We start from the raw sequence: 115,343 nt of genomic DNA, 5'->3' as shown, positions 1-115,343 counted from the left end.
GACTCATCGTCAAATAATCCAATCCGACATTGTTCAAGAAACCAAGACGTTCCTCAATTTCTCGCAAAATCATATGGGCAATCTTTCTTTCTTTTTCCGTCAGCTCTAGACCCTCAAAGAAATCTAAAGCTTCTACGATAGAAAAGTTAGTTACATTCCCGATATGATTATTGTTGATAAGCACCGATAAGCTTTCTAGTTTCAAACGGTTCCCTTTACAAGTAGGACATGGTTGCTGAGCCATATACTTTTCCATCTGTTCTCGGATGTAGTCGGAACTCGTCTCCTTATAGCGTCTTTCCACATTGGGGATAACTCCCTCAAAGAGGATATAGCTTTCTCGCACTTGACCAAAGTCATTTTCATATCGGAAGTATATTTCTTCCTTCCCACTACCATAAAGCACCTTATCTAAAAGATTCTTGGGGATATCTTTTACCGGTACTTCCATGTCAATGCCGTAGTGATTGCACACCGCTTGCAGCATTTGTGGATAATATTGTGAACTTGTCGGCTCCCAAGGCGCAAGTGCATGTTCTTTGAGGCTGAGGTTCTTATTTGGCAGCACCAAATCAATATCCACTTCCAGCTGTGTGCCTAAACCATCACATTTTTGGCATGCTCCATAAGGGCTGTTAAAGGAGAACATTCTTGGTTCTAATTCACCAATGGAGAATCCACATTGTGGACAAGCATGATGCTCACTGAAAAGCAGTTCCTCTTCCCCAATTACATCCACAATCACTTTTCCTTCCCCAAGCCTGATAGCCGATTCCAATGAATCTGACAGACGGGTTTCCACGCCTTCTTTTACGACAATACGGTCTATTACTACTTCAATAGAATGCTTCTTGTTTTTTTCTAACTCAATATCATCGGATATTTCCATCATTTCACCGTTCACACGTACCCGGACATATCCTTGTTTCTTAATGTCCTCAAGTGTTTTCACATGCGTCCCTTTACGGCCTTGGATGACAGGAGCAAGAATTTGAAGTTTTGTCCGTTCCGGATATTCCATAATCCTATCTACCATTTGCTCTATTGTTTGCGAAGATATCTCGATACCGTGTTTTGGACATGTGGGCCTACCTACCCTTGCAAAAAGAAGACGAAGATAATCATAGATTTCCGTTACCGTTCCCACGGTTGAACGAGGGTTACGACTTGTCGTCTTCTGGTCGATGGAGATGGCAGGGGATAGCCCTTCAATGGCATCCACATCCGGTTTGTCCATCTGACCAAGGAATTGTCGCGCATAGGCAGAAAGGGACTCTACATAACGGCGTTGTCCTTCTGCATAGATGGTGTCAAAGGCTAGAGAGGATTTCCCCGATCCTGAAAGCCCCGTCAACACCACTAATTTATCGCGGGGAATCGTTACATCAATGTTTTTTAGGTTATGGGCTCTGGCCCCTTTTACTACTATTTTATCCATTGCCATCCTTATGTCATCCTTCCGCTTTGAGCTCTAAGATGAGGTCACGAAGCTCGGCTGCACGTTCGAAATCGAGCGCTTTTGCCGCATCTTTCATTTCCTGCTCCATGCTTTCTATGAGCTTTTCTCTTTCTTTCTTGTTCTTTGGTCTGAGTGTTGGTACTGCTCCTTCGTAATTGCCATCTTCCTCGGCTACGAATGTGGCACGGATAAGTTCCGGCACCTTTTTCTTGATGGTTGTCGGCGTAATTCCATGCTCTAGATTATAAGCCTCCTGGATTTCCCGGCGACGCTTTGTTTCATTTATTGCAATATCCATGGATTTTGTTATTTTATCTGCATACATGATGACTTTACCGTTCGAGTTACGGGCTGCACGTCCAATCGTCTGAATCAAGGAGCGTTCAGAACGAAGGAAACCTTCTTTATCTGCATCAAGAATGGTGACAAGTGAAACTTCTGGGATGTCTAGACCTTCCCTCAATAGGTTAATTCCAACTAAGACATCATGCTTACCCATTCTCAGTTCTCTAATAATTTCAATCCGTTCAAGGGTCTTGATTTCAGAATGCAGGTACGCAACTTTAATGCCGAGCTCCTTCAGGTACGCGGTAAGATCCTCAGACATTTTTTTGGTCAGGGTAGTGACAAGGACTCTTTCATCCTTTTCCACTCGTTGATGGATCTCGCCGATCAGGTCATCAATCTGACCTTTTATCGGACGAACTTCAATGATGGGATCAAGCAGTCCGGTTGGTCGGATGATCTGTTCCACCATTTTCGGTGTATGCTCCAGCTCGTATGGTCCTGGTGTTGCAGAAACATAGACAAGTTGAGCGGTTTTCTTTTCAAATTCCTCAAACCTCAAAGGTCGGTTATCCTTGGCAGACGGCAGGCGAAACCCATGGTCTACCAGGACTTGCTTTCTTGCCTGGTCCCCATTGAACATCCCTCTGATTTGAGGAAGCGTAACGTGGGATTCGTCAATTACCAGCAGAAAATCTTCCGGGAAGAAATCCATCAGAGTGTATGGTGTCGAGCCAGCCGGACGCAGGGTCAAGTGACGGGAATAGTTCTCGATTCCAGAACAAAAACCCATCTCCGCCATCATTTCCAGGTCATATCGGGTCCGCTGTTCCAGTCGTTGAGCTTCTAGCAGTTTACCTGCCTCGCGAAGCTCTTCTAGTCGCTCTTCTAATTCTGCCTGAATATTGACGATGGCCTTTTTCATCTTCTCTTCTCGGGTTACGAAGTGGGAAGCCGGGAAAATGGAAACATGGTTACGATCTCCAAGAATTTCCCCTGTTAGTGCATCCACTTCTCTTATCCGATCTATTTCGTCGCCGAAAAATTCCACCCGAATGCAGTGTTCGTCGCGAGATGCCGGGAAAATCTCCACCACATCACCGCGAACCCGGAATGTCCCGCGCTTGAAGTCAATATCATTCCTGCTGTACTGGATGTCTACTAAGTCGCGCAGTAACACATTTCGTTCTTTTTCCATACCAGTTCTTAAGCTTACAACAAGGTCACGGTATTCCTCCGGTGACCCCAAGCCATAGATACAAGACACACTGGCGATGATGATAACGTCGTTCCGCTCAAAAAGGGATGCCGTTGCTGAGTGGCGGAGCTTATCGATTTCATCATTGATGCTTGCGTCTTTTTCTATGAATGTGTCAGTGGAAGGTACATACGCTTCTGGTTGATAGTAATCATAATAACTAACAAAATACTCGACTGCGTTGTTAGGGAAAAATTCCTTGAACTCACTATATAATTGCCCTGCCAACGTTTTGTTGTGGGCGATAATTAACGTCGGTTTGTTTACTGCCTGTATCACATTAGAAACAGTAAATGTCTTACCTGTACCTGTTGCGCCAAGAAGTGTCTGATGCTTTTTTCCGTTTTTGATGCCTTCTACAATCTCCGTGATCGCGGTTGGCTGATCTCCATCTGGCTTATATCCAGAAACTAACTCAAACTGTTCCATCCACAAAAAGCCTCCATTTCCGTTCATCTAACTTCTACCAACATTCTATCACAACATTGGCCTAAAACAACAAAAATACGAACTGATATTCGTGTTTTTTATAAAAAATATCTTTTTTCTCTATACCCGTCTATGTTGCGTTTAAAGAGTGTTTTCTATATTCTTATCATTATCATGTATTGGGAATCAGAAACTAGTTTTGGAGAGATTTATGATGAAAAAGTTTTTTGTCAGTACTCGCAGTAGAAAAATGTTTTGCATAGCTTTGATGATTATATTAATGACGGGCTGTGCGTCCCACGATATTCCTGAAGAAACGCTAGATTTACCTTATATAGATGAACGTGCATTGGAAAGTCCCGAGGAAGAACTAACCTACAGTGAAGTGAATGGAGCATATGTCCATGATTTCATCAAAGCTAATAAAGACAAGTCCGTTAGGTGGACTGCCACGGTGACGCGTGTAGAAAATAATTCTACCTATGAGTTGCAGGAACCGCTACTCCCGGCCATTCTAGTTACTTTTGCAGATGATTTGAATCCTCCACCGAAAGTCGGGGACGTACTTACTTTTGAAGGAGTTCTTACAGGCTACGGGGAGACCTTTGGTAAAGACCCGCTTTGGGTAGTGAGACCTGCACTACTCGAGTCGACGACCGCTGAAGAACAAGAAGCATTGACAGCCTATCAACAAGCAGCCCAACAAGCAAAAGAGGGAGCAGACCTTCCGTAATCCGGAAAAGCCACTCCCTCTTTTTCTATTTGAATTTCCCTACCATTTTCCTCGCATACAAAAATCCAATCACTAAAGAAAGGACGTCCACTACAATAACAAACCACTCGTTCCCGTGTCCTTTAAAAATAGAAACTAAAATAAGTGCTACCGCCAAACCTGTACCCACATACAGATTATAGGTCACCCTTGTAAAAAAGACCACGAGCAGCGCAGGAATAATCAATGCTAAAACCAGCTTTACCAACAATCTGAAAACCTCTTTTCTATCTCATCCGAAAATCTTCTAATGTTAGTATAGCAGTTTTACTGCTTCTATATAAGAAAAATCAATCTACTGGTATCACCTGAATATCGTCACCAAAGACCCTATGAATCACTGTTTTTCCATTTTCCTCTTTAAAAATTATAGAATAACCTTTTAATGATTCACCATCGTATTGAACCATAACTTGCAGTCTCATCTTTCCACTTCGTACACCTTCTATATCCAAGAAATCCATTGGGGATTCAAAAACATAGCCTTCCTCAACTGGAAAGTCGTAGCGATTTAATGTAAAGACGGGACCACTGTCCATCGACTGTTCAACCTCTACATAATTGGTACCAAGTATGTTACGGACCTCCTGCTTGCTCATTCCTGTAGATATATTACTCAAAACAAATTCCGCAGAGATGGTCTCGTTGTCCGTTGTTGTTTGCATTACCCCATAAAGTGTACCGGAAACAATGAACAAGAGTAGCACACTCAACACAATCCTTGGATGTCCCCACCAGCGTTTTCTCTTTTTCGCTCCCTTAATTCTCTCCAACACTCGTTCCCGGTCTACACTAGTAAATAAAGAATTTGGCGAAATGAAATGGTCCATTTCCTGTTTAAAGTGATCGCTTTCTAGTCGAGAGTACTTGCTCATGTTTATCGCCTCCTTCCATTATGTATACTCTCACCTTATCTCTTCCACGTTTGAGCCTCGTCTTCACAGTATTCTTGTTTACTTCCAAAAGCTCTGAAATTTCTTCCACTGAAAAGTCTCGATAATAGTGTAAAATAAGAACCTCCCTATATTTCAGTGGCAAACTCATTACCACAGCAGCAAGCTCTTGCCTTTCCTCCGATATCAAAACCTTCTCATCCGTCAGTTCACCGCCTGCCAGAAACGGCTGGACCAACTCCTTGACCTTATGCTTGAAACTTCTCAAATAATCCTTGGAGATATTAATGGCGATCCTATAGATCCACGTTTTCAACTCGCTATCCCCTCGGAAAAGATGTAAATTCTTATAAACTTTCACAAACACTTCCTGTGACAAGTCGTCAACCACGGCATAATTTCGCACATATGTGTAGATTAAACGCTTAATCTCTTCACCATAGTGATCCATAGCCCACACAACCATTTCTTCCCGTTTTTCCTCCGACAACTCATTCTCCCTAGCCAATCCGCCCCCTCCTTCTTGTTTTTTTCTGTTTGACGTTTAATAAGAATAATAGGTTTCATTTTTCATGGAAAATTTCAAAAGAAAAACCACCAATCTCTGGTGGCTTCCTTTACAATATTTATTCCACTTCCACAGCTATCTCTGTCACACTTCTCAATTTCTTTTGTTTATTTGCCAACTGAATTTTATTTACAAATGTCAGGAGGGACTGCCTGTCGCTATCATTTTCAATAATAAATTCTACCAAATATGTGTACCTTCTCTTTTTTACATTTGCCTGAACCCCAAGGATATTGGCTTTAAATTCAAGTAATTGATCGGCAACCATAAATGTTAATCCTAATAGAACATTACTGTCTTCAGGAATCTGCACCCTGCTGATAAAGCGCAATTTCTCCATATTTAGCTCTTCCATGTACACTTTCGTACTGCCCGTCGTCACTTCACGCCCGTTCACTTGTAAAATGGTCATCCCACCGACTACAAAATGTCTAGTTCTATAAAGCCCTAGCCACATTAACTTATTCTTTTCATCACCCACAAATCTGCCCCCTAATCCCGTGCTTTCTCGTTATTATATCGTCGTGGGAACAAAGTTTTTTTAGGGTTTCTTCTAATTTGTGTTCATTAATTTAACCAGCCAAGTGATGAAGACAGTCATAACCCAAAAACTTACTCGAAATGGTCTTTATGCAGCTAATGAAGACACTCTCAACCAAAAAACTACCGTCGGATTGTCTTCAACATAATTATGAAGACATTTTCAACTACAAAACTCCCCCGAAAGTGTCTTCATCCAACAAAAAAGCCCAAAACACCCTGCTTGAAAGGGTATTCTGAGCTTCATATGAATTAAAACTTAATCCTCATCTGCCATAATATCAATCAGGCCGACTTTTGGATTCTTATCTTGGAACCATCGTAATGAAAAGTCGTTATCAAACAAGGCAACATACTGATCGTTGCGGTCTTTTACCAAAATATTACGGGAATCAAACAACGAAGTATCGACGTCTTGGCTTTCCAACCAACGCGGAATTTTTGAGCCAATCATATTGTAGACGACTTCGACGTTGTACTCGCCTTTCATCCGGTACTCGAATACATCCAATTGAAGCTGACCAACCGCTCCAAGGATGTAAGCTTCTGTGCCGTATTGACGGAACAACTGGATAGCACCTTCCTGCACAAGCTGGGTGATACCTTTTCCGAATTGCTTCCCTTTCATGACGTTTTTCGCTTCTACTTTTACGAAAAGCTCAGGCGCAAACGTCGGGATCTCATCGAACTCGACTTTTTGATTGCCACCGCTGAACAGAGAATCTCCAATCTGATACACACCCGGATCATAGATACCAATAATATCACCAGGATATGCGTGATCTACTGTCTCACGGTCAGACGCCAAGAATTGTTGGGACTGAGTCAATTTAATCGATTTACCTGTTCTGCTAACCTGTACCGTCATTCCACGCTCAAATACACCGGAACAAATGCGCAAGAATGCCAAACGGTCACGGTGAGCTGGATTCATGTTCGCCTGGATTTTGAAAATGAAGCCAGAGAAATCAGTTGATTTTGGCTCTACCTTCCCCTCTTCCGTCTGACGAGGCTGCGGCTCACTCGCAAGATCCAAGAACGTACGGAAAAACATTTCCACACCAAAGTTAGAGATGGCACTTCCGAAGAATACAGGAGTCTGCAATCCATTTTTTACTTTATTGATGTCGAAGTCGTTTCCAGCCTCTTCTAACAGTTCAAAGTCTTCTTTTGCTTGGATAAAAGTCGGGTGAGTAGAAATCTCCTCCACAGCATCCAATTCCTTGAACGGAATACGATCCTCTTCATCTTTACCTTGATAACGAATGAACACTTCGTTGTAACGGTCGTAAACACCCAAGAAGCGTTTCCCCATTCCAACAGGCCAGTTCATCGCATAAGACTCGATACCAAGTACTTCTTCAATCTCTTCTAACAGCGCAAGCGGCTCTTTTCCTTCACGGTCCAACTTATTGATGAACGTGAAGATCGGGATACCGCGCATACGACAAACCTTGAAAAGCTTGATAGTTTGCGGCTCTACCCCTTTCGTGCAGTCAATGATCATCACGGCGCTGTCCACGGCCGTCAACGTACGATACGTATCTTCACTGAAGTCTTCGTGTCCCGGTGTATCAAGAATGTTAATATGCTTATCCATATACTCAAAACTCATAACACTCGATGTTACCGAGATTCCACGTTTCTTCTCTATTTCCATCCAGTCAGAAGTTGCAAATTTTCCAGACTTCTTCCCTTTTACCGTACCTGCTGAACGAATAACGTTACCGAATAGAAGAAGTTTCTCCGTCAAGGTCGTTTTCCCGGCATCCGGGTGGGATATAATCGCAAAGGTTCTGCGGCGGTCTATCTCTTTATTTAAAAGTTCATTTTTCACAGTTTCCGTACCTACCTCTCAAAAATTACACAATAGTGCTATTATAACAGAAATCAGCTTGAGAAAAATATAGCAATCCAACGAAAACCTATTTCCAATATTCCTATTCTCGGTTATACTCTTTGTAAATATATGTTAGGAGTGATCATTTTGGCAAAAAGTAAAGCAAAAAAGCTGCGTGACAAACAAGTCCGCGAAGGCAAGCGCAATCCCGAAAACGGCCGAGGCACCTATGCACTCGCAAACCTCACAACCAAAACAACCAAGACGAAAAAGGAAAAACTGAATCAGCTATACAAAAAAGAACGACAATCTCGCAATGGTGGTGACCAGGAGAATGTCGTTCTTTATTTTTGTAATCCATTAGCGCCGCTGTTGATTTCCGCGCCAGGCTTCGCTTTCCGCGGGGCGTGTGCTTGAGCCGCCTCGCTGCGCTGTGGGGTCTCAAGCTACCGCTACCTCCCGCCGGAGTCTTAGCCTTTCGCTCCAATCAACAGCTTTAGAATCTATCCATCTCTTTATTTTTATATAAAATAAACAGAAAGGGAATTGAGTAGAGAATTAATGCAAATTCCAGTTGATTGCAGTGGAAGGCGCGCAGACGCCCGCGGGAGGAAGGGACAGGGGAGACCCCGCAACGAAGTGAGGAGGCTCCCGGACCGCCCGCAGGCAAGCGAAGCGCCTGGAACGGAAATCAACCGTTGAGCCAATTCCCTTAATTCCTCTGCTGAAACGCCACCACCGCATCAAACTCCTGTTCATACAAACGGCTCAAGCGGATGAACAACGGTGTCAGCTCTTTATACACTTCCACATCCGCTTGATCCGGAACATACCCATTCGTCGTCCCCACCATCTCATTCATCACATCAAACGAGTCTATTTCACCAAGCGCATACAAGCCAAGAACTGCAGCACCGAGGCAGGAACTTTCCACACTTTCAGGGATACTTACTTCCTGATTAAAAATGTTAGAAAGCATCTGGCACCAAACATCTGAGCGGGCAAAACCGCCTGTTGCATGGATTTTTTCCGGAATGCCGATAATCTCCTCCAATGCTAACAACACCGTATATAGGTTAAGGTTGATTCCTTCTAATACCGCTCGCATCATATGCTCTCTTTTATGATGGATACCAAGGCCATAGAAGGATCCACGTGCATTGCCGTTCCACAATGGTGCACGTTCACCTGTCAGATAGGGATGGAAAAGGACACCTTCTGCACCAGGTTTCACTTGAGCAATCTTTGCTGTCATCACATCATATGGGTCAACTCCGATTGCTTTTGCTTCTTCTACTTCCGCTTGGCAAAACTCATCACGCAACCAACGCATAATCATTCCGCCATTGTTGACCGGGCCGCCAATGACCCAATGATTTTCGGTCAGCGCATAGCAAAATGTTCTGCCCTTTGGATCGATTACCGGCTTGTCCGCAACGGTACGGATGGCCCCGCTTGTTCCGATGGTCAAAGCGACCACGCCTGGCTGTACAGCGTTTACCCCCAGGTTGGAAAGCACGCCGTCATTTGCACCAATTACAAATTTGACACTAGCAGGAAGTCCCAATTCCACCGACCACTCTGGTTGCAATCCTGTGATGATTTCCGTTGTCGGTACAAGGCGGGACAGCTTGCCAGGTGTCACACCTGCAACCCCAAGTGCACCCTCGTCCCAATCCAATTTTTCCAAATTCAACAAACCTGTTGCCGAAGCAATGGAGTGGTCCACAACGTACTCACCAAACAACTTATGAAAGACATACTCTTTTATAGAGATGAATTTAGCTGCTTTTTCAAAAATTTCATGGTGTTCGTTTCGCAACCAAACAAGCTTTGCCAAAGGAGACATCGGATGAATCGGTGTTCCTGTTCTCAGATAAACTTCGTGACCGTCCCATTCATTCTTAATTTTCTTTGCCCACTTCTCACTTCGCTGGTCGGCCCATGTGATGCTTTTCGTCAATGGAAACCCTGATTCATCCACAGCAATCAGACTGTGCATCGCCGCACTGAAGCTAACATGGGAAAGGTCTCTGGTATCGATGCCACTTTTAATGATAGTTTCCTTGATGGAAACCGCCACCGCTTCAAGTATTTCGTCGGGATCCTGTTCAGCCGCTCCCATTTCTGGCGTATACAAAGGGTATTCGACGGCATGTTGGCTTTCTACTTTTCCGTCCTTCGTAAAAAGCACTGCCTTTGTGCTTGTTGTTCCTATATCAACGCCTAGCATGTATGTTGTCATGGTGATGTCCTCCTTGATTCAAAATCACAACGGGCCAAGGAAATAGCTCCTTGACCCCCTTTAGATTATCCTAAGACAATGTTTAACACCGCTGTTGATTTCCGCAAATGGCTTCGCTTTCCTAGGGGCGCTGCTGGAGCCTCCTCGGCTAACGCCTGCGGGGTATCCACCTAGCGCTAACTCCCTCAGGAGTCTTCGCCTTTTGCTCCAATCAACAGCTATATGACCCTCTGAATAGCCTTAGCAAATAATCCTATCCTATAAATATACCAAGAATTACCGCTACTGCAAAACCTACAAGACCGATGATGGTTTCCATGACCGTCCAAGATTTTAACGTATCTTTTACATCAAGACCGAAGTATCTGTTCACCAACCAGAATCCGGAGTCATTTACGTGAGATAGAACCGTTGCACCGGAAGCAATCGAGATAACGATTAGACCAAGTACAGGTCCTTCAAGACCCATGATACCGATTAGTGGAGTGATTAGTCCTGCTGCTGTAACCATTGATACGGTTGCCGAACCTTGTGCCACGCGGACTGCTGCAGCAATCAAGAACGCTAGAACGATTGGAGGCAATGCAGAACCTGCCATCATTTCACCAAGAACATCGCCAACACCAGAGTCGATTAGTACTTGCTTGAACACCCCACCGGCACCCGTTACAAGGATGATGATACCTGCTGGCTCAAGCGCTTTAGTCGCAATATCTTGTACATTTTGTTTTGTATAACCGCGCTTCGTTCCAAGGAAGTAGAACGTTAATAATGTTGCTATCGTTAATGCTACGAACGGGTGACCGACGAATGTCGTGATCTCTCGAACAATATGACCTTTTTCAAAAATAACCGTTGAAAACGTATTCACTAAAATCAACACTAAAGGTACTAAAATGATAGAAGCAATCAGTCCGAAGCCTGGAAGATCCTTTTCATATACCTTATCTTCATCGAGTTCCATGTATTTTGGTACAACCACGTGAATTTTTTTGCCAATATATTTACCGAAAACCGGACCAGCTAGAATCATAGCCGGGATACCAGCGATAACACCAAACAGGATTACCCATCCAAGGTCTGCGCCGATTAAATCAGCTACTGCAATAGGTCCCGGTGTTGGAGGGATAAAGCTGTGCGTTACAGCAAGTCCTGCCAGTAATGGAATACCGTAATGTAAAAGCGACTTTCCTGTTTTTTTCGCCAAGCCATACACGATTGGCACTAAAATGATGAAACCAACATCAAAGAATACGGGAATTGCTACTAAGAAACCTGTAATACCTAACGCCCACTGGGACTTTTCTTCACCGAATTTCTTCATTAAAGTTTGAGCAAGTCTTTCTGCTCCACCTGATACTTCTAGCATTTTACCGAACATCGCACCAAGTCCGACTACGACTGCAACGAAGCCGAGGGTGCCTCCCATTCCGTTTTGGACGGATGCGATGACTTCATTTAGCGGCATGCCTGCTGCGATACCTACTAGTAAACTGACTAGCAGCAGGGCTACGAATGCGTGTAGTTTGGTGCGGATGACTAGGAATAGTAGGACGAATATTGCTGCTGCTGCGATTAGGATTAGCATGGATCCTGACATGATTTGTTCCTCCTTTTTTTCTTATAAAATGGAATGTTTTCGTGTTGTTTTTACTTATTATTTATACCTGAGCAAGCATTCTTGAAAGTTCGTGCCAAAATGAGGCGAGTTGATGCCAAAACACATCGAGTTCGTGCCAAAACACTCCGAGTTCGTGCCAACATCATTTTTCGGCTACCATCATGCCTTGCCCATGTAACAAAAATGCCTTATTTTAGTTCTTCTCGACTGCATGTCCGCCGAATTCGTTACGGAGTGCTGCGACTACTTTCCCTGAGAAGGTGTCTGGTTCAAGGGAACGGTATCTCATCATTAGAGACAAGGCGATGACTGGCGCTGCGGCTTGTAGGTCAAGGGCTGTCTCTACTGTCCATTTACCCTCACCGGAAGAGTGCATAACGCCTTTGATACCTTCTAACCTCGCGTCTTTGCTGAATGCATTTTCTGTAAGTTCCATCAGCCAAGAGCGAACGACGGATCCGTTGTTCCAGACTCTCGCAACCTTTTCATAGTCAAAGTCAAAATCACTTTTTTCCAGGATATCGAATCCTTCAGCAATCGCTTGCATCATGCCGTATTCCACCCCATTGTGGACCATTTTCAAGAAATGACCGCTACCGGATTTTCCTGCATATAAGTAGCCGTTCTCTACACATATATCTTGGAAAAGCGGTTCAACGTGCTTAAACGCTTCTTCGTTTCCACCAACCATCGTGCAAGCCCCGTTGCGAGCTCCTTCCATTCCACCGCTTGTTCCGACATCCAAGTAGTGGACACCTTTTGCAGCAAGCTCTTCCGCACGCTTTAACGTATCTTTGTAGTTAGAGTTTCCGCCATCAATGATGATGTCTCCTTCTGTTACAAAACTACTAATCTCTGAAAGCACATTTTCAGTGATCTCACCAGCCGGCACCATCATCCATACCACTTTTGGTGAATCCAGTTTGCCTAGCGCTTCCTCAATGGAGTAAGCTCCGATTGCACCTGCCTGTTCACTTTTGACAACGTTCTCATTATCAACATCAAAAGCTACTACTTCATGCTTGTTATCTATTAAATTCAACGTTAAGTTGTACCCCATCTTGCCTAAACCAATCATTGCCAGTTTCATATAAAAAGAAACTCCCTTCTCATGCACAAGTGTGTATGGAAAAATATTTTTTATCTTGTTATCATTATGAAAAAAAATTCCTCAAAATGCAAGCGTTATCAAAAAATAGTTTCTTTTTTTTTGAAACCTCTTTATGATAGATAATAGATTACTATTTCTGGAGGGTCGCACCATGAACACGCAGGAAACGCAATACTGCATGATGCGCATACGTTCCCACTATCCACAGTTCAAGGGGAAGGAGCAAGTCATCGCGGACTATATCCTAAATAATCCACAGAAAATTGTCCACAGCACCATCAATCAGGTTGCCGATGATCTAGGTGTAGCGGACTCCACCGTATTCCGGTTTTGCCAACGAATCGGCTTTAAAGGTTACCAGGCGATGAAAATTGCACTCGCAACGGAAATTGTGGAGCCCATTCAAGATATTCATGAAAATATCATGGAACACGACAGTGAAAAAACGATTGCGGAAAAAGTATTCCGATCGAATATAAAAACACTTGAAGATACATTGAAGATCCTTGATGAACAAGCATTTCACGAGGTGATTAGTGCTATTTTAGAGGCTCGCAAAGTGGAATTTTTCGGAAGTGGAGGATCTAACGTCATTGCAATGGACGCTTACCATAAACTTATCCGTACAGGTGTTTCAGTGAACGTTCAGTCTGACACTCACATGCAGCTTATGTCAGCAAGCCAATTGACGGACGAAGACGTCGCCATCATCATTTCACATACGGGAGCATCGAAGGACATGATGCACATTCTTGAAGTGGTAAAAGCAAATGAGGTGAAGACAATCGGTATCACGAATTTTGCCAAGTCTCCTCTAAGTCAAGGTGTGGACATGGCACTCTATACAATGTCAGAGGAAACGGACTATCGCTCAGAGGCATTGGCCTCACGCATCGCCCAACTTGCTATGATTGATGCCATTTATGTGAATGTGCTGATGGCGAAGAAGGATGAGGGGAAAGAGGCACTGCAGAAGGTTCGTGCAGCAATATCCGTGAAGCGGGTATAAATAAAGCTGGCTAGAAGTCGGGAAAAACGACAAACTAGCCAGCTTTTTTTTATTTCATCGGTTATTCGGGCCATGAAGACAGTTTCACTGCTTATTTCGAGGCATAATTGTCTTTATACTCTTTATGAAGACAATCTCATACCTTTTTAAGACTCATAATTGTCTTCATTCCTACACCACCACAAAATAATAAATCACCATCGCACACAGTCCAACAGGTACCCCATGCCGTGCCCACTCTTTACTTGTAATACCAAGCTTTCCTGCCGCTATGATATTCGGAATGTTACCAGGCACCAACATTCCCCCACTGATCATAAGCCCAAGCAAAATCACCCGGATGACTGACGGGTCCAGTTCGGCACTGATTTCTGCAGCAGCCAGTGTCGCGTTATCCAAAATGGCGGAGGACATATTGAACCAGTACAAAACGGTAGGATCCATGCCTAAAAAGTAGGCGGAGACAAACGGTTCAAATCCTGCACCAAGAAAAGTCAGTCCCATCACAAAAAAGTAAATTTTCAAGCCTCGAATAAAAATTTCCTCATAGCTTTCCTTGTCCTTCACACTCCGCACCAATTCATTAGAACCAGGTGCTTTCACCATAAAGGCAGCAAGCAAACCGAATAACAACAAAGCGAATAGGACATCCTTGCCAATCAGCCTTAACAGGTAAAAAAATTCCCCATTCAGCTTGCTGATTGTCACGATGGATAACGGCTCTCCAATTGGCGTCAAGGCTGCACCTAAACCTATAGAAAAACAAGCAAGGACGGTAAGCCTTATCTGCTCTCTCTTTTCAAGATCGAGCCCAACCACAATAAATACTAATAGGAGCGCTGCAATAATTGCGGTAATGACACTTGAGATTAACCCAAGAAATACAACAAGCAGAAAAATAAATAACTTAAATGGGACTATATTTTTCAAAAAGTAAAGAATTCTGCTAAACGGCCTTTGCAACCATCTGAAGATCAGACCTGCCATTAAGACGGCAAGTGAAATTAAGATGGGATCGGTTGCTGCGATGAAGAAAAGCTGTTCATTGTAAACTCCACTTACCATACTGGCGAGTATCCCCATGCTTAGCAGGAAAACTTCCATATTTTCTTCTATTTTCTTGACAAGTAAAGGTCCCAATAAGACGACCAGAAAAATCGAAATCAATCCGAAATCCATTTTTCACACTCCCGTTGTCTCCAGAAATTCTTTAGATAACGGTTCATGTATATGCAATTATTGGACAAACATGCCTGTGTAAAAAAAGAAGAGACAGGAACCAACAAAGCTCCTGTCTCTTTACTATCATTAGATGTAATTTTTCATTATTAATCAGAACGATTATTCCTAAAACTGAGTCTATTAAATCGCTCATAAATAGCCCAATTTCTTGAGGTCCCTGTACACAATCCAAGAATACATTTTTCTTCCCTTACTGTTTAAATGATTGGAATCGATAAAATACTCCTTGTTGTTCGCGAATCTTTGATCACTCATATAATTCAAAAATGGGACATCTAATTCAAGGGGCTCTAAGTACTGGAAGACCAATCTATTCATGACTTCCTCAGTTAAAAATTCTTGATAAGACTGATGAACTGGCTCCATAGTTAATACTACTTGGTAACCTTTCTCTTTACAATAATCCACAATCTCTTTTAGTTGCTTCACATTTTGTTTGATGTTATTGTTTTCAACTGCTTCTTTGTACTGATCTTCTACATCCTCATACTTTCTTTCCGAATAGTTCTTACCGTTATTTGCCCAAGGCTGATGAGCATCCCATCTAAATTCTTTCAATCTCCCAGAAAGCGCAGAATGAAAACTCGCACTATTTGCACCTGGTAAGTACAAATAACTGTAATAATCAATTACATTAAACGGTTCAATATCTTTACGATCCAAAATTTTATAATAATTTCCTACGTTCTTGGTCTCAGAATTTGCGAATGTAATTTGAGAAATGGAAACAATTACTACGCCACCAGGTTTAAGATACTTGCCATATTCTTTTAACAATTTAAAATCGTATTCAATCGTCTGAGCAGGAAGTGCTAAGTCCAGATGGGACAAACCAGTAGGCTTAAAATAATAACCGTACATGGAATGAGACGCACCAAGGTTGATGATATCAACTGGATAAGGATCTTTCTTAAAGTCCAGTATTGCATGGCTAATGTTGTAATCATAAGAATCCTTTACGAATTTATTTACTGGCATAAACAGCAATATAACCACTGTCATAATTATTGTTAACTTAATGAGTAAACGTCCCATAATACTTAGCAAATCCTTTCAAAGCATTGTTTCTTTTCATTAAAACCTGCCATAAATAAACCCTTCACCCGAAGCTCCGAATATAAGGACTGATAGAATGATAAAAATATAAAATGCATATCTAACAAATGTCGGGCGCTGTGATAGCATTTTCCAAGTTGAAACATTTTTTCTTTCAATATACTGAAATAGTTGAAAAATAATAAAGAAAAATACAAAAATCACCAAATCTAGCAGCTTAAATAGTTCAAACGCTTGAACAAGTCCCAATGGATTCCAGGAGCTAATGGATAAGAAAAGTTTTGCATGTTCAAAAGCTTGTGTGACGGAATCTGATCGATAAAAAACTCTAGAAAAGCAAACTAATAGGAAGGTTATGGCGATTTTCACCCATTTATGGAACACTGCATTTCTATCCAAGTGAGTAAAGGAAGCCACTTTTTCACGATAATGTTTTGTATAATCTCCAAACACTCGATAAAACCCATGAATTAAACCCCATATAACAAAAGTCCAAGCGGCTCCGTGCCAAATTCCGCTTACTAAAAAAGTAATCACAATTGCTGCATAAATGTCACTTCTTTTCTTTTTCCCCTTACATAAAGGGAAAAAGATATAGTCCCTTAGCCATGTAGAGAAGGTTATATGCCATCTATTCCAAAAATCCGATATCGAAACAGCAAAGTGCGGTTGCTTAAAGTTTTCTGTCAACTTTATCCCTAGCATTCTAGCACAACCGATGGCAATGTCACTCAGCGCTGAAAAATCCGCGAACAATTGTATCGAGAATAGAATAGTAGCTAGTACAATTTGTGAACCAGTCGGATTTGGATTATCGAAAACGCTAGATACAATGGGAGCTAGTCGATCTGCGATTAATGTCTTTTTAAAAAACCCCCATGCAATTCGCTTCATCCCATAGCTTAAATTGTCATAATTTAAACGTTGTTCCGCTTTTAATTGTGGAAGCAATTTCTTGGCACGTTCAATCGGCCCAGCAACCAACTGTGGGAAAAAAGCAAAGAATATGGAAAAATAGCCGTAATGTCTTTCCGCTTTTTGTTTTCCATGGTAGATATCCACAAGGTAACCTACTGCCTGTAGAGAATAAAAAGAAATTGCTAATGGCAGTACAATTTCTTGATAAGGAATGGAATAATTTAAATGAAAGTAACTTGCAACCGCTCGAAGCGATTCATTTACAAAATTAACATATTTAAACCAACCGAGAAAAAACAATAGCACGGAAATTCCAACGAGCATGACCTTTTTCTTCTGTCTTTTTGTCTCCTGTTTTTCTATAAAAATTCCAGAAAAATAGGTAGCAACTGTGCTTGCAAGAAGTAACGGTATAAATTGGATACTTAAGATTGCGTAAAAAACGTAACTTGCAACTAATAAGAGGATCCATCTGAAACGATGTGGGATTAAATAATAAGTAAAAACGATTATTGCAAAAAATAGGAGAAACTCAATTGATATAAAACCCATCCAACCACCTGTCAAAAAATAAACTTAAGATGTTTCAATAACTTATCCATGTTTAGGTAACTCGGAATAGAGGATCTTTCCATACTGATTACGTGGGATCTCCTCAATCCTGATAATCTTCATGCCCTTTAAGTTTAATTTTTCCTTAATAATTTTTTTAATGGGAACACCATCATCTTTTAAAGTGTAAATATACATTTGGTCATCCGTCCCAGCGCTGATACAATCATGACCATGCTCAGATAAAAACCCTTCCACCTCATCAAGACTGATACGGTTCCCATAGAGCTTAATCATCCTTTTGATTCGGCCACTTATATAAAAATACCCATCCTGATCAAAGTAAGCCACATCACCTGTACGCAAAATACCGTTATTCTCATCTTCTTTAGAAAGATCGAATACCGACTCCGCATATCCTAAAGAAACATTTGGTCCTTTGTATATCAATTCGCCCTTCACGTTAGGCTCAGTAATTTTGTTCCCTTTGTCGTCTTGCAGAATCAGCTCTCCACCTGGAATGGCTATGCCAATGCTTCCGACTTTTTCAAGATTTTTTTCCCATGGTAAATAGGCCATGCGCGCCGTTGCTTCCGTTTGACCATACATGGAAAAGAATTGGATCCCTTTTTGATTGCATACGTCAGCAAATTTTGCCGATAGAGTGGAGCTTAATTTCCCACCTGCTTGAGTCAGTTTTTTTAAACTCGGAAGATCAAAATTTTCAAACTTCAGCCTATCAAGCATCTCATATACGAAAGGAACTCCTCCAAAAGTTGTTATTTCTTGCTGTCTACATAAGTCCCAAAACTCTTTTTTCATAATAGATGCATCCGTTACAACGATCGTCGACCCGCATATGAAATGACTATTGATGATAGAGAGTCCATAGGAGTAATTCATCGGAAGTGTTGTGATAGGTTTATCTTCTGCATGGATGTCAAGGTACTTTGCTATTGATTCAGCATTTTTAAAAATATTTTCATAACTTAAACGAACAAATTTGGGGCTTCCAGTACTTCCAGAGGTTGTTAAAAGGAGCGCAAGACTTTCATGAAGATTATGTTGGAAAGATGATGGACATTTAAACAATGTGTAATCTCCATATACAAATGTACTTTCCATTTCATTTTCATTTAATAGGTCTTGATTTTCGCTACTCGCCCAAATGTATGCAGGCTTATAAAGGTTAATCAATCGGCGCAACTGGTCCATATGGATGGAAGCGTCCAAAAGTACAGGTACCACACCACCTCTAATAAAGCCTACATAGCCAAATAAAGATTCTTTATTATTGGAACATAAGCAAAAAACGAGCGTTCTTTCCCCTACTTCACCGCAGATAGCATCAGCAATATCTAACATTTCAGAGTATGAATATGTTCGTTCAGCATATACAGCGGTGAGGTTCCCAAACTCCTCTATTTGTTGGAACCTATTCATTAATGAAGTCCACTCCCAAGCGTTTCAAAAGCTCCATTCCTGATAGGTAAGAGTTGAACTCTGTAATCCATTCTGAATCAATGGAAACATCAAACACATCCTCCATCTCAGAAATGAGTGCCATATGTCCAATGGAATCCCATTCTCTTGTTGATCCAAGTGTTAAATCTTCATTTACATCATTTTCCTCTAAGTCCAGCGCATCGATAAAAGCATTTCTATATTTCTCTATATTTCTCATTCATTTACACCCTTTCAATAAATCAAACCTGTGTGAAAATCTTGGTTACTCAAATCTGACATTATTGAGACACTAGAAATTCTCACACTCATTGATAATAATAATCAATTGCATATAAAATTCTAGCATATCGCTTTTTAAAAGGTCAACAACTCTTTTGATGGTATTTCCCCCCACTAAGTCGGGTATTCTTTGTTTAATATAAATAAAATTAGAGAAACGAATAATCCGTTTCTCTAATGTGTGTTCATATAATATTAATTGCTTTTGCCTTCCGGAAAATTTACCAGGCCTATTCCAAAATTGTGACTATATACTACTCCTTACACCGCTTCCGTCTGCTTCCATTTCTTGCCGACTTGAACGAACAGCAGCCCTAATTCATGGTGATCACCTTCATATAAAGCAGTTTGGGCAAAACGCGTTTCACCGTTTGCATCCACGACTTGCAGTTTGCAAAAAGCCCTGTTTTGCTGAAGTGCTTCATAGAAGTTTGAGACCGTATTTACCGGTATATTGTTCACTTTTGTAATTATTTCTCCAATTTGAAGGTTCATTTTTTCAGCAGGACTATCCGGTATCACCCCAAGGATGACAAGTCCTTTGTCACGTTGTACAAAAATCGGTTGGTGCTTTTCGTCCTCTGTTTTTGCCCTGTAATTCAGCCATTCTCTGCCTACTACAGCAAAGACTGCTGCCAGGATGGAGGCATTTTCCCACCATAGGCTGCCCACTCCAGTCAACATCACCACTACGGCCAGCAGAACCAATTGCCTGCCAACCATTGGTATAGCATCAAGCGGTAAGCTTGCTTTTAATCGTTGATAATAACCCATGCTGAATGGAACAAGCCACAAGGAAAGCGTGTGTTCTCCCATTTCTAGGACAGGCCACCACTCAAAGCTTGTTTCAATCCCTCCAGAACCAACAGGCACAAACAAGAATAACGGAAGAATCCATACTCTCTGGACAACATGGGTGCCCACCGGCAACCCACGCTTACTTTTTTGAAGCTGAGGTGAGGTTTGTACATGTGCCTGCTTCCAGACGAACAACCCTTCAGCAATCATGAGAATCCCCATCAGAATGGCAAGTGTCGGTAAATGTGTTGCTTCTACAGATTCGAACAAGCGCTGAAAAATGGTGACACCGGTCTCCATTTTCGGGAGAAGTACCACTGCCAAAATAGTAAAGCCGAATATGTAAGCAGTTGAAAGCCATCTTGGCTTAATGAAAAGAGTAAAAATGATGCTAAAGATACTTAGAAGTACAAGCGTTCCAAAAGGAATGATAACACCCAAACCTATTGTAAGTACAGATAAAGCAAGTCCCACTAAAAGACTCTTGGCAGCCTTTTGAAACTCCGTCAGGCCGTATTCCACTCGTATATGAAAGTCATGCCGCTCCCTTTTTACGCGAAAATATCCCAATATAACTGCAACAGCTAAGGTCACATAAAGGACAGGGTGGATGAAGAGGCGTCCCACTCCTATCAGCAATTCCCAAAACCAAGTTTCCATCACCCGTTCACCGCCTAAACATACAAACTTTTCTTTTATTTTACCACAAAAAAGTCAGCTCCCACCATAGGGGAAGCTGACTGTGTTCATTTATTTGAATAATGTTTTGACTGCTTCTTTCAGCTGTACGTCATTCTCTTTCGCGCGTACCGCTTCAAGAAGTTGTGCTTGCAGCTGTTCTGCTGTTTGGCTGTCAACCTTTCCTGATGTGGTTAAGTCATTTTCAGCTTGGAAGGTTTTCACAGCATCTTCCGTTTCCTTGCTAAAGTAACCATCTTCACGTCCCGGATCAAAGCCAAGTCCTTTGAGCATCACTTGAACATTCTTTACTTTTTCACTATTTGTATCAAGTGCCAGTTCTTCATTTTCTTCCATGCTAATTGGATTGGCGTAGAAGTAGTCAGGCTGTTTGACAGGCACTGTCGGCTCAACGCCATCATTGTGTATCCAGTTTCCGTCAGGCGTCAACCACTTATAAAGCGTCAGCTTGAGGTTACTGCCATCGCCAAGTTCTAAAGCTTGCTGAACAGTTCCCTTACCGAATGAAGCATCTCCAACTACTTCATAATTACCTGCTTCTTTTAATGCTCCTGCAAGAATTTCTGATGCAGATGCACTTCCTTTATCAATTAAAGTCACGATTTCATAAGGCTTTTTATCTGTTAAGGAAGAGAAGAAACGTTGCTTTTCTCCATTACGCTGTTCAATTTGTACATATGGTTTTTCTTTCGTTACAAGTTCTGCTGCAATAATCTGTACTTGATCTAAAAGACCACCAGGATTACCGCGTACATCGACTACCAAGCCCTCTATGTTTTGCTCCTCAAGTGCTGCTAATTGATCTTGAAAATCTTTCCCTGTATCTTTGGAGAAGGAAGTAATCTGGATGTATCCAACTTTTTTCCCATCTTGTTCGATTGTTTCCGAATAGACCGTTTCAATCGGAATCGTATCACGTGTTACTTCTACATTGAACGGTTCTTGCACTCCAGGACGTTGGATTTCTAGTGTCACAATCGTCCCTTTTTTACCGCGGATTTTAAGTACTGCTTCATATAAATCCAAGCCTTCTATGTCTTGGTCATCTACTTTGAGGATTTGGTCATTCGGCTGCAATCCTGCCTTTTCAGCCGGTGAACCACGGAATGGAGACACGATAGTCACCTTCCCGTTTTGCATGCCTACTTCTGCTCCAATTCCTTCAAAAGAAGATTCAAGCGACTGTGTAAATTGCTCTGCCGTATCTTTATCCATATACACCGAGTATGGATCCTCCAGTGTATCGACCATTCCTTGGATGGCACCTTCTATCAGTTTATCAGCATCTGTTTCCTCCACATACCGTGAAGAAATAATTTCGTATGCCTGTTGAATCTTTTCCATCTGTACCGCCGTCTTTTTCGCCGATTCCTGTGGTGCAGCTTCTTCTGTGTTATCAGTAAGAGGATTCTGCACGGAAGGTACCGCCGCAGCTGGTCCATGCCCGAACCATTGTAAACCTGCATACATACCTGCCGCTCCAACTAGAACTGATACAACCATTAATACTGTAACAATTTTGCGATTCATGAAAGCTCCTCCTCATCCTATACCCCGTACCGTACGATAGATATGACGCAATTGTACCATAGCCGGCGTTGGTTGAAAATTATTAAAACTTATGTAAGTGACTACGGAATGTGGGACTGTTGTTTTTTTGAAGCCTGTCCCACTCATCAATTCTTATGTTCCTGAAGCAAAAGGCATCACACAGAAAGTGTAATGCCTTTTATAGTGTAAGTATATGTTGTTGCAAGACATATTATGTGTTAAAACGCGGAGCGAATTTGCGAATTATAGCACCCTGTATAGCCGTTTATCCATTCAAGCGTAGAAATAATTAACCGGACGATTTATAAAAAATACGGGCGAAAATAAAAATAAAAATAATAAGGCGATTCTCGTTTTTATGTCTAAATTCTCCATCAACTCTCTGTACATCAGTTCATCGTACAAAAAAACACAACCTCGCCGCCATGAATAAACAGCGAGATTGTGTTGGTTAAATATTAAAAGTTAATATAAGTCGCTGGGTTTACAGCATTGGATTTGGAACCATTCCAAGATCCTTTGTGCAATTCAAAGTGCAAGTGAGGACCAGTTGAGAATCCAGTGTTCCCCATGTTACCAATGAATTGACCTTTTGATACGGATTGTCCTGCACTTACTCCCAAGCTTTCTAAGTGAGCATATACAGTTGTCCAAGTTTGGCCATCAATGTAGTGTGTGATGAAAACTACATTACCGTAAGAGCTGGAGTAGTAAGCTTGGAATACAGTACCGCTTCCTGCTGCTACTACAGGTACATTTCCGCTTCTTCCGTTTTTACCAACATCGATTCCGTAATGCTGGGAGCCCCAACGCGTACCGAATCCAGAAGTTACACTACCAGTTGTCGGTCTTGTCCAAGATCCGGATGAAACTGGAGGTGGTGGTGAAGAAACATGTTCAGGCTTTGGTTCAGGTTTCCCTGCCGCTTGGGCTGCAGCAACTGCTGCTTCATGTTCTTTCCTGCGTTGCTCTTCTAAACGTTTTCTTTCCGCTTCTTGCTTTGCACGTTCCTCTGCCTCACGTTTAGCACGCTCTTGTGCTGCTTTAATTTCAGCACGGATTGCTTTTTCTTGTGAAGCTAGAACCTCAGCTTCGTTTTCGAGTTCATGGATTTCATGCATTGTTTCTTGTTCTTTTTTCTTTAACTCAGCAAGTAGCTTGTCTTTTTCAGCAATTTGGCCCTTTAATTCTACTTCCATTTTTTCTAGATCCACTAATTGCTGCTCTAATGAAGCTAGCTTTTCACGCATTTCCAGTTCCTTTGCTTCCAGGTCTTCCATATCCTTTTGATGAGCTTGTAGAATATCACGATCGGCTTGAACAATTGTTGCTACCGCACCAACGCGGTCAAGAAAATCTCCAAAGCTTTGTGCACCTAATAATACATCTAAGTAGTTCACGGCTCCTCCACCTTGCTGGAAGGAACGAGCGCGATCTTCTAGAAGCTCATTTCTTTTGGCAATACGTTCTTTTAATACTTCAATTTCTTCTTTAAGTTTTTCAATCTCTTTACGAGTAGTGTCTATTTCTTCTTTCTTCACACTGATTTTATTTTTTGTTTCGGCTACTGCTTTATCGAGGCGTTCGACTTCTGCTTTAATTTCTGCCTGCTCAGCCTGAAGCTGATTCACTTCATTTTGTTTTTCAGTTCTTGTAGATTCATTTGATGATTGTTGATCTTTTACATCATTCAGTCTTTGTTGCATCTCATTAGCAAATGCTTTTTCAGATAGACCTGAACCGAAGAATCCGGAAAAGCCAATGACTGCAGCAATAGCGATTGTACCAATCTTTCTTCTCATCCCTTACTTCCCCCTAAACTCTTATGTATCCTGACAGGAACAAATTGGATGCTCCCATCAGGTTTTCTGTATTTTTCAAGCGGGTATTACAACTATAGTAATCTCTTAAACTCGTAGGAATTTTCGAACGGACATCATGCTTCCCCACATACCGATAAATGCTCCAATAGCTACTAAGATTCCAATAACTTGGAATGCAAATGGGTAAAACGGAAGCAGTTGAATAAATGTACCTTGAATTCTTGGTTGAACAAGATCTATTAAATAATAGTAGGATGTCAGGATAATTCCAATCGGTACGATGGACCCGAGGATTCCCAACCACAATCCTTCTAAGAAAAATGGCCAGCGGATAAAACCGTTTGTTGCTCCAACCAATTTCATGATCTCAATTTCTTTTCTTCTGGCAAAAATAGTGATTTTAATTGTGTTGGATATTAGGAACATTGCTGTAAATACTAGTCCAAGGATTAGAGCAAGTCCCACGTTTCTCGCAATCTCAAACACTTTGAATAATCTTTCCACCGTTTCTGCACCATAAATTACTTTATGTGTAAATTGCATTTCGTCAATTTTCTTGGCTGCTGAAATGGTTTCTTGTGGTGTTGCTGTCTTGATGATGAATACATCATATAGTGGATTATTTTGTTCGAACAGCTCAAAAGCTCCGCCGTCCTCCCCAAAACTATCTACCAAACCTTTCAATTCTTCCTCTTTAGATGAAAAGTCGACTGTTTCCACTTCCGGTAAGTTCTGTATCTGTTGTCTCAGAATTTCCTGATCTTCTTTGGTGGCTGTTAGGTCGATATGAACTCTGATTTCTACATCACTTTCAATCTCCGATGCTACATTGTTCAAGTTCATCATTAATACCAAGAATACTCCAACCAAAAGGAGGGTAACTGTTACGGCACTGACAGATGCAAACGTCATCCAGCCGTTACGAGCTAAGCTTTTTAAGCTTTCCTTGAAGTGCCGCAGTAGAGTTCTAGGCTTCATAACCGTAGTCCCCCTCTGCTTGGTCACGCACTATCTTTCCATTTTCAATTGCAATAACACGTTTCTTGATGGTGTTTACAATTTCTCTGTTATGCGTCGCCATTACTATCGTCGTGCCTTTTTCGTTGATTTCTTCAAAGATGTTCATGATTTCCCATGAGGTATCAGGATCTAAGTTACCTGTCGGCTCATCCGCGATCATTACTTTTGGGTTATTAACTATCGAGCGAGCAATGGAAATACGTTGCTGCTCCCCACCTGAAAGTTCGTTTGGAAGATGACGTGCTTTGTGTTTTAGCTTAACAAGATCAAGCACTTCCATGACACGTTTTTTTATATTTTTAGGGCTTTCTTCAATAACTTCTAGGGCAAATGCTACGTTTTCGTAGACTGTTAACTGAGGTAAAAGTTTGAAATCTTGAAATACCACCCCGATATTTCTTCGGAGAATAGGAACTTTTTTTTCCTTCAGCTTAGAAAGGTTAACTCCATCTATGACAATACTTCCACTTGTAGGCTTTTCCTCCCTGTACATCATTTTGATGAACGTGGATTTACCAGCACCACTAGGTCCTACTACATAGACAAATTCACCTGCTTTTATTTTTATATTAATACCATCCACAGCTTGTACGCCGTTTGGATATTTTTTAAAGACGTCTTGCATTTCAATCATTTAATCACCTATTGGGTCAAAGATTTGAATCACATTGCATTTCCCTACCTGGAAAACTAGTAGAGAAATATTTCTTTAAGCAATTGCGGAACAGTCGATAATCCTACTATACAAAATTACAATATGTATATTTATCTAAAATTTCCGCATAAATTCACTTTATTATTATAACATCTATTTCGACAAAATAAGAGTTTTTATTATTACAGTTTCTTTTCAAATCAAAGTCACCCTTGGTAACAGAGGGATAAATTTCCTAAACGTAGAAAAATGTCGAACGGTATTTGTCGTTTTTTATGGAGAAAAAGAAAAAAAAAACACCTTCGGGGGTCAGACCCCCGAAGGTGTTTTTGAAGTTTTATAGAATACTATAAAGTTAATCTTATTTCTGTAGTTACTGAATGGTTAGGACGTTTGTTGCTAGGATTGCTCTGTCGAGGTTGCCTTTTTTGGCGTAGACTGCGATGCGGTAGTTGCCTGCATCTAGTTGTGTGCCGTCAACTAGGGTGCCATCCCAGTCATGGTAGTTGTAGCCTTTGCCAAGATCAGCTTCGTATAGTGCATCTCCTACGTAAGACCCTAATCCACCAGTAGATGTAGCAGTGTACACCCATACTTGCAATTCTTCCGCTCCACCTGGAAGGTAAGAGTAGAATTCAAAATTGTTATCACCCATTGGTGTGAAACCAAAGTGAGTGACACGAGGATAATCTGGCTCTCCTACAAATAGAATAGTAGGAACTTGAATTGTGTTGCCGCCTTCTGAGATAAGGAGGTGTCCTTCATAGTAACCAGGCTCAAGTTTGGAAGCATCCACTTGGACATTTACGTTTACCTTTTGTTTCTTACCAGCTTTTACTTTTGTGTTTTTGCTAGTTTTTGCTTTAACGTATTTGCCTACTTCATTTTTAAAAGTGAATTCTACACTGTAGTTTTTATCTTCATTAGACAAGTTCTGAATTTCGAACTTTTGACTTTCTGTTTGCTTGCCTTTCTTCTTATCGAAAACTCCGAAAGAATAACTTCCAGGGTTCACCAACGTTTCAGCTTGAAGCGCATCTACTACGCGAATGCTTCCCGCACCTTGAGAGTTGTGTGCATACTCTTCATCAGTTGCAGGATCAATCAATTTTTCTGCCGTGTTCATTAGTGCAGATTTTACTTCATACACGCCCCACTCAGGGTTCGCTTGCAGGATTACCGCTGCAGCACCAGCTACGTGAGGAGATGCCATACTTGTACCTTGCTTAGCTCCGTAACCGTGCGGTGCATCAGGATTGAAAGTAGGTACTGTACTTACAATATTTACACCAGGTGCAGATACGTCAGGCTTGATCATCCAAGTGTCCACAACCGGCCCGCGAGATGAGAATCCTGCCATTGTTTCCCCTACTCTTTCAGCAAAGGCAATGTTAAAACTTACTGTTACATCAGCAGCTTTTGCTTTTAATGCTTCACCATCAGCCTTATTCAGCATGATAGTAGGTACAGCCATTCCAGGGATTAAAGGCATAACCCATTCCACATTATTATAAAGAACGGCTCCAACAGCTCCTGCTTTCTTAGCTTCCGTCGCTTTATCAACAAATGCGATACCAGCTCCGCGACTAATTAGAGCAACTTTCCCTGTTAAATCTTTTCCTGCAAAATCTGCAGGTGCCCCAAATCCTACCTCCACTAAGTCAAGAGCTTGACCATTTAATCCAAGTAGTTCTTCCTCAGATGGAAAACCTTGTACTGCAGAGGAAGCATAAGATACACCGTCAGAAGATGTAGTAACTGCTGTATACACGTTGTAAGGTAGCTGAGTAGCACCTACAGAAATTGCTTCACGGGAAGTTCCCGGAGAACCTACCGTCCAGTTGTTTGGACCAGCGTTACCGTTCGATGTTACTGCTACAACTCCTTCAGCCATTGCTTGATCTAGCGCAATGGAAGTTGCCCAGTCTGGCGCATTTAAAGAATTCCCCAAGGAAAGGTTCATCACATCTGCTCCATCAAGAACAGCACGTTCGATCGCTGCCACTACATTTTCTGTAGATCCGCTTCCACCAGGTCCAAGTACACGGTATGCAAGTAATGTAGCGTCAGGTGCCACACCTTTGATTTGTCCATTTGCCGCAACTGTACCAGCAACGTGGGTACCATGAGTTGTTTGTGCTCCGCGAGGGTCACCTTTTGGTGTTTCTTGTGGGTCTGCATCGTTATCTACAAAGTCCCAACCAAGATACTCATTAAAGTTAGGTGCTAAATCTGGATGAGTGTAATCGACTCCCGTATCAATGACTGCAACTTTTACACCTTCACCTGTGAATCCAAGGTCCCATGCTTCGTTTGAACCGATGAATGGTGCAGAATCAACCATTGCCGGGCTGAATTCTTCTTCCGTCACAACCTCAGTTGTTGTATACTCTACATTCGGATAAACTGCTTTAACACCCGGAGTCGCTAGTAGACTAGGAATCTCGTTTGCAGGAACCTCAAGCGAGAAACCAGAGAATACATAATCATACTCACGTTCCACTTTACTTTTAGAAGTGCGGTCTGCTACTTCTTTTTTCACTTTATCACGAGCACTTTTCAGATTCTGTTTAGACTGTTTTTTCCCATTGTGCTTAGCTTCGACAATTGACTCTTCTTGTAATTCGACAATAACCTTAACTGCTTTGGAGGATGATAAATCAAAATCTCCTTGTAATGTTGCTAACTCAAGGTTTTCTTTTCCTGTGTTAGCAGAAACACCGTTTGTGGCAAAAGTACTGAAAACCAGTACCAAAACCAACAAAGGCATAAATGCTGCAATAAACTTCTGCTTCAAATCATCCCACTCCCCTATGATGTATATATTCCTAGTGTAAAATTTCTAGACAAATACTTAAGTACCAATTACTTACGATTGTCCAAAATCTTTACAAACCAAATTATATTTTCAAGAGTCTAAATTTTCAATATACTTTAGTGTATTAAACGAACAATTCCGACAATTCAGTTATAAAGAACTCATAAACTTCCACAAATACCCAACAAAAATACTCTAATAAGACTATTTTTTCAAGAAAATATGTAGGTAAAAAGTACATAAAAAAAACCCTCCCAAAAACAGGAGAGTTCGGTTCATTCTTATTTGTGCTGTGCCAACCATTCAGCTAAAACAGCCGCATCTTCTTCTGGTACAAGTCCTGCAGGCATGTTTCCTTGACCGTTATTAATGATGCTTTCAATTTCTTCTTGACTGTACTTACTTCCTACTTTTTGAAGGTTAGGACCACTTGCGCCCTCCATGTTTTTGCCATGACAGCCAATACAACTTTGGAACAGTTGTTGTGCTTCTTCATTTTCCACCATGGTGAACTCGCCACCGCCTGAAGTTTCCTGTTCCTCTTCGCCACCGCCACAAGCCGCAAGCGTTAAGAGAGAAGCTCCAAGAACAAATGCCATAAAATACTTTTTCATAGGTAGGTCCCCCAATTTTGAGATGTAATAATTACCAAGATTGCTTTTATTATATCCTATTTACTCTCTTTTAAAACCCTCACCCAACACTTCAGAAGCGTTGGTTACGACCACAAATGCAGAAGGATCAATGGTTCGTACCACTTGTTTCAATTTTGTGAATTCTGTCTGGTCCACCACACACATTAAGACAGGCAACTCCGCTTCCGTGTATCCCCCATATGCAGCGAGCTTTGTAACCCCACGGTCTATTTTTGTAAGAATGGCACCCTTCACTTCCTCTTCCTTCTTAGTGATGATGATGGCCATCTTGGAATACCCTAAGCCCACTTGAACGAAGTCGATCGTTTTGGATGTCACAAAAAGACCAATAAGAGCATACATCCCAAGCTCCAAATCGAACACGATCCCTGCAGAAATAACAATAAGGCCGTCAATCATTGCGACACAAGCACCAAGCGTCAGCCCTGTATATTTATGGATAATCTGTGCGGCAAGGTCTGTTCCACCGGTGGAAGCACGACCACGGAAAACCAGCCCAAGCCCAAGTCCGACACCTATACCTCCAAACAATGATCCAAGCAACGGATCCTCTGTAGCCGGCGTAATATTACTTGTCCAAAGAACGATCAATGGAAGTGTAATCGTTCCCACTAATGTTTTAAGACCAAATTGTTTTCCAAGAAGAATCACCCCTGCTAAAAAGAGCGGGATGTTAAAGCATAGCTGCACAATTCCTGGTTCCCAGTCGAGGAGCGATTTCAATATGGTACTGATTCCACTTACTCCGCCGGAAGCAACCTGATTCGGCAGTAAGAACATGTTGAACGCCAGCGCCACAATCGCAGACCCCAAGACTACATATGTATATTCTTTTACCCGCTGATATACGGGATTCACTTGATACCCATTTCTATTTTTACGACTCAACGTTAAGACCCCCAAATCTTTCTAAAATACACACAACGAGCAAGAGTATAGCACGCGATTATAAGGGTGTAAATGGCATTGGTATAACGTGGTAAAGCGTTAATGGACATGCATTTCCAACATGCATACATTTCCTTTAGATTAACCTTAAGTTTTCCCACTATACTTTCCTTACTATTTTTAGAGCACACAAAAACACCCCCAGCAAACAAAGGCCAGAGGTGTTACCATAATTTTTTAAAGTTTTGATCTCAAATATGCATCAATAAACGGATCTAAATCTCCGTCCATAACCGCTTGTGTATTGCCGACCTCCGTGTTTGTTCGGTGGTCTTTTACCATGGAGTATGGATGGAACACATAGGAACGAATCTGGGAACCCCAGCCGATATCCTTTTGCTCGCCGCGGATTTCATCCAGTTCCGCCTGCTGCTCATCCAACTTCTTCTGATAAAGCTTAGCTTGCAACATTTTCATCGCACGCTCACGGTTTTTAATCTGTGAACGCTCTGTTTGACACGTTACAACCACATTGGTTGGGATATGTGTAATACGAACCGCAGAATCGGTTGTATTGATATGCTGTCCACCCGCTCCACTTGCACGGTACGTATCAATTTTCAAGTCTTCCGTACGGATATCAATCTCAATGTTATCGTCAAACTCCGGCATAACTTCACAAGAAACAAAGCTTGTGTGACGGCGGCCAGAAGAATCGAATGGAGAGATACGTACAAGACGATGTACCCCTTTTTCCGCTTTCAAGTATCCATACGCATTGTGACCTTTAATAAGTAGTGTTACACTCTTTATTCCCGCTTCGTCTCCTGGCAGGTAATCAAGCGTCTCCACCTTAAAGCCTTTACGCTCCGCCCAACGAGTGTACATACGTAAGAGCAGGGAACCCCAGTCTTGTGACTCGGTACCGCCAGCACCTGGATGAAGTTCAAGGATGGCATTGTTCTTATCATGCTCACCGCTTAATAATAATTGAAGTTCAAACTTGTTGAAATCTTCGGCCACTGCTTTCACTTCACTGCCTAGCTCGGCTTGCAGCTCCGCATCCGGCTCCTCTTTCACCAATTCATAAGTCAGTTGCAGATTTTCATAGTTCTCACTCAACTCATGAAATTGCCCGACAGGTTCTTTCAATGCATTTGCTTCGTTGATGACCACCTGCGCCGTGCTCTGGTTGTTCCAGAACTCCGGATTGGACATCTCATTATCAAGTTCCGCAATACGACGTTCTTTGGCCTCTAAGTCAAAGAGACCCCCTAAACTCGACTAATCGCTTAGCCATTTTTTCTAACTCTTGACGAATCTCTACTAATTCCATTTATTTCACCTCATAAAATTTTCACTTACACGGATTTTAACCCTTATTAAACGAACAGGGCAACTAATAGTCTATATTATCCTATTTCGTTCAAATAAAAAAGTACCTGAGCTATTGTGTTCAACAGATGAAACGATGAAAGCTGGCTAAAGCATATATTTCCTTTACAAAAATAGCTTTTTCAAAAGTTAATCCGAAACACGACCGCTAGACCCATTGGGAAACCTCATTTTCTATTTTCGGTTATTCAAACGTTGGTTTAAAAAGTATTATTTTAGAGTAGTAAAAACACTAAAAAATCTCCAAATAACAACCTATCCTACAATAGCAATTTCAAAAGTTAATTCCGAATAGAACAGCTGGACCCATTGGAACTCCTGCATTTCCATTTTCACTTATTCAAACGTTGGTTTAAAATTAGCTATTCCACAAAAAATCCAAGTGCTCTTTAACATGGAAAAAGTGAGGCCAAATAAGCCCCACTCTTCCCAAAACTGCCATTAGTTTCCGCAGCAGTTTTTATATTTCTTTCCGCTTCCGCAGATGCAAGCATCGTTACGGCCAACGTCCATCACTTTTTTCACTGGTTTTTTCTTTGGAGGCTCTCCGCCGCCCTCTTTTGGAACAACCGCTTGGCCTTTTGCCACTTCTTCACGTTGCAGGTTGTTACGGATTTGCGCCTTCATGACATACTTGGCTACATCTTCTTCGATGGAAGCAATCATGTTTTCAAACATGGCAAATCCTTCGAACTGATACTCACGAAGCGGATCAATTTGTCCGTATGCACGTAGGTGAATACCTTGACGCAGCTGATCCATTGCATCAATGTGATCCATCCACTTGCTGTCCACCGCACGAAGAACGATAACTTTCTCGAACTCACGCATTTGTTCCGCAGTAAGCTCCTGCTCTTTTTCATCATAGCGAGCTTTCACTTTCTCGATGATTAGCTCAGACATTTCTTCCGGCTCTTTACCACGAAGATCGTTTAACGTAACTGCACCTTCCTCTAAAAGGTTTGCATCTACATAGTCAACGATTCCTTGCAGGTTCCAATCCTCTGGAACTTCTTCTTTTGGCGTATAAAGACCTACTTGACGCTCAATTGCAGAAACAAGCATTCTTTCGACGACTTCTCGTAAGTTCTCAGAATCCAATACTTCAAAACGTTGTTTGTAAATAACTTCACGTTGCTGACGAAGAACATCATCATATTGTAGAAGCTGCTTACGTGCATCAAAGTTGTTACCTTCTACACGTTTTTGAGCAGATTCCACAGCACGGGAAACCATTTTACTTTGGATCGGCTGCGTATCATCCATACCCAAACGTTCCATCATCGTTTTCATATTGTCAGAACCAAAGCGGCGCATCAATTCATCTTCCATGGAAAGGTAGAATTGTGTCACACCAGGGTCTCCTTGACGTCCGGAACGTCCACGAAGCTGGTTATCAATACGACGGGATTCATGACGCTCTGTACCGATAACAGCTAGACCACCAACCTCTTTCACACCTTCGCCAAGCTTGATGTCCGTACCACGACCGGCCATGTTTGTGGCGATCGTTACAGAACCCTTTTGACCAGCACCAAGGATAATATCCGCTTCACGCGCATGATTTTTGGCATTCAATACGTCATGCTTAATTCCGCGCTTTGTTAAAAGTTTAGAAATAACTTCAGACGTTTCAATGGCAACTGTACCAACAAGGACAGGTTGTCCATTTTTATGACGCTCAGCGATATCATCTGCCACCGCATTGAACTTGCCTTCAATCGATTTGAAAATAAGATCGGCACGGTCATCACGTACAATGTCCTTGTTCGTCGGAATCGCAATAACGCTCATATTATAGATATTTCGGAACTCCTCTTCCTCTGTTTTCGCTGTACCAGTCATTCCGGCAAGCTTTTCATACATACGGAAGTAGTTCTGGAATGTAACTGTCGCAAGTGTCATACTTTCGTTTTGGATATCCAAGCCTTCTTTTGCCTCAATCGCTTGGTGAAGTCCATCTGAATAGCGGCGGCCTTTCATCAAACGTCCTGTGAATTGGTCAACAATGACAACTTCGCCCTCTTGCACCACATAATCCACATCATGATGCATCGTTACATGTGCCTTTAAGGCCTGGTTAATATGATGGTTCAAGGTAACATTGGCGATATCGAACAGATTCTCGATCCCGAACGCTTTCTCTGCCTTCGTAATACCGTCCTCTGTTAACTGAACTCCCTTTGTTTTCACATCATACGTGTAATCGACATCTTTCACCAATGTACGAGCAAACGCGTTTGCTTGAATGTACAAAGCTGCAGACTTTTGGGCACTACCAGAAATGATCAATGGTGTACGCGCTTCATCAATTAAAATGGAGTCAACCTCATCGATTACGGCAAAGTGAAGAGGACGCTGTACCATTTGCTCTTTGTACAACACCATGTTGTCACGCAAATAATCAAATCCAAACTCATTGTTTGTACCGTATGTGATATCCGCTTTATAAGCTTCAATTTTTTCATCACGAGACAGTCCGTTCAGGTTCAACCCAACAGTAAGGCCAAGGAACTCATACAGTTGCCCCATTTCCGTCGCGTCACGGCTTGCCAAGTATTCATTGACTGTTACAACGTGTACACCTTTTCCAGTAATTGCGTTCAGGTAAACTGGCATAGTTGCCGTTAACGTTTTACCTTCCCCTGTTTTCATCTCGGAAATGTTTCCTTCATGCAAGGAAACACCACCCATAAGCTGCACTTTATAAGGATAAAGTCCGAGAACGCGCTTGGATGCCTCACGAACAACCGCGAAAGCTTCTACCAGCATGTCCTCGAGTTTCTCACCTTTTTGATAACGGCTTTGGAATTCAGCCGTTTTCTCTTTTAACTGGTCATCCGTAAGCCTTGCCACATCGGCACCTAGGGAATCTATCTGATCCGCCATCTTTTCCAGACGCTTCAATTGACGCTTATTCATATCAAACACTTTATTCAATAAACCAAGCATACAAACGCTCCTCTGTAACTATAGTCTTATAGCCTAAATAATATATAAATTTTAACACTTATTGGGGGTGGGTACAACTTATTACCAGATTTGCCTCAACGATTTACACTTCTCCTAATTTGTCAAGCAGATTTTTGTCGAAACAACAATTATATTTTTCGCTAATGGGTATTCCATTTTCAGTAAAATGGCCCTATAATCATTCTGTCACAACAAAATATTTGACAAAATCGGAGGAACAAAGCGTGTTGAAAAGTAAATTTTTTGTCGTTGCCCTGGCCTTTATTTTCGTGCTATCGTCACTTTCTACTCCTGTTGCAAATGCTTCTGGCTCTTTCTTTAAAGATACCAATCTTGAACAAGCTGTAAAGGACAGTCTTGAAGTGGACGAGCTAGATGAGAATAGTTTCGAAAAATTTACAGAATTATATGGTTCTGAATATGGTATTACCAGTCTAGAAGGTTTAGAGAAATACGGTACCAACCTTGAGTTCGTTCTCCTAGACAACAACAATATTTCTGACTTAACACCATTTACAAACTTGACGCAAATCCAACACTTAGAGCTTTCCTTAAATAATATTGAAAACGTCAAACCACTTAGTGGGTTTAACGAAACTTACCTATCTCTTGGATACAATAACATCTCAGACATATCCGCATTTAAAGGATGGACTTCTGGAATGTTGGACCTTTCGGGAAACAACATCACGGATATCACTCCATTGAAAGATATGAAAGAAGGTATGATCTTCTTATTTGAAAATCCCTTAAACGATCAATCCTTGGAATTAATTAAACAACTTGAAAAAAATGAAGATCTAATGATTATTCATGACGGTTCTAAATTTGCTGATCGACTTTCGGGTCAATCAAGATTTGAAACAGCTGTAGAGATCTCCATGTCCGGCTGGTTTGAAGCAGATACAGTGGTACTTGCAAATGGTTTGAACTTCCCTGACGCACTTGCTGGCGGTCCTTTAGCATATGCATTGGATGCACCTATCCTATTAACTCGCCCTGAAACATTACATGCCGCTACAAAAGAAGAAATCCTTCGTTTAGGTGCAAGGAAAGTAGTTATTCTTGGTGGAAAAGCTGCAGTTTCTGAGAAAGTAGTAAATCAACTTAAAGCACTAGACATCGAGATTGATAGAATCAGCGGAACGGATCGTTATGAAACAGCTAAAAAGATTGCTGACCGATTAGGTTCTCAACATGACCAAGTAGTAGTGGTAAACGGGAAAAATTTCCCAGACGCTCTATCCATTGCTCCTTATGCAGCGATGAATCAACTTCCAATTCTATTGGTAGCTCTGGACAAAGTCCCTGCATCTACAAAAACAGTATTAAGCAAAGCTTCTGAAACACTTGTAATCGGTGGTCATGCTGCAATTGGTAAATCACTAGAAAAAGATTTCCCGAACCACACACGTATCTTCGGTGCAAACCGTTATGAAACAGCAGCAAATGTTATAGAAGAATTAGGAATGGATCCTATGCACGTATTTGTTGCAAACGGTAGAGGATTTGCAGATGCTTTAACAGGTTCTGTACTTGCAGGTTACTTTGGATCTCCATTATTATTGGTTAATCCGAATGAAGCTCCTGAAGCAACCATGTTGGCTGTAGAAAAGTACAACATCAACAATTTTACTATTTTAGGTGGAGAAGCTTCTGTACCTGATTTTGTAGTAGATCAGTTATTACGTGACTAATATATAAACATGAAAAAGCACTGCAAATGCGCAGTGCTTTTTTAATTCTTAAAATTGATGATGACCCCAATACTTTAATACTTCTCTTGCCTGCGCGTCAAACCGTTCCTTACCAGACCTCTGAAATTCCTGACCGCAACTCGAATTTGTTACTTGCAATACCTCGTATTTCGTTCCCATATCCGAACTTATACTAGGTCCAAGGTGAAGACAGGACGCTTCAATCTCCGACCTGTTTCCTTGTTCATCTACATAGAAATATTTATCGGTTACTATTCCATATCTCTTTTCACTAGACGTTTGGAAAATAGCATACTCCTCAATATCTGTCCTTTTTAATGTTGGAAGTTTCTCCACACTTAGAGGAATCATAAAGAACTCATCCTCTTTTGCTATACTTTTTTCATTTTGCACTTTATATAAGACAACCACCGATCCCTCATATCCTTTAGGAATTAAATATATGGTATTTGTCTCCTCGTCAGTACTTGTTGTAGTACTTTCTTGAACATTCACACCCCAAATCGCCAATGCAGCAAACGGAATGACAACCAGTAATTTAAAGAATTCAAGCTTTTTACTTTTGTCATTTGGTGTATCTTTAACAACCTTAATTCCCTCATCAATCAAATAGAACAATACAGCACAAATTATCGAAAAAAATGCAAAACCACCTATCATGGTTACTGTTATATATGCAAAAAATACGTAAATAAACCCTGCAACATAAACTCTGCTCTCGGTTAGACTTTCCGTAAGAAATTCAGATAGAAAGGAAACTGGCACACCATAAATGTAGTTTCCAAATAAGGAGAAAAACAGAACCGTAATAATTAACCCCAGTTCCTCTGAATTCCAAAAGCTCATGAAAAATAACCCTAACGATAATACAATACTTGAAAACAATGCTGCCGATAATTTTCTTAATAACATTCTTTCTCTCTCCATTTCCCAGAGAACCAATATCCTCCAATACTCTTCAAGAATATTTTATCACAAATGGGAAGTGACAAATGATCATTTCCGACAAATACCTGCATCATTTCCCGAGAAATTACGACAAAAAAAGAGGCCCACATAGGACCCCCTTTCATTTAACGTATCTACTTATTAATAGGATTCAATCAATCCATATTTCCCATCGTTACGCTTATACACGACATTCGTTTCATTTGTCGCAGCGTTTAGGAATACGAAGAAGCTATGGCCTAGCAAGTTCATCTGCAAAATTGCTTCCTCGCTGTCCATTGGTTTCAAGTTGTAACGCTTTGTACGAACCAAATCTGCTTCGTCCTCTTCATCTGCTACCGCCACATGAGCCGGTGCTCCGTTATCAATCACTTCGTTAAATAAGTATTTAGGTGAACCAGTATCGCGAAGTTTACGGTTGACCTTTGTCTTATGTTTTCTAATTTGTCGCTCTAGTTTATCTACGACGAGGTCTATCGCTGCGTAGAGATCATCGTGACTTTCTTCTGCACGTAACACTAGGCCTGTCATAGGAATGGTCACTTCAATTTTTTGTTGGTTGTTGTAGACTTTCAGATTCACTTTGCATTCTGCATTGTCTGTGGAATCAAAATAGCGTTCAATCTTCCCGATCTTATTTTCTACATAATCTCGGATTGCTGGAGTTACCTCAATGTTTTCACCGCGTACGTTGTACTTCATAAATCGAACTCCTCCTTTTGTTCCTGTTTGGATTTATCTTGCATCCAAACAATCTGCCTACATTTCCTTTCTTTGATAAGAAAGGTTAAGCTTGCGTGAAGCTTATGTAAACATATTTCTACAATACCCAACAGAATTCCTGCTTAAACGTAAAAGATTTGTTAAGAATTTGTGAAAGGCTGAGTTTGGCTTGTTCTAGTGGGGTGAAACAAGTATATGCGGGGAGATAAAAAAACTTTCATGAAAAATTGAAGAATTCTCTTTAACTTCTATTTCCTTTCGTTCCGGGTGTTCGCTTTCCGCGGGAAGGTGCTTGAGCCTCCTCACTTCGTTGCGGGGTCTCAACCAACCTTTTCCCCCCGCTGGAGTCGAACACCCTGCACTGCAGGAAACAGGGGGTATTTAAATGTACTTATATATCCCTTTCACTAAAGTAGATAATAAAAACCCTCCAAAATTTTGGAGGGTTAGTGGGCGATGTAGGGGATGATATGGTGTTGAATTTGGTTTTTCCAGGTTTCGTATGCTGGTTTGATATAGGTTTGTAATGCTTCTTTTTCAGGGACGGTGTTTTGTTCGAAATGGCCGATTTGTTCTAGTTCATCGACAAGGTCACCGAATTGGGCAATAACTTGAAGGGCTTCTTCGTTCTTTTCAAAAAGAAGGACGAGATTCACGTGAGCTTCTGCAATTTTACCAATTGCCTCGTAACTGTCCATTACAATTTGGCGTGTGACAGGTGTAGAGGCATTACGGTTATCGTCGCTCAAATAGTCGAAAGCTTCTTCCACCGTCTCAAGCAGAGCATTATATTTCTTTAATAAGTAAAATTCACCTTCAGTTAAATCTGCCATCCTCTACACCTAGTTTCTTTTGTCATAATACATTCCATCTGCTGTCGGAGAATTGTATGCTTGCCCATATGCCTTGGCAGTCTTTTTGGATTGCTGGATTTGGGCCCACTCTTGCTTTAACTGTTTATGAAACGTTTCAAGCTTCGGGGTTACCTGTTGACTGGCAACGGCCACCTTTTTACCGAGTGCCATTTCTGCTTCTGAAAAAGGTGGAGCAAGCCGTTGAAGCAAAGAATCTCTGATTTGCAACACTTTATCTATCTCTTCCAAGAAAGCGTCACGGCTCTCTTCGGTTGGTAAAGGTCCATTCAATAACGTCAATAGGTGAGTAGTTACTTTATCGAGGTTTTCAACGACGTTCATTACGCCCGTCCACCTTGAGCAAATGCTTGCTGACGACTTGATTGAATAACCTGTTTCCAAGCATCACGGAACTCCATCATATGACCTTCCACTTCGTCCACCATGGAAGAATCATTTTTCAGATTTGCTTCAATTAGACGACGGTTCAAATAATCGTACATCGTCATCATCGATTTCCCCACATCATGACTCGTATCCAATGTGACCATTAGTTCCTGAACAATTTTCTGCGCCTTGATCAGGTTCGTATTTTTCATTTCAATATCCTTGTCTTCCATTCCCTTTTTGGCAAGCTTCATAAACTTAATTGCCCCGTTGTAAAGCATTAACGTCAACTCACCAGGCGTAGCAGTGTTGACGGAATTTTGCTGGTAGGCTTGGTAGGGGTTCTTCATTGCCATAGTTGTTCACTCCTTGTTATCAGCCACTGAAAAATTGACTCATTAATTGCGTGGATTGTTGGTTTGATTGTCCAATCGCTTTTTCCATAGCGGTGAATTGACGCCAGTAACGGTCTTCTACGGTTTGCATTCTTCGTTCAAACGCGGAAATGCGTTGGTCGACGTTTAGTAGTTCACGTCCGATGGTAAATTGCTGAGCGGTACGTGATGCGTTGCCTGCGCGCGCTTCGATGCCTTTTATAGTGGATTCGGCTGCGTCACGTAGCTTGCGTGCTATTCCCAGGCCTGTTCCGTTTTCACCATTTGAGGTAAACATTTGCATGACAGAATTAGGATCATTAGCAATGGCAGCCTTCAACTTATCCTCATCAATAATAAGTTTTCCTTTATCACGGTAATTCGAGCTTGTTGTGATCCCGAGCTGAGCAAGCTGATCGTATTGCCCCGATAAGCCTGAAACAGACTCATACAAAGCAGATCTCATTTTGCCTAAACCAGAAGTTATTATGGAATCATTTCTTAACAATCCACTTCTAGCCTTCTCTTCCCACTGTTCAATCTGTTTTTCCGACAACGATTCTTTTTCCTCATCTGATAGAGGCTTATAATCACGATAAACAGGCTCGCCAGTTTTTTCATTAATTTTTTCGATCAGTTCATTATATTTAGTAATATAATTTTTCACTGCATCAAACGTTTGGTCCGTATCATTTGCGACGTTGATGACAGCAGATTGACCAGGCATATCTCCTTTTAAGGTGAATGTGACGCCATTAATGGTAAAGGTATTGGAATTCCGTTCCGTGACAACTCCATTGATGGTTACGGTAGCCGGTGTCCCTCCAGTTTCTGTCGCTTGATCAAGGTTCATGACACCAGTTAAAAAGTTGCCTTCAAATTCAATTTCCTTCCCAGTAGCCGAGGGATTGAAGGAACCTGCTTCTCTTTTTGCAATCACCAATCCACCTTTAAATTCATCATAAAATGCAGTAAGGCCAAGGTTGGAATTGTTGATTTCTTTTACAATATCATCCATGGACTGATCGCCATTAAAAAAGAATGTTTGCGGTACCGCTACCCCCGCTTGGTTATATGTTGTGATCTTAAACTCAAAGTCAAAGGCAGCAATATTTATTGGCTCTACTGTTACATCCTCCGCAAAGGCAGAACCAAAAGTGAATTCTCCTGTCTCTTGGTTCAGATAGACTTGATTCCCAACAATATCACCTGCTGAGCTAGTGATGACCTCATAATCAACTAGCGTTGATCCTTCTGCCATTCTCACAGTAATAGTATCTAAAGAGCTCCCATCCACCTTCCCGCCTATAGTAAATGTAGATTCCCCAGTAGCTATAGCAGCGTCTGTTACCGTTTTCGTCTGAAAGCTCCCGAACTTATCTCGCTGCTCCCACAAACTAGTAGTCACATCTAATTTAGTGGTACTATCCTTCATGGCGGATGCAGTGGAGGAATTGGTAGCCACTTTTGCAATCTGCACATCCGAAAGTGTATACGAAACATTGGAAGCAGAGGAACTTGCAGTTGCTGAAACTTTATCATTTGTAGAAGTAACCGTCTTCTGCGAGTAAGTCTTCTGCAAGGTCATATCAAAAGACAGATTACGAAAATCGTTCAACAATCTATTCGTCTCGCGATAATCGTCCCGTTTCCATTCCAGCAGCTGCTTCTGCTGTGTCAGTTTATTCATTGGCATACGCTGGGCCTTCATCAAATCACTGACCATCTGATTAATGTCCAACCCACTCTGAAATCCAGTTAACCGCATATCCTTCACCACCTAAATCTTTTTATCAACAAACAACCCCATATACTCGGTCATCGCTGCATACATATCTAAAAACTTCTTGGAAGGTATCTCCCGTATAATCTCATCTGTGGCAACATCCACCACCGTCACATAATACTCATTCAACTCATCATGCAACTCAAACCGTACAGACACATTCATCGGCTTCATAAAATCGTTCATGCTGTCGACAATTGTTTCCATCTGTTTTCTATTCTGTTCAGGTTTAGTCTCCTTCGTTTCCTTAATTGATACATCTATTTTTGTTGAAACTATATCTTGAGCTTGCGTTCTAGTTGTGGAATCTAGGCTGCCGCCTCCTATTGGCGAAATGTGCATACGGGTTCCCTCCGTGAAAAATTTATTATCTTTTATTAATATCGGAATGTATAGAGAGTAGTGAAGTAGGAGGTGTAAATTTCTAGTAGGAAAATAATATATATAAGAGGCCTCCAAGGGATATGGCCTCTCATAATGAAATAAAAGTTTTTATTGCCTGTTCTACTTCAATGAGGATGGTTAGGTAAGTAATATAATTACAGAACTAAAATGGTTCTGATTTAAATCACTCCCCATTACCTCATCAACAGCAATAACGAGGACTGCGGGAATTAGTATATTCAACTCTGCTATAGTAGAGGTGCTATCAATTATATTGTAGTTCTGATTATATTTAGTAGAGAAATCTCATCTTTTGGATAGACTTCATCTATAAAAACTTGAAAATGTTTGTAGTTTTCTATACTCCTACCAAAAGAATAGATTAAATTTACTAGTAAATCGTCTGTTATTTCTTCTTCCAGAGCAATATACCCAAGAATTATAGTTTTTAAAATGAAATAGTAGTTAGTTAATATTGCATAATCCAATAATGGATTCTCACTTTTAGGCATTAAAGAGTTATATAATACATTAACTAAGTAGTTTTCTAAAACATATCCTTTTTTTTCTAGAAACTTTTTATATTGCACATCGGCATTTCTAAAAACTTTCTCACTTTTAATAATATCAATATCATTTACATTCAAACTCAAACCCTCAATAGTATTATTTACATGTTTTTTAAAATTTTTATTCATAAAGGGATTTTGAAACCTGGTTTTAATAAAAGTTAGAAAATGATGTATCCTATCTATAACATTACAATTTTCAGTAAACACTTCATTTAATTCCCCATTTTGTAATAAGGACTTGAAGTCTTCAATTAAATTCTTTATATTTCGAGATGCCTTGTTCACTTCATTCAAATTATCTATAAAATACCCTACTAACGTGAGTCTGTTTTCTAGTTGATAATTTCGATCTTGAAGTATTTCAATAATAAAAGCCCGAATTTCCCAATAACTATTAAGATAATTTTCATTTCCAATTGTCTTCTCAATAGATTCAGATAATAGTTTAGGTTTAGGAAAGTCTTTATAAGTGAAGGTAATACCCTCTTTTAAAAATAGAATTTTCCTTGCAGCTTCAGGACATGATGTAGATAATGATTGTTCCCAATCACCATGAACTTTATTCCTTACCCTTGGATATATTTTACAAGTATCACAAAGATAATCTGAACCTAATTCTTTGTGAATACTGCAAAGTCCTTTTTCAGTTAAAAAACTGCAAGATCTTTGTTCATTTAAACGAATATATGCATAATTCGCATCATCAATATAATCCTTATTTCTCTTAACATTTTCACTTAGTTTTTGATTCCAGCTTTTATCCTTTAGATTTTTATATTTTTTATAGGTTTTTTTCTCTACAGTAATTAACCAACCTTCATGACAACAGTTATCTTCGCACTTATCACCAATACATTCAAAAGTTGACAAATACTCAGGAACTAACATTTTCTGGTTCATAATAATTTATTAATGCTCCTTTTTATATAAAAAAGAGAGATGGCTCAATGTCATCTCTCCTTTTATTTTTATCGTAATAATTGAAGAACACCTTGTGGTTGTTGGTTAGCTTGAGCTAGCATTGCTTGGGCAGCTTGAGAAAGAATAGAATTTTTAGTTTGATCCATCATTTCTTTAGCCATGTCTACGTCACGAATACGGGATTCAGCAGCTGTTAGGTTTTCAGATGAAGTATTTAAGTTATTTATAGAATGTTCTAAACGGTTTTGGAAAGCCCCCATTTGAGAACGGGATTTAGATACAGAAGCAATTGCATTATCCATTGTTGTGATTGCTGTTTGGGCATCAGCTTTTGTACCAACTTTTACTGCTGATATATCAACTGCATCTTCCCCTAGAGCTGCTTTTGTTTGAGCTTTCCAAGTAATTGACAATGCTTGACCTGCATTTGATCCAATGTTGATGTCAAGAGTTTGATCGGTTTTCAAGATATCTTTTGTGTTGAACTGTGTGTTATTTCCAATTCGATCTACCTCTTCAATTAACTGAGCAACTTCACGTTGAAGTTCACTTCGGTCTGCATCTGTATTTGTATCATTAGATGATTGAACAGCTAACTCACGCATACGTTGAAGAATATCATGCGTTTCATTTAGTGCACCTTCTGCAGTTTGAATTAGTGAAATCCCATCTTGTGCATTTTTTGAAGCTTGGTCCAATCCACGAACTTGAGCTCTCATTTTCTCAGAGATAGCTAGACCAGCTGCATCATCACCAGCTTTATTAATACGTAAACCAGAAGACAATTTCTCCATAGACTTCATTTGAGCATTTGTTGCAGAACCTAGTTGACGGTGCGTGTTCAACGCAGCGATATTGTGATTAATTCTCATTACATTTTTCCTCCTTGAGTTGTCGCCGATTTCACGTCCTTGTGTAATCGGTGTTAGATTTGCAGATAGGTCAAAAATCGGCCGCCTTTTGATTCTATTTGCTTACATGTTATATATCGACCTGTCTCGACAACTGTTTATAGGAGGAGAGAGAATTTTTTACAAATATCATTATTTTTTTAGTTGGTTGCTTAAGGCTTTCAATAAATCAAGAGAGGAGTGGGATGCTGCGTTGTTTTCCTCTTGGATGGATAGGTAGATTTCTTTTCTATGTATCTCAATATGCTTTGGTGCCTGGATCCCGAGCTTCACCTGATCACCATTGATACTGAGGACGGTGATTTCGATGTCATCTCCGATCTTAATTGCTTCGTCTTTCTTGCGAGTTAATACTAGCATGTGATCTCCTCCTCTCTATTTGACTATGGCTTCTGGAAATAGATAGTGCTTCGTTTGATATGGGCTTCCTTTAAGAATGACTTGCTTTCCTAGCTTCCTTTTCATGTTCACAACAACAGGAGCCTGTAAGTTGGCAGTTGTAAGATGGAACTGGTCCGCCATTGTCAATATTGAATAGACAGATACATCTTCAGCAGAATCCAGTTCGAGAGCTTCTACTGATTGGTTCTCCAAGTTAAAATCATAATCAGGGTAGAATGTGAATGGATTGGTCATTACAAATCCGAGCTCAGGTGTCTGGACCGATTGCAAAATAAAAAACGTACCGTCATCTGAAAAAGGAATCACCGCGAACTCCTTCTCCTCCAAGAAACCTGGCAGCCCATTCGGGAACCTTATTACTTTTTCTTCCTGTACCTCTATTAATCCATGATACTTCGTTTCTATTTTCATTGTTTCACAACCTTATATTTTTTGTTCGTAGCCAGCAGTGCCGACATAGCGTAGGTTCTCAAAGTCTATTTGCAACGATGAATGGTTGGCTAAGCTAACCTGTGTGGAACCTGGCGTGTACTCGTGCACCGGCTTGTTTACCTTAGCGTCAATAACCGGCTTGCGTTCCTGAACTTGAATATCCACGCTACCAGGCTCATAATTAATTTTCACACTAAAGTGCGAAGGAATCCAGCCAATATTAAACTCTTTCGGTGGACCTTCACTGTTTCGCTTCGCCTGACGAGCAATTGCCCCACCGCCATCCTCAATCCGCATCATTTCATTACCGTCCTGTGCAACCCGTGCAATACCAGCCAACCAATCCTGACGACCAAGCTGTGCCGCTTCCTCTATCCGCCTACCCACACTTTTCAAATCCATATCCTCTCTCGCCTGCGTCTGATCAATGGTCAACCTCCCAGGGGTCCGCTCTATCGTCAACTCCGCTTTTGGTTGCTCGATACTCAACTCTGCTCTCGGTTGCTCAATCTGCTGCACCGGCTTCTGAATTTGAAGCTCAGTCTGAGCAAAAGTAGACTGTAACCGAATTTGAGGAAAAAGCATGTAATCACCCATTTCTTTTAAGGTTTTATTTATGTTTAGAAAAATAACATAGCTATTGGAGCGAAAGGCGCAGACTCCGCCGGGAGGTAGCGGTAGGTTGAGACCACAAGGAGACTCAAGAACAAACCCCGAGGAAAGCGAAGCCTGGAGTGGAAACAGCGGCCGACCACCAAATACCAAAAAACTGCCCCAGAAACAACTGCCACCTAAACAGCTCCCTCCAAGACAGTTCCTCTCCCTACCTTAAAAAATCCAACAACGAAGGCTGAATGACACGCGCTCCCACACCAAGCGAAGCACGATGCACACTTTCCTGCGACGTCAAATCCGTAATAACCTTCTCAATATCCGCATCTTCATTGTCAGACAAGATCCGTGTTGCAACCACTTCCTGATACCCAATCCGATTGTCCACCATCTCCAAACGGTTATAGCGGGCACCAAGTTCCGAACGCTCTGCCGAAATTGTATCAGCTGCCTTATCAAAGCGCCCCATCAGATCTTTCAAAGCATCCGTATCGCTTGTTTCAAGGGCCGACTGAATACCATTCCAAACTTCCATCATATCCTTATTAAAAACATTTTCTGAATTGATGTTGGACTGAAGCTTGATTCCACGGGATACTTCCACCTCAAACGGAGAGTTTTCAGTACTTACAGACGATGGATCATTCGCATCAGTAATTCTTGTCTTATCAATTGCCGTCCCGTTAAATATATATTTTCCTGCAACCTGCGTGTTCGCAACCTGTACAAAGTCGTGCTTAAGCTGCTCGATCTCTTTTGCCATCGCTTGGCGGTCTTCAGGAGAATAAGTATCATTCGAGCCCTGCACCACCAATTCACGCGCCCGGTGCATCACACTTTGCACATGATCCAATGCAGCTTCTGAATTTTCCATCCAAGCATACGATTCACTCAGGTTTCGTTTGTATTGTTCAAGCTCCGTCAGGTTTGTACGGTAATACATCCCTTTCATCGCCACGACAGGATCATCGGATGGCTTGGAAATCTTTTTACCTGTAGAGAGCTGCTCCATGAGCTTGCCCATTTTACTGTAGCTAGTACTCAATTGACGTAGAGAGTTCTGTGTCAACATGCTTTGCGTTACTCGCATCTATCTAACCTACCTTCCGCCTATTCCCATCCCGTTTATTATTTTATCTAACAGTTCGTCCGTTAACGTGATCATTCGAGCTGAAGCATTGTATGCATGTTGATACTGAATCATGCTCGTCATTTCTTCATCAAGCGACACGCCGCTTACCGATTGACGACGCTGGTCGACTGATAGTCTCAATGTTTCACTGTTGTAGGAAAGTCGGTTTGCTTCCTGCGCATCAACCGCCAATCCACCGATTACGCTTTCGTAATAGTTTTGAAAGGTAGTAGAAACACCATTTAGCTGAAGCGAACGTGCTTTTACCTCTGCCAAGGCTACCGCATTGCTTCCGTCCCCAACGCGACCTCCGACTTGTCCAGTTTTTGGAATGTCTACTGCAATAAAGTTACCTTTTGATACATCCTCCAAACGAACTTTATCTAAATTAAAATTTACGGAAGGGTTTCCGTTTGCATCCACAAACTCTTCCGATAAGCCTTCCCCAAGCTTTTCCAAACTAGCAAAATTTCCCGATGTCTTCAGTTCTTGTTTAGGCGATTGCGCTGCATCATATACAGTATAAGTAAACTGCTGAACACCAGCTGCATCTACAGTTGACTGAACGGTAACAGAGACATTTTCCACGCCGTTATACCCATGAAATTCCCCAGTCGTAATGATCCCCTTGTTATAGCCGGACGCAGCAATATTGTCTAGAGACTGAACGATATCCGCTGAAACAGTGAAAAGCTTTGCAGCGTTCTTTTTATTATCAGCAGTAATGTCTGTATTTTTAAACTCAAAGAATTTGAACGCTGTATGTTCTCCGGTTTCCATGCTCGAGATGCTCCAACCGGATTCATGAACCCTGTTGATTTCTTGTGCGAATTCATAGGATATTGTATCAAGGTGGTTTAGCATATCAGGGTAAAGCCCCTTTTCTGCATTGCCTTCCATAAACCCGTAGGAATCAATCAGTCCACGCAACTTTCCGGAAGCCTGCATACTGCCAATTCCGAAGCCTGTATCCCCAAGCCTGTAACCGTCCACCAACCCGGTATCAGCGCGGAACTCAAGAGAAAGACTGTTCACTCTTAGACTTGTAGCATCGACAAGGTTGCCGATTGCGCGCCCGGAGTCATCAACTAAATCAATCGTTAGCTTTCCTTCCGCAAGAGCGCTTGGACTTCCGCCTGCTCCCACTTTTGATGTTTTAATATTAACAAGCTGTGAGAGCTCATCTACCAAACGGTCCCTTTCATCATACAGATCGTTAGCAAGGTAGCCATGGGGCTCAAGTTCACCAATCTGTTTGTTCACGTTATTGATTTGCTGGCTAAGAGCATTCACTTGCTTTAGTGTGATATCCATCTCGTTTTTGATATCGCCTTGAACGGATGATAGGGAGTCTGACAAAAAGCGAAACGTTTCTGCTACAGCCAACCCACGCTGCCTCACTACAGACCGGGCACCTGCATTAGTAGGATTAACAGCTAAGTCTTGAAAAGCCTGCCAAAAGCGGTCTAAAGTAGTTGAAAGACCGGTTTCTGACGGTTCATTCATGATCTCTTCCATCTTTTCCAACGAATCAGACCTTGCTTCCCAGTAACCAAGCTTATTGTTTTCCCCGCGATACTGGATATCCAGGAAACTCTCTCGCACTCGCTGGATGCTGCCCGCCTCTACCCCGGTCCCAATCTGTCCTGGAATTTGCGGACGGTTTAACGATGGAGCTGGATATGGTTCTGTCTGGACAAAGTTCACTCTTTGTCTTGTGTAGCCTGGAGTATTGGCATTGGCAATATTATGACCGACCGTCTGCAGGGCAGTTTGCTGGGTAACCAGACCACGTCTCGCAACTTCGAGACTATGAAATGTTGAACGCATGGATGTTCCTCCTAAGCTCTTGAATCGAACAGCGAGCGCGCTGGGGCACTGACACTTTTTTTCGTATTCGCAGGTTTCTCGTAGTTTACCGCATTCGGCTGCGGATTTAAGGTATTCAAGGTCATCGTGACAAATTGCAGGGATTGCTCAAGTAAGAGTTGATTGAGCTCATTTTGCTTTTGAATGTTGCCAATCGTTTCTGTGAGCCCTGCTTTTAAGTCAAGCAGTGCCTGTTTTTCGGTCGGGGTGCTCACTTCTGCAAGCTCCGTCACCGTTTTCCCCTCTGAAAGTTCCGCTCGTTGCTTTTCTAACTGGACAATCGCTCTCGTATATTGCTTTTCTTCTCTTGTAATTTGTTGTAGTTCTTCTACCTTGTTCACCTTTACAATCTCTTCTTTCCGCACCGTAAGTTCATAGAGGTAGGCATGCAAGGTATGCATTTTTTCAAGTATGGTTATGATGGTTGGAATGGACATAACTTCTCCTTATTTTGAGGCTCTATTTATTTGAATAGTAATCAATCATCTTATTGGCGACGGATTTTGAGTCGATTTGATAGGTGCCATTCTCCACAGAAATTTTCAGTTTTGCAACTTTTTCCTGACGAGCTTCAGCGAACTGGGAACGTTCTTGCAGCTCTTTTGCTTTACTCGAAATTTCTACTTGATCGCTTTTTGTTTGGTTTGTTTTAGCAGCTTGTTGCTGTTTCATTTGATTTTTGTATGGATTAATTCCTGAAGGTCCTAAATTGTTAATCTTCATTTAATATCCCTTCCTTCCGAACAGTTTGTCTATCTTTTTTATCGGCACAAAGGCCACAATGTTTATTAAAACTTCTTATTTACCACGTGGTATGTTTTTCCTTCTTCACGAACTGCGCGTTTTCGTTCTTCTTCGCGCTCCAATTGGGAAAGCTGCCCGTGTATATCTTTCTTACAGCCTTGACAGAGCTTGTCCTCCCTAATAATCCTACCACAACGGTCACACGGATAGCCTAAATTCGGAAAATGAACCAATTGAATACGACCTTTTCTGATGAATTTTATTATTAGGTATTCCTCTACACCCGTGTCTTCCACCACTTGGTCCATCGATGCGGTCCGGTTTTCTCGTTGGCGGATGTATTTATAAACAGTTTGATATTTCGCTTCCTCTTCTTTATAGCACGTTTCACAGACTTCTCGAAACGCATTTTTCACATAAATCTGACCGCAGCTTGGGCAATTATCTAGTTGAGACATAACGCAACTCCCTTTCGAGCAATGAATTCTTATTCTTTATATCGTAAGAGTCACGAAAATGTTAACTGCGAACAAGTGTGTACGAGGAAATATCCTTAGCGCCGGCGTTTTTCAGAACCATCGCTGCCATGCGCACGGTTTTCCCAGTTGTGTAGATGTCGTCGATGAGGAGAATGCTTTTACCCTTTACTTGTTCAGAGTCTGGGACGAAGAACGTATTTTCCTGATCTAGCCTCTCCCACCGTGCTTTTTTTGATTGTTTTTCTGAGCTGATTTTGGAGAGTAACTCTTCTGGTTTGCCTGGTAAAAGCTCTGCCAGTAAAAATGACTGATTGAAGCCGCGCTCATATAGCCGTTCAGGACTTAGTGGGATGGGAACAACAATGGGGTTCTCGTTTTGGCATGCCTCTTTAAACATCTTTGTGAATGCTTCTTGGAAAACTTTTGAGATAGCGGCATCCCCTCTGAATTTATACCTTGATAATATATCCTTCATATGTTCATTGTAATGGTAGACGGATCGGTTCTGTTGAAGCAGACCGGCTGTGGCCGGATCACCTTCCCACCTAAAACAGTCAGAACAGAGATCGCCATACCTATTTTCGGCTGCAACCATCCCCCACTCCCGACCGCAGATTCTGCAAAGCTCTCCTTTGATTTTTTGAAAAGCCTGTTCGCAGTCCTCACAAACAGTGGCCGGTTTGTGCAAACCTAAGAATGCGCCCCAACCAAATGAAGACGTGACATCCTCCTGGCATATCAAACATTGATTCATTGAAAAATTCCCCTCTTCCTCGCTTGATAATTCATCCTCCTAATCTGGTCAATTGCAGCAACCATCTCATTTGTCTTTCCATAGTGAAAAAAACGCACATCTCCACTTGGATATTGACTGCTTCGGCCTACCCTTCCAGCTATTTGTACAAGAGCACTTTCTGAAAAAACAACGTCCTCCGCTCCAAGCACTCCAACTTGAACGTCCGCTACCGTCACTCCCCTCTCCAAAATCGTTGTAGTCACCAGCATTTTAATGTTCCCTTCCCGGAAATCTGAGACTTTCTGTTTTCGTTGTTTGTCTTTTGCATGCACACTTGTCACTAGCTGGTCGTATTCCTTTGCAAAGATTTCGGTAACTTTTTCTAAGACAGCGATATCAGGAACAAACAAAAATATGGGGCTTCCATTCTCCATATGCATTCTCACCCAATTTCGGACATTCATCGGAAGCATGTCTTTTTTTATCCGCTTCCCCCATTTCCCACACCACTCCAAGTTTGGAACGGGCAGGGGATGTTTGTGGTATCTGGCAGGGATCACCACAGATTCAAATTTTTTAGCACGGACTTCTCTCAGCATTTTTTTCGATGGAGTGGCACTTAAGTAAATGAAGCTACCATTTTGGGTTCGCGCCTGGTTTGCGGCATACTCAAGCGTTTTATCTACAGAGTAAGGAAAGGCATCAACCTCATCAATGATGAGAGTATCAAATGCGCGATAATAGCGGAGCAGCTGATGGGTCGTGGCGATGGTGAGCGGCGTATTTTTGGTACGGTCCTCGCTGCCACCATAAAGCGTGGCGACTTCTATGTCAGGAAAAGCCTGCTTTAACCTCGGGGATAGCTCTAACACGACATCCGTTCTTGGAGTGGCAATACAAACGCGGCCGCCTTTATTTAATGCAGTTTCAATTCCTTTAAAAAGAACCTCTGTTTTTCCTGCACCGCAGACCGCCCACACGAGAAGAGATGTTTTGTTTTGGATTGCTTCGACGACTTTGTTGGAGGCGACTTGCTGACCTTTGGAGAGGGTACCATTCCACGAAGGAGTTATGGGTTTGTTAATTGTTTGAGGCTGCGGTCCACTCCATGAGAAGAGTGGAGTGCATTCACTTACCCGGCCCATCATGATGCAATGGCGGCAATAGGTGCAAGTTTGGTGACACCTTGCACAGTCAAACGAAGCAAACAGGCTTTGATCCGTGTTTCCACATCGATTGCATTTGTTTCGTGCTTTGGTGGATTGGACTCCATAATCGAGTTTTAGGTATCCTTTTTGATAATGTGTTTGGAGTGTGTCTTGGTTAAATGGGAGTTCATCTTTTAGAAGCCGCTTGCCAGATAGGAAGTGTTGGAGGTTTGGATTGAAGGGGAAGGTTTCATGGATAAGAGGTTGAGGGATAGAGGGGAATGAGGAGATTCTTTTGGTGTGTTCGGATTTTTGGTTGGTTATTATTAATAAGTTATTGGTTGTTCTGGTGAAAAGCATTGGTTTCCTCCTTGTGTGATGAGTGTTGGTACCAGAAAGGTGTTCTCTCTGCATTTTTTATTAAATTTTTGTTTGAAAGATTACGGAAGCCTAGATTTGTCTATTAGAAGCGTTCTATTCGACCCTTGCCCCGTCCGTTAGCCTAGATTTGTCTAATAGGAGCTTCCTATTCGACCGTTGCCCCGTCCGTTAGCCTAGATTTGTCTAATAGGAGCGTTCTATTCGACCGTTGCACGGTCCATTAGCCTAGATTTGTCTAATAGGAGCGTTCTATACATCAGTAGCTTCACCTACAGCATCAAACACAACACAACAAAACACAAAAAAGACACCCCAAGCAACACACTGCTCTTGATGTCTTCCCAATCTCTCGATGATGCTGTGCCAATCATAATCCATTACTGCATATACCAACCAAGCCCCAAAGCCCCTTCACCAAGATGCGTTCCGATTACCGGGCCAAAGTAGCTCAAGAAAAACTCCACATGTGGATACTTCTCTTCAAGCTCTCTTTTCATCTCTTCTGCTTCTTCCTCACGATTCGCATGGATCACACATGCTCGCATCGGCACTCCCAAAGAAGCATCCTCATCAAATAAATCATGAATTCGCTTGACCGCTTTCTTGCGTGTACGAATCTTTTCGAAAGGAACAATTTTCGTGTCCACAAAATGCAACACTGGCTTAACCTGCAATAGGCTTCCAACAATTGCTTGGGCGCTGCTCAAACGGCCACCGCGTTGTAAGTGAGATAGGTCATCTACCATGAAGTAAGCACGGGCAGATTCTTTCATGACGTTCATTCGGTCCATAATTTGTTCGGGCGACTTTCCTTCTGCGGCCATTTCCGCTGCTTCTAATGCATAGAAGCCTTGAATCATGCAGCTGATTTCAGAATCAAATGCATAAACATCGATTCCATCCACCATTTCACCTGCAGCCACAGCCCCCTGGTAAGTGCCGCTAATGCCGCTTGATAGGTGTACACTCACAACTGCGTCATAGTCCTTAGCAAGTTTCTCAAATAAGGAAACAAACTCGCCAATGGCCGGCTGGGAGGTGGATGGAAGTTCTCTGCTGTTTTTGACTTCTTCGTAAAATTGCTCTACTTTAATGTCAACTTCTTCTTGGTACGATTCATTCCCGAAAATAACATTTAGCGGGATCATATGTATATCATGCTTTGCGCGTAATTCTGCTGGGATATAGGCAGTACTGTCTGTAACAATCGCCGTTTTCATATTGTAGACCTTCCTTATACTAAAGTATTTCTGTTATCTATTATAGATTGTACATGAAACGGCAATAAGTTTCATCAATTGTTTGTTTTTTATTGGTAGAGTAAGTTTTGCGTCGATTTTATTGTTCGAGTTTTGATTTTATTGTCCAGATTTTTATTTTATTGTCCAAACTTTTGTTTTATTGTCCAAACTTTATATTTTATTAGCCATTGCGCATAATTCGACACAACCAAACAAATTTCGCCCACCGCAAGAGCGCCCCTGCTACCCCAAGAAAGCCCCCCAATCCCACAAAAAAACCCTGGAGACCGAAATCCCCAAGGCTATCTAACCTCAACCCAGCCATTCTTGATTGCAACAACAACAGCTTGTGTACGGTCATTTACATTCATTTTTTGAAGGATGTTACTAACATGGTTTTTAACTGTTTTTTCGCTGATGAACAACGCTTCCCCGATTGCCTTGTTGCTCTTTCCGTCAGCCAACAGCTGAAGCACTTCGCATTCGCGGCGTGTTAACAAGTGAAGTGGGCGGCGAATTTCAACCTGTTGGTAAGTTGTAGCTGTAGAGCCGCCTCCACCACGTGCGCGCGAACCGCTTCCCACACCATTTTCCGTTAAACGGCGATATTCCCTAACAAGATTGTGCGTAACTTTCGGGTGAAGATAAGAACCTCCATCCGCAACTACCTTGACCGCATCCACTAATGCATCGGCATCCATTTCTTTTAGAAGATAACCGCGAGCACCTGTTTGCAGTGCATGGGTAACGTAATTTTCGTCATCATGAATGGATAATACGATGACCTTCGCTTCTGAGTTAGCTTCCACTAGACGTCTTGTAGCCTCCACACCGTTAACTTTTGGCATGTTGATGTCCATGATGATGACGTCTGGATCATGCTTTTCCATTAGGTCAAGCGCTTCTTCCCCATCGTCACCTTCTGCCACCACGTGAAAGTTCGTTTCAAAATCAAGAATACGTTTAACTCCTTCACGGAAAAGCTGATGATCATCAATAATCACGATTTTTGTCGTATCCATTCGTCTCATCCTCCCAAATACATCTTTAGCCTAACGGAATTTTGATAAAGACGGTAGTTCCCTTACCAGACGTGGACTGTATATCCAATTCCCCGCTGATTAGTTCTACCCTTTCTCTCATTCCAATTAAACCAAACGACTTTTCTTTTTTTTCTGTCGTATCAAATCCTACTCCGTCATCTTTTACGATGACAATGATATGGGTAGGTTTCACTTCCAATTTTACATAGATGGAACTTGCCGCAGCATGCTTGATGGCATTTGTCAGCGATTCTTGTACAAGCCGGAACACTGCTACCTCAAGGTTGGAGGAAATGCGATGTTCCACTCCGAGGTTCATAAATTCAATTTGTGGATAGCCGTTATGATAATCCTCGATAGTCGAAATATATTTCTTTAAAGTGGGCACCAACCCAAGATCGTCGAGTGCCATCGGACGAAGATCATAAATAATCCTTCGCACTTCATATAGAGCGGAGCGCACCATTACTTTCAAGGAGCGGATCTCTGATAACGCCTCCCCGGGGCCACGCTCGCGGAAAGTCCGGTCAATCAAGTCTGAGCGCATCATAACATTGGCCAACATTTGCGCGGGACCATCATGAATCTCCCTAGATAGACGCCGGCGTTCCTCTTCTTGCGCTTCCATGATTTTAAAACCAAACTCGCGTTTCTCAGAGGCATCGGCGATCATCTGGCCAACCTGCTGAAGATCACCTGTTACATAATTTAAAATCACGGACACCTGACTTACGAGGCGATCTGCTTTCGTAATGGTTTCTTCAAGATTCAACAACCTGCGTTCGATTTCATTTCTTCGATTGCGAAGCTGAGCCTCTTTTTGTGAAATTGTATGGAGCTCCAACTGCAATTCATGTGCATGGTCATATGCTTGTCTAATTTGATGTTCTGTATAGTTTTTAAACTGCCTGCTCACTTCTGAAAGACGGTTTCTTGCATGCCTGACCTGGACCTCCAGCTTGTCCTGTTTATGGATTAGCTGTGCCACTTCAAGTTTGACCGCATTTAATTCTTTTGCAAGGTTCTCAAATTCTTTACGGGAACTTTCCCCGATTTCAAAGATCTCGTCCTTGCTCATTTCAACGGTTTTCACCATTTGTTCAATAATCATGTCTAATTGTTTAGAGTTTATAACTTTCCGAGACATAGGACATCCTCCAAAAGACCCTGTATTCTTAAAAGAATATTGTGAATACCCCTTTACCACTATAGTACATTATACCCAAAAAGAAGAAAGACACTTTATGCTATATCATTCCAAATCTTCCAAACCTTTGTGGGGGTACCTGTCGAAAATTGTCCACACTTCATTATATCGGACTAAAGTTTTGCTTGTATAACATTATTATTACAATCGGATTAAACTTTGTCGATTCTTGGCATAATCGGGAGCTCTGAACTATATTTTATTTGATGTCCTTACATCCAGCACTTATAATAGATAAAGTATGACTAATCATACAAAAGTGCCATTCATTAAAGGGGAGTTGTCAGATTGCTATCTCACTACTATACCGTAAAAGGGCATGGAGAGCATGAAATTACCATCCAAAAATCAAGATTTATCGCCCACATAGCCCGAGCAACTACAGAAGAAGAAGCTCAAAGCTTCATCCAAGAGATAAAAAAAAGGCATTGGGATGCAAACCACAACTGCTCCGCCTATATGATCGGAGAAAAAAATCAGATTCAAAAGGCGAGCGACGATGGAGAGCCAAGTGGCACAGCAGGCGTCCCCATCCTTGAAGTCCTTAAGAAGAAAGACCTGAAAGATACTGTAGTTGTCATTACCCGCTATTTCGGCGGCATTAAACTCGGTGCGGGAGGGCTTATACGCGCTTACGGAAAAGCCACTTCAGAAGGAATTAATGCAACAGGAATGGTAGAGAGAAAATTAGTGCAAATTATGCATACAAACGTAGAGTACACATTACTTGGAAAGATAGAGAATGAATTACGTTCTTCAGCCATACACCTATTGAAAGACATTCATTACCTCGAAGACGTAACGTTCAATGTTTATGTCGAAGAAGATAAACGTCAGGCTTACCTGGATTGGATGATAGACCTTACAAATGGAAAAGTAAAAACCACTCCTGGCGAACGTCTTTACCTTGAACAGGATGTGTAAATTTTTTATAGAGGAGATAAAGCATTGGTTAATTCTAGATATGAAAAGAAAAGAAAGAAAGGCAGAAGACTTAAAAGAGTTCTACTTGTCTTTTTGACGCTTTTCTTAGCAGTAGTCGCTTATGGCGGGTATTTATTGTTTGAAACATACCAAGCTGCCAATAGCGCGTATACCGAATTGGATAGAGAAAAATCTAAATACAGGGATAAAGAGGTAGAGATTAATAAAGATCCTTTCTCCGTACTGATTATGGGAATTGAAGATTACTCTTCCGGTGGAGAAAACGGTCGTACGGATACTTTAATTGTTGCTACACTTAATCCAAAAGAGAAGACAATGAAATTATTGAGTATTCCTCGTGATACCTTAGTGTATTATGAGCACTTAGGTTATGAATCACGAATTAACCATGCTCATGCATATGGCGGAAAAGAAATGACCATTGAAAAAGTGGAAGAGTTACTAGAAGTTCCAATCGATTATTATACTACAGTAAACTTTGAAGGCTTCAAAAATGTAATAGACATTATTGGAGGAGTTGAGGTAGAGGTACCTTTCGATTTTACAGAAAAATCTGATGTAGATAATTCTCTTCTTCAGTTTACAGAAGGTCCTATGAATTTAGACGGCGAGGAAGCTCTAGCGTATGCTCGTATGAGAAAGCAAGATCCTCGCGGTGACTTTGGTCGTAATGATAGACAAAAGCAAATCATCCAAGCTGCAATGAGCGAAATGCTTAAGCCAGGAAACCTGTTGAAAGTGGATGAAATCGCAAAGGAAATGGGCGATAATGTTCAAACTAACATTCGAGTTTCGGAAGGAATCGGTTTAAGTAAATTGTATGCAGGCTTTAATTCCTCCAGCATGGAGAACGTAACGCTTGAGGGTGCAGATGATACTAGTTCAGGGGCATACTATTTCGTACCTTATGAGGAAAGCATTTTGGAGGTAAGAAGTATCTTGAAACAACATCTCGAGATTGAAGATGCTACTGCCCAGACAGAATAAACGACTGAATAAGGAAAAAAAGACCTTGGATATACTCCCAGATCTTTCAGGCTGTCGAGAAAGTCTCGACAGCCGTTTTTATATTCATTTACATATGCAGTGATTATATTGTTTAGCACAAGAAATACAACGCTAATGAAGTTGAATTTGTCTCGATTGAAGACCTTGTTCCCCAAGATCATCTGCTCATAAAAATTGATAAGTACATTTATTTTTCTTTCATCCTAGACTGCATACGTTCCTACTACTCCGAAAACAGTGCTGACCTTCCCGTTAACTCGAGAAGTTTTTTTGTCTTGGTTTCACACAATAAAAAAGTGCCAAACCCAACTGAGGGTCTGGCACTTACATCTATCATTCTATCAATATTAAAATAGGTGACCCAAGTATTCATTAATGTCTTCCAAATACTTTCCTGTAGAACTTCATAAACGGCTTGTTCTGTTCATTAAAAATGCCTACAAGTTCTGCAATAAACTGGATCAAGATAATAAGCAGTACGGTAATTAAAATCGTACCCCAGATGGTCGCAGAAGTTAAAAAGATTGCACATGCTGCAAAGGTGATACCAAATCCGTAAATAACAAGCACCGTATTCCTATGGGACAAACCGGAAGCCAGCAACCTGTGATGTAAATGACTTTTATCAGGTGCTGAAATTGGTTGCTTGTTCAAGATTCGGCGAATAATTGCAAATGCTGTATCGAATACTGGCACACCGAGGATAATAATTGGGATGACAAAACTGAAAAGTGTCACACTTTTATATAGCCCCAGTAGTGATAATACGGAAATGCAGTATCCTAAAAACAGTGCCCCTGTATCTCCCATGAAAATTTTGGCTGGGTGGAAGTTATAAAACAGGAAGCCAATGGTGCTCCCCAAGATAATAAGGGATAGGGTCAAGATTAATTCTTTACCGCCAAGCCCTGCAATTACTGCAATAGTGCCTATGGCGATAGTGGAGATACCTGCTGCAAGCCCATCCAACCCGTCAATAAGGTTGATCGCATTAGTGATTCCCACTATCCAAAGAATCGTGATAGGGATGGACAACAAGCCTAATTCAAGGCGTTCTACAATGAACGGTATGGTAATGAAGTCAATTTTAAGCCCTGTATAAACGATAACACCTGCTGCTGCAATTTGGCCAAGAAGCTTTGTTCTTGCTTTTAGTTCATATTTATCATCGAAGATTCCAATCACAACGATAATCAATGCCCCAATGGTAATTCCAGTAATTCTTTGGTCATAAAGACCAACAAATATATATCCTACAACAACACCAATAAAGATGGCGAGACCTCCTAAGCGAGGCATAATCTTCTGGTGGACTTTACGATGGTTCGGTTTATCGGTTGCTCCAATATAATGAGCGAATTTTATGACCAATGGCGTTATAACGAGGACGGTGATGAAAGACACTACGAAAGCTAGTATTAGTTGTAAATCCATTGTCGTCACCTAATTTCTTGTTCTTATTTTTAGCATTTCATTTTTGCGAAACAAACATGTCTAGTTTAATTATCCAATTGCTTGTATCGCGTCCTTTGTCATTTTAACAGATATCTTCTGTATTGAAAATATAATTGTGTAAATGTAATACTAGGTGTCCTTTGTTGTAATATGGATGAATTAGTGCGTAATATAGCACCTAATCCTCACGTTTTTATTTAGTCATATACCCGTTAAACTCGTTTTCGAACGCGCTTCTCTATTTTAGGAAAAACTTTCCAATTTTTCAACTTATCAAGTTTTGTTGGAATATCATCACTATCAAGAAAAGTAACATATTTTCCATTTGCTGCCTCAATAGCTGTATTACAAGCTACAGCAGCACCACTGTTAACTTCTAGTTGAAAAAATTAATTCGCGCATTATTTTCTGCATATTGCTTTATAATAAAAACACTATTATCACTTGATTGTTCATCTACAAGGAAAATCTCCCAAGTTTCATACGATTGGTTCAGCACAGACTCAATACAGCTTGCAAGATGTTTTCCGCATTATATACCTGTGTAACAACAGTCACCTAAAGGAGAATGGTTTTGTTCAATCTGATTAATTCCTCTACCAAAAATTAAGCAATGATACTAATTATGTTTACCTATACATTCTTTTACATTCCTTACAAAAAAATCAAATGACTATCGAAAATCGATAGCCATTAACACCTAGCATCTATTAATCTTAATAAATATTAATTGCCCAAAAGAATTTTGTCAATTTCCCACAATATGTTTGAATGAACTGCCTGTCTGCCACCAAGTATTCCGAATTCTTGATGGTTACGTTTTTCAAGATAATTCTTTGTTGCAGAATCAATATTTGAAGGACGGACAAGCATCAAGGCTTTCCCTTGCTTCGCAGCTAGCAATCCACCTGTTAAGGCGTCTTTAAAGTCTGCTCCTGTGGCAAAATAGTAGCCATCATAGGACGAATTAAAGTATTCGGCAACCGCGATATTAGTTTTATATCGATCTGCTCCCGAAATCCGTGTAGCTTCTAAACTTTTTTGAACAGAATCACTAATGGGTTTAGTTCCACCAACAATGTATTTTTTTGAAAAATCATATAATTCAAGAAAATCCTTTGTAGCACTTGGGATCCATGTTTCTTTTACAAACACAATTGGCATACTTCTCTTTGCCGCTTCGACTGAAGCAGACAATGCATCCGGAAAGCTCTTGCCATTCACTATCATTACTTCCCCATTATCTTTCGCTACAAACTTACTTATTTCCACAGCGGTATCATAACGCGTCTTCCCTGAAATCCTTGTTGATTTCAATCCATTAACAATTAATTTATCCTCTACACCTTTACTGATTGCCTGCTCCCCACCGACTACAATTACATGGTCCACACCCATTTCTTTCATAGAGGAAATGGTTACCTGTGGCAGATAGCTCTTCTCTGATAAGAAAATAGGACTGTTAATTTTATATGCCAAAGGAATGACCGAAAGGCTATCTGCAAACGTTTTGTTGCTGGATAAAATGGCGAACTTACCCTTCAAAACACGGTAACCATTAGTCAATGTGGATGAAGATACAGTCTCCCACCCTCTTTTGGCAACTTCCACTGATGTTTCCAAGGAATTCTTCCCTGAAATCCTGTTTTTTCCATGATAATACTGTAGGGAGTCAGCTGCATTTACTTGGCCAAGTCGAACAGGAAAGTCTAATGCGGTTTTACTTGATTCTTCTATAATTTCCTTTAACTGTCGACCTGTTAGATTCTTATCTGTACTTTTCAACATAGCTGCTTGTGAGGAAACTAAAGGTGCAGCCATACTGGTACCGCTCATTTTTCCGTATCCACTAATACTAGTTGAAAAAGAAGTAGGCAATGTGCTAAATATTTCAACACCAGGTGCAACTACTGAAACAGAGTCGCCGAAGTTTGAAAAACCAGCCAATCCTCCTGTTAACTTAGATGCACCTACAGACATAACTCCTGGATAGCCTGCCGGATACTCCACCGTATCAGATGAATTATTTCCTGCCGCGGCCACTACCATGACACCACTATTTACAGCCTTATCAATCGCTTCTTTCAACGTATTGTTCTGTTTGGGACCAGCAATACTGATGTTTATGATGTCTGCTCCATTATCGAGGGCATAATCAACACCCGCTGCAATATCTGAGGCAAAAGCACCTTGGCGGTCACCTACTTTAATTGGCATTATGTAAGTGTCTTTCACTATGGATACAATGCCGTTTCCATTATTGGTTTTGGCACCAACAATACCTGCTACATGTGTGCCATGTCCAATTTCATCCACCGGCATGCTGCTCGGTGATAAAACATTGTATGGCTTAACTATGTTTTCTTTCAGATCAAGATGGTGAAGGTCTATCCCCGAATCAAGCACAGCAACGACAGGCTTATAGCTTTGCTCATATCCAGACCATGCTTCCTGTACATTCATCACTTGTAAGTAATCTTTTTGATATGGGTAGTGGGGGTCGTTTGTATTGGTTGTTGTAGTTGTGTTTGTATAATAGAAGAAGCTGTCTTCTTCTACATATTCCACTTCCTCTTGGCTTTCAAATTCCTTTTTTATTTTACTGAAGTCTTTCTTTTTAATGTTTTTTATTTGTGGTTTTGCTTTGCTAAAAGAATAAATGTCTTTCTCTTTATATTTGACAATTATCCTCATGTTCTCTTCTTGTTGAGAAGCATGCACAACCTCTTTTTCAAAAAGAGGGGTAAGGCACATGAGCATTACCAGCATAAAACATAGGCTTTTCTTCATCTTCGTTTCTCCCCAATCCCCCTTGATTTCTGTCTAATTCACAGATAATGATTTAGACAAACATTATTTCTTTAATAATCCAGCCGTTCCATTCCTAGCAAGTGTGAATTATGCATCATGTGAAGAAAAATATACCCTTCCCCGCTTGGGTATTTTGCTCCAATCTCCCTCACCATTTTCTGTTTTAAATCTTGTGCAAGTCAGTTGCGTCTTCCTGCTTGGAATAACGATATTACTGTCAATAGAAACGGCGGTAAGAACAATGCTACCGCTTTAATATTTGGATAATAGAATATGCTTTTTAACGAATACTTCAACGAATAAAAGTAATTATTCCGGTGAACAGCCTTTGCTAGATGCAAGAATCTCGATGACTTGAACCTTCTTTGTAGTATAGAGGATTTTCCCTCAAGAACTTCACGATATTTTTTAAAAAGATAGTTCAAAGCCTTGTGGTGATTCTCGCTTTTTCCACTAATCTGATTGGCTGCATTTTTTGCGATGGTGTATCTGACATTATATTCATTATCATGCGATACTTTTGTACGTTCACAACATCTTATCCATAGGTCATAGTCTTGCATAGCGGGCAGATTATTATCAAAACCTCCAGCCTGTTGGAATACATCTTTTTTTATTGCAACGGATGATGTGGTACCGATATAGTTATCTTCGAATATTTTTGGATACAGGTTCCCTTTGACCGTAGCAGGAATCCTTCTTATCACTTTTTTACGGTTCGTATTATAAACAACTAACTTCCCCGAATACACCAGTCCAACTTGTTCATTCAACTTAAACTGTTGAATCTGGCTTTTAATTTTCTCAGGTTCCCATGTATCATCATCGTCCAAAAACATTAAAATATCCCCCAAAGCATGTTCTGCCCCAAGATTTCGTGCATAGCAAGCACCTTTCCTCTTTGGTATTTTAAGGTACCGAAACGTAAAGTGTTCACTGTTATATTCATTCAAGAACCGTTCAGTTTGTCCGTCCTCACCATCCATTACCACCATAACTTCGTCCGGCTTTTCCGTTTGCTCCTCTATACTTTGCAAGGCCAGAAGCAAAAGCTGCGGTCTATTATGTGTAGGGATGATGACAGATACATTATTCATATATGCTCTCACCCTAACCCTTCTTTTCTTCTACCCTCTGTTGTAAAAACTCTTCATATTTGGAGACAACATACTCATCCTCCATTTGCTTCAAATGTAGGGAGAGTGCCTCTTTATCTCTGAATTTTTTCACTTTTATTTCATCTATCATAGCCTTAGCTAGCTCGTCCGGTTTCCCCACTGGTACGAGCGAACCGAATTTCCCTTTTTGAAGAATTTCCTCAGGACCACACTCACATGCAGTTGAAATGACCGGCTTGCCTAAATAAAGTGCCTCTACAAGTACATTGCCGAAGCCTTCCCATTTTGAACTCAAAACAAACAAGGACGCCTTATTTATATACGCATAAGGATTAGGGACAAATCCGCAGAGTTCAACGGCATGACCTATCTTCTCCTTAGAGATGATATCCTCCATTTCTCTCCTTATCGTCTGCTTCCCGTCTCCTAATATAATTAAACGCGCATGAGGGGCTTCTTGGAGAACCTTTGCAAACCCCCTCAACATGGTAGGATAATCTTTTGCTTCAAAGATCCTCCCTGCTGCCACCATTGTAAAATAGCTAGGATCATTCAACCATGTGTTATCAACTGCTTCGAGCGCTTTCTCTTTTATTTTACTATTAATGACAGGATTGTAGATTACTTCTATTCTATCATTATTCACACCTAAAAAGTTACCGGATTGTTTTGCCACACACTTAGAAACTGCTACAAAATGGTCAGCATGCGGGAATAACTTCCTCATCAATGCAGGGTAAAATCGGTGCAGTTTTGTTCTTGGCTGTAGATAGGACTGTTTCAGGTTTGTATGCAAAGTAATAATATGCTTAGTTTTAACTTTTGCAATCCTCATGGCAAGGCTTGATACGATATTCGCGTTATCAAGGCCTGATAAAAGGATCTCCGGCCTGCTTTCCTCCAAGTAACTTTTCAGCTTCCACACACTAAGAAATGTCTTTTTAGAATCTAGCGATACAATTTGTACCTTATCCGAAACCGTTCCCAACAGTTGACCCTCACGTTTGATAAGAACTAGATCTATTTTATGCCCCTTTTCTGCCAGACCATTTGCCAAAGCAATAACCACTTTTTCTGCTCCACCAAATGTTAATACCGGAATAAACAAAGAAATATACATCTCTTAGTTTTTCCTTTTTTCCAAGATAAGTTTTTCAGGACTTAATAATCTATTAAATATGGCCATGCTGGCAAAGCTGACAGGTGCCGGTATGCCATGGGATATAAAATATGTAAAAGCATGTTTTGACAGCATAAAAAAGGTTCCTCCACATCATTAAGTACAATTTCCATCCATACTTCATTTATTATACATAAAAGTCCAAATAACTAAAACTTTGATTCAAATTGGCAGAAGGTGATTGGTTTGACTCCGCTGTTCCTTTCCGCAAATGGCTTCGCTTTCCGCGGGACGGTGCTTGAGCCTCCTCACTTTGTTGCGGGGTCTCAACCTACCGTTACTCCCCCGCTGGAGTCTACGCCATTTTCTCCATTCCACAGCTAGAAATCTAATTAACACAAAAAGCTGCCCCCAGTAAGGACAGCCTTTCATTTACTTCAATATGTTAGATTCAATTTCGCTTCTCGTAATTTCAGAAATTGCACCAGTTCCGCCCAGATAATGAATAGAAGGAACGTAATGGATGTTTTCATTGATATAGTCAGATACAACATCAGGCAATGTATCTTTCTTTGTTAATAGAAGTGGTGCATCCATTTTTGCAGCAAGTACGGATCCAGGAAGAGCATCAATAAATTGCTCTCCGCGAGCAAAGAAAAGGTTACGCGGGTCTAAATTGTATTCATTTACAATGGCTACACTCGTCGCGTAGCGGTCTGGCCCACTGACACGTTTCACTTCTCCTACAAGGTCAGACAATTTCGCCTCTACTTCACCGGAAACAGCATTGCCACCACCAATGATGGTTGCCTTTTTCACATTATTATCTTTTAAGTACTTCTGCACACTCTCCGGTAACTCATCTACCTTAGTGAAGAGAATTGGAATTTGATTTAAAGCAGCATGAGATGCAACAGATAACGCATCCGGGGAGGTTGAACTTCCTGAAGTAAGGATAACTTCTCCTTCAGCATCTATATTTGCCGCTACTTCCACAGAAGTGTCATAGCGGTCACTGCCTTTAATTCGTGTCACTTGAGTTGCATATTGGCTCAACTCTGACACTGTTTTATCAGAAATAGCAGCTTGTCCACCTAATACATAGATTTGGTGAATAGTTTGTGTTAATAACAATTCTTTGACAGAGCTTGGTAACTCGTCTGTTTTCACCAATAACAATGGTGCATCATACTTTTTCGCCAACACACTACCAGTCAGTGCATCAACCGGATTATCTCCACGGCCGATAACCACCGTTTGGAAGCCTTGATCCCATCCGTATTTTGCAATTGCTGTACTAGTTTCATAGCGGTCTGAACCTCTTAAACTGTTATTAATATGATCAGAGATATTATTAGACAAAGTGGTTCCCTCATAATAGAATCCGAGAATATCTGTATAGGATTTCCCTTGGTCTGCCATTGCTTTTGCACCATACTGACTCATCCCTACACCGTGGCCCCAGCCTTTACCTTTGATGTCATAGACGCCATCTTTTAGGCTGATCGAAGTAACAAAGTGGCTTTTGAAATCATTGATTCCAAATATCCCTCGCATAGTGGCAATCGGGCTATTTACCTGTTCATAAGTGTGAAGCTTAAGGCGTGTTATCTCCTCGCTATCCACTTTTGCTGTTTCCATGACAAAGCTTCCATTTTTATTCTGAACAAAATATTCGATTGTGTAACTGCCGTGAGTTCTTCTTTGTCCAGGTGTGGTAGAGTTGGAAACTGCCACATCGTTGATACCAACTATTTTAATGTTAGCTTCTTTTAATGCAGGGGTATTGTTCTTTATGTGATTTTTCACATTGTTGATTACTTTTGCTTCATTTGTGCTTGCAAACTTCAGTGGGTTTTGCACGCCAATTTCCTGTGTTGTTCCCCACCATTCCTGTGGTACTTCTAGGTCTAGGCTTTCCACTTCGATTTGTTGGGATCTTAACATAAGGTTCCAATCAAAAGCTGGATCGTAAGGATCTGCCTTTGCATTTAAATAATCCAACTGAGAGCCACCAGGCCAAGCACCTTTATTGGCCTCCATATATCCACCATTATTGGAACTGAAAACAGCATCAATCAGGCTGCCCTTATATGTGAGAACCTGTCCTTTTGTTGCGTTGACTGCATCGTTTGTGTTCGCATACTTGGATTCATCCCACCAAATGTAACCGTCATAACGTTGGGACCCGACATCATCCGTGATTATTTGATGGACTCTTTTTAACGCATAAGTTCTTGCCGCAACTGCTTGAGCTTTTAATGCTTCAATATGCCAGCTAGGATAGATTTCGCTTGGCAACACGCCTTTAAGGTAATCTTCCATCGGCAATTTGTTGACAGGTACTAGATAGTTATTTTCGATCGTAAACCGAATGCTACCCAAATACGGACGTCCATTTAAACGGATGTAATTGCTTTTTCCATATTTAACCGGTTTAAGTTCAAACGTTTGATTAAAGCTCTTGATTTTTTTGCTATTTTCATAGAGTTCCATCACACTGCCATTCAATTTCACTTCATAATTTCTATCTTGCTTAAGCTCAAAATCACTGCCAGCCAATTGATAGGTTCCGTTGAAGTTGAAAGGAATTGCCTTTCTTTCTTTCAGGTGGTACTTTAATTTCACAGAAACCTCATTTGGTATGGAAGCTCCGGATGAAGCCTCAACTTGTGTGAGAACCGGCAGGAATACAAGACATGCCACAAGCAATGAAACAATCCACTTTTTCATTTTTCTTCCTCCATTGTGTTTCTTTTCTTATTTTTCTACAACCTCAAGCTCTGCTTTTCCAGAATAACCATATTCCCCAGTCACTTCGTATGTTTCTTTTACTAATCCATAACCTGGAGCATAATAACGTGTATAGATGGTATCAGCATCCTCCACTTCATCTGTCACTTTCTTAATGACATACACATCTTCAAATGAACCATATACTACATCCAACTTTACGCCGCTTTCTACTAGTTCCCATTGTGCAGATGTTTCGGAAAGCAATACTTCCGGATTTTCGTTCGGTGTGAATGAATCTAGCAGATTAACAGATGCGTCATCTACTGAAACCTCTTCATAGACGAGAGCCACTTCAGTTGGTGTCCATTTATAGATTTGAATAGACTGATTACCTCCAACCATCATAGCAAGCTGCACATATTCATCATTGGCAGCAATGACCTTCTCTGTTACAACAATGTCTTCGCCGTCAGTGAACTTCTTTTCCCAGCCAACGCTTGGTTGATATACCTTAAAACCAGGGTCTGAAGGTTTTTCACTTTCATCCGTTTCATCGGTTGAAGAATCTTCTTCAGATTTTTCTTCTTCTGCTGTTTCCTCGTCTTCTTTAGTATCGGCAGAACCGGTATCTTCTGAAGTAGATTCTTGTGTTTCTGAGTTCGTTTCATTATTTGTTACAATTTCTTTTTCTTCTGTTTTAGAGCAAGCTGAGATTACTAACAATAAGCAGGTTAAAACAATTACTAGATAAGACTTTTGCAAAACAATCACCTTTCAAAAGAAGCTCGATAAGAATAGGCCTTATCGAGTCTTCTGTTTGTTATTTTAGTTTTGTAGTAATCGTAGAAATTTGTGCATCATTGATCGCACTTGTTCCTCCGATTATTTCTACTTTTTTTACTTTAACGTCATTTGTATAAGCCATAAGGAAGGACTCGACATTATTGTTTCTACTATTTCCTACAAGTACTAGTGGAGCACCATTATGAATGGCTAAAGGAGCTGAAACTAATGCATCAGGGAAGTTTTGGCCTGTAGATACAAGAACCGTCTCACCTTGAAGATCGCTCGAGAAATTCCACAATAGTTGTGCCAATGTTTCGTATCTATTAGCTCCAGATAATCTAGTAATTTTACTTTCACCAGTAATGGAATCTTCTACTTTAGGTGACACCGCTGCAGTTCCTCCGACAATGACAACTTCTTTTCCTGACATATAAGGGATCGCTTGATGCGAAATCCGGCTTTGCTCAGTCAGCAGAATTCCCCAACCCTTTTTCGCAGCAATCGGTGCAGCTGCAAGCGCATCTGCAAATCCTTGACCGGATGCTAAGAACACGCCACTTACATCTCCAAGTTCAGTCAGGATGGCTCTATTCGTTTCATATCGGTCTTTACCTGAAATTCTTTCAACTTCCAAGCCACTATCACGAAGAGTGATTTCCGCTTGTTCCGGAACCGCACTATGTCCTCCTATAATTACAACCTTATCTGCTCCTAGACGAACAATCTCGGTGAATACTTCTTCGTTCAATTCTGTGTCTCTAGATAGTAAGATTGGTGCATTGCCATACTTTGAAGCTAGTGGTCCAGCAGATAGGGCATCTGCAAATTTCTTACCTGTTGCTAAAATGACCGTTTTTTCTTCTTTGGCTTCTTCAAAACCATTTGGATAGATTTTTTTAGATGTTTCGATAGCAGTTAAGTATCTATTTGTTCCAGAAAGTCTCCCTACATCCACTACCCGACTCACTGGGACTCCGCTAATATTTGTCCAAGCGACTTCATTGGTACCAATTACGGTGATTTTAGAATTAGTACTTGTTTTAGCCATATTTAGGGCATAGTCATAATCAAGATACTTTCCTACAAGCTTATCCTGACTGTACACTTCATACTTTGGCGTAATATAATCCGACCAAACGATGAACCCTGTCTTTTCCTGAACAACTCTCGTATCTTTTCGGTTCTTGGCAAAATTGATGGCATCTTGTTCTGTATAGAACTCTTGCAATAAACCATTCAATTTATCGTAAACTTTGAATTTATCACTTGTGAAAATGGTTTGTTGCTTATCCTTATCCCATACTTCCACAAATTTCGTTTGTTTTTTGGCATAGTTCAGTGCATCTTCTTTTTTATCAAAAGTTGCGAGTTTATTACGATCTTTATCATACACTTCATAGATTTTGAAGTAATTAATGACCGCTGTTGCCAAACCTTGAGCAGCATTTTGCTGGAATTGAGAAGTTTTGATAAGCTTCTCTTCGTCCTTATTCGTCATGAAGCCCAGTTCCACAAGAACAGATGGCATTTGCGCATTTCTAATAACAAAAAATGCTTGGTCGTTGTGAAGCCCCCTGTCAATGTATCTATCATCAACTTGTCTAATTTTACTTAGTGTTGAATTATGTACTAAGGTAGCATATCTTCCACTTTCTTCTGGTAATCCTACTTGGATTGGGTCTGGTGGATACTGTTTTTCTGACTCACTCATTGCTCTGTAGTCATAGTAATAAGTTTCAAAACCTTTTGCTAGTTGAGAAGTTGGATGTGCGTTATGGTGAATCGAAAGAAACAAACTTTCATCATTGTTGCCTCTAACAAAACTATTTGCCACTACCATTCTTTGAATCAAATCTTCCTTTGAAGTTGCAGCAAAATCTTTACTGTTGGATTCACGTGTCATAAAAACCTTAATGTCTGTGTTCTTCAGCAGTTCTTTTAAACGGATTGCTACATCTAAGTTAGCATGTTTCTCGCAATAGCCGGTTTGATTACCTGTGAACCCGCAAGTACCTGAAAATTTTCCTCCATGCCCGGGATCTATAACTAGTACCTTTTCTGCAAAAGAAACGATAGGCGCCATAAAAAACAGGAACACTAGCAAACTACAAATCTTAAAATATTTCACAATTAACGCTTAACCTCCCAAGAAATGAAAAAATTATCGATTATTGCTATATTATACCATCGTAAATTACAGAATTGTGTCGTTTTTTACATTTTTTATATTTACATCTCATAATAATTAATATGAATATTGTGATAAATCAAGGTTTGACCTAATATTTCTACGTAAAAAATAAACCCAAAGCACTAGATTAGTAAAAAGTTTTTTAAAAACGAAAAAAAGCCGCCGGAGGTTTCCCTCCAGCGGCTTCATTACAACCAAATTATTACTTTACGATTCTTGCAAGGTGCTCAAACACTTTAGCAGAAACTGCATTTTCTCCACCGATTACAGTCAAAGTATCTACTCCCTCAGAAGTTAAGAATCCTTCAACATGCTCAGAAACGCTAGTACCAACTAGTAAAATACCAGTATGGCCATTAGCAGCTAGGGCTGCACCAGCTAGAGCATCTGCAAACTGTTTTCCAGTCGCAACATAGTAATGGTTTGCATCTAAATCAAAGTGCTTCGCAACATTTACAGCAGTTTCGTAACGATCTTTTCCACCAATTCTCTTAGGATTTGGTAGGGATTTCAATACGTTATCAGAAACAGCCGCTTTACCACCGACAACAATAGCTTGTTTAGGGCTAAGGGCGATTAGTGCTGCATTCGTTTGTTTTGGTAGTTCTTCTTGATTCGTTAATAGAATTGGCATGCCGTTTTGTGCTGCATAAGAAGCAACAGATAAAGCATCCGGGAAGTTCTTGCCATTAACAACAACTACTCCCTTTGCTCCATTCGGTGCAACCTCTGTAGCAATCGCCCCAGCAGTAGACCATCTGTCGGAACCGGATAGACGCTTCACTTCAAGACCGTGTGCTTTGAATGTATCTTCCACATCTTTGCTTACAGCGGCAGTTCCACCAAGGATGTAGACTTTCTTAGCTCCTAATCTCTCAATCTCAGCTTTTGTAGCATCTGGTAGAGATGCAGTTTTCGTTAATAGTAGTGGCGCATTGTATTTATGAGCCAACGGTACACCAGCAAGTGCATCCGCATAATTGTCTCCACGAGCAATTACCACTACATCGGACTGCTCCCAGCCTTCTTTACTTAATTCCACTGCAGTTGCATAACGATCTGCTCCTCTTAGGCGATCTACACGCTCTGCAACTTCATTACGGTAGACAGTTACTTCTTTCGTAACTGTGTTCCCACCTAGGTCTGTTAAAGTGAAGACAAAGTGGTTGTTCCCTGGTTCTAGACTCAACATAGTTTCATATTCCACGCTAGCAGGCTCCATGATTTTCACAGGACTTGTGAATGGCTGTTCAAATTCATGGTTATCATTTACATGTAGAGAAACATAGTTGAAGTTGTCTTCTAATAGAGTTAGTGCTGTTACTTCCTCTACATCCATATCAACAAACTTCGGTACATCTACAGTTAAAGTTGGCACTGTCGTGTCAACGAAAACCTTTCTGGAAATTCCGAATTCATTACCTGCGCCATCAAGGGCCGTGATAAGAACATCGTAATATCCATCTTCTTCATATGTTACTGTCGTTTCGAATTTGTAGCGGTCTTCTCCCTCTTCATTTACTAGAGTAGTAGCTACTTCTTTGCCATTTACCATTACTTTTTCCACGCGTACGTCGTCTGTAACATAACCAGACACCGGAACTTCATTTGTTGCATATGCTCCAAATGGTTCTGGATCATTCATGAATATCACAGGCTCTGTACCATCACCAAAAGTGTACGTATCGAAACCGATATTCATCACTTTGTCTACTGCAAGTACTTCAATGTCATTAATATCAGAAGTAGGTAACGTTACGCTTGTAGCATCAGCCGCAAGTTCCATCGCTTTACCATTGACGTAAACCAAAATTAAGTCAATGCCTACACCTGAATCAGCGGCAGTCCATTCAAGTTTCCCAGTCTCTTCATTGAAAGCTGTGATTTCCACTGCTGGAGCAGTAGTATCAACAACAACTGGAATCTTTTTGGATTGCCATTTATCCGTACCATCAACTAAAGCGTTGATTTCATAATAGTATTTACCGTCAGCAACTACTTTGCCTTTAACCGTTCCATCCCATGCGCGATCAGCATTCAAGGAATAGTATGAACCGTTTCCAGCATTAAAATAATTCTTTCTTACGTAGTTCGAAGATAAGATTCTACGAACTTGCTTCCCATTTTCGTCAAGTACATTGTATTGTACTTCTTTTGCATTACGAAGGTATGCATTAATGAAGTTAATGCTATCGTTCCAAGCATCTCCATTAGGGCTGATACCGTAGTATAGGCTTCCATCTTTATTTTCTAAATGGTCAACGAAGCGAGTAGCTTCATCTACAGCATCCGAAGGGAATCCAGCTTCATAATACTTGTCTTCTTCAAGTACTTTGAAACCATCCATTACGGAAGGCTCACTCCAGTCACCATAGAACCCTAAGAATGGAACAGAAAGATCTGCTTCATATTTATGAGAAAGTGTAACAAAACCTTCTACAAAAATATTTTCTACAAGGTCCATCGTTGTAGGTGTGCCATCGGCTTTGTAACCAGGGACTTTTGCATTTGCCAAGTCAATGGAAACAGTGAATTCTTTCGTTTCACCAGCTGCCAGTGTGAGCTCTTTAGGAGCTGTCACTTTCGCACCTTTTAAAGCACCAGTTGTTAAAGCATTCAAAGTTGGTCCATTATCTTGCTCTAAGAAAGAGTCTGTTAAAACAGAAGTATCAACTTTGTATGAAACTTCGTAATCTGCAATATTAGTAGCAGAAAGAGTGAAGCTTACTTTTGTGGAATCAAATGCTTTTAATTCTACTTTCCCTTCACCACTATTCTTTTCCACTACATATGCAGGAGTATCGACTGCTGCAAAAAGTTGCATCATTCCTGCACCTTGACGGCGAGGAGAATAGTCATTGCCATACAAATCTTTGATGCTGTCAGCAGTGTTCATCATTAAAGCTTTTGCCATTCTCGTGCGCTCTTCCGCAGTAAGATCGGCGAATCTCGCATCTGATTTCAAATATTGTTGAACAAGTGCTGCACCGCCTGCCACGTGTGGAGCTGCCATGGAAGTACCACTTTTCACTCCATACTTGTCATCGTTCAGCGTAGAGTAGATGTTGCCTCCCGGTGCTGTAATTTCTGGCTTTAACTCTAAGCTCGGAGTAGTTCCCCAAGAAGTAAACTCTGTCATTCTTCCCATTTCAGGGCTTTCTTTTTGATTCAATTGTTCAACGTTTCCGTCTGTATTACCATTTTTCAGTGCTTCTACGATAGCTTGTCCGTCAGTATAGCTAATCTTCATGAACGGAATAGCCCATCCACCTTGGTCTTCGTAGAAAATTCCGTTTGGATTATTGTTGTAAACAACGATTCCCGCTGCACCAGCAGCTGCAGCATTTTGTGTTTTATCGAAGAAAGATAATGCACCACGTGATACTACTGCAACTTTCCCCTCAACATCTACACCTTGGTAATCAGCTGGGTTACCAAATCCACTGATTAGTACCAATTCCACTTCAGGAAGTTCTTCCCAGCTATCAATTCCGTAACCGACTCCATCAAAGTCCGTTCCATCGATAGTTAGAGAATGTTGGTATAAATAAGCCGTGTTTCCGGAGGCTGCCACTTGTATCGTATCTTTGTTAAGACCTGGTGCACCAACTACTCCTATGTCAGGATTTTGGAAGAATGGGTTGTCCCATCCGCGTCCAATATGACCGGAGTTACCAGCAGATACAGAAGAAACGATACCGTTTTCTACTGCGCGAGTAATAGCTACATCCTCTGCGCTATTTGCTTCATAAAAAGAAGCAGTAGAACCTAAGCTCATGTTCAGGACATCTGCACCTAGTTTAATAGAGTCATCAATTGCAGCAAGATAAATATCTGACCAAGTAGAAGGATATAAAGGATCATTTGAGAATACTTTCATTCCTAATACTTGCGCTTCAGGTGCTACACCCATAATTTCTCCATTTGCAACTACTGTACCTGCAACGTGCATTCCGTGCTCAGATGGAGCAGGTCCTACATCTTTAATTTCATAGTTTTGGTCATAGTAGTTATAGCCGTAAGGTACTTTTTCTGTATAGAATTTCCCTTTAAGGCCTTCAGAACCGACCAAACCATTAACTAGTTCTTCTGTTAAGTATTCATCCGTGTCATCACTTAACACGAAATCTTTGTGAGAAGGATCTACTCCGGAGTCAATTACGGAGACAACCATGCCCTCACCTTTAAAATGAGCATCAGCCCAAACCTGCATCGATTGAATATAATCATGACTAGTTGTCATGTTTGGTTCAAACTCTGGGCGATTATACTCATTTGCTAAGTATACGTTCGCAACCCCGTTTAATGCTTCAATTTTCTTAATGTCACCAAACAGCACTTCACCACTGAAACCGTTAAAGGCTGTAGTAAATTGATGCTTGTATTCCATTGATAAACCTTTAGAAGAAATAGCAGATTTTACAGAAGCCTGCTGCTTCTCGACTGCATCTACTAATGATTTTTTAGTAGATTCTTCAAGGTCTTTATAAAGAACATTTTGCTTTGTTGCATATTGAATTGGCGCTTCTCCATCCAACTCTACAATTACACGGACTTTATCCGTTGCTGAGAATGAAGCCTTCGCTGCTTCAGCAGCTTCTTCAAACTGTTGTCTTTCATCAAGCATTTCTCTTACTTCTTTTAGATCAATCCCATTAGTTGTCTTCGTTACCGATGTAGCACCAACTGCGAATTGCAAGTTGGAGAACACTAGTAAGAAAGCTACGAAACCTAGAAAGTACTTACGAAGTTGCACTAACAAAAACCTCCCCCAAAATATTGTTGAAAAATGAAAAGATACGTAAAAAGATAGTCCTCCTTTCTTCCTACATAAGATTTCAAATTACACTATAATTTTACAGAGGGTTTACTTTTTAGTCAATTGTTTATCTTTTAAATATTTAGAATATTATTTGTTGCATAGAAAAAGGAGCCTCTAGGAAAAAAGTGGCTCCTCTATAAAACTATTTTACTATATTTGCATTGACAGAATTTGTCCCGCCATAGATATAATATTGCTCCACCTTTGCCTCTTTTAAATACTCGGTAAGTTCATTTACCATCGTGCTTCCATTAACCAACACTATCGGCATGTTGTTTTTAGATGCAAAGTGGCTTCCACTAAGTGCGTCTGGGAATACTTTTCCGCTTGAGATCCCTACAGCCGTACTTTCCGGATAAAATTTCTTGGCAACTTCCACTGAAGTCAAATATCTATTTGATCCAGATACCCGTACCACGTCTTTAACACCAGCAACTTTCAATTTTTTCACCGCATCTTCAGTAACAGCCGACTTTCCACCTACTACTGTTACCTTTTTAACTTTATTTTGTTTTACATAATCCTCTAGCTCTTTAGTTAATGTAGTTTTAGAGGTATTTAATAAAACAGGTGTCACACTGTCTGATGCATATGGAGCGATACTTAATGCATCCGCGAAATCCAAACCTGATACTACAATAATTTCTTCTGGATTCTTCTTCACTTTTTTTGCTATTTCAATAGAAGTTTTTGTTCTATTTTCTCCATAGATTCTTTCCACTTTGAAGTGGTTTTTAAAGTTTTTTTCCACATTGGAAGAAATTGCATTATTCCCTCCAAGGATAATTATCTTGCCATCTTTCTTCAAAAGTCGTTTCGCTTCATTTATTGCTTTTTGTAGAACTTTGTCGCTATCGCTGACTAACAAGGTAGTTCCATTCATAACTTGATTTAATACAACCCCTGCCAATGCATCCGGATAATTTTTTCCGTTTGCAAGGAAAACGACATCCAAGGAGTGATCTGGAATTCTATTAGAAAATGCAAGAGATGTATCATATCTATCAGGGCCAGAAATTCTTTCTTTGTGCCCTTCTCCAGGAACCATTTGTGTTTTCACACTCAAATGATAAGGCTTTAGGCTAGGATCTCCATTTGTACTAGACACAGCCAAGTAATATGGCCCCGACTCTTGACCTACAGTCATCAGAATTTCTGCATCACCTTGGCCATAAATGCTTGATTCTTTTACTAAAGCACCCTTTTTGTCATACAATTTGATGTTTCCATCAATGTCAGAAGGCACCTTAAATTCAATAAGGAAGTTGCTATTTTTCCAAGAAGGGATCTCATACCAATCAGTATCTTGGCCATTTGCAACATAGTTAAGATAACCTGTTGACTCCCATTCAAATTCCCCGACTTGTTGTAACGCGACAGGATTGGAAGGAATGTTATTTTTCACAGTAGAATCTTTATCTTCATCCACGCCGTCTATAGGACCGGCTGTTAATTGATACATAGCAGTAGGAACTTTATTCATCTCCCACATATAGTTCATCATTACGATGAAATAACCTGCATCCGCTTTACGAGTGAAGGACCCGTGCTCTCCTTCATAATCCCATCCACGATCTAAAACTCTGATCGTACCAAACTCTGCTTCATCCAAAAATTGATCTCCATTTGTGTCTTCCACAATATAGACCATTGGATCAATTGCAGTAGGTTTATAATCAGTCGGCAAGTCTTTGGAAGCTGATTTTTTATCTACATCCACATAGAATGCATAAAGTTCTTCTTGCTCTCCTGGTTCCAGATAGAACATATCCAAGTCATTGGTAATGTCAAAGCTACCTGTTTTTACGTTTCCATCTAGAATTGTTGCCATATCTTCTGTGTCATTAACTTCATTCGGATCATTTGTACCTTTAGAAATAAGCTTGGAATTTACTTTGTAAGGTTCAAATGAAGGGCGCATTTGTTCGTTATAAACTGCAAGGATATACTTGCTTCCACCCTTTAGACCTGATTGAATGTAATCTTCAAGGCCTGACATTCCAAAATTGTACTGGATAGCGGACCAGCCCCACATCTCGTTATATTCTAACAGTTCCATGAATGGAGACATTTCCTCAGAGCCTTCTACTTCGAAATGATAGATTCCGTCTTCAGATACTTCAAATTTATATAGGTCGATATCGTCACCATACTGAATGTACTCCTCTTCCTTGGAACCAATTTCGTATGGTCTCGCCATTTCCCATAACCAATCTGTTTCGTCATACTCCTCGTATTCTTCATCTTCAAGGACAGGAGTCAGTTCATCAGACTTTTTAGCAAGGCGTTTTTGCGCATACTCTTTTACTGTTATTTTTTCTTCTATGACTTCTTCTTCGGAATCATATAAACCATATGGAAAACCGTCCACATCTTCAGGCAATACCTTTCCTTCCAGGGAGAACTCGTAAGGAATATGCGAAGAGAAGCTTCCTGTTCCTTCAAACCACATTCCAAAGAACTCATCAAAAAATTCCGGCATACTTGTTACTTCGATACGGTACTTAAGGCCAGGCATCGCTTCAAAAATCAGTTGCTCCCCTTGACTTGGGCCTCTATAGTTACTGTAATCCATCATGAACCATTCATCGTACTCTTCTTCATACACATATACATTTAAGCTCGTATCAACACCAGGTACACCTTTTACATGCGCCTTTACTGTTTGCAGCTCTTCTACTTCAAATTCATAATAATCCTGGTCCCCGAACTCACCAGCTAAGTAATGTTCTCCGTTTGAGACGTAAGGAAGGTTTGGCACAAGAACAGGATTATCCATGGAGATGCCATCTTCTTTTAACTCTTTTGATTTATCCAAACTTAATGTGTAGGTTGTCTTATTTTTAGCATCAGCATTATCATTTGCATCTTGAACACCAATCACAAGTGTGCCATCCATATAGGCCTCATAAAGATGTCCTTCAGCTTGTCCTACGTCTGCATAGTTGACGGTAAAGCTGTCCATGGCGCTGTCTTCCCCGGCAGGATAGAATCTGTATACCAATTCATAATCTGCTTTTTCGGGTACTTCTATCAGGCTTTGAACAAACTCTCCTTCTTTTACATCCACTTTATAAAAATGTTGCTGATACGGTTGAGTGATGGAACCTGTTTCAGAAGCTTTCCCTTGCTTAAAGCTAACCTTTTTTGCCGCTCCCAATATATCACTTTCAGAGATATCTCCATATTCAGGGATCATATCTGTGTTAGCACTTAGTGCAGCTACAGGGTTTACCAGTCCATGTCCGTACTTTAGATCATAACCCTTTTCCCCCAGATCCCCTGCTGTGGATTTTAATAAGTATTCCACTTCATAAGGAGTAAGATCAGGATTCTGCGCCAGTAACAGAGAAGCAATTCCCGCTACCACAGGGGATGCCATGGACGTCCCGCTTAATTCCATAAACGTCGATTTACCTGTATAGGCAGAATTGTAAATGTTTTCTCCCGGTGCCACGACATCCACTGAAGCACCATATGAAGAGAAATATGCAAGCTCCTTGTTTGCATCTGTTGCACCTACACTGATTACCCCTTTATAGGAAGCTGGATACTCCTTTTCACTTGATGCAGAGTTACCAGCTGCGGCAACCACCGTTACATTGGAAGCTATGGCATAATTTACGGCCTCTTCAATAATTTGCGAAGGAAAATAGCTGCCAAGACTCATGTTGATAACTTGCGCTCCGTTATCAACTGCATAAATAATCCCTTCTGCAACGGAGAAATCGAACGCACCCATATCACCGTTGAATACATCAATTGCTAACAGTTCCGCTGAAGGATTGATTCCAATTCCACCGACACCATTGCCCTTTTCAGCAGCGATTATCCCTGCCACATGCGTTCCATGCAAATCAGGAACTGGCTGCCTCATCGGATCCACGATATTTACAGAATCTACTATTCTATTTTTTAATTCAGGATGATTCTGATCAAGTCCAGAATCAATCACTGCCACTTTTACACTATTATCTCCAACCAGCCCTTGAGCTTTTAATACCTCTAGTTGCTCTATGTGATACATATCCATTATCTTCGGATCTCCGGTACCAAGTTTACGGTACATGACACTTGGCGTAACCGAAGATACTTTCTTCATTTTTTCATATGCCTGTAATGTTTGAGGAAGGTTTGATTTGGCATTAACTTTCACCACATCATAACCAAGCTTCGGAAAACTTTTCACAAGAGTCGAACCCGCTTTTCTGTGCTCTTGTGGTGAGAGCTTCTCTTTGTATTTAACAATATACGTCGTTTCACTTACAGAGGCTTGTTCTTTTTGTTTTTGGAATGAACTTTTCCCTGCATTTTCGTCAGCAAATCTCTTAAACTGATTTACCATGCTGGAATAATCCTTTTCAACAGACCTTTCCCCACCTGTGTAAGCCATCGCTTGTAACGGCGAACTGGCCACTACTGCTGTAATAGCAAGTGGAATCACCGCTTTACTCCATTTCTCCCAACGCTTCATACTTTTTCCTCTCTTCCATCACATAAAATAAAAGCATAGAAAAACTAGTTATATTTAGAACTATTACTAAATACTAGAATATTATAGCAGATATTTGAAAATAAGAGTGGAGATTTTTTTGTATTTTTGATAAAAAAGTTGCTCTTTTCGTATGTTGTACAAGCTATTCGTGTAGTTCTACCTTTAAATGAAGACCTTTTACATTTCCCGGAATCTCTTCTGCATTTCCCAAGCTCACTTCTACCTCCAACCAGCAATGTTCTACCTTTACACACTTCTGTTGCCTTTTACAGAACATAAAAAAAGAACGCGACCTCCGTCACGTTCTCCTGATTAAACCTAAACCCTCACATATTTCTTATTAGCATGCATGACCACCGCAACGATGGACCAGAACAATACAAATAAGCCACTATACACGAAATGCGGATAGGCTACTATCCCTGATAAGTACTCAAACGATAATGAAGCTAGAGATCCTTCTCTCTCAAATAGATTAATAACAATCCTACCGAACAACAAGAACACTAGCATCTTCCCAAAATAGATCAAAAAGCTGTTCCGGCCAAAAGCTTCGAGATACCATAGCGGAATTGCCTTTACCTTTCCCTGCTTCCTCTCTCTAGCATCAATGAAATAAAAGAGAGTTCCCAACAACAACAAGGTCAATCCACTTGCGAGCATAGAAAAAGAAGGTGTCCACAACCGTTTATTAAACTCTATAAAATGATCAAAAATAAATGCCAGTGATAATAATCCAATTGCCACACCAAATATCCTAGGTAGAATCTGCTTTCTACTATTTAACACCAGCCCCACTGCAAAACCAAATGCTACATTAGAAAGCGCACTAAAAGTAGATAGAATTCCTTCAGGATCAAATCCCTTCTCTCCTTGGGCATACATGTGTTTTTCACCGAACACAATAACATCTATTACACCTGAAGGGTTGCAGTCGCGCTGAGGAACTCCCTCTTCACAACTTCCGCTTGAAAACACAAGAACTGCCAGATAGACAGTGGCTATAAGCAATCCTAAAGCCAACATGCTTTTCCAGCTTTTTGCCAAATAAGACAGAATGACGACACCCAGACCAGTTAGGGCAAATAATTGCAGTACCCCCGTAAACCTTAACGTATCCAAATTAAAGCTCCAAGAAGATATCAAGTTAAAAAGTAGGCCATAAAGAACCAATAAGAAAGTCCTCCTAAGTAGATCCTTCCACTTCACACCTTTCCGGTAAACAATAGCCAAGCCAATTCCGTACACTGTCAAGAAAGCAGGAAAGATAAGGTCTGTTATGGTCAAACCGTACCAATATGCATGACGGAGATAGTCGTATCCCCTTCCTCCAGGCAAGGCACTCACAAATACCGATACGAGGACGACAATTCCTCTTGTGATATCTATCGATCTAAATCTTTTTTTTACACTAGAATTACTGGCTTCCATATTTGGTCCTACACTTTCATAGATAAAGTTTGATAAAATGATTGTAGCATACTTGTCGTACAGGAAAGGAATACTGATGAAAAAATTGATACTACTATTAACTATTATACTAGCAGGCTGTTCTGCCACCAAGAATGATCAGGTTGACGTATTCTATTCCCCGCATCCAGATGATGAAGTTCTTAGCTTGGGACCAGCTATCATTCATGCTTTAGCTTCAAGCAAAGAAGTCCATGTTGTATTATTGTCTAAAGGCAAAGCAAGCAAGGCTATTAATACCGTAAATGAACGGTTGGAAGCAGAAGGCCACCCTACCATCTCAACGGAAGAGTTTGGGGATGCAAGAGTAGAAGAGTTTAAAAGGGCAGTTGAAGCTCTTGGGGTTGCAGCTTCTAATGTGACGATCCTTGACCTGCCAGATGGAGAATTAAACAAAGAGGCTGTAAGTAAAATCATTGTCCAAAAAGATACAATGTATAATAAAGTCATACATCATGTTATGAGTGACAAAGACCCTCACTCTGATCATTCCGTGACAGGCCAGGCACTTCAAAAATTAATTAATGAAGAAGTAGTACAATACGGGAAATACTATTTTCCTGTACAAGAGCATAAAAACTTCCCATTTGATAATAAAATAAAGTTGTTAAATAAGCATCAAAAGGCACGCATGATTGAAGCATTAGAATCCTATGAAGAATGGGACCCTGCTTCTGGCAGCTATTCCATCGGCAAAATTTCTGTACCAGAATACTTTATTGCCGCCAAAAACAACATGGAAAGCCGCTACCATTACAAATCATCAAGTGAATAAAAGCAACAGCTTTATATACTTTCATATCTATAAAAAACAGGATGGAAACAAATTGTTTCCATCCTGTTTTTTATTAATGATAACGTTTAGCCCCTAAATATCTCGGGTAAAAGTAACTATTGGACATTTCATCAATTGTGACACCAATATTAGATCCTGCTGATTTAGCATGAATAAATTTATTATCCCCAATATAGATGCCTGCATGGGATGCACCATTGTAGCTTGGGTCTGTTTTGAAGAACACAATGTCCCCAACCTCTAGTTTACTTACAGATTCCCCGCCAGCATATAAGTCACGCGTGGTTCTAGGTGTACTTATACCGTGTTTTTCAAACACAAACCTTATATAGCCGCTGCAATCAAAGCCAGATGGAGTAGTGCCACCATATTGATAGGGCGTGCCTATGTATTCTTTTGCAGTTTTCACAAGAGCCTCTGTATTAAATCCAAGTGTATTTTCTACATTGGTTGATACAGCACTTGTTCCTCCAATAATAGAGGCTGCTGAAGAGCCTACAGAGTTTAAAACTGTTTGTACAGGTGAAGGAACAGCGTCCTTTTGAACCAGTACTAGGGATGAATTTTTCTTTGCAGCTAAGACAGATCCTGTCAGTGCATCTGCATAACTTTGTCCTGTTGCCACATATACATTTTCCCCAAATTTCACGTTAAGACCACTGACTACCTTAGACACAGTATCATAACGATCTTTTCCGGAATATCTTTTTGCGTTTGGAACATCCCTCATAATTTTGTCAGAGATGACGCCAGTACCACCAACAACGATTGTATTTTTATATTTAGAAAGTACCTGTTTGGTTGCTGAAGGCAAAGAATCTGTCTTCGTTAACAAAATAGGATAGCCGTTTCTGGCCGCATGCGCAGCAATCGCCAAACTGTCAGGGAAGTTTTTCCCATAAACTAGTACTGCAGTATCCGTCTGTCCAGCCAGTCTCTCTGCAATTTTAACAGAGGTCGCATATCTGTCAGATCCACTGATTCTTTCAATTTTTGTAATACCAGCATTTTTTAACTGAGTTTCTACATTAGCAGTCACTACACTTGTTCCACCAAGGATAATGGCATGCTTCGCTTTTAATCTAGTTATTTCATTTTTTGTTTCACCGGGCAGAGAACTATTTTGCGTTAATAAGATAGGTGCATTAAGCGAATAGGCAAGCGGTGTACCAGTAAGTGCATCAGGAAACTGATTCCCGGCTGCAATGATGACAGTATTGGAGCTTGTCCACCCTTTCTTTGAAACCGCTACAGCAGTTTCATATCTATTTTCCCCATTGATTCTATCGACATTAAAGCTGTTTGCATAATTGACAGAAGGCAAAGTAACAAGAACGACCATACCAAGAACGAAAGCAACTATGTATCGTTTCCACGCTGAAGTCTTCATTTTTTCCCCCTAAATCTACATATTATTACATAATTTACTCATTTATTATAACACTAGTAAAATAGTCCGAATATTAAAATTAAGTAACAAAAAAACGCTATAATGTAATATTATAGACGTTTTTTCATTAAGACTATTTAACTAGATTGATAACTGTATCCGTACGCACGGCGGATGTACCACCTAGTACAGATATTTGAGAAAAGTCTCTTGCACGAGCCAACTGCAATGTTTCCTCCGGTAAGTACGTTGGATTCACTAATAGTAATGGCGCATTGCGTTTTGCAGCCAAAACAGAACCTGTCAGTGCATCAGGGAAATCTGTCCCACTTACAGCCAACCCTTCATTAGAAGAAAAGTTAAACTGCGTGCCAATTTTATATGCCGTTTCGTATCTCGTTGCACCAGAAATTCTGGTTGCTTTTGGCATTGCATTTAATAGATTTTGATTTACAACAGCCGTTCCGCCTACAACAATGGTCTTACTAGCTGAGTTAAGAATGGTTTTCGTTGGACCTGGAATATAGTTCTTTTCCGTCAACAAAATAGGAATGCCGTTTCTTGCTGCATACGGTGCAATAGCAAGGGCATCAGGGAAGCCGTACCCATTTACCACCACAGCATTGGAGAAGCTTGTCCCCATTTCGTTTGCAATCAACTTAGCCGTTTCAAAACGGTTCGCTCCTGCAATACGTTTTACTTCTATCCCCAGATTGCGGACATTTGTGGAAACTGTATCTGAAATAGCCCCTGTTCCACCAAGAATGACAACATTTTTGGCTCCCAGACGCACCAATTCATTTTTTGTTTCTTCTGTTAAATCATTTTTCTTTGTAAGTAGGATAGGTGCATTCAGCTTATAGGCAAGCGGTGTTCCAGCCAATGCATCTGGAAAATTATCCCCGCGCGCAAGCAGTACTGTGTCCGACTTATCCCAGCCTGTTCTTGCAATACTAACAGCTGTCGCATAACGGTTAGGTCCTGAAATCCGGACGTTATCTAAGTAAGTAGACGCGATGTAATACGTTTCCTTTGAACTCATATCTTTCACAGGATACCAGACAAAATGGTTATTGCTGTTGTTTCCAGCTTGATAAGGACCAACAATCTGCAGAGTTTCTCCTGCTGTAGTCAATCTTATCTCCGCACCCTCTGGCGACTTTCTTAACCTTACGCCGCTCTCGGTTGCTTTCACAAGATCATTGTTTGCAAAAAAGTGCTTAGAAGTGGTGAAAGGTCCACTTACATAATAACGATCTTTTCTGAAATGAAGAGATCCTGCTTCGTTGTAATAAATATCATTTCTTAGTTGTGATTCAGGAAACTTTGTGACAGTCAGTTGTGCCATACGCTCAATATGGCGATAAATGACATCCTGGTACGTATTATCTGGATAATATTGCGGGTCATTTCTACGTGAAATACCATTATAAGCCATCACCGCAAAATACCAATCCTCTATAACATTCATGTCATTTCCATTTATTTTAGGAATGCGCTCCCAACTGCTGTAGCTCCACTTTTCCTTTAAAATTCTTAAACCTTCTTGAATGTTGTAACGAATATCCTCTTTTAACCTAAGTTCACGGTCAGCAGTCATGTTAGGCTCTGTAATTTGCATGATACCAATACCACCATCAAATGAAACCACCGCATCTCCCTTTTTCCAAAGGCCACTTGGATCATCTGATGTACGGAATTGTCTCCAAGAACTTTCTTGCCATGCGATAGCTTTTACAAGCTCAGGAGGAATACCAGCTATAATCGCTTCCTGCGTTAACATGATATTCAATTCAGCGTTCGAAGGATTTTCTCCCACAATACGATTATCCCCAGTAGATTGAAAAGAAAAGCTCTCTGTGACAGTTTCTTTCGTAACTTTCTGTTTTTCAGCTTTCTTTACTAAAGTTAAAGAACCATCTTCAGCCTGCTTATATGTATCTTTTAGTAGCGTGACACTATCTACAAGACTCGCATTTGCATCTACATAAGTTACTATGACTCTGTCAGAATGAACATCTACAGAACCCATCTTATAATCATCTGAAATATACACAGGTTTCAGTTTACCATCGGCCAATTGAATGACAGTGAATTGCGTAAAGCTGCCAGTACCCTTCTTTTTTTTCTCTAGCAATACATATCTTTTATTGTTAACAGTCCAAGTGAATATCGTGGTAAATTCAGCAAGATCTATCTCTAGCTCTTCCAGAAGTACCCCCTCATAATAAATACTTGCAGCAGAAGTCTCTCCATTGGAAACTGATACTTCATAACTTTCTAAAGACACTGTAGCATTTCCACTTGAATGAACAGAATGCTCCTCCGCATTCCATTCTGCGTGGCCTTTATCTACAGCCAGTATCAGCAAGAATAGCAAACACAACTTTACGGCAATAATACTTTTTTGCACGAAAAACTTTCCTCCTTGTTATTAAACTACAATTATTTCATTACAGTATTAATATTAACAAATAGTTTACAAGAGAATAAATAGGGAATTTGTCTTTTATTTGCCGATATTGTCGTGTATGCGCCAAAAATGTCAATGATTGTGTTTTATTATTTCTTAAAAATAAGGAAAAAAACGTTAGGAAACTAGTAAATGGGGAATAAAGTAAAGTAGGAATACTACTAGAATGCCGTACATATGATGAGACTAGAAAAGTAAAGGGGAGGTTCCTAATGGAATTTACAAAACGGTTTCTGCCTGCATTAAAGCTAAAACGACCAAAATTCAATATTGCCTTTGAAAGAGAAAATTTCTCGCTTTTCTTTGAAACATATTGGATACAAATGATCATGGTATCCTGCCTATCCAGTGTTGCACTGGGACTACCTGCACTTATTATCAAATTTGCCTACACGGAAGGAATTTTCACCTTTTACTTGCTTGCTCTATTACTCTCCATTCCATGGTTTTTAGTTCCAATACTTTTTGTTCTATACTATGTCAAGGACATGGCTCACGCCAAAAAGGCTGCCATTATTACTGGTGGAGTATTGCTTTTAACACTAACTATATGGATTATTGCACTTTTTCAATTATGAGAATACTTAAATAAGTAATCCCCACTTCTTTTTATTGAAGTAGGGATTATTGTTATTTAAGGATAAGCCTGCTCAAGACATCATTATTGACTGCAGAGTCTCCACCTAATACATAAAAAGTATCTATATTATGTTTTGCTATGAGATTCGTCGTTTCAACGCTCTCTTGGTTTTGTATGTTACCAATTAACAAGATAGCTGCATTTTCCTTGGCTGCTAAAACAGATCCTGTCAATGCATCTGCAAAACCTTTTCCGGTTGCAACATATAGCATATCTGTTGGCAAGTTAAGTTCTTCAATGATTGCAACGGATGTAGCGTAACGATCTTTCCCTGCTATGCGATCTGGTTTTGGAAGAGCATCGTATGCTTTTTTGCTTACAACCTTCATGTCTCCCACCACTATAGTGGATGTTATCTTTTTACTTTTAATTACATTGGAGGCATAACTGTTTAAAGGTTCAGTTTCCCCACCCTTAGTCAGTAATATCGGAATACCATTTCTTGCTGCGTAAGGTGCAATTGCTAGGGCATCAGGGAAATTACTTCCACTTGCGATAACCGCTTTGAAAGTACCGCCTAATTCAGTGGCAATCAATGAAGCTGTTTCATATCGATCTTTTCCAGCAACTCGTTTGACTGTCAAATTCATGTTCTTCAAGGTAGTTTGAACCTCAGAAGAAACTGCACTTTCCCCTCCAAGGATGATAGCCTTCCTTGCACCTAACTCTTTTATTCTGATTTTAGTAGACTCAGTTAGTTTAGAATCTTTACCGGAAGTAAGTAAGATAGGTGCATTTAATTTATACGCTAATGGGGCACCAGATAAAGCATCTGGAAAGTTGCTTCCGTTTGCAATAATAACAGTTTCCGCTTTATCCATTCATCCTTTAACGCTCCGTTCGATGCTGAATACCACCCAAAATGATTGTACGAACCTTCTGCATTAATTTTAGGTGTTTCATCAGTTTTAAATAAACTTTCTATTGTTAAAACACCTGGATTAAAATAATCTAAAGTCTTCTTAAGCGTACTTGGTTCCGATCTTCTTCCAGCCTTTTCATCCAACCTTACTAAATCTTCAGGACCAAATGTATGAGCAGTATGTGTCAGCGGACCATAGACAGTGTAATTTTTCTTTTTAAAATTTATTATTTCTTTTCCACCTGCACCTTTTACATACTCTATATCTTCCGGTTTGATTTGGACGAGAGTGCGATTTTGGTACATACCAGGATTCTCATTTTCCAATGCTGTAAGCACAAGATCTTGGTAGGACTTCATGTTTCTTTGTCCTTTTTTATTTTCTTCAATAAGAATGATAGGACTATTTTTTGGCACAATCCCATTATAAGCCATCAATGTAAAATACCAGTTCTCAATATAGTTACGGTTACCATCATTAAGTGTTAGAATTACCGTCCCACTGAATCTCCCAAACTTATCATTAAGAATCATAACGCCTTTTTCAATATTATACTAGCTAATTTCCCCCTTAAAATTTGTCGGTCCTTTTCTATGATTACAAGATTACAAGATAAATACACTAATCATTACCAATAAAAGTAAAATGGATTAATAAGTGTACACAAAAAATGGAGAACCTTTTTTAGATTCTCCAATGAACTTATTATTTTCCAATAAACATTTGTGTCCAATGTCGTAATTCTTTTTCATACCCTACACCAATATGTGTCATTTCAGGGTCTAGTATATTTGCCCTGTGACCGTCTGAGTTCATCCAAGCATTAACAACTTCCTCGGGACTCTTGTGACCTCTAGCAATATTCTCTGAAGCACTCGTGTAATCAATATTAAAATGTTCCATCATCTCAAATGGAGTGCCATAAACAGGACTTTCATGATTGAAATAACCATTAGCTTTCATGTCTAAAGATTTCTCTCTTGCTACCAAACTTAATTGCACATGGGTATAAAGTGGATTAACACCATGCTTTTTACGCTCTGCATTAACCAACTCAATTACTTTTCTTTCTTCTTCACTTAAAGCAGCAGTATTGTAGATACCTTTACTAGCTTTAAAGAGTAAATTTAGAGCTGTATCATTTACCGCACTTCTGCCACCAAGAACTTGGAAGTTAGAAAGGTTTCTATCACTTACCAATTCTGCAACGACTGGTCTTTCTTTATCATCAACAAGTAAAATAGATGTTCCTTTTTTCGCTGCAAGGACAGAACCTGTTAAAGCATCCGCAAATGAGCGACCTGTAGCTGTATAGATATTTTCAGTGGGAAGGTTTAGCTCTTCTATAATTTCAACAGATGTGGCATAACGGTCTTTACCCGAAATACGTTTCCCTCCTGGTAATTCTTTCAACACCTCATCCGTAACTGCAGAGGTGCCTCCCGCTACAATTGTTTGTTTAATCTCTTTATCTTTCAATAATTTTGCTGTTGGCTCATTAATAGTTTTAGATTTTTCTTTGATTAACAGTATTGGGTAGCCGTTTTTTGCTGCATAAGGAGCAATAGCAAGTGCATCTGGAAAATTTGATCCGTTAGCAATTACTACTTTCTCTGGTGCGCCTCCCAAACGTTCTGCAATCTTAACAGCTGTTTCATAACGGCTTGCACCGCTTATTCGTTCCACTTCAACACTTTTAATTTTCTCAATGCTCTTCTTCACATCATCACTGACAGCACCCGTGCCCCCTAGTATGATTACTTTCTTAGCACCAAGCTCCTCAATCATTTTCATTGTCTGCTCTGGAAGACTGTCTTTTTTAGTTAAAAGAATTGGAGCATCTAGTTTATACGCTAGAGGTGCACCTGCCAAAGCATCCGGGAAGTTTTGGCCACTTGCAATAATAACTGTCTCAGCTGTTTCCCAACCTTCACGTGCTATTTCGTTAGCTGTAGAATATCTATCTGGACCAGATATTCTTTTACCGAAAGAAGTTAAATAAGAAGAAGCGACATACCCATTCTTCTTAATACCTTCTAGTTCGTTAGATACAGGATACCAAACAAAATGATTAAAATTTCTATTATTTGTAGCTGTATCAAAAATAAACGAGTCTTCAATCATGACTACTTCTTGATTAATTTTCCCAAGACTTGTCCCCGTAGCCCCAGGGGTACTTCTAATGTTAACTTCCTCTGTTGCTACAACAAGTTCCTTTGGCTGAAACTTATGCTTTGTTTTATGTAAAATTCCTTCTTGTGTATAAGCCATTTTATCAAAAGATAATGATCCGTTTTCACCATAATTTAGATGGGACAATTCTATAGCTTCTAAAGCAATATTTAAATTCAGATCCGAACTTTTACCAATACGCTGAAAAACTCGATCTTGATAGGATTCAAAATTTCTTTCTCCAGTAGCTCTGATTAATGGACTATTCACCTGTTTAATCCCGTTATATGCCATTACCGCAAAATACCAATTCTCAATAGTATCGCGGGCTCCATCATTTAACACTGGAGTATTAATGCCGCTATAACCGTATTTTTCATTTAGAATACTAACCCCAACTCGGATGTTATATTCTATGTCATACTTTAATCTCTCTTCATCATATTCATTTGAATGGTCCGTTATTTGCATGATCCCAATGCCATTATCTGGCGCAACCAACGGCTCTCCATCTTCACACTGCATCCAACCAGATTCTTCAAAAGCAATTGCTTTAACTATCTCTGGTGGGATTTCTTCAGACAAGGCTTCTCTTGTTAGCAATAAATCAATCTCTTCGTATAAAGGTTGCACACATAGATTGGTCTCTTGTGCATCTACGGATTGAGGTAATACTAAAGTGAATACCATAAATAAAGTTAATAACTTAATTCTCTTCAAAAAATCATCCCCCTTATTTGCTATTACTATTCAATCGATTTCTATAAATAATGATGAAATTCCCCTTTAATCTGCAATAAAATATTCTATTATAAACTCAGCCCAAATGCTTTGCCCTTTAGCATTTGGGAAAGTGCCTTGGAGAAACGATTTGATATTTTCAGAAGATGTGTCTGGCCAAGTCTCCCAATGGTCAAAGTACTTGATCTTATTTTGCATCGCGAACTCTTCCAATGCGCTAACTTGTTCCAAATACGTATCTGGTTCATATATAGGATTAGGTGGTTGTACTATCACATATGCTTCATCGTTAATCTGTTTAACTAAGCTGATAATCTTCTCTAAATTCCCTAATGTATCTTCCATTTTCACAAAAGCATTATCATTCAAAAGTAACGGCTCAATTATTAAAATATCTGGCCCTACTGCAGCTATTTTCTCATGCCCTTTAATTTCGATTAAATGATTGGTAGTTATTTTTTCAAAGTTCATTATTTCAACATTAAAAGTATGTATTCCATAGTTCTCTTCTAGCGCATTTTTCAACTGTAATGGCCAAGGTAGATTGTTGGAATCACTATTCATAATTGCGTCAGATCCAACAATTAACACTTTGATAGTTTCTTCAGAATCCATTTTTTTCTTTAAACTATTTTGTAATTCATCACTCATATTTCTTGTTAAATCTAGTAGATTGTTGTTCACTAACTCGCTAGGTTGGTCTTGATTTGAAACTTTTCCCGCCTGTGCAATTTTATTATCATACTGCACCTTACCTAAAAATATTAAAGATATTGCTACCGTACATAATAGTATAATGATAATATTTTTCATCTTTTTACACTCCTATAAAGAATCTACCACAATTATATACATATTCTTTATAAACTAATAGATTCACAAGCAAATTTTTACAAAATATGATAAAATAAGTCCAAATAACAAGATTTATATAAAAATATTAGGAGGGAATTATGGTAAAATCTCGTGTTGCTTTAATATCCACTCTTGCTTTTTCTACTATAGTATTAGGATTTGGATCATTGTCCTATGGAGAAGTAAAAAGCAATTACATAAAAAATCAAAAAGAAAAGTACCTATACTTAAATACAGATCCGATTATTGATCCGATTACGCCAGATCCAGAACCGGAGCCTGTGCCGGAACCTGAACCTAAGCCAGAGCCTAAACCTGAACCTAAACCAGAGCCTAAGCCAGAACCTAAACCTGAACCTAAGCCAGAACCTAAACCTGAACCTAAGCCAGAACCTAAACCTGAACCTGTGCCAAAGCCCAATCCAGACCCTGAGCCAGAACCTGAAGAAATTATGGACTCGGTAGAAATTGAAGAGGAAAATATAGAAGTTTTAGCCACACCTTTGTCCAAGGATTTTCTTATTGACACCTTTGAGGAAATGGAGTCAAATTTCTCAACACTTAATACATACATTTTCACAAATGTAATTACAATACTCATAGAAAAAGATAACCACACTTCTGAGTCATCAAGTTCATTTTCAAATCTACCGTTAAATGATTTAGCTACTAAGCTATCTATGCAACAAATTGAAGATTTGGAAGAGTTTCTCTTAATGGAAGAATTAAAAGCAATGGACACACTTCTGATTACTGAAAGATTAGAAGAAATTCGTGAAAAAAAATTAAATCTTATCCAATAGTAGAGCATTAAAAAGAGATACCTCAACTTAACCATAAAAGTTGAGGTTATTTTGTAATATTTCATGAATAATTTCTTCAGATACAAGAAGTAATTGTATAAACAAACGATTACACATATAATCAAAACTAGAATATAAAAAAAGGAAGAGTGCAAAATGTTCAAAAAAAAATGGTTTATTATATTAGTAAGTGTTTTAGGTATTGCAACTATAGGTGTTGGAGTCTTTGCTTTTAGTGTGTATAAGTCGCTTGAAGATGCTGCATCTTCTATGCACGCTCCACTTGAAAGGTCTAACTCAGAAAAAAGAACGACTGAAATTGACTTCAATCAAAAAGATCCATTAGCTTTTCTGATTTTAGGGGTAGACGAAAGACCTGGAGATAGAGGGCGTTCAGATTCTATGATTGTTCTGACCGTTAATCCAAATGAAAAGTCAATTCAAATGGTAAGTATCCCACGTGATACAAGAACAGAAATAATCGGAAAAGGTTTTGATGATAAAATTAACCACGCGTATGCATTCGGTGGTCCAGAAATGTCTATTGCGACTGTGGAGAACTTTCTTGATATTCCCATAGATTATTTTGTTCAAGTAAATATGGAAAGCTTTAAGGATATAGTAGATGCAGTTGGCGGTGTTACGGTAAATAACAAATTGGAATTCAGTCATAATGGACATCATTTCCCCTTAGGAGAAATTGATTTAGACGGAGATGAAGCTCTGAGTTTTTCAAGAATGCGCTATATTGATAGCGACTTTGGTAGACAGCAAAGACAGCGTGATGTTATTCAAGGTGTTATTAACAAAGGTGCATCCATTTCTTCCGTCACAAAAATTGACGACATTCTTGACATATTAGGTAATAATGTCCGTACCAATTTAACATTTGATGAAATGGTGGACATTCAGTCAAACTATAAAGAAGCACGTCATACACTTTCTCAACACCAGTTAACAGGAACTGGTACAAAAATTAATAACATCTACTATCTACTTGTAGATGAAAACGATCGCTTGGCACTTTCCAACCAGCTAAAAGAGCATCTAGAGCTAGACTCTGAAGTTGCGAAAAATAACTAACAGAAAGAGGGCTACCAATTTTATGGAGCCCTCTTTCTTATTTCTTAATTCTTAGTTTCACCAATAAAATACTCTATTAAATGCTCTGCCCAGATTTTGTGACCTTCTTCATTCGGTATAATATCGTCATTTACTATGTATTTTGAAACCTCGTCTGGTTCTTTTGGCCAACTTTCCCAATGGTTAATGTAAGGATAACCATTCTCTTCCGCCCATGTTTTTAACTCCTCAACATCCATGGGGTAATAAGTTGCATTTCGAAGAGGTTGTCCAGGTTGCAGAAACACAAAAAGTTCAGGATTCTTCTCTTTTAAACCGTCAATCATAGTTGAAATGTTCTGAAGAGAATGTTCTATTATAATAAAACCGTTACTTTCCAGTAAAAACGGCTCCAAAATAACAATGTCAGGTTTTACACCTAAATTCTCCAAATAGAGACCTTCATTCACTACATCAGCTGTCGTCACTTCACCAGGTATAGCATTTACTGTTATGTTAAAAAGTCCATCATATGTAGTTTCCAACTCTTCTTTGAACAATCTAGACCATTTATTATCGGCTAACTCGTTAACCTCTGAGCCGATAATTACAAGTTCTACTACTTCACCTTTACTTTGTTTTTCTAAAAGGAATTCTGATACTTCTAAAGGGATCACCCCAAAATTTTGCTCCGTCAACTCTTCCTTATTTTCCACCACTTTTTCATTAGTATTTGATGGATTGGTATTGGCGCTTGGACTCATATATTCTTGATCCATTGCAGAACCCAATTTAGCGTTCCAATGAAAATTGCCATATACTATTGCACCGATACAAGTTAAAACCACTAACATCATTATCGTTCTCATTTATTACCACCTCATACCAAATATACTACTTTTTTAATACTTTTCAATAGTTTTGGCAATAGGAAAAGTAATATTCTTCTAGATTTATGCATATGTCCGCTAATTGTACGTACGACCGATTATTGAAAATTAAAGAAAAAAGAGGCATCTCAAAAATGAGCACCTCTTTTTTCTCCTACCCTAATATACCAAATAACTTCTTTTTCTTCTTTATTCTCTCAGGTACTTCTTTTATAATCATGGAACCTTCCACCAGCAATTCAGCATTTTCTAAAAACAAATATTTTGCATCAGGACCACATTCTTTTTCAATTACACTAAATGCTTCCAACATTTGAAAATTTCTTCCCTTTAAATTATGAGCATCTGATGCAACAAAATGAGTCAGATTGCTTTCAATAAGTTCTAAAGAGAACTTTTTTATCTTCTTTCCAAATTTACCGGCTACACTTGCAGCGGTTACCTGTGTGCATGCGCCTTTTTTTACTAATTGGTAAAGTTTCTCTGGATTTTCTATCAATTCAGCATTTCTCTCGGGATGTACAATAATTGGGGTGAGGCCTTTCATCTGTATATCATAGATAATTTTTTCCGTATATAGAGGCACTTGACTTGAAGGTAATTCTATAAATATATATTTATCCCCGTCATTCATTGTCAGCAGTTCGTCTCTTTCATATTGTTCCAACAGTTCTCCTGAGATCCTAGTCTCCTGACCAGGTAACACAGTAATGTTAATTCCTTCTTTTTCCAATCGTTCGTTCAACTCTTCTACCTTTTCAAGTATCTCTTCTCTTGTATTATAATATTGCCCGTTGTTATGGTGAGGAGTTGCGACTATTTTTGTTATACCTTCACTATAGGCAGCACGGGCCATTTCCAAACTTTCTGTCATGTGTCTGGCACCATCATCTACCGATGGAAGGATGTGACAGTGAATATCTATCATATTTAAAACCTCCAAAAATAGTACTTTTATACCATTTTTATTTCTTACTTAGTCTATCATAATATTAGCACAGTAGAAAGGTATTATATATGGGTACATTTTGTCGAAAGAGGAAAATTATACTTTGTATATTATTCCTATTAAATGAACCTTATCTATTATTTATTTCACTATCTTTCTAACAAATAAACCTCCAAAGTAAAAAAACACTTAAAAAAAGGTGTTCAGGCTATCGAGAAAGTCTCGACAACCGTTTTTATAAAATGTGCGACCAAAAGAAAAAAGCTTGTAGAGAAATACATAGGGTTTCTCTACAAGCTGAAGACCTTGGAGACTCCATGGTCTTTTTATGAGGTTTTTTGATTTACAGTTTGGGATTCCTTAACTCCTTCTGACTTGGTTTTATCAACCATTACCAGAACAGTCCTTAATATGATGACAATATCAAACATCACTGAGAAATTACGGATATAGTGAAGATCAAACCGTAACTTATCCTCTACACTTGTTGTGTATTTCCCCATAATTTGTGCATAACCAGTTATGCCAGGTTTTACAGTGTTACGGTATTGATAGGAGCTGATGTCCTTTTTAAACTGCTCAATAAAGAAACTTCTCTCCGGTCTCGGGCCGACAATCGACATATCCCCTTTTAATACATTAAAGATTTGAGGTAATTCGTCAATTCTTGTAGCTCTCAAGAAGTTCCCGACTTTAGTAATCCGAGGATCTTTGTCAGTAGCCAACATAGGTCCTGTAGCTTTCTCTGCGTTCTCTATCATCGTACGAAGCTTCAAGATTTGGAACTCTTTGTTATCTTTTCCTAAACGGGCTTGAGAGTAGAAGATCGAACCTCTAGGCTCCTGAATCTTGATTAGTAATACTCCCAATAAAAAGAAAGGAAGGATAAATGGAAGAACTAAAATGGAAACGGCAAGGTCAAAAGCTCTCTTTAGGATTTGTTGATCGACAGTTAATCCGAATTTTTTTACAGAAAGAGCCATAGTATCTTCAAAAGGAGTAATGTCTGATTTAGATAACAATAGATCATAGAAAGATGGCACTAAGTATAAATTCTTTTTATTTTTGAAAGTATAATAGATGATGGAGCTTTTTTTCTCGTCTGTATCCTTTGGACCTAAAATAACGGAATCAGACTTCTTAATAGCTCTATATGTCTCTTCAAGTGGTGTGTGGTATTCTGCATACTTGATGTTAACTTTAGAAGCAAAAGTATCTTTTATCTGATAAGTAAGCCTTAATTTGTCTTGTGGCTTACATATGAGCAGAATATCTTCGGGATTAGTTGCTTTCTTAAAGTAAATGAATAGCACTTTCCAAATCATCAATAGCACAACTGAGAATACAAATGATAATAATATTACTGATCTTGGTAAACCAAATGCTCGGAAAAAGAAAGAAATTGCCATGGTAGCGACAGTGATGGAAAAAGTACTGACTAATATACTTCCGATGTAGTCAAAGAACCGCTTTCTTCGAGAAGGATTAACTTCATACACGGATAAGAAGAACGTGCTGATTAAGAGTACCCACGGCAAGACAACTAGGAATGATTCCCAGTTCTTTGCGTCATAGGTTTCGTACCGTACATAAAAAGCTAAGAGATATGATATGGTTATGATTAGTAGATCAATTAATATAAACAGCAGACGACGACTTTTTTCATCAAGTAAATTGCCCAAGCTCAAAACCCCTTTAATTATTCTTTTAATGGACAAACCCTAAAATAGTATTACAACAACAATTTTAAAATTAGCGTATCACATTTTTCCTTGTACAAACAGTGCCATATTTAGTCAATCCAAATCTCCTATTATAATGGATAATTCTACAAGAAGGGAATGCAAAAGCATATTTCCTCTACATTCCCTGAAACAACTAGTTTTTCTCCAATTTTTTGATTGACCTAAACCAACCTAAACCATGTACCATTGTATCTAAATATAAACTGTTGTAAGTCATATTTCTACATTATTTTTATGTCAAGATTGTGACACCCTGAAAAGACAACTCCTCATTTTTATACCCAATAAATAAGACGTAAAACACGGAAGAAAGTTTCTATACAAAAAGAGCCCTTTCAAATTTGGAAGGACTCTTACTTTTGTACCTTATAAAATTTAGGCTTGTACTCGTTTTTTTATTGCATAGAAAGCATAATTAACAAAGCACCAGCTTGCATAAGGTAGGCTTAGCTTTTCAATTTCTCGATAAACGTACCAATTTCTTTTGGCTGTCTTTAATTTGTTACTTGAGATAGACCCTTCGACAATTCGATAGTTGGCCAAAGGCTCCTGCATTCCATATGCAATATGACCTTGACGCAGGACTTTTAACCAGAGTGCAAAATCTTGCCTTGTCCGAATTAATGGCATCTGCAAAGGTTCTACTTTTCTTGTGTCGATCATTACAGTCAGACATCCAATTATCGTGTTTTTCAGAAGTCCTTTGTAATCAATTTGCTTAGGAACATCAATCACTTTATCAAGTGGTTTGCCGTCTTCATCCATTAAGTTGTACGCAGTAAAGCTGAATGCATAATCATTTTTCTGCATAAAAGCCAATTGTTTTTCCAGCTTATCAGGCACCCATAAGTCGTCACTGTCCAAGAAAGCAACATAGTCTCCTTGGGCTGCTTTTAAAGCGGTATTCCTTGCCACCGCTGCACCGCTGTTTTCTTCTAGAAAGATCGGCTTTATTCTTGGATCTAATGCAGCATATTCTTTTAAGATTTCTCTTGTTGTATCCTTTGAACAATCATCAACAATGATCATTTCCCAATTTGTATATGTTTGAGTTCGAACTGATTCGATTGTTGCTGCTATAAACTTCTCCGCATTATAGGAGGGAGTAATCACTGAAACCAATGAGGAAGACATACATAAACACCACCTTTACATATCTTCTTCTCTAAATAATAGCGGAACGACAATATAACCAAACACAATCGTTACACCGATCAAGCCGCCTAGAACGGCTCTTTTTTTGCTAGAAAGATCCTCTGAACGAGACTCGCTCACCCTAACCGGCTCTGTTAACTCCGCTGGGTAAAAGGATGATTTTTTTTCTTCAGAATCAATAGTTATTTCTAATAGTTCAACTAGTAGGGATAGCTCGCTGTTAACCGCTTTACCCACCGATTCTTCTGAGGTGTTTCCTTTTGTAATATTTTTATAAATTTTGTAAGTTTCTTCTAAGGTCTTTCCTTCTATAATATTTTCGTAATGTAATGAGTTCTTCTCTAATTCCTCTTTGTCTCTCACTAAGAAGGCATCTACTAATCGTTCTAACCCCTCTTCTACCTCTTCTTCATTGTCAGAACGGTAAATAAGCTCAAGGGAAGTACCAGATACAGTATTTATTACGATACCCGACCTTATCGCTTCTAACTCCTCAGGCTCGTAATCAGGAAAAGTGGATTCAAGAAAAGAATTACTTGTTATGATACCTTTGACTGCTTCAGCATTGTTCATCTTTTCGAACGTCTTTTCGTCACCATTATAAAAACCTAGTTCTATTTCTGCTTTCGCAGCATAGCTGACAACAGGTTCTGATTTCATTTCAAAAAAGTAACCTAATCCGGCTAGCAACAATGGAATGATAATTAGTAATGGAATGGATTTTTTTATTCTGTTTAAAAGTAAGTTTAATATATTTTCCATCTTATTCTCCTTCTTTTAAAAGGTTATGAGTAGGCGATAATTCCACTTTCTCGTTACTCTTTCTCTTTCTTAATATGTTAAGCGTAACTATTCCAAATGCAAAAAGTACCCAATGGAAAAACAGGTTAGAAACGGAGCTAGGGCTTATACTTGAAAGAACAAATGCTGCCAATGCCACAAGTATCGCTTCTGTGATGAGCTTATACTGATTGGTTAACCCTTTATTAAAATGTTGGAATAACTTAATCATTAGGTAGGCATATAAAGTTATATAACCAAGTACGACAAATATACCAAAGTTGGTGAATATCTCCAAAAACCAAAAATGCACATTTACCACTTGGTCCGTATCATGTATGGAGTAGTTCTCCATGTAATATTCAGTATTTCCTGCACCAACTCCCATACCAAAGGAGTCCAATGAGAAATTGAAAGCATTTCTCATTAAATTGGCTCTTCCTATATTAGATGGAAGTCTTCCAGAAACATCATGGATGGTAGGGCTAAGAAATAAGCTGGAAAAGGTCGACCATAATTTATTGTAAAAGAGGAGAACAAACAAAGAAGCTCCCACTGCACCTAAAGCCAATATCCACTTTCTCACAACACTTTTACACAATAAAAACACGTAAAAACCTATCCCTGCAATGACAGCTAGCTGGCTGGCCCTTGACTCGGTCAACATGATTAAATGCAGAGCCGCCAAGGAAAGAACAATCCCTCCTGCTTTCCAATACTTATTCTTACCATTTCTAATTAGCGATAGAAAGAAGAACAACGATATGGAAAGGAAGGTGGCAAAATCATTTTGGTTAGTAAAGACAGATGTAGGATAATGTTGATTATATTCAGGTCCTAAATGTAAGGAGGAACTGGGCAGATGGTTCTTGGTAAAGGTGTTCCAATAGCCGATCAACATGACAAAAACTGACATGATTACCCATATGTAATAAAAATTCAGTACCTTCTTAAGGTCGTTAAGAAACAGTGTAACAATAAAGATCAGGAAAATGCCCATCACCAAAATTGATATGTATTTAATACCCTCTGTTACAGACTTTGCCCATAAGAGTGTGAGGAGCGCATAATACAGCCAAAAGACAAAAAAAAGCAAACTCCCTTTTACCCTAAGATCCGTCCATTTTGTCCACAAATCTTTCCTAAAGTCACTGCGAATCAAGTTAAAGACAATTAAAAAACCTACTATTATTAACAGGATTCTATATGGAAATAAGCTAAAGAACCCTAAGTTAATAGAGAAAAAAGCATTATTCAAAAAAGTTGCACCTAATAACACATAGATAGTAATCATCAAGTATCTATTATCAAAAAGGTATTGCTTTAAGATTACTAATACTAGTAACGCTACATTTAGTAACACCAAGGGGATATAAATGTTTGGTCTATCTATAAAGATTAAACCTATTGTTAGTATAGCCCCAAGCAATAATCCAACAATCCCGATTACCACTTGCCTAATGCCTGTAAATCCCAGATTCATTTTCCTCCTCCTAAACTAACTACTATTTTAATGTGCTGGCAGAGACATCCTGATAATCAGGAAATCTCTACCATGATAATGTTAAATTTTATTATTCCATTTCTAGCATTTAGAATACATGACCTTTATTCCACTATCGGTCTGCCAATTGAATGATAAATCAGGGAATGTTTTTTTGCCTCATTCAAGTCAAAAATGTTTCTTCCATCAATGACAATTGGGTTTTCCAAGCATTCTTTTACTTTAGTTAAATCTAGCTCTTTTACCTCAGCTGAATCTGTCACAATTATACAAGCATCAGCACCACTAAGTGCCTCATAGATGTTATCGTAATAATCAATAGTATCTCCAAAATGTTTCTTCGCTTCATCTATAGCAATAGCATCAAATGCTTTGATTTTCGCCCCATTGTTAAGTAATTCAGGAATTATTTCAAGTGATGGAGCATCTCTCATATCATCTGTATTAGGCTTAAACGCCAAACCAAGGATGGCAAAGTTCTTACCTTCAATATCACCAAAAACGTCTTTGATTTTTTTTACGACCTTACTTTTTTGAATATCATTAGTTTCCATAACTGCTCTGATTAATTTAAAGTCATACCCTACTGAGCTTGCGATATGCAATAAAGCACTCGTATCTTTAGGGAAACATGATCCTCCATAGCCTATTCCTGCATTAAGGAACTTCTTGCCTATGCGGCTGTCTAATCCCATTCCCTCCGCAACCTTTGTCACATCCGCTCCAATTTCTTCACAAATGTTTGCGATATCATTAATGAAAGAAATTTTGGTCGCTAAAAAGGCATTGGAAGCATACTTGATCATTTCTGCGCTTTCTAAATCAGACTTTAAAATAATCGTATTAAAAGGAGCATGCAGCTCTTCGATGATGCCTGCAGCCTTTTCACTTGATGCACCAATAACAGCACGTTCCATATTCATCGTGTCTTCAATGGCAGATCCTTCTCGTAAGAATTCAGGGTTGGAAACAACGTCAAATTCTTGATTTCCTCCAGAAACTTCTTGAATAATATTATATACTCGTTTACCTGTTCCTACTGGGACAGTACTTTTATTAACAACTACTTTATAGGAGTTCAGATTTTCACCAATTGTTTTTGCTACAGCATCAACATAGCTTAAATTAGCTTCTCCTGTTTCTGCCATCGGGGTTCCTACAGCTATATAAACAATATCAGAATCTTGGATGGCAGCTCCAATATCCGTCGTAAAAGAAAGATTTCCTTTTGCCGCGTTTTGTTTCACCAAATCTTCCAGACCTGGCTCATATATAGGAATAATCCCATTTTTCAGGTTGTTTATTTTTTGCTCGTCTATATCACAACAAATAACACGATTCCCAATTTCCGCAAAACACGTGCCCGACACTAAACCAACATAGCCGGTTCCCATAACTGCTATTCGTTTCATACTACCTATCCTTTCGTGATGTAATTAGAATTAGCTAAGGAGTTTAGATATTCTATCACTTCTTCTCGTAAATCTTCTCTATCAAGAGCAAAGTCAACTGTTGCTTTGATAAATCCAAATTTATCTCCAACATCATAGCGTATTCCGCCGAACTGATAGGCTAATACCTGTTGTTGGCTATTTAACGTATTAATTGCATCTGTCAATTGTATCTCCCCGCCTGATCCTTTAGGGGTATGCTCAAGAATATTGAATATTTCAGGTGTCAACACATAGCGACCCATTATGGCGTAGTTCGAAGGTGCTTCCGCAAGCTTCGGCTTCTCCACAAATCCATCCACGTTGATAACGTTCTCTTCTAGCTTATCTTCTTTCGGAGAAACAATACCATATTTTGAGACATCTGCATCAGGAACGCTTTGAATCCCTACTACAGATGACCCATATTTGTCATAGACGTTGATCAGTTGTTGCAGACAAGGTGTGTCCCCTTTTACGATATCGTCACCAAGCATGACACCAAAAGCATCATTTCCAATAAACTTCCTTGCACACCAAATCGCATGGCCGAGGCCAAGGGGTTCCTTTTGTCTTATATAATGAATGTTTGCTAAATTAGCAATGGATTTTATTTCTTGTAAGATATCGTACTTTTCTTTTTTCTCTAAAGTTTCTTCCAGTTCATAGGACTTATCGAAATGGTCCTCAATTGCCCGTTTCCCTCTTCCACTAACAATAATAATATCTTCAATCCCTGATTGTACTGCTTCTTCTACGATATATTGGATAGTCGGTTTATCTACAATTGGCAGCATCTCTTTCGGCTGGGCTTTCGTAGCAGGTAAAAAACGAGTACCAAGACCAGCTGCTGGAATAATTACTTTTTTTATTGTCATAGTTTCCACCTCAGAAAAAATATTTTCATTATAGTAATATGCGGTATTTTTGAATAAGGTCCTTTGAATTCTGTGTAACATCGAAGTTTGAAGTTACCCTTTCATAAAGACTCTCGATAACCTCTGGCCCATAGTCGCCTTTATCTGTATACCCTAAAACACCGTCTACTATCTGCTCTGCGGACTTTGGTTCAATTAGTAAACCTTTAAATTCTCCAAACAACTCAGGAATTCCACCTACATCAGAAGAAAGTACAGGAACCTTTAAGGCTAATGCTTCAATAATAACAGTAGGCATGCCTTCCCTATAGGATGGAAGCAGGAAGATATCAGCTGCACGTAAGTAATCTTTTACCTTTTCATTCGCAATCTGACCGGTTAGGATGATTTTCTTCTTGCCTTCCAGCTCGCTTTTCAATGGTCCATCGCCCACAAGCAAAAGTCTGAAACGATCGTCCAACTGCTCTATTGCGGAAACCATTTCCCTAATGCCTTTTTCATTCATAATCCGACCAACAAATAATAAAAGCTTTTTATCCTCTGGCAAGTTAAGGCGCTTTCGTAGACTAATCTTTTCTTCCTCGCTAATATCAGTACTTGAAAACTTTTCCATATTAACTCCTATAGGAAGGACTTCAGGTTTTACACCTGTAAGTTTTTGCGTCTTCTCGGCCAATGCTCCACTTACAGCTGTCACCGTTCCAGCATTTCTAACAGCAAATTTAAAAGCATTCATTGCACTGTTACTGTATTGGGGATACACATTCACGTCGCTTCCATGCAAGGTTAATACATAAGGTATGTTATATATACTGGAAAGGATTGCTGCCGCACCCCCACTAGGCATCGCAAAATGGGCATGGATAATGTCAAATTCGATACCTTGATCTTCAATAAAATGCCGTATTGCTTTTGCAAACCTTTTGTGTGGTTGCGCCCATTTTAACTGACCAGGAATAGCAACGAACCTTGGACGATGTATCTTGATCCCATTCCAATCATAGCTTTGAGGGAATTTCTTATAATTTTTATATTTCTGACTGACCCGCGATAAGACTTTTGGTGAAAACGGGACAGGGGCCACCACTTCAATATCCACCCCTAAATCTCGGATAGACTCCGCCTGTGTTTGATGAAACACACCAGCACCCGGCAAATGATCAGAAGGATAGGCAGTTGTAATAAATAGCACCTTCATCACAATCTCCCCCTTGTTGTTTTGTTAAGGATTTTTCTTACTGGTTTCCAATCTTTTATTTCAGGATACCCGATATAGATGAACAGTACGTATATTAGTCCACCAATACCAATCGACAGGGCGATATTGATGTATATATTTATAAATTCAACTTGATATAAAACATTCTTGAAGAAATAGACGAAAACGGCCATCATACCTGTCAAAAGTATCGGCTTTAATAAAGTACGAATATAATCTTTCATTTCAAGATCGATCAACTTTTTCAACAGCCATCTTCCGATCAAAAAGTTGATAAAACTTGTGACAACGTATGTCCAAGCAACTATATATATATCATATTTAGTAGCAAAATACATAGTGGTACCATACAGAAGCATGACCCCAAAATCCCAATAAAAGGCGATATTAGCCTTCCCTTTTGCTAATATGATGGATCCATTAGGGTTCATTAGGACTCTTAAGATACCTACTACCGCTAATATTCCGAGGATAGGTGCAGCATCCAGCCATCTGGCACCGAAGAACACTTCAATGAACAAATCGGAAATCGCCATTAAACCTAGTAATAATGGCAAGCTAACAAGAGCAAGCATCTTTGTGACATTCAGAAAACCTTCTATTAAAAGCTTGTTATCTGACTGACTCCGTGAGAAAACCGGAAAAGCTACCCTTGTAATGATTGGATTTATTTTCATGACCGGAATGGTCACTACTTGATATGCCAATGAATAGATACCAAGGGCTTCCGCTCCTAGGAACCTACCTATCAAGATATAATCAATATTAGCCCCTATTCTGTTTACAAGTCGGGACATCAACTGGAAAACTCCAAACGACATCAATTCTTTAATGGAGGATAAATTGAAGACGAAGGAAGGCTTCCATTTTTTTGAGTAAACGGCAAAGTATAAAATACCCTTAAGTGAGTTTAGAATAACCTGTGAAATCACATAGGCGTACAGCTCCTGTATTAAAAAAATCATGATAAGCAAGCTGATAAAAGATGCCAAGTTTGTTGCAACTTCAATTCTGCTTAAAAGATTGAAATTAAGATCTTTCTGAAGCAAATATTGAAACTGCTGCCCAATCGGGGCTATAAGGAACATAATTCCCAGTACTTTTATTAATGGAATTAATTCAGGCTGATTATAAAATCCCGCGATGAGCGGGCTAGCAAAAAATAAACCAATAAATAAGATAATACCTACGAAGATGTTCAGCCAATATAAAGTGGATAGCTGTTCATCTGATACTTTTTCCTTTTGGATGATAGCTGCACTGAACCCCATATCCAATAGGATTTGTGTAAAAATAACAACCGTTGTTATCATTCCTACAACACCGAATTGTTCCTTTGTTAATAGATTTCCTAATATGGCAAATTGAACAATTTGTATTACCGTAATGATAATGGTAGACAAGGCTGTCCATTTCGCACCCGATAAAATCTGTTTTGTGATAGTCGACATGATTCTTCCCTACTTTTAGTAATCTTTCTACTATTATTTACAATTAAAAACCCATTTATAGATTATAGCACAAAGTATTATCATACTTCTTTTTTTGAAAGGTCTCTCGTCATTACAATTACTTTTCATTTATGTAAATTTCATTACTTTTCAGCTGATATAAAGCAAAACGCCTGTTTCTATAGAAGAAACAGGCGTCTTGCTTTAAAATTCGTTGTTTTATTTATTGATGAAGTAGTTTTCTACCCCGTTATAAATTGCTTTAGCGGCTTTTTCCCTGAATGTTGCACTTGCTAGAAGCTTGGCTTCTTCAGAGTTACTGAGGAAGGCTACTTCTACTAATACGCTTGGCATTTTGGAATCACGTATAACAACGAAAGAACCTTCTTTCACGCCGCGATCACGTAACCCTAATTCTTCCACCAATTCATCTTGGATAGCTTCTGCCAACTCTTTACTTTCTTGTGATTGATATTTGTCGCTATACCATGTTTCGGTTCCATTCGCTCCCGGATCTGTGAATGAGTTTACATGAATACTTACAAAAATATCTGCACCTTTATTTTCTGCATACAAAACTCGATCTGCCAATGGAATATACACATCTGTGGTTCTTGTCATCAATGGTAATGATCCCGCTGAAGTAACTTTATTTTCTAGCCGTTTAGAGATATCAAAAACAATATCTTTTTCCTGCAGCCCATTTCCAACAGCACCTGGATCTGTTCCACCATGACCCGGATCAATGGCAATTCGTTTACCAAGCATAGGTGCAGATAATGTATTAACAACATTCTGGCCTACAGAAGTCGCCCCTCCTAGTACTACGAATTCTCCTATACCCTTTTCCTTAATCAAATCTAATGTAGTACTTGGCAATTGAGTAGAGTGAGTTAAGAGAATAACAGCGTTCTGCTTAGCAGCAAGCACAGATCCAGCTAAAGCATCTGCATAAGCATGTCCATTAGTGATATATGTCTTCTTTGAATGGATGCTTAACTGTTTCACAACATTCGTTGCAACTTGGAAACGATCACTTCCACCAATCCGTGTAGGAGACGGCATTTTATTGTAGACAGCGCGAGAAACACTTGTTTCTCCTCCCATGATATATGTAGATGAAACATTTCTATTTTTTAGTGAATTAGAAGTTACAGCCGGAACAGTTGTACTTTCCGTAAGTAAGATTGGAATACCATTTCTCGCTGCGTATGGTGCAATAGATAGTGAATCAGCAGCAGCTCTGCCATTAGCAAGAATAGCTATATTCTTTGCCGGTAATTCTTTGGCGATATTGGCAGCAACCTCAAAGCGGTCTTTTCCACTTATTCTTCGTACTTGTATTCCTAAATTTCTAATCTCTGAAACTACTCTTTCAGAAACACTTGCCGTACCACCGATTACAATCACATTGCTTGCGCGTAATTCTTGTAATCTATTTTTTGTAATTAACGGCAAGCCATTTGCTTTCGTTAATAATATTGGTGCATTCAAACGATATGCAAGCGGGGAAGCTGCCAGTGCATCCGCAAATGCGGCCCCTGATGTAATAATAACAGTATTGGATGTAGTCCAGCCTTCCCTCGAAACATTTACAGCAACATCGTAACGGTCTGCTCCATCTATTCGTTTTGGTCCGCTGGCTTCAGCACTATTCACACTGAAAAGCGTTGTGAAAAGAACCAAACAGATGAGCATCATAAACTTGCGCACTTGATTACCTCCCTAAATTTTTCATCTCTCGACAAATATACCAAAAATAAGCTATTTTTTCATTAAATCATTACAATAAAAAGTCGATTTTTGCAAAAATAAGTCAATAATCACATTATTACTAAAATTTCGGGACGAAAAAAATAAACCGGAGAGATCCGGTTTATTTTTTCGTGACATTTGTACCATTATAGTAAAAGTCTAATATTTGTTTATACGTATGACCTGCTTTTGCACGGGATTGAGCTCCATGCTGGCTCATACCTACCCCATGCCCAAAACCATTACCAACTACTTTTAACGTCTTCTCCGTCGTTTCAACTTGGTACATAGTGCTTTTAATATTCATGGTACCGAACATCGTTCTAAAAGCATTGGCAGTGATAGTTTGTGAAATTGTATGTTTCTTCAACGTACCATCAGCTTCTTTAACAAAGCCTTTACTCAGGTCTCTCACAAAATATTCAATTTCAATTTTTGTATCCTTGTTACGTTTACTGCTGTTTACATTCTGCGGTTCAATGTTCTTGATCCCAACAATCTTAAACTCAGAATTATTATGATGGTTGTCTGAAAGCCACTTTTTCAAACCGGTCATTGAACTGGCCTGGACCTCTTGTGTTCCGTTCCACCATGTAGTCGGATTTTTTAAGTCTAGATTATTTACATCTAATTGCAGCTTATTTAGTGTTAGGTTCCAACCTTGGTAGGAGGAATCCAGAGAATCAGGCTTTGCCTTTAAATAAGCAATTTGAGTTCCGCCCCAAAGATTAGAATTTGATTCTGTATATCCACCATTACTTGAAGAGAAAACGGCATTCTGACCAATCGGGTTTCCGTTATAGGTAAGGATTTCACCTTTTGTCGCTTCGATAGCATTGTTTGTATTCACATGCCACTCGTATCCTCTATAAACCTGGAACCCTTGTGTATCATTAATAGTGGTCCCTATTGTTCCATAAGAATACGTTCTTGCTGCAACAGATTGCGCCTTTAATGCTTCCATTTCCCATGAAGCCGGCATTTCAGCTGGAACTACACCCTTAAGATAATCATCAAAAGGAATATTTCTGTTATATGGTCTTACAAAACCATTTTCAATATGAAACTCAATCTTCCCTAGGTAAGGACGATTATTCAATTCAATGACATTGCTTTCATTGTAACGTTCCGGGATCATATTGAAATTAGCATTACCGAAATCCTTCAATAATTTTGTGCCTTCGTATAAACCAAGGCGCCCATTATTATTTTGAACCTTGTATGTTTTGCTGCTTTCAAGGTACAACTCATTAGGAAGCTGGTTTTCTACTTCTCTAGTAACAGAATGTGGACCACCTAAAATGGTAAAAGAACCGGTGTTTTTGGTATCTATTATAGTTTGAACCGAAGAAGGAATAGTCGTCGCTTTCGTTAATAAAAGCGGACGGTTATTCTTCGCAGCTAAAACTGCTCCCGTGAAAGCATCGGCATATTTCTCTCCGTTAGAAAGGTACACTTCAGATGCGTCCAAATTAAGTGTTTTTATAATATTTGCAGAGACTTCGTATCTGTCTGCTCCACCAATACGGCTTTTAGTTCCTGGCAGTTGATTGTAAACCTGTTGAGAAACGCTTGTTGGACCGCCGATTACCGTAACCTTTGTTTTCCCTTTAAGGGCTGCGGATGTTGGAGCCGGGATGCTTTTATCCTTTGTTAAAAGGATAGGCACTTTATTTACAGCGGCATATGGCGCAATGGATAATGCGTCTGCATAGGCATTTCCACCAACAACGATAGCTTGTGTGGAGCTGCCCAATAGAGTCGCAATGTTCTTTGCTACCTCATAACGATCCGCCCCGTTTACCCTCGAAACTTTACTAGTGAACCCTTTTAGTTGGTTAAACACAGTATTGGATACACTGCTTGTACCACCGATGACAATGATTTCCTTCGCCTTTAACTCACGAAGCTTATTTATTGTCGTATCTGGAATGGAATGGTGACGTGTAAGTAAGATTGGAGCATTTTTAGCATAGGCGAATGGTGCTGTTGATAGTGCATCTGCATACGCTTCTTGACTGACAATAAAAACAGCATCCGATACATTCCAACCACTTGACGCAATGTTAGCTGCAACTTCAAATCGATCTGCACCTGATAACCTGACATTTCCGTTTTCTAGTTTGTATTGACCAGTTGTATTAACCTGGATTTCTGTCTTATTTCCAATGTAGTTCTGCAATTTAATAGAGATTGTAGAAGCTGATCCAATGGAAGTAAAACCTGGTGAAAAGAATAGTAGCAAGGCTAATGTTGAAGCTAACAAAAATTTAATTTTATTCAATTTTTATGTATCCTCCTTAAAGTTTTCCTATTTATCTCTATATTACTAATCTATCAAAACATTTCCAGTGAGTGAACAGTTATTTTGTAGGATATTGTCAGATATCATCAAAAAAACCAAAAAAAAAGCACCCTACAGGATGCTTTTTTCTGATTAGTTTGCTTGAACACTTTGAAGTTCCATTCTGCCTTCATTTTCGATAAAGCTAATCGTAACCTCTGATCCCTCTTCCACCGCATTTACAGCTTCTTGCTTGTCAGGGGATACATAATATGTAACATAGCCGTTGTCAGTTTCTACTTCAATCGTATGATTATCTGCCCATCCCTTAAACACACCAACAGATTGTTGAACGTTAGCATCTTCTTCAGCACCATTTTCATTCGATTTTCCTTGACTAGCATTAGAATCGACAGCTTCCTCGCTTGACTCAGTTTGACCACTATTGTTGTCAGCGGAAGTACCACAGGCTGACAATATCATTAAAAGCGAGAACATTAATACCGCAAGTTTTTTCAATACATTTCCTCCTCTCTCATTATAAACACATAAACCATACTAAAAAACTGAATAAGATTAGTCAATAAATTATTAGTATCATTTTGCTCTACTTCAATTTTTAACCATTGTTATGCGAGTATAATTTAGTTACAATGTTGGTGGCCTTTCAACCAAGGAGTGAACCATATGAAAAATCAAAAATCAAATTATATAGAAGAAATCCATCTAATTAGAGCTGTTGCATGTCTGCTTGTTGTATTAGTGCATGTTTCCGCCACTTATTATTACCAGCAGGATGGGTATAACGATATAACATTCTTTTTTAATCAGATTGGTAGATTTGGTACACCTCTTTTTGCTGTAATTAGTGGCTTTTTACTTTTTTATCATGTAAGGCAAAAAGGTTTCCAACTGAATAAATTTGTTACATCTAGATTTGTAAAAGTCGGTTCTCCATTTTTATTTTGGAGTATATTTTATATCTTTCTCCTAGTACTATTAGAAGGCGCTACACCCTTAGACGAAGGGAAGAAAATTTTTACTATCGACTTTTTATTAGGAAACTCTTACGTTCATCTATATTTTATGTCTATCGTTTTTCAGTTTTACTTGCTTTTTCCTTTATTGCAGAAAATACGCTCCAATCAATTATGGACTGTACTGCTCTTTGTTTCACTAGTAATAAACTACTATTTTGTTGAACTGTTTACACCAAGCTTTAATAATGAGTTAATACAATACGCATTTTCTCAACGTGCTCTTTTTCTTAATTGGATTTTCTTTTTTATTTATGGCGGTTTTGCCGCATATAACTGGGAAAAAATCTATTCTCTTTCCAAAAAAATTAAACTTGTTTCATTGATCGCTTCTATTTTTATCATTGTATTAACGGTATATGAGTACAATGCGAATGGATCTGTTTCATCCAACAGACCTTTGAACTTTATTTATATTCCTGTTATCTTTGTCACTTTAATTGGTACGTATGACTATATTTCCAAATTGAATTTATTGAAACAGGCTTTTACAAAAGTAGGGCAGCTATCCATGGGCATTTATCTGGTTCATATGTTTATCATTTACCTTTTCGTCCATTATATGCCAGATTCCATCTGGACAACGCTAAACTTCCCATTTGTGTTTCTAGCCATTCTTTTAGCTTCCATTTTATTTGTCAGAGTCATTCAACTGTTACCTTACGATCAATACTTGGTTACAGTGCCGAAATTAAAAAACACCAAACGAAACAACATACCAAGATCAGCATAATAGAAGCTTTCCAGTCACTCGGCTGGAAAGCTTCTTTCGTTTAATCCTATGAAAAGAAGGTGGAAAAGTGGCAACACTTTCAAAAACAAACTTAGGTATTTAATTATTGCTCAAATAGAAAAAAGAGCTTGGATTATCATCCAAGCTCTCCCTTTTTATAATCTCCACAGAGTAACATTCTCCGGACATTCTTCTTTTACCAACTTGCTCTTAATATCCACTACCACTCCAGATTCTTCTTTTAGAAGATTTCCAAATTGGCTCCAGCCTTTGTCTACGTATTCTTGGTGTGGTACTGCGAAAATTACTGCATCGGCTGGTTGTAGGTTTTCGTAGTCCATTAGTTCGATTCCGTATTCTCTGATGGCGTCTTCTTTTTCAGCGTGAGCATCTGTTACTTGTACTTCCACACCGAATTCCTTTAGTTCATCGATTACATCAATAACTCGGGAATTCCTCAAGTCTGGTACATTTTCCTTGAAAGTTAATCCAAGGACGGTTACTTTTGCTCCCTGGATCTTCATATCTTTTTTGATCATCTCTTTTATTAAAGAAGTGGCAATGTGCTTGCCCATATTTTCATTTATGCGACGACCTGCCAAGATTACTTCTGGATGATATCCGACACTTTCCGCTTTGGACGTTAAGTAATATGGATCAACACCAATGCAGTGTCCTCCTACTAATCCAGGAGAGAAACGAAGGAAGTTCCATTTTGTCCCTGCAGCTTGGAGAACTTCATCTGTGTCTATATCTAAACGGTCAAAGATTAATGCTAATTCATTCATTAGTGCAATGTTTAAGTCTCTTTGTGTATTTTCAATTACTTTTGCTGCTTCTGCTACTTTAATTGTACTAGCTCTATACACGCCAGCTTCTACAACTGAATTGTACACAGAAGCTACTATTTCAAGGATTTCTTCGTTTTGTCCCGATACTATTTTCGTGATTGTTCTGAATGTACGTTCCTTATCTCCAGGATTGATTCTTTCAGGTGAATACCCGATAAAGAAATCTTCTCCACCTTTTAATCCTGATTGTTCTTCTAATATAGGTAAGCAAACTTCTTCTGTTGCACCAGGATAAACAGTGGATTCGTAAACCACGATTGTTCCTTTAGAAAGGTTTCTGCCCACTGTTTCAGAGGCTTTCTTTAATGGAGTAAGGTCGGGAACATTATGTTTATAGATTGGAGTTGGAACTGCTACTATAATAAAATCTGCTTGTGATAAGTCTGATTCGTCCATCGTAAAGTCAATGTTCGCTTTCACCAGGTCCTCAGATGTTACTTCATTTGTGTAATCAATTCCTTGCTTTAATGTATCGATTCTATTTTGATTAATGTCAAAGCCTATGATCTTATGGTTTTTACCAAATTCAACCGCTACCGGTAACCCAACATAACCTAGCCCTACAACTGCTATTTTTCTGTTCATATTCTGTAAATCCTCCTTGGGATGATAACTGGTATAATGATGATTTTATATTAACAAATAAATATTTCTTTATAGTGATTTAAAATATATAGAATTACTGTGGAAAACACAAGTTACACCTAAGAAAATATTATAATTTGATATGTTCGAAAAATCCACTTTCAACCTATATTGTAAAGGGAAAGTAATATTTAACGTTAATTAAAGTATGTCAAATTGATCAAATTTCATAAAATTCTACAAATACTACATGATAAAGCATTTTTTTCAATATATATATGGTGTTAGATTAACATTGACCATATAATCAAAAATAAAGATTACTAATACAGGAAGAGTGCTGCATGATTAAGAAAGTATGGATTAAAGTTTTGGTAAGTGTCCTTTAGTTTTTTGTCGATAGAGAGAAAATAAAAAAACACCTCGAAAGGTGTCCTCATCTTGAATCAACAGGTTTAGCATAAAGTATATATCTTTCAGGAGCCGCTCCAGTCAGTGTAAAAGGATAGCATGTAGTTAAGAGGAGATCCTCTTTTTCCTTTTGCAGGGTAATTACTGTTCTATCATCTTCATCCACTATTTTAGAATCATAGATTTCGTACATATATTCCCCATATGGCATATTCACATAGAATCTATCTCCGATTTCCAATTCACCTAAGCGAAGGAACACAGTATCTCGGTGACCTGAAAACACGATTTGGCCCTCTTCACCTGGAAAAGATGCACCTTTAAAATGGCCTACTCCCTTTTCCAACTCTGCAGGATCCGTTCCTTCAACTATTGGGAGCTCGGCTTCAAGTCTAGGAATTTTCAGCAGCCCGACTACTTCTCCTGTCTCAGGTGCAAAATCATCGGGCTTTTTCGGGCGTTCTTTTTTATCCGGGGTGTCCTTTTCGCCTACCATACCCTTGGTTATAGAAACAGCATCTTTTAGTGCCGCCTCTGTTTTTCTATCCGTACTGATTTTTTCGAATAAACCGTAGCCTATAAAAGAAAGACCAGTAAAGATAAACAGAATGCCCACTATCATACCCTTTTTCAAAATTTATTTTCACCTCTTAAATTTATTTCTTCTCATTTTCATTTTACCTAATTTAAGAAAAACCTCAACAACAGAGAGTCTAGCAAATTATAATATTTTCCCAAACACACTAGACATATTCTTCATGACAATAGGTAATAAAGCGGCCATAAAATGAAGCCCTATTAAAGCAAAATAATAGAATTTATATTTAGCCAACTTAAATACAAGCGGAATAATCACAAGAAGAATCCCCGCCACGCTAATTAGAGAATAGATCATAGTCCCTTGAGTTTCTCCAAAAGTTACAAGTAAATAAAAGAACCCCACGATACTAATATTGTATATTAAAAATATTAGTGAAAGTGCGAAGCAGATAAAATTAGCTGTACGCTTAAATATTGATTTCCAATCTATGTTTTTCATCGTTCTATATCCCCCTATGAAACATCATTCTTTCGTCTATTTCTTTATTTCGATATATAAGTACATTTTCCCTGTTTTTTTCCTAATTTTGAAGAAAAGAATGTCGACTTTAAAAAGACCCAAAGAAAGGGTCTCTTTAGATACTGATAAAGGTCGTATAGCCTTGGGACCTTAATGTCGCAGCCAAACGGTCTGCATTTTCTTTTTGAGAGAAAGCCCCTACCTGTACTTTGTAAAGATTATCTTCTCTGAACACAAAGGTGTTAAAGCCCTTTCTATTGAGTTCTGCTGCAAGACTATCTGCATTTTCCTTTTCACGGAATGCCCCTACTTGCACCTTATTTATTCTTGTTGACGGTGGTGGTGTTGCTTTAAGTTTTAGATTGAGATATTCTACTAATCCTCCTGCAATAGCCAAGGCACATGTTCTACGGTAGCTATCCGTTTTCAATAACTGTGCTTCTGGAAAGTAAGTCATAAATCCGCATTCACACAAGATGGATGCCATTGTTGTTTCGCGGAGAACATGGAAATTGGCTGATTTTATCCCTCTATCTTTTCTTCCAGTTGCTTGTATAAGTCTGCTGTGTATCGTATTGGCAAGACGATCAGAATTGGGCGAGTTTACAACTGGACAATATGTTTCAATTCCTTTGGCCGTATTCCATCCTCCATTTCCAAACGCGTTGGCATGAATAGAGACAAATGCCTTGGCCCCCCAAGCATTGGCATTTTCTGTGCGTTCTTTTAAAGGTACATCCCTTTCATCCGAATGGGTGAATAGGACCTCCACATCTTGATAGCCAGTCAGTTCTTGTTTTGCATACTCGGCAACCTTCCTATTAAATTCATATTCTCTCATCCCTTCTGGCGTTCGCTTACCAGGTGTACCATAACCATGACCCGCGTCTAACACAACTATCATACATTCCACCTCTTCCTTCCAATTTATTTTCCATGTTCTACTAACAGAGAAGGAACGAATTATCCCTTCGTAACCTTTTATATATTTTTTCGTCTAACTATACAAAGAGGGGTATAGTTCATATATAGTGAAGAAAAGAAAGGGAATGACTAATTCCGTTAGCCCAAATTACAAGAATGGAGGATGAACCATGAATAAAATAATGACATTACTACTAATGTTCTTAATATTGACTGCTTGTGGAACGAACGGAGACTCGTCCCAGGGCAGCCCCGACATAATAGAAGGAAATACACCAGTAAATGAAGGGAAAGAAGTAGATGATTCTCCTGCAGATTCAAAAGAATCAAGTGATCCTATCAAATCAAAAGAAGAGGCAAGAAAGAAGCTAGAAACAAACGAATTAAACAAAGAAGAACTTGAAGTCCAAGTTGACCGCCAAAACGAGGATTTTCTTTTTAAAGTTACTAACAACAAGGAGGAGGATGCTGAAATCTACTTCTCTTCCGGTCAGGAATACGATTATGTGGTATACAACGAATCCGGCAGTGCAGTTAAAAAATTGTCTGAAGGCATGATGTACACCCAAGCTATAAAAGAAATGATTTTAGCACCAGGAGAAGCATTAGAATACCCTATTTCCTACAGTGACTTAGTTGCAGACCTCCCACCAGGAGACTACACCATCCAATTCATCTTTACGGACGCAAACCATCACGCGACAGCAAAAGAAACCTTCACAGTCGAATAAGATGTACATTTGTCACGAGGTTGTAACTGCCCTCCAAAAAACCTATAATAGAATAAGAAGATTTTCCCGGCAAAGGTCTACGCGATGAAGTAGACCTTTTCGTTTTTTGCTATAGATAGGCTCCCAAACCGCCCGTGGAAAGCGAACACCTGGAACGGAAGGTAGCAGGGTGTTATGGAGACACACTTTTCACAACCAGTTCCCCCTGCTGCCTGCAGTGCAAGGTGTGAGACTCCTGCGGGGGATAACGGTAGCTTGAGACCCCACAGGCGAAGCCGAGGAGGCTCAAGCACCGTCCCGCGGAAAGCGAACACCTGGAACGGAAGGTAGCAGGGTGTCATGGAGACACACTTTTTCACGACCAGTTCCCCCTGCTGCCTGCAGTGCAAGGTGTG

The 115,343-nt window shown here is 39.7% G+C and carries 94 protein-coding genes and 2 pseudogenes (1 of these 96 running past the window's edge); 12 read left to right on the top strand and 84 right to left on the bottom strand.

Annotated features, from left to right (window positions below):
- Positions 1-1,444: the 5' portion of an excinuclease ABC subunit UvrA gene (gene uvrA, locus HF078_RS19380; protein WP_169292632.1), read on the bottom strand. The gene continues 1,433 nt to the left of window position 1, outside the view; the window shows 1,444 of its 2,877 coding nt (coding positions 1-1,444); it begins with the start codon at positions 1,442-1,444; its stop codon lies off the left edge, out of view.
- Positions 1,445-1,451: 7 nt separating this feature from the next.
- Positions 1,452-3,431, bottom strand: coding sequence for an excinuclease ABC subunit UvrB (uvrB, locus tag HF078_RS19375; protein ID WP_169292631.1), 1,980 nt, complete (start codon positions 3,429-3,431; stop codon positions 1,452-1,454).
- Positions 3,432-3,642: 211 nt separating this feature from the next.
- On the opposite strand from uvrB, the gene HF078_RS19370 reads away from it, so the two are divergent.
- Positions 3,643-4,164, top strand: a complete 522-nt coding sequence (locus HF078_RS19370) for a Slp family lipoprotein (protein ID WP_169292630.1) — start codon at positions 3,643-3,645, stop codon at positions 4,162-4,164.
- A gap of 25 nt (positions 4,165-4,189) precedes the next feature.
- On the opposite strand, the gene HF078_RS19365 is transcribed toward HF078_RS19370, so the two are convergent.
- The 5 genes from HF078_RS19365 to HF078_RS19345 form a co-directional block, all read right to left on the bottom strand.
- Complete coding sequence (locus tag HF078_RS19365; protein WP_169292629.1) at positions 4,190-4,414, bottom strand: DUF2198 family protein; 225 nt, start codon at positions 4,412-4,414, stop codon at positions 4,190-4,192.
- A gap of 79 nt (positions 4,415-4,493) precedes the next feature.
- Positions 4,494-5,078: a hypothetical protein gene (locus HF078_RS19360; RefSeq protein WP_169292628.1), complete on the bottom strand. Its 585-nt coding sequence runs from the start codon at positions 5,076-5,078 to the stop codon at positions 4,494-4,496.
- Complete coding sequence (locus HF078_RS19355; protein ID WP_240951797.1) at positions 5,041-5,604, bottom strand: sigma-70 family RNA polymerase sigma factor; 564 nt, start codon at positions 5,602-5,604, stop codon at positions 5,041-5,043. The genes HF078_RS19360 and HF078_RS19355 overlap by 38 nt, the downstream gene beginning before the upstream one ends.
- Positions 5,605-5,722: 118 nt before the next feature.
- Positions 5,723-6,145 (bottom strand): hypothetical protein, encoded by a 423-nt coding sequence (locus HF078_RS19350; RefSeq protein WP_169292627.1) that lies wholly within the window; start codon positions 6,143-6,145, stop codon positions 5,723-5,725.
- A gap of 318 nt (positions 6,146-6,463) precedes the next feature.
- Positions 6,464-8,041, bottom strand: a complete 1,578-nt coding sequence (locus HF078_RS19345; protein WP_168864349.1) for a peptide chain release factor 3 — start codon at positions 8,039-8,041, stop codon at positions 6,464-6,466.
- A gap of 150 nt (positions 8,042-8,191) precedes the next feature.
- Between HF078_RS19345 and HF078_RS19340 the strand changes: the two genes are divergently transcribed.
- On the top strand, positions 8,192-8,461 hold the full coding sequence (locus HF078_RS19340; protein WP_169292546.1) for a hypothetical protein: 270 nt from the start codon (positions 8,192-8,194) through the stop codon (positions 8,459-8,461).
- Positions 8,462-8,756: 295 nt separating this feature from the next.
- Here the strand turns inward: HF078_RS19340 and gntK are convergent, their stop codons facing one another.
- The 3 genes from gntK to gnd form a co-directional block, all read right to left on the bottom strand.
- Positions 8,757-10,295 (bottom strand): gluconokinase, encoded by a 1,539-nt coding sequence (gene gntK, locus HF078_RS19335; RefSeq protein ID WP_346775385.1) that lies wholly within the window; start codon positions 10,293-10,295, stop codon positions 8,757-8,759.
- Positions 10,296-10,542: 247 nt separating this feature from the next.
- A complete protein-coding gene (locus HF078_RS19330; protein ID WP_169292625.1) occupies positions 10,543-11,889 on the bottom strand; it encodes a GntP family permease in 1,347 nt (448 codons plus the stop codon).
- A 214-nt stretch (positions 11,890-12,103) separates the two neighbouring features.
- Positions 12,104-13,000 (bottom strand): phosphogluconate dehydrogenase (NAD(+)-dependent, decarboxylating), encoded by an 897-nt coding sequence (gene gnd / locus HF078_RS19325; RefSeq protein WP_169292624.1) that lies wholly within the window; start codon positions 12,998-13,000, stop codon positions 12,104-12,106.
- A 172-nt stretch (positions 13,001-13,172) separates the two neighbouring features.
- On the opposite strand from gnd, the gene HF078_RS19320 reads away from it, so the two are divergent.
- Positions 13,173-14,030 carry a MurR/RpiR family transcriptional regulator gene (locus tag HF078_RS19320; RefSeq protein ID WP_169292623.1) on the top strand — a complete coding sequence of 286 codons (858 nt, stop codon included), beginning with the start codon at positions 13,173-13,175 and terminating at the stop codon, positions 14,028-14,030.
- Between the two features lie 171 nt (positions 14,031-14,201).
- Here HF078_RS19320 and HF078_RS19315 read toward each other — a convergent pair whose 3' ends face one another.
- The 15 genes from HF078_RS19315 to secA form a co-directional block, all read right to left on the bottom strand.
- On the bottom strand, positions 14,202-15,209 hold the full coding sequence (locus tag HF078_RS19315) for a DUF1646 family protein (protein ID WP_169292622.1): 1,008 nt from the start codon (positions 15,207-15,209) through the stop codon (positions 14,202-14,204).
- A 192-nt stretch (positions 15,210-15,401) separates the two neighbouring features.
- Positions 15,402-16,307 carry a hypothetical protein gene (locus HF078_RS19310; RefSeq protein ID WP_169292621.1) on the bottom strand — a complete coding sequence of 302 codons (906 nt, stop codon included), beginning with the start codon at positions 16,305-16,307 and terminating at the stop codon, positions 15,402-15,404.
- Positions 16,308-16,346: 39 nt separating this feature from the next.
- Positions 16,347-17,798, bottom strand: coding sequence for an MBOAT family O-acyltransferase (locus HF078_RS19305; RefSeq protein WP_169292620.1), 1,452 nt, complete (start codon positions 17,796-17,798; stop codon positions 16,347-16,349).
- Positions 17,799-17,840: 42 nt separating this feature from the next.
- Complete coding sequence (locus HF078_RS19300) at positions 17,841-19,241, bottom strand: AMP-binding protein (protein ID WP_169292619.1); 1,401 nt, start codon at positions 19,239-19,241, stop codon at positions 17,841-17,843.
- Positions 19,234-19,482, bottom strand: coding sequence for an acyl carrier protein (locus tag HF078_RS19295; protein WP_169292618.1), 249 nt, complete (start codon positions 19,480-19,482; stop codon positions 19,234-19,236). Before HF078_RS19295 ends, HF078_RS19300 begins: the two co-directional genes overlap by 8 nt.
- A gap of 323 nt (positions 19,483-19,805) precedes the next feature.
- Positions 19,806-21,002: a PDZ domain-containing protein gene (locus HF078_RS19290; RefSeq protein ID WP_169292617.1), complete on the bottom strand. Its 1,197-nt coding sequence runs from the start codon at positions 21,000-21,002 to the stop codon at positions 19,806-19,808.
- Positions 21,003-21,092: 90 nt separating this feature from the next.
- On the bottom strand, positions 21,093-22,571 hold the full coding sequence (locus tag HF078_RS19285; RefSeq protein WP_169292616.1) for a S41 family peptidase: 1,479 nt from the start codon (positions 22,569-22,571) through the stop codon (positions 21,093-21,095).
- A gap of 479 nt (positions 22,572-23,050) precedes the next feature.
- On the bottom strand, positions 23,051-24,394 hold the full coding sequence (locus HF078_RS19280) for a murein hydrolase activator EnvC family protein (protein ID WP_169292615.1): 1,344 nt from the start codon (positions 24,392-24,394) through the stop codon (positions 23,051-23,053).
- A gap of 105 nt (positions 24,395-24,499) precedes the next feature.
- The gene (ftsX, locus tag HF078_RS19275) at positions 24,500-25,393 is read right to left on the bottom strand and encodes a permease-like cell division protein FtsX (RefSeq protein ID WP_169292614.1); all 894 of its coding nucleotides are present in this window, start codon (positions 25,391-25,393) and stop codon (positions 24,500-24,502) included.
- The gene (ftsE, locus tag HF078_RS19270) at positions 25,383-26,069 is read right to left on the bottom strand and encodes a cell division ATP-binding protein FtsE (RefSeq protein WP_169292613.1); all 687 of its coding nucleotides are present in this window, start codon (positions 26,067-26,069) and stop codon (positions 25,383-25,385) included. The genes ftsX and ftsE overlap by 11 nt, the downstream gene beginning before the upstream one ends.
- A gap of 394 nt (positions 26,070-26,463) precedes the next feature.
- On the bottom strand, positions 26,464-28,887 hold the full coding sequence (locus HF078_RS19265; protein WP_481748033.1) for a S8 family serine peptidase: 2,424 nt from the start codon (positions 28,885-28,887) through the stop codon (positions 26,464-26,466).
- Positions 28,888-29,189: 302 nt separating this feature from the next.
- The gene (gene cccB, locus HF078_RS19260; RefSeq protein ID WP_169292612.1) at positions 29,190-29,522 is read right to left on the bottom strand and encodes a cytochrome c551; all 333 of its coding nucleotides are present in this window, start codon (positions 29,520-29,522) and stop codon (positions 29,190-29,192) included.
- Between the two features lie 60 nt (positions 29,523-29,582).
- Complete coding sequence (locus tag HF078_RS19255; RefSeq protein WP_169292611.1) at positions 29,583-30,452, bottom strand: YitT family protein; 870 nt, start codon at positions 30,450-30,452, stop codon at positions 29,583-29,585.
- 237 nt (positions 30,453-30,689) lie between these two features.
- Positions 30,690-31,788 (bottom strand): peptide chain release factor 2 gene (prfB, locus tag HF078_RS19250; RefSeq protein WP_169292610.1). Its coding sequence is split into 2 segments (ribosomal slippage): positions 30,690-31,715 and positions 31,717-31,788, totalling 1,098 coding nucleotides; the frame shifts between segments, so codons are not numbered across the junction.
- A gap of 500 nt (positions 31,789-32,288) precedes the next feature.
- The gene (secA, locus tag HF078_RS19245; protein ID WP_169292609.1) at positions 32,289-34,799 is read right to left on the bottom strand and encodes a preprotein translocase subunit SecA; all 2,511 of its coding nucleotides are present in this window, start codon (positions 34,797-34,799) and stop codon (positions 32,289-32,291) included.
- 245 nt (positions 34,800-35,044) lie between these two features.
- On the opposite strand from secA, the gene HF078_RS19240 reads away from it, so the two are divergent.
- Positions 35,045-36,517 carry a cell wall-binding repeat-containing protein gene (locus HF078_RS19240; protein WP_169292608.1) on the top strand — a complete coding sequence of 491 codons (1,473 nt, stop codon included), beginning with the start codon at positions 35,045-35,047 and terminating at the stop codon, positions 36,515-36,517.
- Between the two features lie 48 nt (positions 36,518-36,565).
- On the opposite strand, the gene HF078_RS19235 is transcribed toward HF078_RS19240, so the two are convergent.
- From HF078_RS19235 to HF078_RS19130, 22 genes are all read right to left on the bottom strand, one after another.
- Entirely contained in the window at positions 36,566-37,450 is an 885-nt protein-coding gene (locus HF078_RS19235) for a DUF6843 domain-containing protein (RefSeq protein ID WP_169292607.1), read from the bottom strand.
- Between the two features lie 177 nt (positions 37,451-37,627).
- A complete protein-coding gene (hpf, locus tag HF078_RS19230) occupies positions 37,628-38,188 on the bottom strand; it encodes a ribosome hibernation-promoting factor, HPF/YfiA family (RefSeq protein WP_169292606.1) in 561 nt (186 codons plus the stop codon).
- Between the two features lie 467 nt (positions 38,189-38,655).
- Positions 38,656-39,042, bottom strand: coding sequence for a DUF8042 domain-containing protein (locus tag HF078_RS19225; RefSeq protein WP_169292605.1), 387 nt, complete (start codon positions 39,040-39,042; stop codon positions 38,656-38,658).
- A gap of 9 nt (positions 39,043-39,051) precedes the next feature.
- Entirely contained in the window at positions 39,052-39,405 is a 354-nt protein-coding gene (gene fliT, locus HF078_RS19220; protein ID WP_169292604.1) for a flagellar protein FliT, read from the bottom strand.
- Positions 39,405-39,806 carry a flagellar export chaperone FliS gene (gene fliS, locus HF078_RS19215; protein WP_169292603.1) on the bottom strand — a complete coding sequence of 134 codons (402 nt, stop codon included), beginning with the start codon at positions 39,804-39,806 and terminating at the stop codon, positions 39,405-39,407. The genes fliT and fliS overlap by 1 nt, the downstream gene beginning before the upstream one ends.
- A 19-nt stretch (positions 39,807-39,825) precedes the next feature.
- Positions 39,826-41,592, bottom strand: coding sequence for a flagellar hook-associated protein 2 (locus HF078_RS19210; RefSeq protein WP_169292602.1), 1,767 nt, complete (start codon positions 41,590-41,592; stop codon positions 39,826-39,828).
- Between the two features lie 12 nt (positions 41,593-41,604).
- Positions 41,605-41,952 carry a flagellar protein FlaG gene (gene flaG / locus HF078_RS19205; protein WP_169292601.1) on the bottom strand — a complete coding sequence of 116 codons (348 nt, stop codon included), beginning with the start codon at positions 41,950-41,952 and terminating at the stop codon, positions 41,605-41,607.
- Between the two features lie 311 nt (positions 41,953-42,263).
- The gene (gene fliB, locus HF078_RS19200; protein WP_169292600.1) at positions 42,264-43,466 is read right to left on the bottom strand and encodes a flagellin lysine-N-methylase; all 1,203 of its coding nucleotides are present in this window, start codon (positions 43,464-43,466) and stop codon (positions 42,264-42,266) included.
- Positions 43,467-43,534: 68 nt separating this feature from the next.
- Positions 43,535-44,359, bottom strand: a complete 825-nt coding sequence (locus HF078_RS19195; RefSeq protein ID WP_169292599.1) for a flagellin N-terminal helical domain-containing protein — start codon at positions 44,357-44,359, stop codon at positions 43,535-43,537.
- A gap of 171 nt (positions 44,360-44,530) precedes the next feature.
- Positions 44,531-44,758 carry a carbon storage regulator CsrA gene (csrA, locus tag HF078_RS19190; protein WP_169292598.1) on the bottom strand — a complete coding sequence of 76 codons (228 nt, stop codon included), beginning with the start codon at positions 44,756-44,758 and terminating at the stop codon, positions 44,531-44,533.
- Between the two features lie 15 nt (positions 44,759-44,773).
- Positions 44,774-45,211: a flagellar assembly protein FliW gene (fliW, locus tag HF078_RS19185; protein WP_169292597.1), complete on the bottom strand. Its 438-nt coding sequence runs from the start codon at positions 45,209-45,211 to the stop codon at positions 44,774-44,776.
- A gap of 12 nt (positions 45,212-45,223) precedes the next feature.
- A complete protein-coding gene (locus tag HF078_RS19180; protein ID WP_169292596.1) occupies positions 45,224-45,817 on the bottom strand; it encodes a DUF6470 family protein in 594 nt (197 codons plus the stop codon).
- Positions 45,818-46,055: 238 nt separating this feature from the next.
- Positions 46,056-46,934 carry a flagellar hook-associated protein FlgL gene (flgL, locus tag HF078_RS19175; RefSeq protein WP_169292595.1) on the bottom strand — a complete coding sequence of 293 codons (879 nt, stop codon included), beginning with the start codon at positions 46,932-46,934 and terminating at the stop codon, positions 46,056-46,058.
- A gap of 9 nt (positions 46,935-46,943) precedes the next feature.
- Positions 46,944-48,806 (bottom strand): flagellar hook-associated protein FlgK, encoded by a 1,863-nt coding sequence (gene flgK, locus HF078_RS19170; RefSeq protein ID WP_169292594.1) that lies wholly within the window; start codon positions 48,804-48,806, stop codon positions 46,944-46,946.
- A gap of 11 nt (positions 48,807-48,817) precedes the next feature.
- A complete protein-coding gene (locus HF078_RS19165; RefSeq protein WP_169292593.1) occupies positions 48,818-49,282 on the bottom strand; it encodes a flagellar protein FlgN in 465 nt (154 codons plus the stop codon).
- Between the two features lie 22 nt (positions 49,283-49,304).
- Entirely contained in the window at positions 49,305-49,568 is a 264-nt protein-coding gene (gene flgM, locus HF078_RS19160; protein WP_148987442.1) for a flagellar biosynthesis anti-sigma factor FlgM, read from the bottom strand.
- A 65-nt stretch (positions 49,569-49,633) separates the two neighbouring features.
- Positions 49,634-50,047, bottom strand: a complete 414-nt coding sequence (locus HF078_RS19155) for a TIGR03826 family flagellar region protein (RefSeq protein WP_169292592.1) — start codon at positions 50,045-50,047, stop codon at positions 49,634-49,636.
- 61 nt (positions 50,048-50,108) lie between these two features.
- A complete protein-coding gene (locus HF078_RS19150; protein WP_169292591.1) occupies positions 50,109-50,822 on the bottom strand; it encodes a ComF family protein in 714 nt (237 codons plus the stop codon).
- Positions 50,819-52,312 (bottom strand): ATP-dependent helicase ComFA, encoded by a 1,494-nt coding sequence (locus HF078_RS19145; protein ID WP_169292590.1) that lies wholly within the window; start codon positions 52,310-52,312, stop codon positions 50,819-50,821. Before HF078_RS19145 ends, HF078_RS19150 begins: the two co-directional genes overlap by 4 nt.
- Before the next feature lie 398 nt (positions 52,313-52,710).
- Positions 52,711-53,553, bottom strand: coding sequence for a DegV family protein (locus HF078_RS19140; RefSeq protein WP_169292589.1), 843 nt, complete (start codon positions 53,551-53,553; stop codon positions 52,711-52,713).
- A gap of 323 nt (positions 53,554-53,876) precedes the next feature.
- On the bottom strand, positions 53,877-54,596 hold the full coding sequence (locus HF078_RS19135; protein ID WP_169292588.1) for a response regulator: 720 nt from the start codon (positions 54,594-54,596) through the stop codon (positions 53,877-53,879).
- Positions 54,597-54,621: 25 nt separating this feature from the next.
- Complete coding sequence (locus HF078_RS19130; RefSeq protein WP_169292587.1) at positions 54,622-55,764, bottom strand: sensor histidine kinase; 1,143 nt, start codon at positions 55,762-55,764, stop codon at positions 54,622-54,624.
- 348 nt (positions 55,765-56,112) lie between these two features.
- Between HF078_RS19130 and HF078_RS19125 the strand changes: the two genes are divergently transcribed.
- Together HF078_RS19125 and HF078_RS19120 are read left to right on the top strand one after the other, a co-directional pair.
- Positions 56,113-56,748, top strand: a complete 636-nt coding sequence (locus HF078_RS19125) for a YigZ family protein (protein ID WP_169292586.1) — start codon at positions 56,113-56,115, stop codon at positions 56,746-56,748.
- Positions 56,749-56,772: 24 nt separating this feature from the next.
- A complete protein-coding gene (locus HF078_RS19120) occupies positions 56,773-57,756 on the top strand; it encodes an LCP family protein (RefSeq protein ID WP_169292585.1) in 984 nt (327 codons plus the stop codon).
- A 393-nt stretch (positions 57,757-58,149) separates the two neighbouring features.
- Here HF078_RS19120 and HF078_RS19115 read toward each other — a convergent pair whose 3' ends face one another.
- The 14 genes and pseudogenes from HF078_RS19115 to HF078_RS19060 all read right to left on the bottom strand — a co-directional run bounded on the left by HF078_RS19115 (position 58,150) and on the right by HF078_RS19060 (position 80,742).
- Positions 58,150-59,211, bottom strand: coding sequence for a glycosyltransferase family 4 protein (locus HF078_RS19115; protein ID WP_169292584.1), 1,062 nt, complete (start codon positions 59,209-59,211; stop codon positions 58,150-58,152).
- A gap of 233 nt (positions 59,212-59,444) precedes the next feature.
- On the bottom strand, positions 59,445-59,570 hold the full coding sequence (locus tag HF078_RS21365) for a glycosyltransferase family A protein (protein WP_481748034.1): 126 nt from the start codon (positions 59,568-59,570) through the stop codon (positions 59,445-59,447).
- Positions 59,571-59,608: 38 nt separating this feature from the next.
- Complete coding sequence (locus HF078_RS21360; RefSeq protein ID WP_169292583.1) at positions 59,609-59,731, bottom strand: glycosyltransferase; 123 nt, start codon at positions 59,729-59,731, stop codon at positions 59,609-59,611.
- A 227-nt stretch (positions 59,732-59,958) separates the two neighbouring features.
- Positions 59,959-62,022 carry a S8 family serine peptidase gene (locus HF078_RS19100; RefSeq protein WP_169292582.1) on the bottom strand — a complete coding sequence of 688 codons (2,064 nt, stop codon included), beginning with the start codon at positions 62,020-62,022 and terminating at the stop codon, positions 59,959-59,961.
- A 200-nt stretch (positions 62,023-62,222) separates the two neighbouring features.
- Positions 62,223-63,140 (bottom strand): glycosyltransferase family 2 protein, encoded by a 918-nt coding sequence (locus HF078_RS19095; RefSeq protein WP_169292581.1) that lies wholly within the window; start codon positions 63,138-63,140, stop codon positions 62,223-62,225.
- A 13-nt stretch (positions 63,141-63,153) separates the two neighbouring features.
- Complete coding sequence (locus HF078_RS19090) at positions 63,154-64,281, bottom strand: glycosyltransferase (protein ID WP_169292580.1); 1,128 nt, start codon at positions 64,279-64,281, stop codon at positions 63,154-63,156.
- A 3-nt stretch (positions 64,282-64,284) separates the two neighbouring features.
- The gene (locus HF078_RS21130) at positions 64,285-64,416 is read right to left on the bottom strand and encodes a hypothetical protein (RefSeq protein WP_277350537.1); all 132 of its coding nucleotides are present in this window, start codon (positions 64,414-64,416) and stop codon (positions 64,285-64,287) included.
- 297 nt (positions 64,417-64,713) lie between these two features.
- Positions 64,714-65,595, bottom strand: a pseudogene (locus tag HF078_RS21355) (cell wall-binding repeat-containing protein); the annotation flags it as partial.
- Between the two features lie 39 nt (positions 65,596-65,634).
- Positions 65,635-66,777 (bottom strand): annotated as a pseudogene (locus tag HF078_RS21350) (SpoIID/LytB domain-containing protein); the annotation flags it as partial.
- A 264-nt stretch (positions 66,778-67,041) separates the two neighbouring features.
- A complete protein-coding gene (locus tag HF078_RS19080; protein ID WP_169292578.1) occupies positions 67,042-67,779 on the bottom strand; it encodes a hypothetical protein in 738 nt (245 codons plus the stop codon).
- A gap of 58 nt (positions 67,780-67,837) precedes the next feature.
- Complete coding sequence (locus tag HF078_RS19075) at positions 67,838-69,931, bottom strand: cell wall-binding repeat-containing protein (protein ID WP_169292577.1); 2,094 nt, start codon at positions 69,929-69,931, stop codon at positions 67,838-67,840.
- Between the two features lie 265 nt (positions 69,932-70,196).
- Positions 70,197-74,750, bottom strand: coding sequence for a cell wall-binding repeat-containing protein (locus HF078_RS19070; RefSeq protein ID WP_169292576.1), 4,554 nt, complete (start codon positions 74,748-74,750; stop codon positions 70,197-70,199).
- 208 nt (positions 74,751-74,958) lie between these two features.
- Positions 74,959-79,290: a S8 family serine peptidase gene (locus HF078_RS19065; RefSeq protein ID WP_169292575.1), complete on the bottom strand. Its 4,332-nt coding sequence runs from the start codon at positions 79,288-79,290 to the stop codon at positions 74,959-74,961.
- Positions 79,291-79,629: 339 nt separating this feature from the next.
- A complete protein-coding gene (locus tag HF078_RS19060) occupies positions 79,630-80,742 on the bottom strand; it encodes a heparan-alpha-glucosaminide N-acetyltransferase domain-containing protein (protein ID WP_169292574.1) in 1,113 nt (370 codons plus the stop codon).
- A gap of 76 nt (positions 80,743-80,818) precedes the next feature.
- On the opposite strand from HF078_RS19060, the gene HF078_RS19055 reads away from it, so the two are divergent.
- Positions 80,819-81,556 carry a PIG-L deacetylase family protein gene (locus tag HF078_RS19055; RefSeq protein ID WP_169292573.1) on the top strand — a complete coding sequence of 246 codons (738 nt, stop codon included), beginning with the start codon at positions 80,819-80,821 and terminating at the stop codon, positions 81,554-81,556.
- 73 nt (positions 81,557-81,629) lie between these two features.
- On the opposite strand, the gene HF078_RS19050 is transcribed toward HF078_RS19055, so the two are convergent.
- On the bottom strand, positions 81,630-82,967 hold the full coding sequence (locus tag HF078_RS19050) for a cell wall-binding repeat-containing protein (RefSeq protein ID WP_169292572.1): 1,338 nt from the start codon (positions 82,965-82,967) through the stop codon (positions 81,630-81,632).
- A gap of 133 nt (positions 82,968-83,100) precedes the next feature.
- Positions 83,101-85,380 (bottom strand): cell wall-binding repeat-containing protein, encoded by a 2,280-nt coding sequence (locus HF078_RS19045; RefSeq protein ID WP_169292571.1) that lies wholly within the window; start codon positions 85,378-85,380, stop codon positions 83,101-83,103.
- Positions 85,381-85,652: 272 nt separating this feature from the next.
- Between HF078_RS19045 and HF078_RS19040 the strand changes: the two genes are divergently transcribed.
- Positions 85,653-86,018 (top strand): hypothetical protein, encoded by a 366-nt coding sequence (locus HF078_RS19040; RefSeq protein WP_169292570.1) that lies wholly within the window; start codon positions 85,653-85,655, stop codon positions 86,016-86,018.
- A gap of 52 nt (positions 86,019-86,070) precedes the next feature.
- Here HF078_RS19040 and HF078_RS19035 read toward each other — a convergent pair whose 3' ends face one another.
- From HF078_RS19035 to HF078_RS19020, 4 genes are all read right to left on the bottom strand, one after another.
- On the bottom strand, positions 86,071-86,901 hold the full coding sequence (locus tag HF078_RS19035) for a cell wall-binding repeat-containing protein (RefSeq protein ID WP_169292569.1): 831 nt from the start codon (positions 86,899-86,901) through the stop codon (positions 86,071-86,073).
- Complete coding sequence (locus tag HF078_RS19030; RefSeq protein ID WP_169292568.1) at positions 86,829-87,476, bottom strand: hypothetical protein; 648 nt, start codon at positions 87,474-87,476, stop codon at positions 86,829-86,831. The genes HF078_RS19035 and HF078_RS19030 overlap by 73 nt, the downstream gene beginning before the upstream one ends.
- Positions 87,477-87,648: 172 nt before the next feature.
- Positions 87,649-89,835, bottom strand: a complete 2,187-nt coding sequence (locus tag HF078_RS19025) for a cell wall-binding repeat-containing protein (RefSeq protein ID WP_169292567.1) — start codon at positions 89,833-89,835, stop codon at positions 87,649-87,651.
- Positions 89,836-89,901: 66 nt separating this feature from the next.
- Positions 89,902-90,669, bottom strand: a complete 768-nt coding sequence (locus HF078_RS19020) for an SGNH/GDSL hydrolase family protein (RefSeq protein WP_169292566.1) — start codon at positions 90,667-90,669, stop codon at positions 89,902-89,904.
- A gap of 140 nt (positions 90,670-90,809) precedes the next feature.
- Between HF078_RS19020 and HF078_RS20810 the strand changes: the two genes are divergently transcribed.
- Together HF078_RS20810 and tagU are read left to right on the top strand one after the other, a co-directional pair.
- Complete coding sequence (locus HF078_RS20810) at positions 90,810-91,514, top strand: hypothetical protein (protein ID WP_205831684.1); 705 nt, start codon at positions 90,810-90,812, stop codon at positions 91,512-91,514.
- 156 nt (positions 91,515-91,670) lie between these two features.
- Positions 91,671-92,597: a polyisoprenyl-teichoic acid--peptidoglycan teichoic acid transferase TagU gene (gene tagU / locus HF078_RS19010; RefSeq protein ID WP_169292565.1), complete on the top strand. Its 927-nt coding sequence runs from the start codon at positions 91,671-91,673 to the stop codon at positions 92,595-92,597.
- A 44-nt stretch (positions 92,598-92,641) separates the two neighbouring features.
- Here tagU and HF078_RS19005 read toward each other — a convergent pair whose 3' ends face one another.
- The 13 genes from HF078_RS19005 to HF078_RS18945 form a co-directional block, all read right to left on the bottom strand.
- Entirely contained in the window at positions 92,642-93,445 is an 804-nt protein-coding gene (locus HF078_RS19005; protein WP_169292564.1) for an SGNH/GDSL hydrolase family protein, read from the bottom strand.
- A 175-nt stretch (positions 93,446-93,620) separates the two neighbouring features.
- Entirely contained in the window at positions 93,621-94,394 is a 774-nt protein-coding gene (locus HF078_RS19000) for a tyrosine-protein phosphatase (RefSeq protein WP_169292563.1), read from the bottom strand.
- Positions 94,395-94,741: 347 nt separating this feature from the next.
- Entirely contained in the window at positions 94,742-96,097 is a 1,356-nt protein-coding gene (locus tag HF078_RS18995; RefSeq protein ID WP_169292562.1) for a sugar transferase, read from the bottom strand.
- 438 nt (positions 96,098-96,535) lie between these two features.
- Positions 96,536-97,294, bottom strand: a complete 759-nt coding sequence (gene tuaG / locus HF078_RS18990; RefSeq protein WP_169292561.1) for a teichuronic acid biosynthesis protein TuaG — start codon at positions 97,292-97,294, stop codon at positions 96,536-96,538.
- 15 nt (positions 97,295-97,309) lie between these two features.
- Positions 97,310-98,077 carry a hypothetical protein gene (locus HF078_RS18985; RefSeq protein WP_169292560.1) on the bottom strand — a complete coding sequence of 256 codons (768 nt, stop codon included), beginning with the start codon at positions 98,075-98,077 and terminating at the stop codon, positions 97,310-97,312.
- 1 nt (position 98,078) lies between these two features.
- Entirely contained in the window at positions 98,079-99,578 is a 1,500-nt protein-coding gene (gene tuaE / locus HF078_RS18980; protein WP_169292559.1) for a teichuronic acid biosynthesis protein TuaE, read from the bottom strand.
- A gap of 125 nt (positions 99,579-99,703) precedes the next feature.
- Positions 99,704-101,011 carry a UDP-glucose 6-dehydrogenase TuaD gene (tuaD, locus tag HF078_RS18975; protein WP_169292558.1) on the bottom strand — a complete coding sequence of 436 codons (1,308 nt, stop codon included), beginning with the start codon at positions 101,009-101,011 and terminating at the stop codon, positions 99,704-99,706.
- 5 nt (positions 101,012-101,016) lie between these two features.
- Positions 101,017-101,907, bottom strand: a complete 891-nt coding sequence (gene galU, locus HF078_RS18970; protein ID WP_169292557.1) for a UTP--glucose-1-phosphate uridylyltransferase GalU — start codon at positions 101,905-101,907, stop codon at positions 101,017-101,019.
- Between the two features lie 28 nt (positions 101,908-101,935).
- Positions 101,936-103,105, bottom strand: coding sequence for a glycosyltransferase (locus HF078_RS18965; protein ID WP_169292556.1), 1,170 nt, complete (start codon positions 103,103-103,105; stop codon positions 101,936-101,938).
- Positions 103,105-104,577 carry a teichuronic acid biosynthesis protein TuaB gene (gene tuaB / locus HF078_RS18960; protein WP_169292555.1) on the bottom strand — a complete coding sequence of 491 codons (1,473 nt, stop codon included), beginning with the start codon at positions 104,575-104,577 and terminating at the stop codon, positions 103,105-103,107. Before tuaB ends, HF078_RS18965 begins: the two co-directional genes overlap by 1 nt.
- Positions 104,578-104,796: 219 nt before the next feature.
- The gene (locus tag HF078_RS18955; RefSeq protein ID WP_346775377.1) at positions 104,797-106,290 is read right to left on the bottom strand and encodes an N-acetylmuramoyl-L-alanine amidase; all 1,494 of its coding nucleotides are present in this window, start codon (positions 106,288-106,290) and stop codon (positions 104,797-104,799) included.
- Between the two features lie 163 nt (positions 106,291-106,453).
- A complete protein-coding gene (locus HF078_RS18950; protein ID WP_169292554.1) occupies positions 106,454-108,616 on the bottom strand; it encodes a SpoIID/LytB domain-containing protein in 2,163 nt (720 codons plus the stop codon).
- Between the two features lie 153 nt (positions 108,617-108,769).
- Positions 108,770-109,135 (bottom strand): hypothetical protein, encoded by a 366-nt coding sequence (locus HF078_RS18945; RefSeq protein ID WP_169292553.1) that lies wholly within the window; start codon positions 109,133-109,135, stop codon positions 108,770-108,772.
- Positions 109,136-109,303: 168 nt separating this feature from the next.
- On the opposite strand from HF078_RS18945, the gene HF078_RS18940 reads away from it, so the two are divergent.
- The gene (locus HF078_RS18940) at positions 109,304-110,386 is read left to right on the top strand and encodes an acyltransferase (protein ID WP_169292552.1); all 1,083 of its coding nucleotides are present in this window, start codon (positions 109,304-109,306) and stop codon (positions 110,384-110,386) included.
- A gap of 155 nt (positions 110,387-110,541) precedes the next feature.
- On the opposite strand, the gene HF078_RS18935 is transcribed toward HF078_RS18940, so the two are convergent.
- The 4 genes from HF078_RS18935 to HF078_RS18920 all read right to left on the bottom strand — a co-directional run bounded on the left by HF078_RS18935 (position 110,542) and on the right by HF078_RS18920 (position 114,197).
- The gene (locus HF078_RS18935) at positions 110,542-111,822 is read right to left on the bottom strand and encodes a nucleotide sugar dehydrogenase (protein WP_169292551.1); all 1,281 of its coding nucleotides are present in this window, start codon (positions 111,820-111,822) and stop codon (positions 110,542-110,544) included.
- 436 nt (positions 111,823-112,258) lie between these two features.
- Positions 112,259-112,855: a class D sortase gene (locus HF078_RS18930; protein ID WP_240951805.1), complete on the bottom strand. Its 597-nt coding sequence runs from the start codon at positions 112,853-112,855 to the stop codon at positions 112,259-112,261.
- 99 nt (positions 112,856-112,954) lie between these two features.
- Positions 112,955-113,272 carry a hypothetical protein gene (locus HF078_RS18925; protein ID WP_169292549.1) on the bottom strand — a complete coding sequence of 106 codons (318 nt, stop codon included), beginning with the start codon at positions 113,270-113,272 and terminating at the stop codon, positions 112,955-112,957.
- A gap of 136 nt (positions 113,273-113,408) precedes the next feature.
- Positions 113,409-114,197 (bottom strand): N-acetylmuramoyl-L-alanine amidase, encoded by a 789-nt coding sequence (locus HF078_RS18920; RefSeq protein WP_169292548.1) that lies wholly within the window; start codon positions 114,195-114,197, stop codon positions 113,409-113,411.
- A gap of 190 nt (positions 114,198-114,387) precedes the next feature.
- On the opposite strand from HF078_RS18920, the gene HF078_RS18915 reads away from it, so the two are divergent.
- Positions 114,388-114,948 (top strand): BsuPI-related putative proteinase inhibitor, encoded by a 561-nt coding sequence (locus tag HF078_RS18915; RefSeq protein WP_169292547.1) that lies wholly within the window; start codon positions 114,388-114,390, stop codon positions 114,946-114,948.
- The last annotated feature ends 395 nt before the right edge of the window (positions 114,949-115,343 follow it).

This window comes from Bacillus sp. RO2 (assembly GCF_012911845.1).
Taxonomy (GTDB): Bacteria; Bacillota; Bacilli; order Bacillales; family Bacillaceae_I; genus Sutcliffiella_A.
Note: the sequence above shows the minus strand (reverse complement) of the source record. Positions and strands in the feature narration are given on the sequence as shown.

Bases quoted from the DNA above. Each gene is read 5' to 3' on its own strand.
- tagU (WP_169292565.1), top strand. From the start codon at position 91,671: ATGTTCAAAAAAAAATGGTTTATTATATTAGTAAGTGTTTTAGGTATT.
- tuaE (WP_169292559.1), bottom strand. From the start codon at position 99,578: ATGAATCTGGGATTTACAGGCATTAGGCAAGTGGTAATCGGGATTGTT.
- HF078_RS19300 (WP_169292619.1), bottom strand. From the start codon at position 19,241: ATGAATAGGTTCCAACAAATAGAGGAGTTTGGGAACCTCACCGCTGTA.
- HF078_RS18920 (WP_169292548.1), bottom strand. From the start codon at position 114,197: ATGATAGTTGTGTTAGACGCGGGTCATGGTTATGGTACACCTGGTAAG.
- flgK (WP_169292594.1), bottom strand. From the start codon at position 48,806: ATGCGTTCAACATTTCATAGTCTCGAAGTTGCGAGACGTGGTCTGGTT.
- fliB (WP_169292600.1), bottom strand. From the start codon at position 43,466: ATGAACCAGAAAATGTTAGTTCCTGAGTATTTGTCAACTTTTGAATGT.
- HF078_RS19095 (WP_169292581.1), bottom strand. From the start codon at position 63,140: ATGAATAATGTATCTGTCATCATCCCTACACATAATAGACCGCAGCTT.
- ftsX (WP_169292614.1), bottom strand. From the start codon at position 25,393: ATGAAGCCTAGAACTCTACTGCGGCACTTCAAGGAAAGCTTAAAAAGC.
- HF078_RS19030 (WP_169292568.1), bottom strand. From the start codon at position 87,476: ATGATTCTTAATGATAAGTTTGGGAGATTCAGTGGGACGGTAATTCTA.
- HF078_RS19280 (WP_169292615.1), bottom strand. From the start codon at position 24,394: ATGAGAAGAAAGATTGGTACAATCGCTATTGCTGCAGTCATTGGCTTT.
- HF078_RS19310 (WP_169292621.1), bottom strand. From the start codon at position 16,307: ATGGGACGTTTACTCATTAAGTTAACAATAATTATGACAGTGGTTATA.
- HF078_RS19100 (WP_169292582.1), bottom strand. From the start codon at position 62,022: ATGAAGAAAAGCCTATGTTTTATGCTGGTAATGCTCATGTGCCTTACC.
- HF078_RS18965 (WP_169292556.1), bottom strand. From the start codon at position 103,105: ATGAAGGTGCTATTTATTACAACTGCCTATCCTTCTGATCATTTGCCG.
- fliW (WP_169292597.1), bottom strand. From the start codon at position 45,211: ATGAAAATAGAAACGAAGTATCATGGATTAATAGAGGTACAGGAAGAA.
- HF078_RS19035 (WP_169292569.1), bottom strand. From the start codon at position 86,901: ATGGATAAAGCGGAAACTGTTATTATTGCAAACGGAAGCAACTTTCCA.
- uvrB (WP_169292631.1), bottom strand. From the start codon at position 3,431: ATGGAACAGTTTGAGTTAGTTTCTGGATATAAGCCAGATGGAGATCAG.
- fliS (WP_169292603.1), bottom strand. From the start codon at position 39,806: ATGGCAATGAAGAACCCCTACCAAGCCTACCAGCAAAATTCCGTCAAC.
- HF078_RS19165 (WP_169292593.1), bottom strand. From the start codon at position 49,282: ATGTCCATTCCAACCATCATAACCATACTTGAAAAAATGCATACCTTG.
- HF078_RS19140 (WP_169292589.1), bottom strand. From the start codon at position 53,553: ATGAAAACGGCGATTGTTACAGACAGTACTGCCTATATCCCAGCAGAA.
- HF078_RS19225 (WP_169292605.1), bottom strand. From the start codon at position 39,042: ATGGCAGATTTAACTGAAGGTGAATTTTACTTATTAAAGAAATATAAT.
- HF078_RS19295 (WP_169292618.1), bottom strand. From the start codon at position 19,482: ATGAGAAATATAGAGAAATATAGAAATGCTTTTATCGATGCGCTGGAC.
- HF078_RS19135 (WP_169292588.1), bottom strand. From the start codon at position 54,596: ATGGATACGACAAAAATCGTGATTATTGATGATCATCAGCTTTTCCGT.
- HF078_RS19000 (WP_169292563.1), bottom strand. From the start codon at position 94,394: ATGATAGATATTCACTGTCACATCCTTCCATCGGTAGATGATGGTGCC.
- HF078_RS19055 (WP_169292573.1), top strand. From the start codon at position 80,819: ATGAAAAAATTGATACTACTATTAACTATTATACTAGCAGGCTGTTCT.
- flaG (WP_169292601.1), bottom strand. From the start codon at position 41,952: ATGCACATTTCGCCAATAGGAGGCGGCAGCCTAGATTCCACAACTAGA.
- cccB (WP_169292612.1), bottom strand. From the start codon at position 29,522: ATGAAAAAGTATTTTATGGCATTTGTTCTTGGAGCTTCTCTCTTAACG.
- HF078_RS19150 (WP_169292591.1), bottom strand. From the start codon at position 50,822: ATGAATCAATGTTTGATATGCCAGGAGGATGTCACGTCTTCATTTGGT.
- tuaD (WP_169292558.1), bottom strand. From the start codon at position 101,011: ATGAAACGAATAGCAGTTATGGGAACCGGCTATGTTGGTTTAGTGTCG.
- tuaG (WP_169292561.1), bottom strand. From the start codon at position 97,294: ATGTCTTCCTCATTGGTTTCAGTGATTACTCCCTCCTATAATGCGGAG.
- galU (WP_169292557.1), bottom strand. From the start codon at position 101,907: ATGACAATAAAAAAAGTAATTATTCCAGCAGCTGGTCTTGGTACTCGT.
- HF078_RS19060 (WP_169292574.1), bottom strand. From the start codon at position 80,742: ATGGAAGCCAGTAATTCTAGTGTAAAAAAAAGATTTAGATCGATAGAT.
- HF078_RS19210 (WP_169292602.1), bottom strand. From the start codon at position 41,592: ATGCGGTTAACTGGATTTCAGAGTGGGTTGGACATTAATCAGATGGTC.
- HF078_RS19305 (WP_169292620.1), bottom strand. From the start codon at position 17,798: ATGGGTTTTATATCAATTGAGTTTCTCCTATTTTTTGCAATAATCGTT.
- HF078_RS19235 (WP_169292607.1), bottom strand. From the start codon at position 37,450: ATGTTATTAAGAAAATTATCGGCAGCATTGTTTTCAAGTATTGTATTA.
- HF078_RS19005 (WP_169292564.1), bottom strand. From the start codon at position 93,445: ATGAGAACGATAATGATGTTAGTGGTTTTAACTTGTATCGGTGCAATA.
- gnd (WP_169292624.1), bottom strand. From the start codon at position 13,000: ATGAAACTGGCAATGATTGGTTTAGGCAAGATGGGGTACAACTTAACG.
- HF078_RS18940 (WP_169292552.1), top strand. From the start codon at position 109,304: ATGAAAAATCAAAAATCAAATTATATAGAAGAAATCCATCTAATTAGA.
- flgL (WP_169292595.1), bottom strand. From the start codon at position 46,934: ATGCGAGTAACGCAAAGCATGTTGACACAGAACTCTCTACGTCAATTG.
- HF078_RS19180 (WP_169292596.1), bottom strand. From the start codon at position 45,817: ATGCTTTTTCCTCAAATTCGGTTACAGTCTACTTTTGCTCAGACTGAG.
- HF078_RS19090 (WP_169292580.1), bottom strand. From the start codon at position 64,281: ATGTATATTTCTTTGTTTATTCCGGTATTAACATTTGGTGGAGCAGAA.
- HF078_RS19020 (WP_169292566.1), bottom strand. From the start codon at position 90,669: ATGAAAAATATTATCATTATACTATTATGTACGGTAGCAATATCTTTA.
- fliT (WP_169292604.1), bottom strand. From the start codon at position 39,405: ATGAACGTCGTTGAAAACCTCGATAAAGTAACTACTCACCTATTGACG.
- HF078_RS19145 (WP_169292590.1), bottom strand. From the start codon at position 52,312: ATGCTTTTCACCAGAACAACCAATAACTTATTAATAATAACCAACCAA.
- HF078_RS19050 (WP_169292572.1), bottom strand. From the start codon at position 82,967: ATGAAGACTTCAGCGTGGAAACGATACATAGTTGCTTTCGTTCTTGGT.
- HF078_RS19360 (WP_169292628.1), bottom strand. From the start codon at position 5,078: ATGAGCAAGTACTCTCGACTAGAAAGCGATCACTTTAAACAGGAAATG.
- secA (WP_169292609.1), bottom strand. From the start codon at position 34,799: ATGCTTGGTTTATTGAATAAAGTGTTTGATATGAATAAGCGTCAATTG.
- hpf (WP_169292606.1), bottom strand. From the start codon at position 38,188: ATGAAGTACAACGTACGCGGTGAAAACATTGAGGTAACTCCAGCAATC.
- HF078_RS19285 (WP_169292616.1), bottom strand. From the start codon at position 22,571: ATGAATCGCAAAATTGTTACAGTATTAATGGTTGTATCAGTTCTAGTT.
- HF078_RS21130 (WP_277350537.1), bottom strand. From the start codon at position 64,416: ATGCTGTCAAAACATGCTTTTACATATTTTATATCCCATGGCATACCG.
- HF078_RS18915 (WP_169292547.1), top strand. From the start codon at position 114,388: ATGAATAAAATAATGACATTACTACTAATGTTCTTAATATTGACTGCT.
- ftsE (WP_169292613.1), bottom strand. From the start codon at position 26,069: ATGATTGAAATGCAAGACGTCTTTAAAAAATATCCAAACGGCGTACAA.
- HF078_RS19195 (WP_169292599.1), bottom strand. From the start codon at position 44,359: ATGAGAATTAATCACAATATCGCTGCGTTGAACACGCACCGTCAACTA.
- HF078_RS18985 (WP_169292560.1), bottom strand. From the start codon at position 98,077: ATGGAAAATATATTAAACTTACTTTTAAACAGAATAAAAAAATCCATT.
- HF078_RS18930 (WP_240951805.1), bottom strand. From the start codon at position 112,855: ATGATAGTGGGCATTCTGTTTATCTTTACTGGTCTTTCTTTTATAGGC.
- HF078_RS19370 (WP_169292630.1), top strand. From the start codon at position 3,643: ATGATGAAAAAGTTTTTTGTCAGTACTCGCAGTAGAAAAATGTTTTGC.
- tuaB (WP_169292555.1), bottom strand. From the start codon at position 104,577: ATGTCGACTATCACAAAACAGATTTTATCGGGTGCGAAATGGACAGCC.
- HF078_RS18935 (WP_169292551.1), bottom strand. From the start codon at position 111,822: ATGAACAGAAAAATAGCAGTTGTAGGGCTAGGTTATGTTGGGTTACCG.
- HF078_RS19315 (WP_169292622.1), bottom strand. From the start codon at position 15,209: ATGGATTTCGGATTGATTTCGATTTTTCTGGTCGTCTTATTGGGACCT.
- HF078_RS20810 (WP_205831684.1), top strand. From the start codon at position 90,810: ATGGTAAAATCTCGTGTTGCTTTAATATCCACTCTTGCTTTTTCTACT.
- HF078_RS19290 (WP_169292617.1), bottom strand. From the start codon at position 21,002: ATGGAAACTTGGTTTTGGGAATTGCTGATAGGAGTGGGACGCCTCTTC.
- HF078_RS19155 (WP_169292592.1), bottom strand. From the start codon at position 50,047: ATGTCTCAACTAGATAATTGCCCAAGCTGCGGTCAGATTTATGTGAAA.
- HF078_RS19065 (WP_169292575.1), bottom strand. From the start codon at position 79,290: ATGAAGCGTTGGGAGAAATGGAGTAAAGCGGTGATTCCACTTGCTATT.
- flgM (WP_148987442.1), bottom strand. From the start codon at position 49,568: ATGAAGATTAACAATTTAGGACCTTCAGGAATTAATCCATACAAAAAT.
- HF078_RS19115 (WP_169292584.1), bottom strand. From the start codon at position 59,211: ATGGATTTACAACTAATACTAGCTTTCGTAGTGTCTTTCATCACCGTC.
- HF078_RS19040 (WP_169292570.1), top strand. From the start codon at position 85,653: ATGGAATTTACAAAACGGTTTCTGCCTGCATTAAAGCTAAAACGACCA.
- HF078_RS19320 (WP_169292623.1), top strand. From the start codon at position 13,173: ATGAACACGCAGGAAACGCAATACTGCATGATGCGCATACGTTCCCAC.
- HF078_RS18925 (WP_169292549.1), bottom strand. From the start codon at position 113,272: ATGAAAAACATAGATTGGAAATCAATATTTAAGCGTACAGCTAATTTT.
- HF078_RS19330 (WP_169292625.1), bottom strand. From the start codon at position 11,889: ATGTCAGGATCCATGCTAATCCTAATCGCAGCAGCAGCAATATTCGTC.
- HF078_RS19130 (WP_169292587.1), bottom strand. From the start codon at position 55,764: ATGTCTCGGAAAGTTATAAACTCTAAACAATTAGACATGATTATTGAA.
- csrA (WP_169292598.1), bottom strand. From the start codon at position 44,758: ATGCTAGTATTAACTCGCAAGAAAGACGAAGCAATTAAGATCGGAGAT.